General features: G+C 70.0%; 107 protein-coding genes and 3 pseudogenes (2 of these 110 cut by a window edge). 59 read left to right on the top strand and 51 right to left on the bottom strand.

From position 1 onward, the window contains the following. Positions 1-141: the final stretch of a LysE family translocator gene (locus QE381_RS12405; RefSeq protein ID WP_307218593.1), read on the top strand. It extends 477 nt beyond the left edge of the window; the window shows 141 of its 618 coding nt (coding positions 478-618); its start codon lies beyond the left edge, outside the window; it ends in the stop codon at positions 139-141. 291 nt (positions 142-432) lie between these two features. Here QE381_RS12405 and QE381_RS12400 read toward each other — a convergent pair whose 3' ends face one another. Continuing rightward, positions 433-1,431, bottom strand: a complete 999-nt coding sequence (locus QE381_RS12400) for a LacI family DNA-binding transcriptional regulator (RefSeq protein WP_307218590.1) — start codon at positions 1,429-1,431, stop codon at positions 433-435. 80 nt (positions 1,432-1,511) lie between these two features. On the opposite strand from QE381_RS12400, the gene galT reads away from it, so the two are divergent. From galT to QE381_RS12380, 4 genes are all read left to right on the top strand, one after another. Further along, a complete protein-coding gene (gene galT, locus QE381_RS12395) occupies positions 1,512-2,672 on the top strand; it encodes a galactose-1-phosphate uridylyltransferase (RefSeq protein WP_307220505.1) in 1,161 nt (386 codons plus the stop codon). Then, a complete protein-coding gene (gene galK / locus QE381_RS12390; RefSeq protein WP_307218588.1) occupies positions 2,669-3,826 on the top strand; it encodes a galactokinase in 1,158 nt (385 codons plus the stop codon). The genes galT and galK overlap by 4 nt, the downstream gene beginning before the upstream one ends. Positions 3,827-4,205: 379 nt before the next feature. After that, on the top strand, positions 4,206-5,042 hold the full coding sequence (locus tag QE381_RS12385; protein WP_307218586.1) for an alpha/beta fold hydrolase: 837 nt from the start codon (positions 4,206-4,208) through the stop codon (positions 5,040-5,042). Positions 5,043-5,088: 46 nt separating this feature from the next. After that, on the top strand, positions 5,089-5,547 hold the full coding sequence (locus QE381_RS12380) for a hypothetical protein (RefSeq protein WP_307218584.1): 459 nt from the start codon (positions 5,089-5,091) through the stop codon (positions 5,545-5,547). 87 nt (positions 5,548-5,634) lie between these two features. Here the strand turns inward: QE381_RS12380 and QE381_RS12375 are convergent, their stop codons facing one another. Next, positions 5,635-7,902: a glycoside hydrolase family 3 C-terminal domain-containing protein gene (locus QE381_RS12375; RefSeq protein ID WP_307218583.1), complete on the bottom strand. Its 2,268-nt coding sequence runs from the start codon at positions 7,900-7,902 to the stop codon at positions 5,635-5,637. Positions 7,903-7,963: 61 nt separating this feature from the next. Here QE381_RS12375 and QE381_RS12370 point away from each other — a divergent pair, with 61 nt between their 5' ends. The 10 genes and pseudogenes from QE381_RS12370 to QE381_RS12325 all read left to right on the top strand — a co-directional run bounded on the left by QE381_RS12370 (position 7,964) and on the right by QE381_RS12325 (position 21,961). Beyond that, complete coding sequence (locus QE381_RS12370) at positions 7,964-8,572, top strand: TetR/AcrR family transcriptional regulator (protein WP_307218582.1); 609 nt, start codon at positions 7,964-7,966, stop codon at positions 8,570-8,572. Continuing rightward, entirely contained in the window at positions 8,569-10,029 is a 1,461-nt protein-coding gene (locus tag QE381_RS12365; protein WP_307218581.1) for a carboxylesterase/lipase family protein, read from the top strand. The genes QE381_RS12370 and QE381_RS12365 overlap by 4 nt, the downstream gene beginning before the upstream one ends. Positions 10,030-10,253: 224 nt before the next feature. Next, positions 10,254-13,769, top strand: coding sequence for a fibronectin type III domain-containing protein (locus QE381_RS12360; RefSeq protein WP_307218579.1), 3,516 nt, complete (start codon positions 10,254-10,256; stop codon positions 13,767-13,769). Positions 13,770-14,065: 296 nt separating this feature from the next. Continuing rightward, on the top strand, positions 14,066-15,181 hold the full coding sequence (gene chvE / locus QE381_RS12355) for a multiple monosaccharide ABC transporter substrate-binding protein (RefSeq protein ID WP_307218577.1): 1,116 nt from the start codon (positions 14,066-14,068) through the stop codon (positions 15,179-15,181). Positions 15,182-15,261: 80 nt separating this feature from the next. Next, positions 15,262-16,791: a multiple monosaccharide ABC transporter ATP-binding protein gene (gene mmsA, locus QE381_RS12350; protein WP_307218575.1), complete on the top strand. Its 1,530-nt coding sequence runs from the start codon at positions 15,262-15,264 to the stop codon at positions 16,789-16,791. A 5-nt stretch (positions 16,792-16,796) separates the two neighbouring features. Then, positions 16,797-18,013 (top strand): annotated as a pseudogene (mmsB, locus tag QE381_RS12345) (multiple monosaccharide ABC transporter permease). A 119-nt stretch (positions 18,014-18,132) separates the two neighbouring features. After that, the gene (locus QE381_RS12340) at positions 18,133-19,341 is read left to right on the top strand and encodes an ROK family transcriptional regulator (RefSeq protein WP_307218573.1); all 1,209 of its coding nucleotides are present in this window, start codon (positions 18,133-18,135) and stop codon (positions 19,339-19,341) included. Positions 19,342-19,396: 55 nt separating this feature from the next. Next, entirely contained in the window at positions 19,397-20,449 is a 1,053-nt protein-coding gene (locus tag QE381_RS12335) for an NAD(P)-dependent alcohol dehydrogenase (RefSeq protein ID WP_307218571.1), read from the top strand. A gap of 59 nt (positions 20,450-20,508) precedes the next feature. Then, positions 20,509-21,018 carry a MarR family winged helix-turn-helix transcriptional regulator gene (locus QE381_RS12330; RefSeq protein WP_307218569.1) on the top strand — a complete coding sequence of 170 codons (510 nt, stop codon included), beginning with the start codon at positions 20,509-20,511 and terminating at the stop codon, positions 21,016-21,018. A 40-nt stretch (positions 21,019-21,058) separates the two neighbouring features. Next, positions 21,059-21,961 carry a dihydrodipicolinate synthase family protein gene (locus tag QE381_RS12325; protein ID WP_307218567.1) on the top strand — a complete coding sequence of 301 codons (903 nt, stop codon included), beginning with the start codon at positions 21,059-21,061 and terminating at the stop codon, positions 21,959-21,961. Positions 21,962-21,965: 4 nt separating this feature from the next. On the opposite strand, the gene QE381_RS12320 is transcribed toward QE381_RS12325, so the two are convergent. The 13 genes and pseudogenes from QE381_RS12320 to QE381_RS12260 form a co-directional block, all read right to left on the bottom strand. Next, positions 21,966-23,951 (bottom strand): amidase, encoded by a 1,986-nt coding sequence (locus QE381_RS12320; RefSeq protein WP_307218565.1) that lies wholly within the window; start codon positions 23,949-23,951, stop codon positions 21,966-21,968. Between the two features lie 53 nt (positions 23,952-24,004). Continuing rightward, the gene (locus QE381_RS12315) at positions 24,005-26,002 is read right to left on the bottom strand and encodes an NAD(P)-binding protein (RefSeq protein WP_307218563.1); all 1,998 of its coding nucleotides are present in this window, start codon (positions 26,000-26,002) and stop codon (positions 24,005-24,007) included. Continuing rightward, positions 25,999-27,363, bottom strand: a complete 1,365-nt coding sequence (locus QE381_RS12310; protein ID WP_307218562.1) for a thymidine phosphorylase — start codon at positions 27,361-27,363, stop codon at positions 25,999-26,001. The genes QE381_RS12315 and QE381_RS12310 overlap by 4 nt, the downstream gene beginning before the upstream one ends. A 41-nt stretch (positions 27,364-27,404) precedes the next feature. Then, entirely contained in the window at positions 27,405-27,836 is a 432-nt protein-coding gene (locus QE381_RS12305; protein ID WP_307218561.1) for a VOC family protein, read from the bottom strand. Beyond that, positions 27,833-28,777: a nucleoside hydrolase gene (locus QE381_RS12300; protein WP_307218559.1), complete on the bottom strand. Its 945-nt coding sequence runs from the start codon at positions 28,775-28,777 to the stop codon at positions 27,833-27,835. Before QE381_RS12300 ends, QE381_RS12305 begins: the two co-directional genes overlap by 4 nt. Then, positions 28,774-29,808 (bottom strand): nucleoside hydrolase, encoded by a 1,035-nt coding sequence (locus tag QE381_RS12295; RefSeq protein ID WP_307218557.1) that lies wholly within the window; start codon positions 29,806-29,808, stop codon positions 28,774-28,776. The genes QE381_RS12300 and QE381_RS12295 overlap by 4 nt, the downstream gene beginning before the upstream one ends. Positions 29,809-29,859: 51 nt before the next feature. Beyond that, a complete protein-coding gene (locus QE381_RS12290; RefSeq protein WP_307218556.1) occupies positions 29,860-30,120 on the bottom strand; it encodes a hypothetical protein in 261 nt (86 codons plus the stop codon). A 100-nt stretch (positions 30,121-30,220) separates the two neighbouring features. After that, positions 30,221-30,751 (bottom strand): annotated as a pseudogene (locus tag QE381_RS17920) (hypothetical protein); the annotation flags it as partial. Beyond that, on the bottom strand, positions 30,751-31,821 hold the full coding sequence (locus QE381_RS12280; protein ID WP_307218551.1) for an ABC transporter permease: 1,071 nt from the start codon (positions 31,819-31,821) through the stop codon (positions 30,751-30,753). The gene QE381_RS12280 and the pseudogene QE381_RS17920, both read right to left, overlap by 1 nt. Then, positions 31,818-33,398 carry an ABC transporter ATP-binding protein gene (locus QE381_RS12275; protein WP_307218549.1) on the bottom strand — a complete coding sequence of 527 codons (1,581 nt, stop codon included), beginning with the start codon at positions 33,396-33,398 and terminating at the stop codon, positions 31,818-31,820. The genes QE381_RS12280 and QE381_RS12275 overlap by 4 nt, the downstream gene beginning before the upstream one ends. An 80-nt stretch (positions 33,399-33,478) precedes the next feature. After that, a complete protein-coding gene (locus QE381_RS12270; RefSeq protein WP_307218548.1) occupies positions 33,479-34,522 on the bottom strand; it encodes a BMP family ABC transporter substrate-binding protein in 1,044 nt (347 codons plus the stop codon). 156 nt (positions 34,523-34,678) lie between these two features. Then, positions 34,679-35,149, bottom strand: a complete 471-nt coding sequence (locus tag QE381_RS12265; protein ID WP_307218546.1) for a cupin domain-containing protein — start codon at positions 35,147-35,149, stop codon at positions 34,679-34,681. Between the two features lie 38 nt (positions 35,150-35,187). Further along, on the bottom strand, positions 35,188-36,006 hold the full coding sequence (locus QE381_RS12260; protein WP_307218544.1) for an SDR family NAD(P)-dependent oxidoreductase: 819 nt from the start codon (positions 36,004-36,006) through the stop codon (positions 35,188-35,190). Between the two features lie 183 nt (positions 36,007-36,189). Between QE381_RS12260 and QE381_RS12255 the strand changes: the two genes are divergently transcribed. From QE381_RS12255 to QE381_RS12235, 5 genes are all read left to right on the top strand, one after another. Beyond that, complete coding sequence (locus QE381_RS12255; protein ID WP_307218542.1) at positions 36,190-37,602, top strand: PLP-dependent aminotransferase family protein; 1,413 nt, start codon at positions 36,190-36,192, stop codon at positions 37,600-37,602. A gap of 249 nt (positions 37,603-37,851) precedes the next feature. Further along, a complete protein-coding gene (locus QE381_RS12250; protein WP_307218540.1) occupies positions 37,852-38,829 on the top strand; it encodes an acyl-CoA dehydrogenase family protein in 978 nt (325 codons plus the stop codon). Continuing rightward, on the top strand, positions 38,826-40,160 hold the full coding sequence (locus QE381_RS12245) for a bifunctional PIG-L family deacetylase/class I SAM-dependent methyltransferase (protein ID WP_307218538.1): 1,335 nt from the start codon (positions 38,826-38,828) through the stop codon (positions 40,158-40,160). Before QE381_RS12250 ends, QE381_RS12245 begins: the two co-directional genes overlap by 4 nt. Next, positions 40,157-40,852, top strand: a complete 696-nt coding sequence (locus QE381_RS12240; protein WP_307218536.1) for a glycosyltransferase family 2 protein — start codon at positions 40,157-40,159, stop codon at positions 40,850-40,852. The genes QE381_RS12245 and QE381_RS12240 overlap by 4 nt, the downstream gene beginning before the upstream one ends. Positions 40,853-40,951: 99 nt before the next feature. Beyond that, a complete protein-coding gene (locus QE381_RS12235; protein WP_307218535.1) occupies positions 40,952-41,968 on the top strand; it encodes an amidohydrolase family protein in 1,017 nt (338 codons plus the stop codon). Positions 41,969-41,990: 22 nt separating this feature from the next. On the opposite strand, the gene QE381_RS12230 is transcribed toward QE381_RS12235, so the two are convergent. After that, on the bottom strand, positions 41,991-42,416 hold the full coding sequence (locus tag QE381_RS12230) for a DUF2255 family protein (RefSeq protein ID WP_307218534.1): 426 nt from the start codon (positions 42,414-42,416) through the stop codon (positions 41,991-41,993). A 64-nt stretch (positions 42,417-42,480) separates the two neighbouring features. Between QE381_RS12230 and QE381_RS12225 the strand changes: the two genes are divergently transcribed. From QE381_RS12225 to QE381_RS12215, 3 genes are all read left to right on the top strand, one after another. Further along, the gene (locus QE381_RS12225; protein ID WP_307218532.1) at positions 42,481-43,146 is read left to right on the top strand and encodes a peptidase M23; all 666 of its coding nucleotides are present in this window, start codon (positions 42,481-42,483) and stop codon (positions 43,144-43,146) included. Positions 43,147-43,250: 104 nt separating this feature from the next. Beyond that, positions 43,251-44,453: a Na+/H+ antiporter NhaA gene (gene nhaA / locus QE381_RS12220; RefSeq protein WP_307218529.1), complete on the top strand. Its 1,203-nt coding sequence runs from the start codon at positions 43,251-43,253 to the stop codon at positions 44,451-44,453. Between the two features lie 9 nt (positions 44,454-44,462). Beyond that, positions 44,463-44,981, top strand: coding sequence for an emopamil-binding family protein (locus QE381_RS12215; protein ID WP_307218528.1), 519 nt, complete (start codon positions 44,463-44,465; stop codon positions 44,979-44,981). Positions 44,982-45,055: 74 nt separating this feature from the next. On the opposite strand, the gene QE381_RS12210 is transcribed toward QE381_RS12215, so the two are convergent. Then, positions 45,056-45,565, bottom strand: coding sequence for a small multidrug efflux protein (locus QE381_RS12210; protein WP_307218526.1), 510 nt, complete (start codon positions 45,563-45,565; stop codon positions 45,056-45,058). Positions 45,566-45,614: 49 nt separating this feature from the next. On the opposite strand from QE381_RS12210, the gene QE381_RS12205 reads away from it, so the two are divergent. Continuing rightward, on the top strand, positions 45,615-46,070 hold the full coding sequence (locus QE381_RS12205) for a hypothetical protein (RefSeq protein WP_307218525.1): 456 nt from the start codon (positions 45,615-45,617) through the stop codon (positions 46,068-46,070). Continuing rightward, positions 46,067-46,669: a response regulator transcription factor gene (locus QE381_RS12200; RefSeq protein WP_307218523.1), complete on the top strand. Its 603-nt coding sequence runs from the start codon at positions 46,067-46,069 to the stop codon at positions 46,667-46,669. Before QE381_RS12205 ends, QE381_RS12200 begins: the two co-directional genes overlap by 4 nt. A gap of 28 nt (positions 46,670-46,697) precedes the next feature. Here QE381_RS12200 and QE381_RS12195 read toward each other — a convergent pair whose 3' ends face one another. After that, the gene (locus QE381_RS12195) at positions 46,698-47,594 is read right to left on the bottom strand and encodes an SDR family oxidoreductase (protein ID WP_307218521.1); all 897 of its coding nucleotides are present in this window, start codon (positions 47,592-47,594) and stop codon (positions 46,698-46,700) included. 155 nt (positions 47,595-47,749) lie between these two features. Between QE381_RS12195 and QE381_RS12190 the strand changes: the two genes are divergently transcribed. The 11 genes from QE381_RS12190 to QE381_RS12145 all read left to right on the top strand — a co-directional run bounded on the left by QE381_RS12190 (position 47,750) and on the right by QE381_RS12145 (position 57,315). After that, on the top strand, positions 47,750-48,709 hold the full coding sequence (locus QE381_RS12190) for an aldo/keto reductase (protein ID WP_307218519.1): 960 nt from the start codon (positions 47,750-47,752) through the stop codon (positions 48,707-48,709). A gap of 471 nt (positions 48,710-49,180) precedes the next feature. Next, on the top strand, positions 49,181-49,576 hold the full coding sequence (locus tag QE381_RS17915; protein WP_373426990.1) for an amidohydrolase: 396 nt from the start codon (positions 49,181-49,183) through the stop codon (positions 49,574-49,576). Continuing rightward, a complete protein-coding gene (locus QE381_RS17910; RefSeq protein ID WP_373426989.1) occupies positions 49,573-50,595 on the top strand; it encodes a zinc-binding dehydrogenase in 1,023 nt (340 codons plus the stop codon). The genes QE381_RS17915 and QE381_RS17910 overlap by 4 nt, the downstream gene beginning before the upstream one ends. Further along, positions 50,592-51,350 (top strand): SDR family oxidoreductase, encoded by a 759-nt coding sequence (locus QE381_RS12180; RefSeq protein ID WP_307218515.1) that lies wholly within the window; start codon positions 50,592-50,594, stop codon positions 51,348-51,350. Before QE381_RS17910 ends, QE381_RS12180 begins: the two co-directional genes overlap by 4 nt. Continuing rightward, complete coding sequence (locus tag QE381_RS12175) at positions 51,347-51,997, top strand: bifunctional 4-hydroxy-2-oxoglutarate aldolase/2-dehydro-3-deoxy-phosphogluconate aldolase (RefSeq protein WP_307218513.1); 651 nt, start codon at positions 51,347-51,349, stop codon at positions 51,995-51,997. Before QE381_RS12180 ends, QE381_RS12175 begins: the two co-directional genes overlap by 4 nt. Beyond that, positions 51,994-52,950 carry a sugar kinase gene (locus QE381_RS12170; RefSeq protein WP_307218511.1) on the top strand — a complete coding sequence of 319 codons (957 nt, stop codon included), beginning with the start codon at positions 51,994-51,996 and terminating at the stop codon, positions 52,948-52,950. The genes QE381_RS12175 and QE381_RS12170 overlap by 4 nt, the downstream gene beginning before the upstream one ends. A gap of 35 nt (positions 52,951-52,985) precedes the next feature. Continuing rightward, the gene (locus QE381_RS12165; protein ID WP_307218510.1) at positions 52,986-53,837 is read left to right on the top strand and encodes a fumarylacetoacetate hydrolase family protein; all 852 of its coding nucleotides are present in this window, start codon (positions 52,986-52,988) and stop codon (positions 53,835-53,837) included. Next, positions 53,834-54,595, top strand: a complete 762-nt coding sequence (locus QE381_RS12160) for an SDR family NAD(P)-dependent oxidoreductase (protein WP_307218509.1) — start codon at positions 53,834-53,836, stop codon at positions 54,593-54,595. The genes QE381_RS12165 and QE381_RS12160 overlap by 4 nt, the downstream gene beginning before the upstream one ends. A 46-nt stretch (positions 54,596-54,641) precedes the next feature. Further along, positions 54,642-55,808 carry a mandelate racemase/muconate lactonizing enzyme family protein gene (locus tag QE381_RS12155; protein ID WP_307218507.1) on the top strand — a complete coding sequence of 389 codons (1,167 nt, stop codon included), beginning with the start codon at positions 54,642-54,644 and terminating at the stop codon, positions 55,806-55,808. A gap of 9 nt (positions 55,809-55,817) precedes the next feature. Continuing rightward, complete coding sequence (locus QE381_RS12150; RefSeq protein WP_307218506.1) at positions 55,818-56,582, top strand: FadR/GntR family transcriptional regulator; 765 nt, start codon at positions 55,818-55,820, stop codon at positions 56,580-56,582. Between the two features lie 157 nt (positions 56,583-56,739). After that, positions 56,740-57,315, top strand: a complete 576-nt coding sequence (locus QE381_RS12145; RefSeq protein WP_307218504.1) for a hypothetical protein — start codon at positions 56,740-56,742, stop codon at positions 57,313-57,315. Positions 57,316-57,792: 477 nt separating this feature from the next. Here QE381_RS12145 and QE381_RS12140 read toward each other — a convergent pair whose 3' ends face one another. From QE381_RS12140 to QE381_RS12115, 6 genes are all read right to left on the bottom strand, one after another. Beyond that, positions 57,793-58,158 carry a VOC family protein gene (locus tag QE381_RS12140; RefSeq protein WP_307218502.1) on the bottom strand — a complete coding sequence of 122 codons (366 nt, stop codon included), beginning with the start codon at positions 58,156-58,158 and terminating at the stop codon, positions 57,793-57,795. A gap of 206 nt (positions 58,159-58,364) precedes the next feature. Then, complete coding sequence (locus tag QE381_RS12135; protein WP_307218501.1) at positions 58,365-59,012, bottom strand: HAD family hydrolase; 648 nt, start codon at positions 59,010-59,012, stop codon at positions 58,365-58,367. Positions 59,013-59,133: 121 nt separating this feature from the next. After that, the gene (locus tag QE381_RS12130) at positions 59,134-59,478 is read right to left on the bottom strand and encodes an L-rhamnose mutarotase (RefSeq protein WP_307218499.1); all 345 of its coding nucleotides are present in this window, start codon (positions 59,476-59,478) and stop codon (positions 59,134-59,136) included. Continuing rightward, the gene (locus QE381_RS12125; RefSeq protein ID WP_307218497.1) at positions 59,475-60,395 is read right to left on the bottom strand and encodes a carbohydrate ABC transporter permease; all 921 of its coding nucleotides are present in this window, start codon (positions 60,393-60,395) and stop codon (positions 59,475-59,477) included. The genes QE381_RS12130 and QE381_RS12125 overlap by 4 nt, the downstream gene beginning before the upstream one ends. Beyond that, complete coding sequence (locus QE381_RS12120) at positions 60,382-61,305, bottom strand: carbohydrate ABC transporter permease (RefSeq protein ID WP_307218495.1); 924 nt, start codon at positions 61,303-61,305, stop codon at positions 60,382-60,384. Before QE381_RS12120 ends, QE381_RS12125 begins: the two co-directional genes overlap by 14 nt. 81 nt (positions 61,306-61,386) lie before the next feature. Next, the gene (locus QE381_RS12115; RefSeq protein WP_307218493.1) at positions 61,387-62,751 is read right to left on the bottom strand and encodes an ABC transporter substrate-binding protein; all 1,365 of its coding nucleotides are present in this window, start codon (positions 62,749-62,751) and stop codon (positions 61,387-61,389) included. A gap of 264 nt (positions 62,752-63,015) precedes the next feature. Here QE381_RS12115 and QE381_RS12110 point away from each other — a divergent pair, with 264 nt between their 5' ends. Further along, complete coding sequence (locus tag QE381_RS12110; RefSeq protein ID WP_307218491.1) at positions 63,016-64,257, top strand: phosphotransferase; 1,242 nt, start codon at positions 63,016-63,018, stop codon at positions 64,255-64,257. A gap of 25 nt (positions 64,258-64,282) precedes the next feature. On the opposite strand, the gene treS is transcribed toward QE381_RS12110, so the two are convergent. Both treS and QE381_RS12100 read right to left on the bottom strand, forming a co-directional pair. Next, on the bottom strand, positions 64,283-66,580 hold the full coding sequence (treS, locus tag QE381_RS12105; protein ID WP_307218489.1) for a maltose alpha-D-glucosyltransferase: 2,298 nt from the start codon (positions 66,578-66,580) through the stop codon (positions 64,283-64,285). Positions 66,581-66,642: 62 nt separating this feature from the next. Then, the gene (locus QE381_RS12100) at positions 66,643-69,027 is read right to left on the bottom strand and encodes a transglutaminase domain-containing protein (protein WP_307218487.1); all 2,385 of its coding nucleotides are present in this window, start codon (positions 69,025-69,027) and stop codon (positions 66,643-66,645) included. Positions 69,028-69,238: 211 nt separating this feature from the next. Between QE381_RS12100 and QE381_RS12095 the strand changes: the two are divergent. Continuing rightward, positions 69,239-70,210 (top strand): annotated as a pseudogene (locus QE381_RS12095) (IS481 family transposase). Positions 70,211-70,225: 15 nt separating this feature from the next. On the opposite strand, the gene QE381_RS12090 reads toward QE381_RS12095, so the two are convergent. The 3 genes from QE381_RS12090 to QE381_RS12080 form a co-directional block, all read right to left on the bottom strand. Next, a complete protein-coding gene (locus QE381_RS12090; RefSeq protein ID WP_307218486.1) occupies positions 70,226-71,371 on the bottom strand; it encodes a hypothetical protein in 1,146 nt (381 codons plus the stop codon). A 34-nt stretch (positions 71,372-71,405) separates the two neighbouring features. Beyond that, entirely contained in the window at positions 71,406-72,035 is a 630-nt protein-coding gene (locus tag QE381_RS12085) for an SIMPL domain-containing protein (protein ID WP_307218484.1), read from the bottom strand. Between the two features lie 151 nt (positions 72,036-72,186). Next, positions 72,187-73,584 (bottom strand): hypothetical protein, encoded by a 1,398-nt coding sequence (locus QE381_RS12080; RefSeq protein ID WP_307218482.1) that lies wholly within the window; start codon positions 73,582-73,584, stop codon positions 72,187-72,189. Between the two features lie 376 nt (positions 73,585-73,960). Between QE381_RS12080 and QE381_RS12075 the strand changes: the two genes are divergently transcribed. The 7 genes from QE381_RS12075 to QE381_RS12045 all read left to right on the top strand — a co-directional run bounded on the left by QE381_RS12075 (position 73,961) and on the right by QE381_RS12045 (position 83,899). Beyond that, positions 73,961-76,780, top strand: a complete 2,820-nt coding sequence (locus QE381_RS12075; RefSeq protein ID WP_307218481.1) for a hypothetical protein — start codon at positions 73,961-73,963, stop codon at positions 76,778-76,780. Next, a complete protein-coding gene (locus QE381_RS12070; RefSeq protein ID WP_307218480.1) occupies positions 76,777-77,469 on the top strand; it encodes an alternate-type signal peptide domain-containing protein in 693 nt (230 codons plus the stop codon). Before QE381_RS12075 ends, QE381_RS12070 begins: the two co-directional genes overlap by 4 nt. Beyond that, on the top strand, positions 77,466-78,368 hold the full coding sequence (locus QE381_RS12065; RefSeq protein WP_307218478.1) for a hypothetical protein: 903 nt from the start codon (positions 77,466-77,468) through the stop codon (positions 78,366-78,368). The genes QE381_RS12070 and QE381_RS12065 overlap by 4 nt, the downstream gene beginning before the upstream one ends. 80 nt (positions 78,369-78,448) lie before the next feature. Then, the gene (locus tag QE381_RS12060) at positions 78,449-79,261 is read left to right on the top strand and encodes an alternate-type signal peptide domain-containing protein (RefSeq protein ID WP_307218477.1); all 813 of its coding nucleotides are present in this window, start codon (positions 78,449-78,451) and stop codon (positions 79,259-79,261) included. 78 nt (positions 79,262-79,339) lie between these two features. Continuing rightward, positions 79,340-80,188: a signal peptidase I gene (locus QE381_RS12055; RefSeq protein ID WP_307218476.1), complete on the top strand. Its 849-nt coding sequence runs from the start codon at positions 79,340-79,342 to the stop codon at positions 80,186-80,188. Positions 80,189-80,202: 14 nt separating this feature from the next. Beyond that, positions 80,203-81,174 carry a hypothetical protein gene (locus QE381_RS12050; RefSeq protein ID WP_307218474.1) on the top strand — a complete coding sequence of 324 codons (972 nt, stop codon included), beginning with the start codon at positions 80,203-80,205 and terminating at the stop codon, positions 81,172-81,174. An 82-nt stretch (positions 81,175-81,256) separates the two neighbouring features. Then, positions 81,257-83,899: a LuxR family transcriptional regulator gene (locus QE381_RS12045; RefSeq protein WP_307218473.1), complete on the top strand. Its 2,643-nt coding sequence runs from the start codon at positions 81,257-81,259 to the stop codon at positions 83,897-83,899. On the opposite strand, the gene QE381_RS12040 is transcribed toward QE381_RS12045, so the two are convergent. The 3 genes from QE381_RS12040 to QE381_RS12030 all read right to left on the bottom strand — a co-directional run bounded on the left by QE381_RS12040 (position 83,793) and on the right by QE381_RS12030 (position 87,614). After that, a complete protein-coding gene (locus QE381_RS12040; protein ID WP_307218472.1) occupies positions 83,793-84,563 on the bottom strand; it encodes a hypothetical protein in 771 nt (256 codons plus the stop codon). The genes QE381_RS12045 and QE381_RS12040 overlap by 107 nt on opposite strands. Before the next feature lie 176 nt (positions 84,564-84,739). Further along, the gene (locus QE381_RS12035; protein WP_307218471.1) at positions 84,740-85,180 is read right to left on the bottom strand and encodes a hypothetical protein; all 441 of its coding nucleotides are present in this window, start codon (positions 85,178-85,180) and stop codon (positions 84,740-84,742) included. Positions 85,181-85,268: 88 nt separating this feature from the next. Then, the gene (locus QE381_RS12030; RefSeq protein ID WP_307218469.1) at positions 85,269-87,614 is read right to left on the bottom strand and encodes a hypothetical protein; all 2,346 of its coding nucleotides are present in this window, start codon (positions 87,612-87,614) and stop codon (positions 85,269-85,271) included. Positions 87,615-87,752: 138 nt separating this feature from the next. Here QE381_RS12030 and QE381_RS12025 point away from each other — a divergent pair, with 138 nt between their 5' ends. From QE381_RS12025 to QE381_RS12000, 6 genes are read left to right on the top strand one after another with little or no spacing between them, the layout of a single operon-like run. Beyond that, positions 87,753-88,799: a LacI family DNA-binding transcriptional regulator gene (locus QE381_RS12025; RefSeq protein WP_307218468.1), complete on the top strand. Its 1,047-nt coding sequence runs from the start codon at positions 87,753-87,755 to the stop codon at positions 88,797-88,799. Next, positions 88,799-90,412 carry an FAD-dependent oxidoreductase gene (locus QE381_RS12020; protein WP_307218467.1) on the top strand — a complete coding sequence of 538 codons (1,614 nt, stop codon included), beginning with the start codon at positions 88,799-88,801 and terminating at the stop codon, positions 90,410-90,412. Before QE381_RS12025 ends, QE381_RS12020 begins: the two co-directional genes overlap by 1 nt. Positions 90,413-90,425: 13 nt before the next feature. Then, on the top strand, positions 90,426-91,700 hold the full coding sequence (locus QE381_RS12015) for a sugar ABC transporter substrate-binding protein (RefSeq protein WP_307218465.1): 1,275 nt from the start codon (positions 90,426-90,428) through the stop codon (positions 91,698-91,700). After that, entirely contained in the window at positions 91,697-92,659 is a 963-nt protein-coding gene (locus QE381_RS12010) for a carbohydrate ABC transporter permease (protein WP_307218463.1), read from the top strand. The genes QE381_RS12015 and QE381_RS12010 overlap by 4 nt, the downstream gene beginning before the upstream one ends. Further along, positions 92,649-93,503 carry a carbohydrate ABC transporter permease gene (locus QE381_RS12005; protein WP_307218461.1) on the top strand — a complete coding sequence of 285 codons (855 nt, stop codon included), beginning with the start codon at positions 92,649-92,651 and terminating at the stop codon, positions 93,501-93,503. Before QE381_RS12010 ends, QE381_RS12005 begins: the two co-directional genes overlap by 11 nt. After that, positions 93,500-95,218, top strand: coding sequence for a glycoside hydrolase family 13 protein (locus QE381_RS12000; RefSeq protein ID WP_307218459.1), 1,719 nt, complete (start codon positions 93,500-93,502; stop codon positions 95,216-95,218). Before QE381_RS12005 ends, QE381_RS12000 begins: the two co-directional genes overlap by 4 nt. 908 nt (positions 95,219-96,126) lie before the next feature. Here the strand turns inward: QE381_RS12000 and QE381_RS11995 are convergent. The 5 genes from QE381_RS11995 to QE381_RS11975 all read right to left on the bottom strand — a co-directional run bounded on the left by QE381_RS11995 (position 96,127) and on the right by QE381_RS11975 (position 98,597). Further along, a complete protein-coding gene (locus QE381_RS11995) occupies positions 96,127-96,549 on the bottom strand; it encodes a hypothetical protein (RefSeq protein ID WP_307218457.1) in 423 nt (140 codons plus the stop codon). Continuing rightward, complete coding sequence (locus QE381_RS11990) at positions 96,536-97,051, bottom strand: ImmA/IrrE family metallo-endopeptidase (RefSeq protein WP_307218456.1); 516 nt, start codon at positions 97,049-97,051, stop codon at positions 96,536-96,538. Before QE381_RS11990 ends, QE381_RS11995 begins: the two co-directional genes overlap by 14 nt. A gap of 174 nt (positions 97,052-97,225) precedes the next feature. After that, positions 97,226-97,504 (bottom strand): hypothetical protein, encoded by a 279-nt coding sequence (locus QE381_RS11985; RefSeq protein WP_307218454.1) that lies wholly within the window; start codon positions 97,502-97,504, stop codon positions 97,226-97,228. Between the two features lie 188 nt (positions 97,505-97,692). Beyond that, positions 97,693-98,400: a hypothetical protein gene (locus QE381_RS11980; protein WP_307218452.1), complete on the bottom strand. Its 708-nt coding sequence runs from the start codon at positions 98,398-98,400 to the stop codon at positions 97,693-97,695. 11 nt (positions 98,401-98,411) lie between these two features. Continuing rightward, positions 98,412-98,597, bottom strand: coding sequence for a hypothetical protein (locus QE381_RS11975; RefSeq protein ID WP_307218450.1), 186 nt, complete (start codon positions 98,595-98,597; stop codon positions 98,412-98,414). Between the two features lie 237 nt (positions 98,598-98,834). On the opposite strand from QE381_RS11975, the gene QE381_RS11970 reads away from it, so the two are divergent. The 4 genes from QE381_RS11970 to QE381_RS11955 all read left to right on the top strand — a co-directional run bounded on the left by QE381_RS11970 (position 98,835) and on the right by QE381_RS11955 (position 101,563). Beyond that, complete coding sequence (locus QE381_RS11970; protein ID WP_307218448.1) at positions 98,835-99,101, top strand: hypothetical protein; 267 nt, start codon at positions 98,835-98,837, stop codon at positions 99,099-99,101. 167 nt (positions 99,102-99,268) lie between these two features. Further along, a complete protein-coding gene (locus QE381_RS11965) occupies positions 99,269-100,012 on the top strand; it encodes an Ltp family lipoprotein (RefSeq protein WP_307218446.1) in 744 nt (247 codons plus the stop codon). A 53-nt stretch (positions 100,013-100,065) separates the two neighbouring features. Continuing rightward, on the top strand, positions 100,066-100,386 hold the full coding sequence (locus tag QE381_RS11960; protein ID WP_307218444.1) for a hypothetical protein: 321 nt from the start codon (positions 100,066-100,068) through the stop codon (positions 100,384-100,386). 598 nt (positions 100,387-100,984) lie between these two features. Beyond that, a complete protein-coding gene (locus QE381_RS11955) occupies positions 100,985-101,563 on the top strand; it encodes a hypothetical protein (RefSeq protein ID WP_307218443.1) in 579 nt (192 codons plus the stop codon). A 61-nt stretch (positions 101,564-101,624) separates the two neighbouring features. On the opposite strand, the gene QE381_RS11950 is transcribed toward QE381_RS11955, so the two are convergent. After that, the gene (locus tag QE381_RS11950; protein WP_307218441.1) at positions 101,625-102,290 is read right to left on the bottom strand and encodes an SHOCT domain-containing protein; all 666 of its coding nucleotides are present in this window, start codon (positions 102,288-102,290) and stop codon (positions 101,625-101,627) included. Positions 102,291-102,650: 360 nt separating this feature from the next. On the opposite strand from QE381_RS11950, the gene QE381_RS11945 reads away from it, so the two are divergent. Together QE381_RS11945 and QE381_RS11940 are read left to right on the top strand one after the other, a co-directional pair. Then, positions 102,651-102,776 carry a hypothetical protein gene (locus QE381_RS11945; protein ID WP_307218439.1) on the top strand — a complete coding sequence of 42 codons (126 nt, stop codon included), beginning with the start codon at positions 102,651-102,653 and terminating at the stop codon, positions 102,774-102,776. A gap of 15 nt (positions 102,777-102,791) precedes the next feature. Continuing rightward, on the top strand, positions 102,792-103,217 hold the full coding sequence (locus QE381_RS11940) for a hypothetical protein (RefSeq protein WP_307218438.1): 426 nt from the start codon (positions 102,792-102,794) through the stop codon (positions 103,215-103,217). On the opposite strand, the gene QE381_RS11935 is transcribed toward QE381_RS11940, so the two are convergent. From QE381_RS11935 to QE381_RS11880, 13 genes are all read right to left on the bottom strand, one after another. Next, the gene (locus QE381_RS11935) at positions 103,211-103,873 is read right to left on the bottom strand and encodes a hypothetical protein (RefSeq protein ID WP_307218436.1); all 663 of its coding nucleotides are present in this window, start codon (positions 103,871-103,873) and stop codon (positions 103,211-103,213) included. The genes QE381_RS11940 and QE381_RS11935 overlap by 7 nt on opposite strands. Next, on the bottom strand, positions 103,870-106,401 hold the full coding sequence (locus QE381_RS11930; RefSeq protein ID WP_307218435.1) for a phage tail tape measure protein: 2,532 nt from the start codon (positions 106,399-106,401) through the stop codon (positions 103,870-103,872). The genes QE381_RS11935 and QE381_RS11930 overlap by 4 nt, the downstream gene beginning before the upstream one ends. Further along, on the bottom strand, positions 106,394-106,876 hold the full coding sequence (locus tag QE381_RS11925) for a hypothetical protein (RefSeq protein ID WP_307218434.1): 483 nt from the start codon (positions 106,874-106,876) through the stop codon (positions 106,394-106,396). Before QE381_RS11925 ends, QE381_RS11930 begins: the two co-directional genes overlap by 8 nt. Before the next feature lie 404 nt (positions 106,877-107,280). Further along, positions 107,281-107,688 carry a hypothetical protein gene (locus QE381_RS11920; RefSeq protein ID WP_307218433.1) on the bottom strand — a complete coding sequence of 136 codons (408 nt, stop codon included), beginning with the start codon at positions 107,686-107,688 and terminating at the stop codon, positions 107,281-107,283. A 157-nt stretch (positions 107,689-107,845) separates the two neighbouring features. Further along, positions 107,846-108,388, bottom strand: a complete 543-nt coding sequence (locus QE381_RS11915) for a hypothetical protein (protein ID WP_307218432.1) — start codon at positions 108,386-108,388, stop codon at positions 107,846-107,848. A gap of 1 nt (position 108,389) precedes the next feature. Continuing rightward, complete coding sequence (locus QE381_RS11910) at positions 108,390-108,770, bottom strand: hypothetical protein (RefSeq protein WP_307218430.1); 381 nt, start codon at positions 108,768-108,770, stop codon at positions 108,390-108,392. 337 nt (positions 108,771-109,107) lie between these two features. Then, positions 109,108-109,632, bottom strand: a complete 525-nt coding sequence (locus tag QE381_RS11905) for a hypothetical protein (protein ID WP_307218428.1) — start codon at positions 109,630-109,632, stop codon at positions 109,108-109,110. 88 nt (positions 109,633-109,720) lie between these two features. After that, the gene (locus tag QE381_RS11900; protein ID WP_307218427.1) at positions 109,721-109,972 is read right to left on the bottom strand and encodes a hypothetical protein; all 252 of its coding nucleotides are present in this window, start codon (positions 109,970-109,972) and stop codon (positions 109,721-109,723) included. Further along, positions 109,969-110,181: a helix-turn-helix domain-containing protein gene (locus QE381_RS11895; RefSeq protein ID WP_307218425.1), complete on the bottom strand. Its 213-nt coding sequence runs from the start codon at positions 110,179-110,181 to the stop codon at positions 109,969-109,971. The genes QE381_RS11900 and QE381_RS11895 overlap by 4 nt, the downstream gene beginning before the upstream one ends. Before the next feature lie 106 nt (positions 110,182-110,287). Further along, complete coding sequence (locus QE381_RS17905) at positions 110,288-110,500, bottom strand: helix-turn-helix domain-containing protein (RefSeq protein ID WP_373426940.1); 213 nt, start codon at positions 110,498-110,500, stop codon at positions 110,288-110,290. Between the two features lie 249 nt (positions 110,501-110,749). Further along, entirely contained in the window at positions 110,750-111,334 is a 585-nt protein-coding gene (locus QE381_RS11890; protein ID WP_307218423.1) for a hypothetical protein, read from the bottom strand. A gap of 103 nt (positions 111,335-111,437) precedes the next feature. Continuing rightward, positions 111,438-111,767, bottom strand: a complete 330-nt coding sequence (locus QE381_RS11885) for a hypothetical protein (RefSeq protein ID WP_307218421.1) — start codon at positions 111,765-111,767, stop codon at positions 111,438-111,440. Beyond that, on the bottom strand, positions 111,767-111,967 hold the full coding sequence (locus tag QE381_RS11880) for an AlpA family transcriptional regulator (protein WP_307218419.1): 201 nt from the start codon (positions 111,965-111,967) through the stop codon (positions 111,767-111,769). Before QE381_RS11880 ends, QE381_RS11885 begins: the two co-directional genes overlap by 1 nt. 109 nt (positions 111,968-112,076) lie before the next feature. On the opposite strand from QE381_RS11880, the gene QE381_RS11875 reads away from it, so the two are divergent. Continuing rightward, complete coding sequence (locus tag QE381_RS11875) at positions 112,077-112,631, top strand: helix-turn-helix domain-containing protein (RefSeq protein WP_307218417.1); 555 nt, start codon at positions 112,077-112,079, stop codon at positions 112,629-112,631. After that, positions 112,624-113,471: the 5' portion of a site-specific integrase gene (locus QE381_RS11870; RefSeq protein WP_307218415.1), read on the top strand. It continues 322 nt past the right edge of the window; 848 of the gene's 1,170 nt are visible here — the first part of the coding sequence; the start codon lies at positions 112,624-112,626; its stop codon lies off the right edge, out of view. The genes QE381_RS11875 and QE381_RS11870 overlap by 8 nt, the downstream gene beginning before the upstream one ends.

Here is a 113,471-nt window from a genome sequence, read left to right as displayed (position 1 = left end):
GTCATCGCTGCAGGATCCATCGCGAGTTTCCTTGCTCATCGACCTAGCTGGGCGATCTGGCAACGACGAACCACCGGATTCCTGCTCGGCGCTGTTGCGCTGCTCCTCGCCTTTGAAGTGCCGGATCGCGCGCACATCTAACGCTGTTGGCGTCCCGTCCATCGAAGAAGTCGAGCTCATGTCCCACTACGACAACCACCACCGCCCGCACTCAGCCTGCGGGAACCGAGCACCGTTCTCAAGATCGACTGACGTGTCCGGTCAGTACACCTAGCGCCCGCGCGGCGCGACACCACGCTCCCCGCGCCCTCTCGCCGCGCCCGACGCGCACTCCGGCGAACCAACGCTTCCCACCCGAGTCCACATCCCTTTCGCGCACATTCCGCGTGGACCCGCGCCGGGAGTGTCGACTCGGCGGAGGGTGGCAGGGGGTCAGGCGGGTGGGGGCGGGGCCGTGCTGGCGCGCTCGATCAGGGTCGCGGGGATGACGGTGCGCTGCGGGTGCCCGGGACGACGCTCGGCCCCATCGAGGAGCACCGTCACGGCCTGTTCGCCGAGCCGATCGAAGTGCTGTCGGACGGTGGTGAGCGGCGGCTGGTAGTTCGCCGCATCCGCCACGTCGTCGAAACCGACGACACTGACGTCCTCCGGCACGCGGGCGCCGCGCTGCGAGAGCGCCCTGAGGGCGCCGAGCGCCATCTGATCGTTCGCGACGAACAGCGCCGTGCCCATCGCGCCGGACTCCAGCAGCGCGGTCGCGGCATCGTATCCGGATGCGGACGTCCAGCCCCCGTGCACGGGCTCGGCCACCTCGCGCCCCGCCCGCACCAGCGTCTCCCGCCAGCCGCGCTCGCGCTCGGCGGAGGCGTAGGACGTCGCCGGACCGGCGATGTGCGCGACCGTGCGATGCCCGAGACCGAGCAGATGCCGGGTCGCGGCCGCGGCCCCGCCGAAGTGGTCGGTCTCGACGCCGGTGTAGCGGTCGTCGGGCGGGGAGTCGACGACCGCGAACCGCAACGCGGAAGGGAGCTCGGCCGAGTGCGCGAGCGCCGAGGCCTCGTTGATCACGACGACGCCGTCGACCCCCTGCCCCTGCAGCCGCTCGAAGGCCGACGCGACGTCGTCGCTGCCGAGCGTCACGACGGCGACGTCGTAGCCGCGGGCGGATGCCGCGTCCGACACGGCCTCGAGCATGAGCGAGTTGCCGACGGTCGCGAGGGTCGACACGACGGCGCCGATCGTGCCGCTGCGCCCGGTGCGCAGAGCGCGCGCCGCACGATGCACCCGGTACCCGCTCTGCTGCATCGCCGCCTCGACCCGGGCGCGGGTGGCGGGGTCGACCCGCGGGCTGCCGTTGACGACGCGCGACACGGTCTGGGCGGACACCCCTGCGAGCGCCGCGACATCCGCCATCGACGGTCGTCCGGCCATCTGCTGCACCCCCTCGCCCGGCCGGCTGCGGCCTCCTTGTTGACGATATCACCCGCTCCAGATAGCGTGTTATCGTGAACATGATCTCCCCCCCGGCGATCGCGCTCGGCGCCGGTGTCGTGAAGCGCCCGACCCGCCTCGCCGACGGCCGCGAGCTGATCTACTACGACGACCCCGGCACGACTCTCGGCATCGAGCGGGCGGTCGACGCGCGCGTGCTCGACCCCCGGCCCGAGACCGCGACGATGCGCCTCGATGTCCTCACGGGCGACTGGATCTCGGTCGCCGCCGCACGCCAGAACCGCGCCTTCCTGCCGCCGGCCGAGCTCGATCCGCTGGCCCCGCAGACCCCGACCAATCCCTCGGAGATCCCCTCCCGCTACGACGTCGCGGTGTTCGAGAACCGCTCCCCGTCGTTCGGCCCCGCGCTCGCCGACGCGACCGACGACGCGCCCGCCGCGATCGACCCGCCGCAGGGCCTCGACGACCTCGCCGTCTACGGACTCGGTCGCACGCGCACCAGCGTCGGACGGACCGAGGTCGTCTGCTTCAGCCCCGAGCACGAGGGCTCCTTCGGCACCCAGACGGTCACCCGCGCCCGCACCGTGATCGAAGCGTGGGCCGACCGCACCGCCGCGCTCTCGGCGCTTCCCGGGATCGAGCAGGTCTTCCCGTTCGAGAACCGCGGCCGCGAGATCGGCGTCACGCTCGGCCACCCGCACGGCCAGATCTACGCCTACCCCTACGTGACCCCGCGCACGCAGCGGCTGCTGACCGCGATCACGCGCACGGGCGACGACCTGTTCGACCGCATCCTCGACGTCGAGCGGGGCTCCGAGCGCGTCGTGCTCACGGGCGAGCACTGGACGGCGTTCGTGCCGTTCGCCGCCCGCTGGCCGCTCGAGGTCCACCTGGTGCCCCACCGCCATGCCGCCGACTTCGCCGAGACGACCACCGAGGAGCGCGACGAGCTCGCCGGCCTCTACCTGCGGCTGCTCCGCGGCGTGGACGCGCTCTACGACACCCCGACCCCGTACATCGCAGCCTGGCACCAGGCGCCGGTGCGGATCGGCCGGGCCGGCGCCCGCCTGCACCTCGAGCTCACGAGCCCGCGCCGCGCGGCCGACAAGCTCAAGTACCTGGCCGGGTCCGAGGCCGCCATGGGCGCCTGGATCGGCGACATCCCCCCGGAGCAGGCGGCCGAACGCCTCCGTGCCGCGATAGAAGGAGTCTCGCTGTGACCGCTGCGACGTCGCTGCTGAACGACCTCACCGATGCCCCGCCCGCGGGCGTCTGGTCCGCGCCCGGGCGCGTCAACCTCATCGGCGAGCACACCGACTACAACGACGGCTTCGTGCTGCCGTTCGCGATCGGCCAGCGCACGCACGCCGCGGTCTCGACGCGGCGCGACGGGCGCGTCCGCGTCGTCTCGAGCTTCGATCCGACTCCGGTCGAGGCCGCTCTCGACGAGCTCGAGGACCTGTTCCCCGCCCGCCGCGACGAGGTGCCCGAGTGGGCACGGTACCCGCTCGGGGTGGCGTGGGCGCTGCAGCGGCGCGCGACATCCACGGTCTCCGGCGTCGACATCGCGATCGACTCTGAGGTGCCGGTCGGGGCAGGACTGTCGTCGTCCGCGGCGATCGAGGGCGCTGTCGCGGTGGCTCTCGACGAGCTGTGGGCCCTCGGGCTCACCCGCCGCGAGCTCGCGATCGCGGGACGTCTCGCCGAGAACGAGGCGGTCGGCGCCCCCACGGGCATCATGGACCAGACGGCGTCGCTGCGCGGCGAGGCGGATGCGGCCATCTTCCTCGACTGCCGCACCCTCGAGACCGAGATCGTTCCGCTCGGGTTCGCCGAGGCGGGGCTGGAGGTGCTCGTCGTCGACACCCGAGTGAGCCACGCGCACGCGACGGGCGGCTATGCCGAGCGCCGCGCGGCGTGCGAGCTCGGCGCCCGCATGATGGATGTCGTCGCCCTGCGCGATCTGTCGGTGCTCGACCTGCGCCGCGCCGCAGAGCTCATGGACGACGTCACCTTCCGGCGCGTGCGTCACATCGTGACCGAGAATCAGCGCGTGCTGGACACCGTGCGGGTGCTGCGCGAGCAGGGTCCGCTCGCGATCGGCGACCTGCTGCTCGCCTCGCACGCCTCGATGCGCGACGACTTCGAGATCTCGACGCCCGAGCTGGATGCGGCGGTCCAGGCCGCGATGACGGCGGGCGCGATCGGGGCGCGGATGACGGGCGGCGGCTTCGGCGGGGCCGCGATCGCGCTCGTCCCGCACGCGCTCGTGCCCGCGGCATCCGAGGCCGTCCGCCGCGCCTTCGCGGCAGCGGGGTTCCGCGAGCCGCACCTGTTCACGGTCGCGCCCTCGCGCGGCGCCGGACGCGACTGAGCCGCCCCCACGACATCCGCAACGGCGGGGATCCCGCACGACACACCGACGAACAGGCCACTCGCCCGGCGTGTCACCCAGGACATCCGCAACAGCGGGGATCCTGCACGACACACCGACGAACAAGCCACTCGCCCGGCACGTGACGTCACGTCACCCACGACATCCGCAACAGCGGGGATCCTGCACGACACACCGACAAACGAGCCACTCGCCCGGCGTGTCGGGCACGATCCCCGCAGGACGGTCCGACGGCGCACGTCCGACCGCGCCCGGCGTCGGCCCGACGTCACGGTTCGTCAACCCGGTGCACGGGTCACGCCGGCGGACTAGCGTGGCGCAGGGCGCGGTCCTCGCGCCGCGACCGGAAGGAGCCACCGTGGCGTACGTGACCGTAGGGATCGAGAACTCAGCGGATGTCGAGCTGTTCTACACGGATCAGGGAACCGGGCAGCCGGTCGTGCTGATCCACGGCTTCCCGCTGAACGGCGAGTCCTGGGGCAAGCAGCAGAAGGCGCTGCTCGACGCCGGCTACCGCGTGATCGCCTACGATCGCCGGGGCTTCGGCGCCTCCACCAAGACGGCATCCGGTCATGACTACGACACCTACGCGGCCGACCTGCACGCCCTGATCGACACGCTCGAGCTGTCGGATGTCGTCCTCGCCGGATTCTCGATGGGCACCGGCGAGATCGCCCGCTACCTGTCGCGCTACGGCAGCGGGAAGGTCTCGAAGGCGATCTTCCTCGGCTCGCTCGAGCCGTACCTGCTCATCACGGACGACAACCCGGATGGTGCCGGTGACCAGGCGTTCTTCGACGGCACATCGGATGCCGTCGCGGCCGACCGATACGCGTTCCTCACCGGCTTCTTCCACGACTTCTACAACCTCGATGACTACCTCGGCAGCCGCATCTCGCAGGAGGCGCTGGAGGCGAGCGTGCAGACGGCGAACACCGCGGGCAACGCGGCGATCGTCGCGGCTCCCCTGACGTGGGCGACCGATTTCCGCGGCGACATCCCCTCGATCGACGTCCCCACGCTCATCGTGCACGGCACCGCGGACAACATCCTGCCGATCGACAAGACCGCCCGCCGTTTCCGCGAGTTGCTGCCGTCCGCCGAGCACGTGGAGATCGAGGGCGCCCCGCACGGCCTGCTGTGGACGCACGGCGACGAGGTCAACGCCGCGATCCTGGGGTTCCTCCAGGGCTGACAGTGCCCCATCGCCCCGTCCTGCACGAGAAACTCGCCGCAAGCACATGCGACGGCTAGTCACGCTCACCGCGGGGTGGTGGTGGCTGGCCGTCGCCTGCGTACTCCCGGGCAGCATCGGCATCACGGCCTTCGCACTGCTGTTCTTCGCAGGTTGCACGGACCGCGCCGACACCCGCCATCCGCGCCTGTGCGCCGAGGGCGACATCGGCGGCGTCCTGCTGCCGATCTCGATATCCGTCGCGGCCGTGATCCTCGGTGCGGGCCTGCTGATGGCGGTCACCTGCGCGATCCGCAATCTGCCGCCGCGCGGAACCGTCTACGCCGTCGTGCTCCTCGTGCCGGCGGCGCTCTCCGCTGCGGGGACCTTCGGCATCCTGCTGTGGTTCCTGCCGCACGGCGGCCTGAGCATGCTGCCGCTTCTCCTCGCCTCGCTGGCCGGCGTGCTGCTGACCGCCGTCGCCGCACCGATCACCTGGCACGTCGTGCACCGCAGGCAGCAGTGACCTCGGCGGAGAGACGACAGGTCGCCTCTCCGCCGATCCAAAAGAGCAACGAGCGGGAGGTTGGGAAGCCCCGCCGCGGAGAACGCGTCAGCTCTGCGGCGCGTTGGCGGCGGCGAGCAGCTGGTCGACCGCCTCGGGGCCCATGGCCTCTCCGGCGAGCATCGAGAGCCGCCCGATCGGGAAGGAGTACATCATCTTCTCCATGGAGACGCCCTCGGGCATGATGTCGGACAGCCCGCCCATGCTCTCGGCGACCGATGCGAGCGCCTGCTGCACGATGGGGCCCGCGATGGGGTGAGCGATGACCTCGCCGAGCGACGAGTTGCGGTCCAGCGGCACCACGATCGCGTCGCCGGCGACCTCCACGGACGTCGTCGAGCGGATGTCGCGACTCGAGGCGGCGACATCCACGGTGTACGTGCCGCCCTCGACGACCCACCCGTCGATGCGGATGTCCCAGTACGCGAGGTCGGCGCGGCGCACGGTCAGCACGACATCCCGGCTCTCGCCGGCCTGCAGCTCGACCGAGGCGAACGCCTTCAGCTCGCGCACCGGACGCTGCACGGCGGAGCCCGGGAGCGAGGTGTACACCTGCACGATCTCACGGCCCGCGGCGGCGCCCGTGTTGCTGACCGTCACACGGACCTCGACATCGCCCGAGGCGGCGACGGATGCCGACGCCTCGCCGTAGGCGAAGCTCGTGTAGGAGAGTCCATGCCCGAACGGGAAGGCGACCTCCAGTCCCCGCGCGTCGTACCAGCGGTACCCGACGAACAGGCCCTCGCCGTAGCGCACGTGCGAGAACTCGCCCGGGAAGTCGAGGTAGGCGGGGGTGTCCGAGAGCCGGACGGGGATCGTCTCGGTGAGCTTGGCGGAGGGGTTGACCCGGCCGTAGAGCACGTCGGCGGTCGCGCCGCCGCCGGCCTGGCCGAGCAGCCAGCCCTCCAGGATCGCGGGGACCCGGTCGGCGAACGGAAGCGCGACGACGCCGCCGTTGGAGAGCACGACGACCGTGTTCGGCTGGACTCGGAGCACGGCGTCGAGCAACGCGAGCTGCTCGGCCGGCAGGTCGATGTCGTCGCGGTCGTAGCCCTCGGACTCGAGGCGAGCCGGCAGACCGAGGAACACGACTGCGACCTCGGCGTCGGATGCCGCCTGCACGGCCTCGGCACGCAGCCGCGCCGTCTCGTCCTCCGCCACCTCGGCGGCGAGACCGAAGCCCGGCGCGTAGACGACCTCGGCCGTGGCCACCGCGCGGATCTCCTCCAGCGCCGTGTCGAGCCGCGTCGGGTTGATGAGCGACGAGCCCGCGCCCTGGTAGCGCGGGGTCTCGGCGAACGCGCCGATGACGGCGACCGCGGTGTCGGTCGCGAGCGGAAGGACGCCGCCCTCGTTGCGCAGCAGCACGATCGAGCGTCCCGCGGCCTCGCGGGCGAGCGCGTGGTGCGCCTCGACGTCGAGCGGGCCGGTGATCGTCCCGGCACCCGCCTGGACCTTGCGCACGAGGCCGACGACCCGGCCGGCGGCGATGTCGAGGTAGTCCTCGCTGAGCGCGCCCGACTCGATCGCCGCGACGATCTCGGCATCCGTCCGGCCGTCGGAGGAGGGCATCTCCAGGTCGAGACCCGCGGCGAGGGCGGCCACTCGCTCGTTGACCGCGCCCCAGTCCGAGACGACGAGGCCCTCGAAGCCCCACTCGTCGCGCAGCACCTGGGTGAGCAGCCAGGGATCCTCCGACGCATAGACGCCGTTGATCCGGTTGTAGGAGCACATGACCGTCCACGGCTGGGCGTCCTCGACGACCCGCTGGAAGCCGCGCAGGTAGATCTCGCGCAACGGCCGCGGGTCGATGTCGGAGGAGGCGCGCATCCGGTCGGTCTCCTGGTTGTTCGCCGCGAAGTGCTTGAGCGAGGTGCCGACGCCCTTCGACTGCACGCCCCTGACGTAGGCGGCGCCGAGCACGCCGGCCACGATCGGGTCCTCGGAGAGGTACTCGAAGTTGCGGCCGCACAGGGGTGAGCGCTTGATGTTGACGCCGGGGCCGAGCAGCACGCCGACGTTCTCGATCGCGGTCTCGACGCCGAGGGCCTCGCCCACGCGGCCGACGAGCTCGACATCCCACGACGACCCGAGCCCGACGGCGGGCGGGAAGCAGGTGGCGGGCACGCTGTTGCCGAGGCCGAGATGGTCGCCGCCCTCGGCCTGCTTGCGGAGTCCGTGCGGGCCGTCGGTCAGCATGATGCCGGGGATGCCGGCCCGCTCGATCGGCTTCGTGTGCCAGAAGTCCGCGCCGCTGGTGAGAGCGGCCTTCTCGGTCAGCGTCAGCGGGGAGACAGCGTCGTCATGCTCGGTCATGCGAAAACCTTATTCCACTCGGTTTCTAGAAATCAAGCATCGTTCGGTTTATCCTCGGCTCATGGCTCAGCGGGGTTCGTACGCGAAGGGCGTCGCCAAACGCGAGGAGATCCTGCGCGCCGCGCTCGAGGTCGTCGCCCGCGAGGGCTACCGCGGCGCGTCGGTCAAGCAGATCGCGGATGCCGTCGGTCTCAGCCAGGCGGGGCTGCTCCACTACTTCGACTCGAAGGAGGAGCTGTTCACCGAGATCCTGCGCCTGCGCGACGAGGTCGACGTGGACACGTTCGGGGAGGGGACCGGCGGAGCGCACCCCTATGACGAAGCAGTCGCGTCCTACGTCCGGCTCATCCGCCACAACACCGAGGTGCCGGGACTCGTGCACCTCTTCTCGCAGCTCGCCGTGGACGCGACCGACCCGCAGCACGCCGCGCACGACTTCTTCGTCGACCGGGGCCGTCGCGCCCGGGAGCGGCTCGACGACGTGCTGGAGGCGGCGCAGCGCGAGGGCAGGATCACCGACGCGATCCCGCCGCAGACCATCACCCGCCTCCTGCAGGCCGTGGCCGACGGCATGCAGCTGCAGTGGATGCTCGAGCCCGAGGAGGCGGACATGACCGAGGTCGTCGAGGCGTTCTTCACCCTCCTCGAGACGCAGAGGAGCCCCCGATGAGCGACCCCGTCGTGGCGACCGAGGCCGGTGCGGTGCGCGGCATCGCCCGAGCCGGATCGTTCGCGTTCCTCGGCATCCCGTTCGCGAAGCCCCCGGTCGGGGCGCTGCGCTACGCATCCCCCGAGCCGGTCGAGCCCTGGGACGGGGTGCGCGATGCGACCGCCTTCGGGGCGACGCCGCAGCGGGGCGACACCGGCATCACGCTGATCCCGGAGCCATCCGTGCCCGGCGAGTCGACGCTGAACGTCAACGTCTTCACCCCGGCACCGGATGCGGCGGCCGCCCTTCCGGTGCTCGTGTACATCCACGGCGGCGGATTCGTCTCCGGCTCCCCCGCGAGCCCCTGGTACGACGGGGCGGCGTTCGCCCGCGACGGCGTGGTCACCGTCACGGTCTCCTATCGGCTGGGCTTCGACGGCTTCGGCTACATCGAAGGCGCACCCCACAACCGCGGCGTGCGCGACTGGCTGGCCGCGCTCGAGTGGGTGCAGCGCAACATCGCGGCCTTCGGCGGCGACCCCGGACGCGTGACGATCGCCGGGCAGTCGGCCGGCGGCGGCGCCGTGCTGACGCTGCTCGGGATGCCGGCGGCACAGCACCTGTTCCACGCGGCGTGGTCGATGTCCGGCGCCGTCGGCGACATCCCGCTCGCGGAGGCCAGGGAGCGCTCGGCCCGGCTCGCCGCACTCGCGGGCGTCGCCCCCGATCGGGCGGGGTTCTCCTCGGTCGACGAGCTGCGGCTGCGCGACCTGCAGCAGGAGGCGGAGCATGCGGCATCCCGCGACAAGCTCGCCCCCGCGAAGGCCATGCTCGAGGGCGGACTCGGCTGGGGTCCGATGATCGACGGCGAGCTCATCGAACGGCCGACCGTCGAGGCGATCCGCGCCGGCATCGGATCCGACAAGCCGCTCGTGATCGGCGCGACGGACGACGAGTTCACGATGGTGCTCGACCGGTTCCGCCGGCCGCTGCGATTCGTGCCCGCCGCCCTCGTGCTGGCCCGCCTCGGCGTCGCCCGCGCCGTGCGTCGCCCCTACCTCGCGGCGAACCGCTCGCTGCGACAGAAGGGCACGGCGGCCGTGCTGGGCCGCTACGTCACGGACCGGGTGTTCCGCTCGCTCGTCGCGCGGGTCGCCGCGGCGCGGGCGGCATCCCCCACCTGGGTCTACGGGTTCTCGTGGCGGTCCCCCGTCATCGGGTGGGCGTGCCACTGCCTCGACGTGCCGTTCTGGTTCGACCGCCTGGATGCCGACGGGGTCCCCGCGATCGCGGGCGATGCCCCGCCGCGCGCCCTCGCGGATGCGGTCCACGGCGCGGCGAGCGCCTTCGTCCGATCCGGCGCACCCGGGTGGCGGGAATGGTCGTCGGCGCCCGGCACGACACGCGTGTTCGGGGGCGATCCCGCAGCGCCCGACATCCTCTCGCGCGGGTACGCGTCGGTCGCCGCGCTGGCCTGAGCCTCCTCGCGCCCTTCGCGCATCCTCGGCGATCTGCGCGCGCTCGGCCCGAGTCCGCCGTGCGCGCGGAGTCTGCGCGCATCGCGGACGACGCGTGGGCTTGCGACGATCGCGGCCGCATGGCCCCGCTCACGGCAAGGGTGCGCACACCTCCTTGCCTCATAGATATTACGTATGATACTCCTAGGGAGGGCACCGATGCCCTCTCACAGGAGGCGAACGCCATGACACCGACGTCAGTCCGACATCCATCGACGCAAGCGACCGGCCGCACGCGAACCGCAGTCCTCTCCCTGCTCGGCACGAGCGCCGTCGTCGCATCCCTGCTCCTCCCGGCCGCCGCGCACGCGGATGACGCGTCCGTGTACTACGCCGCGCCGGACGGAAGCGCCACCGGCGACTGCACCGCGTCGCAGCCCTGCTCGATCGAACGAGCCCAGGAGGTCGTCCGAGCCGACACGACGGACGGCGATGTGACAGTGCAGCTGGCCGACGGGACCTACCGCGTCTCGGAGCCGCTGCGGTTCGACGCACAGGACGGCGGCGGCGACCACGTCGTCCGCTGGACCGCGGCCGACGGCGCGCACCCGGTCATCAGCGGCGCCTCCGCCGTCACCGGGTGGCATCCCTCCGACGTCGGACGCGGGATCTGGGTCGCCGACACGCCCACCGGTCTCGATACCCGCCAGCTCGTCGTCGACGGCGTGCTGGCGCCACGGGCCGCCATCCGGCTCGCGAACACCGACGTCACCCCGACGGCCACCGGCCTCACGATCGAGAACTCGGCGCTGAGCTACCTCGCCGAGCTCCCCGACCAGGGCCGCATCGAGTTCGAAACGCTCGGCGACTTCACCAACCGGTACACGCCGGTCCAGAGCATCAGCGCCACCGAGATCACGATGGCCCAGCCGGCATGGGACAACAACACCTGGGGATGGGATACGGTTCAGAACTCCTTCCTGGCAGGACCGAGCTGGTACCTGGACAACTCCCTCGCGTTCCTGACCCAGACCGGGCAGTGGTACATCGACCCCGACGACGGCAAGCTCTACTACAAGCCCGCGGAAGGCGTGGACCCGAACGATCTGGACGTCGAGCTGCCCCGCCTGGCGACGCTCCTCAGCATCGGCGGGACCTACGACGAGCCCGTGTCCGGCCTCGCCTTCGAGGGCATCCAGTTCTCCGGCACGTCATGGCTCGGCCCCTCGGCCGACGGCTACGCCGGCCAGCAGAACGGCGCCTTCCTGAAGGGCGCCTACGACTACCGCCCGGCCGACGCCTTCACGAGCTGCTCCCGCGGCTGCGAGATGTTCGAGCGCGCACGCACGAGCTGGTTCCAGGAGCCGGCGGCCGTGCAGGTGTCCGCGGCGACACGCGTCTCCTTCACCGGCAACACCTTCACAGGGCTCGGTCAGTCGGCGCTCGGCATCGGCAACGACGCGAACGCCCACCTCAGCGGCGTCGGCCTCGGCGCGAGCAGCATCGAGGTGATCGGCAACCGGTTCTTCGAGGACAGCGGGCACGGCATCGCCGTCGGTGGGGTGCTGCCCGACGCGCACCACCCGAGCGATCCGCGCATGACCAATCGCGACATCCTCATTCGGGACAACACCGTGAGCCGGGTCTCGGTCGACTACCGGGACAACAGCGGCATCCTCAGCACCTACGTCACGAACGCGCAGATCCTGCACAACGAGGTCTCGAACGTGCCCTACGACGGGATCGACACCGGCTACGGGTGGGGGATCAACGACGCCGGCGGCTCCGACGACTACCTGGACCGCGGCTACTACAACTGGAACACGCGCTACACGACGCCCACCACGCTCCGGGACAACCGCGTCGAGGGCAACCTCGTGCACAACACGAAAGCCCGCTTCGCCGACGGCGGCTCGGTCTACAACCTCTCCGCGAGCCCGGGCTCGGTCGTCGCGAAGAACTACCTGTTCAACATCTCGGGCGTGGGACTCTACCTCGACGAGGGCTCGCGGTCGATGACGTACGAGAACAACGTCGTGCAGGGCGGATCCTTCGTGTTCACCAATGCGTACAGCCTCCGCAACAACACGAGCGACAACGTCATCCAGAACAACTGGTACAACTCCGGCGGAGTGTCCGCGCCGAATGCGGCCGCCCACAACAACACGCTGGTCAACAACGTCAAGGTCGACGGCGCCGCCTGGCCCGCTGCCGCGATCGACGTGATCTGCGCGGCGGGCGTCGCGCCGGAGTACCGCACATCGCTCAACGCCAACCGGCTCGGCTTCGCGGCCTGCCCGACCGATTCGCCCGTCGCCGCGGACCTCCGGACGGCAGGCGCGTCCGCGTCGAGCTCGTTCTTCGGGCAGAGCGGTCAGAGCTACGGCATCGCGGCCCAGGGGGCTGACGTGTGGGGCGGAGGCGGTCAGCGCGACGATCAGTTCGGATCGATCTACCGCGCTGCATCGGTCAACGCGCAGGCGAGCGTCACCGCCCGCGTCGTGTCGATCAACGACGCCAACGCCTGGGCGAAGTCGGGGGTCATGGTCCGCAACGACATGACCCAGGCCGGCACCTCGGCCGGATACGCGGTCGTGGCGGTCACCGGGCGCAACGGCGTGGTCTTCGAGTGGGACTCGAACGGAGACGGCTACCTGGATGCCGAGGCACGCGCGAATGTCGACGTGTTCCGGCCGATCTGGGTGCAGCTCGCGCGCACCGGGACGTCCTACACGGCGTCCTACTCGTACGACGGCTCCAACTTCGTCCGGATCGGCTCCCCCGTCGTGCTCGCCTCGGCGGCGGCCACGCAGGATGCCGGGATGTTCTCGACGTCGCACGACGTGAACCAGTCGGCGATCAACCAGTTCGACTCCTTCTCGGTGACGGCCGCGACGGCGCCGGCGGCGCCGGCCGCACCGTCGGTGGCGCTCGACGCGGACGCCGTGACCGTGAGCTGGGACGCGCCGGCGGACGGCGGCTCCGCCATCACGGGCTACCGCGTGTACCGCGACGGCGTCGACGATCCGGTGGCGAGCGTCGACGGCGGCACGACCTCCGCGACGATCGCGGGCATCTGGCCCGGTGACACGGCGCGGTTCTCGGTGGTGGCGGTCAACGCCTTCGGTGAGAGCACCGCATCCGACTGGAGCGCCGGAGTCACCGTGCCCGACGGAGCGACGGCGGCGCCCGCGACGGCCACCCTGTCGAACGACAACGGCTGGGACACGGGTCTCGCCGACGGCGCCTACAACGTCGTGATGAACCTGTGGTGGGGACAGAACGGCTCCCTCTACCGGCTCTACGAGAACGGCACGCTGATCGCGACGAAGCAGCTGAGCTTCGCCGGCTCCGCGGCCCAGACGGCGTCCGTGCCGATCAGCGGAAGGCCCAACGGCACATACGTCTACACGGGCGAGCTCGTCAACAGCAAGGGCACCACCGCGACGGGGTCGACGACCGTACAGGTCACGCAGGCGAACCCGGGAACGGTGGTCCTCAGCAACAACAACGGGGATGGCGACGGCGGCTACCGCGTGACGGCGAACCTGTGGTGGGGCACCAATGCGACCTCGTACACGTTCTTCGAGGACGGCGATGTCGTGGCGCAGGGCTCCCTCTCCGACCACTCCCCGAACGCGCAGGTCGCGCAGCTGGACGTCTCGGGGAAGGCGCCCGGCAGCTACACCTACCGCGTCGACTTCACGAACGCGGCCGGCACCACCGCCAGCGCACCGATGACGGTGACCGTGACGAGGTAGCGCGCGCCCCCATCCCCCCACCCCCACCAGTCCCACTTTGGGCCGCCCGGCGCACCGCCGAGCGGCCCAAAGTGGGACATGCATGTGGGGAAAGCGGGACACGGTGGCGGGGCTCAGCGAATTATGGGGAGGCAGTGGACAAATTCACGGCAGAGCTATATGTTGACGGAGCCGTCATAATTACGACGGCGACACACAGTAGCTGGGACGATGACGAACCCGAGCGCTGCGTCCGAAGCGGGCCGCAGCGAGGACTGGGCGAAGTCCCTGCGATTCAGAGAGGAACGCAGATCACGATGAAGAAGAAGCTCATCACGGCGATCGCCGTGGCGGCCATGGCCGTGAGCCTTGCCGCGTGCTCGTCCACCAAGGGCGGCGGCGACGCGAGCGGTGCCGCGGCCTCGGGCGACTGCAACGTCGGCATCTCGATGCCCACCCGCAGCCTCGAGCGGTGGATCAACGACGGCGAGCAGCTGCAGAAGCAGCTCAAGGACGCCGGCTGCACGGTCGACCTGCAGTACGCGGACAACAAGACCGACCAGCAGATCAGCCAGATCCAGAACCAGGTCGCCGGCGGCGCCAAGATCCTCGTGATCGCCGCGGTCGACGGCTCGACCCTCGGCCCGGTGCTCGACGAGGCGAAGGCGCAGAACGCGACCGTCATCGCCTACGACCGTCTCATCAACGGCAGCAAGAACGTCGACTACTACGCCACGTTCGACAACTACAAGGTCGGTCAGCTCCAGGGCCAGTTCATCGAGGACCAGCTCGGCCTGAAGACCGGCGCCGGCCCCTTCAACCTGGAGCCCTTCGCCGGAAGCCCCGACGACAACAACGCGAAGTTCTTCTTCTCCGGCGCGTGGGACGTCCTGCAGCCCTACGTGCAGAGCGGCAAGCTCGTCGTCCCCAGCGGCAAGGCCCCGGCCTCCGACGCCGACTGGGCGAGCATCGGCATCCAGGGCTGGGCCTCTGACAAGGCGCAGGCCGAGATGGACAACCGCCTGTCCTCGTTCTACACCGGCGGCAAGAAGGTCAACGTCGTGCTGTCCCCCAACGACAGCCTGGCGATCGGCATCGAGGCCTCGCTGAAGTCGGCCGGCTACACCGCCGGCGCGGACTACCCGATCATCACCGGACAGGACGCCGACAAGGCCAACGTCAAGGCGATCCTCGACGGCACACAGGCGATGACCGTCTGGAAGGACACCCGCGCCCTCGGCGACCGCGTGTTCCAGATGATCCAGTCGATCAAGAACGGCCAGCAGCCCGAGACGAACGACACCACGACGTACAACAACGGCGTGAAGGTCGTCCCGGCCTACCTCCTCACCCCCGAGGTGGTCACGAAGGACACGGTCCAGTCGAAGCTGATCGACTCCGGGTTCCTCAAGGCGTCCGACGTCGGACTCTGATCCACTCGTGGCGGGCGGGCACGGCGACGTGTCCGCCCGCCGCTTGACCGCGTCGTCGCCGACGACGAGAAGAGGCAGCAATGACAGAACCGATCCTCCGGATGACGGGGATCTCCAAGTCGTTCAACGGCATCCCCGCCCTCTCCGACGTGTCGATCTCGGTCCAGCCGGGCGAGGTCCACGCGATCTGCGGTGAGAACGGCGCCGGGAAGTCGACCCTCATGAAGGTGCTGAGCGGCGTGTACGCCGCCGGCAGCTTCGAGGGCAGGATCCAGCTCGAGGGCAAGGATGTCGCCTTCCGCTCGATCAACGACAGCGAGGCCGCGGGCGTCGTCATCATCCATCAGGAGCTGGCACTCAGCCCTTACCTGTCGATCGCCGAGAACATCTTCCTCGGCAACGAGATCGCCACCCGCGGGATCGTCGACTGGAACCGCACCAACAGCAGGGCCGCCGAGCTGCTGCAGCGCGTCGGCCTGCGCGAGAACCCCGCGACGAAGATCTACGAGATCGGCGTCGGCAAGCAGCAGCTGGTGGAGATCGCGAAGGCGCTCGCCAAGGACGTCAAGCTCCTCATCCTGGATGAGCCGACCGCGGCGCTCAACGACGACGACTCCGACCACCTGCTCGGGCTCATCGAACAGCTGCGAACCCAGGGCATCACCTGCATCATCATCTCCCACAAGCTGAAAGAGGTGCTGCGCATCGCGGACCGGATCACCGTGATCCGCGACGGGCGCACGGTCGACACGATGGACCGCAGCGATCCGTCGACCGACGAGGGCCGCATCATCCGCGCGATGGTGGGACGTGACCTCAACAGCCTCTTCCCGCCGCGCGAGCCCAACATCGGCGAGGAGCTGTTCCGCGTCGAGAACTGGACCGTGCACCACCCGGTCGACACCGAGCGCGTCGTCATCGAGGATGCGAACTTCATGGTCCGCGCCGGCGAGATCGTCGGGTTCGCGGGTCTCATGGGCGCCGGGCGCACGGAGCTGGCGATGAGCATCTTCGGCCGGATGTACGGCACCGGGATCAGCGGAACCGCCTACAAGAACGGCCAGCCGATCGATGTGCGCACGGTCGACGCGGCCATCCGCAACGGCATCGCGTACGCCACCGAGGACCGCAAGCGGTACGGCCTGAACCTCATCGGAGACATCCAGGTCAACGTGTCCGCCGCCGCCCTGTCGCGGCTCGCGCGGCTCGGCGTCGTCGACCGCTTCCGCGAGTACAAGGTCGCCGACTCGTATCGCTACAAGATGAACATCAAGGCCCCGAGCGTGGCCGCCATCACGGGGAAGCTCTCCGGCGGCAACCAGCAGAAGGTCGTGCTGTCCAAGTGGATGTTCACGGGCCCCGACATCCTGATCCTCGACGAGCCCACCCGCGGCATCGACGTGGGGGCGAAGTACGAGATCTACGGGATCATCAACGAGCTCGCCGCGCAGGGCAAGGCCGTCATCGTCATCTCGTCGGAGCTGCCCGAGGTCATCGGGCTCTCCGACCGCATCTACACCATCTCCGAGGGACGCATCAGCGGCGAGGTCAGCCGCGAGGACGCGACCCAGGAAACGCTCATGCGGCACATGACCGCCGGAAGGAACTGAGTCCCATGACCACCGCATCCACGCAGACCGTGGACACCCCACCTGCCAAGAAGAGGCGCGGCCTGCTCTCGCGCATCAACTTCCGGCAGTACGGCATCCTCGCCGCCCTGGTCATCATCATCGTGCTGTTCCAGGCCCTCACGGGCGGACGCCTGCTGATGCCCGGAAACGTCAACAACCTCATCCAGCAGAACGCGTATGTGCTGATCCTCGCGGTCGGCATGGTCGTGGTGATCATCGCCGGTCACATCGACCTGTCGGTCGGCTCGGTGGTGGCCATGGTGGGCGCCATCGCGGCGATCGCCATGAACAGCTGGGGCCTCCCGTGGTGGGCCGCCGTCATCCTCTCGCTCGTGGTCGGCGCGGTCGTCGGCGCGCCTGGCAGGGCTTCTGGGTCGCGTTCATCGGCATCCCCGCCTTCATCGTCACCTTGGCGGGCATGCTCCTGTTCCGCGGTCTGACGCTCGTGCTCCTCACGGGCGGCACGATCAGCGGCCTGCCCGACGGCTTCACCGCGATCGGCGCAGGCTGGCTGCCGCCCGTGTTCGGCTACATCGCCAACCGCGACGTCCTCACCCTCGTGATCGGCCTGATCGCGTGCCTCGCGCTCATCGCCCAGCAGCTGCGCACCCGCGCACAGCTGCGGCGTCTCGAGCTGCCTCGCGAGGTGGCGGGCTCCTTCTGGCTGAAGAACATCATCGCGGTCGTGGCGATCATGGCGACGGCGTGGACGCTGGCCGACTACAACGGCATGCCGATCGTGCTCATCATCCTCGCGGCCCTCGTGCTCGCCTACACGTTCGTGCTCAACCGCACCGTGTTCGGCCGCCACGTCTACGCGATGGGCGGCAACCTGTTCGCCGCCGTCATGAGCGGGGTGAAGACGAAGTGGGTCAACTTCTTCGTGTTCGTCAACATGGGCGTCCTGGCTGGCCTCGCGGCCGTGGTGAGCACGGCACGCGCCGGCAGCGCGGTCGCCTCCGCCGGTCAGAACTACGAGCTCGACGCGATCGCGGCCGTCTTCATCGGCGGTGCGGCGGTCCAGGGCGGCATCGGCACGGTGGTCGGCGCCGTCATCGGTGGTCTCGTCATGGGCGTGCTCAACATGGGCCTGTCGATCCTGAGCGTGGACGCCGCCTGGCAGATGGCGATCAAGGGCATCGTGCTGCTGCTCGCCGTCGCGTTCGACGTGTTCAACAAGAAGCGCAGCGGCGGCATCTGACCGACGTGCGCGAGGAGGCCGTGGGGGCGCGCCGACGCGGCGCCCGCCACGGCCTCCTCCCTTCCCCGGCACGAGCACCGCGTCATCCGATGGGAGGATGAGCGGCAAGGAGAATCGACATGTCTACGACTGCTTTCGACGGCGCGGGGGTCAGCCCACCGTCGACGGCGCGCACGACGAACGATCTCATCCGTCGCCAGAACCTCTCGGCGGTCCTCTCGCTCCTCCATTCCGAGGGCACGCTGTCGCGGACGCAGCTCGGAACCTCGACCCGGCTCAACCGGTCCACGATCACCGGCCTCGTCGCGGAGCTGATCGAGCTCGGACTGGTCCGCGAGCTCCCCGCGGGCGCGCCGACCGGCCGCGTCGGCCGGCCGACCCTCGATCTGCAGCCGGACGACCGGGTGGCCGCCCTCAGCGTCCGGGTCGAGCCGCAGGCCGTCACGGTCGCGCTCGTGGGACTGGGCGGCACCGTCCACGCACGCCTACGGCACGACACCTCCAGGCCCCCGACACCCCGTCGCTTCGTGCAGATCGCAGCATCCTCGGTCGAGGCGATGCGCGCCGACATGGACCGGCACTACCGGGTGATCGGAGCCGGGCTCGCGGTCCCCGGCCTCGTCAACGCGAACGGCTCGGTGCTCGTGGCCCCCACCCTCGGCTGGCGGCGCGATCCGGTGGCGGCGCGTCTGAGCGACGAGCTGGGGATGCCGGTGACCGCCGGCAACGACGCGAGCATCGGCGCGCTCGCGGAGTCGCGATTCGGCGTCGCCCGCGGCGCCCGGAACCTCCTCTACCTCGGCGGCGCGCTGCACAGCATCGGCGGCGGACTCATCATCGACGGCACGCTGCTGCGCGGCACCTCCGGCTACGCGGGCGAGCTCGGGCACACCGTCATCGATCCCCGCGGCCGCCGCTGCGTGTGCGGGCGCAAGGGATGTCTCGAGGCGGAGGTGAGCCTCGGCCTGCTGGAGCCGCTGCTCGGGCGCCGCAAGCTCGACGAGGACGAGCTGGATGTCGAGCTCGGCGTCGTGCGCGACCCCGCCGTGCTGCGCGAGGTCGCCCGCCAGGTCGACGTCCTCTCGACGGCGCTCACGAACTTCGTGAACGCCTTCAGCCCGGAGACGGTCGTGCTCTCGGGCTATCTCGGAGTGCTCCTCTCGGTCAGCCGCGAGCGGCTGGCCGAAGCCGTCCGCGTGCACCCGTTGGGCGCCGAGGGCCGCACGATCCGACTCGAGCGCGCCCACCTGCGGTCCCGGCTCATGCTCGTCGGGCCCGCGGAGCTCGCCTTCGCCGCTCTCCTCGCCGATCCCGCGGGCGTCCGATAGCCCGCCTGCCTCCCCCGCGGGCGGAGGGGGTCGGCGGAGGGGGCAGACTAGACACATGCCTGCTGTCGCCGCCCTCGCCGCCCCCTCCGCCCGCGCACCGTTCGAGCGCACCACGATCGAGCGACGCGAGCCCGGCCCGCACGACGTCGTGATCGACATCGCGTTCGCCGGCATCTGCCACTCCGACATCCACACCGCCCGCGACGAGTGGGGAGCCGCCCACTACCCCCTCGTGGTCGGCCACGAGATCGCCGGCATCGTCAGCGCGGTCGGCAGCGAGGTCACCCGGTTCGCCGTCGGCGACCACGCCGGCGTCGGCTGCTTCGTCGACTCGTGCCGCGAGTGCGAGAACTGCCTCGCCGGCGTCGAGCAGTACTGCCTCAAGGGCATGCGCGGCACCTACAACGCGCCGCTCCCGGAGGGACACCCCGAGGGCGCCTACACGCAGGGCGGCTACAGCCGCCAGATCGTCGTCGACGAGGGCTACACGCTCCGCATCCCCGGCTCGATCCCGCTCGACAAGGCGGCCCCGCTGCTGTGCGCGGGCATCACGCTCTACTCGCCGCTGCGCCACTGGGGCGCGGGCCCCGGCAAGAAGGTCGCGATCATCGGGATGGGCGGTCTCGGACACATGGGCGTCAAGCTCGCCGCGGCGCTCGGGGCCGAGGTCACGGTGCTCGGTCACTCGCTCTCGAAGCAGGAGGACGGCCTGCGCTTCGGCGCGACGCGCTACCTGTCCACCGCCGACCCGGAGACCTTCCGCGAGCTGCGCCGCAGCCAGGACCTCATCATCAGCACGGTGTCCGCGCCGAGCGACCTCGACCGCATCCTGTCGCTGCTGCGTCGCGACGGAGCGCTCGTGAACGTCGGACTCCCGGAGGAGCCGATCGGGATCAGCCCCTTCTCGCTCGCCGGGCAGCGCCTGTCGGTCTCCGGGAGCATGATCGGCGGCATCCGTGAGACGCAGGAGATGCTCGATTTCTGCGCCGAGCACGGTGTCACGCCCGAGATCGAGCTGGTGACGGCGGACGAGGTCGACGCCGCCTGGGATCGGGTCGTGGCGAGCGATGTCCGGTACCGCTTCGTGATCGACGCCGCGACGATCTGACGCGCGGTCGCGCGGGCGGGCAGGATGGACGCGGGGCCGGATCCGACAAGGGAGCACGGATGACGACGGAAGACGAGGTCGACCTGCTGATCGCCCACTGGACGATCGCCCTGCCGGCGGTCGACCTGTCACCGCTGGACGTCATGTCACGCATGCGGCGCCTGGTCGCCTCGATCGATGTGCTGCGCACGGAGGCGCTGGCGGCGGCGGGCGTCGAGCCGTGGGCGTTCGACATCCTGTCGCGCCTGCGCGTCGCGCCCGACCGCGCCCTCACCCCGTCCGCGCTCGGGCGGATGACGGGCGCGCCTTCGGCCACCGTCGCGAACCGGCTCGATCGTCTGGAGCGTGCGGGCCACGTCACACGCCGGCTGAACCGTGCGGACACGCGCAGCCGGCTGGCGGAGCTCACCCCCCAGGGCGCGGATGCGGCCGAGAGGGCGATGACCGAGCTGGTCCACGCGGAGTCCCGCGTCCTGGTGGATCTGAGCAGGACACAGTCCGACACGCTCATCGAGCTGCTCCGCGCCATGGGCCCGGCGATCGCCGGCGTGCTGCGTGCGGACGGCTGACGCGTCCCCCTCCCGAGCCCCGACCTCACCAGGAGCCGCCATGACCGTGGATGTCACGGGCCTGTCCGCCTTCCCCCTCACCCCGCTGGCCGATGACGTGCTCGACGAGAACGCCTTCGCCCAGCTCGTCGAGCGCCTGGCATCCGCGGGCGTCGACTCGATCACGGCGCTCGGGTCCACCGGCTCCGCTGCCTACCTGACGGTCGAGGAGCGCCGCACGGTGGCGCGACTCGCGGTGGAGCACGCCGCCGGCATCCCTGTGTTCGTCGGCATCGGAGCGTTGCGGACCTCGCACGTCATCGCCAACGCGGAGGCGGCGCGCGATGCGGGCGCCGCGGGTCTGCTGCTGGCGCCGATGACGTATCAGCGCCTCACGGCGGACGACGTGTTCGAGCTCTACCGCACGGTCACCGCGCACACGGATCTGCCGGTCATCGTGTACGACAACCCGGGCACGACGCATGTCACGTTCACGAACGAGCTCTATGCGCGGGTCGCGGCGCTGCCCGGCATCGCCTCCCTCAAGATCCCCCCTGTGCCCGCGGATCCCGAGACGGCCCGAGGACACGTCGCCGCGATCCGCGCCGTGATCCCCGCCGACGTCACGATCGGGATATCCGGCGATGCGTCGGCGGCGTCCGGCCTCACCGCGGGCTGCGATGCGTGGTACTCGGTCATCGGCGGGCTGTTCCCCGAGGCCGCTCTCACGATCACGCGCGCGGCCCAGGGCGGAGCCGTCGCGGATGCCGTGGCGGAGTCCGAACGACTCGCTCCCCTCTGGGACCTGTTCGCCGAGTTCGGGGGCAGCATCCGTGTCGTCGCGGCGATCGCCGAGCACCTCGGCCTCGCCCCGCACGGCTGCCTGCCGCTGCCGATCCAGCCGCTCTCCCCTGCCGCCCGCACGAGGATCGCGGCCGTCGTCGAGGAGCTCGGTCTGCGCTGAGGGTTCAGGCCGCCGACGGCAGCGGCGCGAAGCCGACGGCCGCGGCGGTGTGACCGACCTTGACGACGACCATGACCTCGTCGAACAGCCGTGCGCGCGCGAGCGAGATCGAGCCGGCGTAGACACCCGGCTCGCCGTCGACGGGACGGAGGATGTGGCCGTCCGCCCATACCTCGGTGCGCACGCCGTCGGCCACGGGGCCGGCCAGGCGCACCGTCACCCGCCAGGAGCGGTCGAGCCGGACGATCTCGGTCGTGTGCGCGGCCGCATCCGCCGGCACCTCTCCCGTCTCGTCGCCCGCGACGGCGATCTGGTTGCTCGGGATCGAGGGAGTGAGGAACGCGGGGACGCGCCGGCGGGTCGCCTGCTCATAGGCTCGCGCCCAGTCGACGAGCCGGTCGTCGTCGTAGGCCGCGCCGGCGAAGGTCAGCCCCACCGGCATCTGCGTGTCCGCCATGCAGCCCATCGGCACGGTCACGGTCGGGATGCCCAGGTGACGGATGACGCGGTTGCCGGTCGAGTAGACCACGCCGTTGCGCGACGCCGCCTCGAGGCTCTCGACGCGGTCGAAGAGGTCGGCGCGGCCGACGTCGCCCGCCGCCGGGAACGCGACCAGGTCGAGACCCTCGTCCACCATCCACTGCTCGAAGTCCTGCCTGCGCGCCTCCTCCAGCCCGCGCAGCAGCTGCGGGACGCCGGGGATGTCGTCGACGGCCGCCGGAAGGCCCTGCTTGACGAGCTCGGCGAGCCGCTGCCAGTCGAACCCGCCGCGGGCCCGCGTGATCCACACCGGGACGGGCGCGTCGGCCAGGGGGAACACCGTGTCGCCGTCGACGTCCGCCCAGCTGCGGAGAGCGGGATCCCCGTTGATCCGCAGGAACTGGTCGAGCGCGAGCGCCGTGACCGGGCCGCCCTCGATGGACCGCCAGGCCGGCGGCACGAGACCGCGGTCCGGGAGTCCCTGGGCGCCGGGTCGGTCCTCCTCGTAGTTCGACACGACGGGGAAGTCGACCTCGACGACCTCGGCGCCGAGCTCTCGGAGGTCGTCGGCGGCGCGGTCCCACAGGGCGCGCACGGTCGCGCGGATCACGGGCGGGTCCAGGGGCACGGTGTCCTCGCCGATGAACAGCCGCGGCACACCGATGCGCAGGCCGTCCAGCCGAGCGGGACGCGCACGCTGCAGCGGCCGCTCGAAGACGGACGAGGCCGCCGGCAGCTCGACGACCTGCTGCTGCCGCCAGAAGTCGCCGGTCGTCTCGGGGTCGTCGACGGCGAGCACGTCGAGCAGCGCGAGCAGGTCGTCGACCGTGCGCGTGTGCGGCACCACGACGTCGCAGGTGGGGCGCAGCGGCCAGTTGCCGCGGATCGAGAGCACGCCGCGCGAGGGCGTGTACGCCACGAGCGCGTTGTTCGAGGCGGGCGAGCGTCCGGAGGACACGGTCTCCTCGGCCATGCCGAACGCGCACATGCTCGCGGCCGTCGCGGTGCCCGAGCCGTTCGACGACCCGGAGCCGTAGGCGGCGGTCAGATAGTCCGGGTTGTACGGGCTCCGGGCGTAGTCGTACAGGCCCGGCTGGACGCCGCCCGCGGCCATGGGCGGCATGTTCGTCTTTCCGAGCAGCACGGCGCCCGCCGCGCGCAGCAGCGCGACGCCGGCCGCGTCCTCCGTCGCGACGAGCTCGGCGAGCGCGGGGCTGCCGGACGCGACGGTGAGCCCTGCGACCTTGTAGCTGTCCTTCACGGTGAAGGGGATGCCCTCCAGGGGCCCTGCGAGCCCGGCGCGCCGGCGGCGGTCGGACGCCTCGGCCTCCGCGATCGCGTTCGGGTTGAGCACCGCGATCGCGTGCAGGCACAGTCCGGTGCGATCGTAGTAGGCGATGCGGTTGAGATAGGCGCACACGAGGTCGACGCTCGTGACCCGGCCCTCCTGCAGCGCCCGGAGCATGTCGGCGATGCTGAGCTCGACGACATCCACACGTTCTTGGTCCACGACTCGTGCCTTCCTTCTCTCGTGACTTCCGACGGGCTCGCGCCCGCCCCCCCTCACACGGACGCGCCCGCCACCGCGTACGCGAGCTCGACGGCGTCGTAGATCGCGGCGTCGATGTTCCGAGGCGCCCGCGCGTCCCCGATGGTGACGGTACGGACGCCGGCGGCGTGCCACGTGGGAGCGGCCTGCCGCGGCTCGATCGCGAGGATCGTGTCGATCCCGACCCGTTCCGAGACCTCGCCCGTCACGACGTCCTGGATCTTCACCGCGGCTCCTTCGATGTGCAGGACACGGTGCGCCGTGGTGCGGCGGAAACCCGGATGCGCGCCGCACCGTTCGAGCAGGAGCGGACGGTCGTAGCCGGGCCCGACGTGGGGGAACACCGCCTCGAACGGGGTCACGACCTCGACCTCCGGCACCTGCGCGAGCAGGCTCAGCACGACGCCGGAGGCGTAGGCCGTGCCGTCGGCGTCCACCGCGAGCACACGGCGACCGAGCGCGGCCGGGTCGGCGAGCGCCCGGAAGGCGCTCACGGTCCCCGCCGGAGGGAAGCCGTTCACATAGGCGCCGCCGAGCGCGAGCGAGGTGCCCTCGGGCGAGGTCGCGCCGGTGGCCATGACGACACCGTCGAAGTGCTCGGCCGCCACGAGCGCGTCGAGCCGCGCACCGTCGATCCGCAGCCCTCGGCGCACCTCCACGCCCGCCGCGTCGAGGTCGCGGACGAGATCGGAGACCAGAAGACCGATGCTCTCCCGTCCCGGGACGCGGCGGGCCAGACGCAGCTGGCCTCCCAGTCGGTCGTCGGCCTCGACGAGAGTGACCGCGTGGCCGTCCTCGGCGAGCTCCACGGCCGCACGCATCCCGGCCGGACCGCCGCCCACCACGAGCCAGCGCTGCGCGAGGGAGGAGGCCGACCGGTTCGGGCGCTCGAGCTCGCGGCCGGCGAGCGGGTTGACGGTGCACGAGACCGGCAGCCCCCGGCTGCCCCGGCCGAGACACCCCTGGTTGAGACGGATGCAGTGGCGGATCTCGTCCGTTCGACCGTCGCGGAGCTTGCGGGCGAGGTCGGGGTCGGCGATCTGTGCGCGGGTGAGCGCGACCATGTCGGCGATTCCCGCGGTCAGCACCTCCTCGGCCTGCTCCACGCTCAGCGCCGCGCCGACCCCGAAGACCGGCACGTCCGGATTCGCGCGCTTGATCGCCGTCACGTCCTCCCGCAGCCAGGCCGCCGGCATCGCCGACGACGGGAACACGTAGTGGACGTTGTGGTAGCCGCCCGCGGCGAGGTCGAGGAAGTCGATGCGGGCCTCCGCTCGCAGGGCGGCGATCACCTCGATCATGTCCGCCGTCCCGAGACCCTGGGGATGGTGCTCATTGGCGACGATCCGGACGCCGACGGGGTAGTCGTCGCCGACCCGCTGACGGACGGCGACGAGCACCTCACGGGCGAAGCGCGTCCGACCCTCGATCCCGCCGCCGTACTCGTCGACGCGGGCGTTGTAGAGCGGGGAGAGGAACTGGTGCAGCAGGTACCCGTGGGCGAGGTGGATCTCGACGCCGTCGAAGCCGCCGAGCCGGGCGTACTCGGCCGAGCGCGCCCACGCGGCCACGAGCTCACGGATGTCCGCCGCCGTCGCGGCCACCGTCGCGTGCTGGGTCGAGGGCGAGATGAGGCGCGACGGGGCGAGGACAGGCCGGGGACCGTCGGGGCCGTCCGGCTGCGCCTGCGCCCCGTGATGGTTCAGCTGGACCATGATCCGCGCGCCCGCGGCGTGGACGGCCTCCGTCATCCGGAGGTTGCTCTCGACCGACTCGGGACGGAAGGCGTCCTCGAAGTTGCGGATCGACCCGCTCGGGTGCACGAAGTGGTTGCCCGCGATGAACAGGCCGCACCCGCCCTCCGCCCGCCGCACGTAGTAGGCCGTCTCGCGGTCGGACTCCACCCGGTCGGAGTACTGCTTGGAGTGAGCCGTCTGCATGATCCGGTTCGGGACCTCGAGCGCGCCGATGCGCAGCGGCTCGAACAGGGGCGAGGCGATCCCGATGCTCACGCGGGGCTCCCCTCCCATCGTTCGCGGACGATCGACCCGGCCTGCGGCACCGACGTGTCCGAGACGGACATCGCGGCACGCAGACGCGCGGCCGCTGCCTCCCATTCTTCCTCGGAACGCGCGTGGAGCACGCAGATCGGGTGGCTTTCGTCCAGGGGATCACCGATCTGCGCGAACCCCGTGAAGCCGACGGTGACATCGATGGCCGCGCCGGGCTCGACCCGGCCGCCGCCGAGCTGCACGAGGGTGAGCCCGACCTCGGTCGTGTTCATGCCCGCCAGCCAGCCGTCACTCCCCGCGTGGACGGGACGCACGACCGCCGCAGCCGGAAGGATGTCCGCTGCGCGCTCCGTGAAGCCCGCCGGACCGCCCTGCGCGTGAAGGATCTCGTCGAACTTGGCCGCAGCGGCGCCGGACGAGAGCGCCTCCGCGACGAGCTCTGCGCCGCGCGCGGCATCGGCGACCCGTCCGGTCAGCACGAGCGCTTCCACGCAGAGCGCCTCCACGAGCTCCCGCACCCGTCGGTCGCGCGCCGCCCCGGTGAGGAAGTCGACCACCTCGAGCATCTCCACGGCGCTGCCCACGCTCGTGCCCAGCACCGACTCCAGATCCGTGATGAGCAGGACGCTCGGGATGCCGACGCGCGTGAGCACGTCGCGCATCGCGATCGCGAGGGAGCGGGCCTCGTCGAGCGTGTGCATGAACGCGCCATCGCCGCATCCGACGGAGATGACGACACCGGAGGGCGAGACGGACAGCTTCTTCGAGAGGATGGACCCGGCGATCAGCGGGACCGACTCGACCGTCGCGCTCACGTCGCGCACGCGGAAGATCTCGGTGTCCGCGGGCGCCAGATCCGGGGTCGGGCCGCTGATGCCGCCGCCGGTGCGCGCCACGATGCCGGCGAACTCGGCCAGGCGCGGCTGGGCGACGTAGCCGGGAACCGCGTCGAGCATGTCGCACTCGCCCGGGCAGTAATCGAGGCCCCACGCCGACATGTTGGGGACCACGAGGCCGAGCGCGGCGAGGATGGGCACGACGAGCAGGGTCACCTTCTCATCCCCGACACCGCCGGAGGAGTGCTTCTCGACCACGAGGCGGGGGTCCACCCCGTGGTCGCGCCAGTCGATCGTGCTCCCGGAGTCGCGCATCGCGAGCACGAGCGACATGGTCTCCTCCGGCGTCATCCCGTTGAGGTAGGTCGCCATCGTGAACGCCCCCAGCTGCGCCGGGGCGACCGTCCCGTCGGTGACACCGGCGACGAACCGCCGGATCTCATCGGCGTGCAGCTCCTCACCGTCGCGCTTGCGGCGGATCACCGCCTGGGGGCTGAAGCGCCCGGCGTTCGAGGGGGTCGTCATCGTTCGTCTTCCTTCCGTTCCGAGGCGGGACTCGGTCTGTGTCAGAGCTCTCCCGGCTCGCCGCCGTCGAACCAGGCGTAGAGCTCCCACACCTCGCCGTCGGGGCCACGGAAGTACAGCGCCCGCGCATTCCACGCCCGGTAGTCGGCGGGCGCGCGGATGACGTCCACTCCCCGATCGAGCAGCATCCGGTGCTGGGCGTCGACGTCCGAGGGAGCCGGCAGGTGGACGGCGATCATGACCTGCGGGCCGCCGCCGTCCGTGCCGGGGTCGAAGCCGATGTGGGAGGAGAAGTGGGCACGCTCCCACAGCGCCAGCCGAACCTGCGGACCGACGAAATCGGCGAACCCCGGCATGCGGTGCTCCAGACGGAAGCCCAGCACGTCCCGGTAGAACGCGACCGAGCGATCGACGTCGGAGACGAGGATCGCGACATCCCGGATCAGCTCGTTGAGCGGGCGGGACGGTGTCACGGGAGCCTCCCGTACAGCTCGGTGAGCAGCGCGAAGTAGCCGTCGGCGTCCGCGCCCGCCAGGTAGAGCGCGTTGGGCGACTCGTCGGTGACGGACCACCAGTCCACCGACAGCGCGCCGTAGGCGGGCCCCTTCGTGGTCTCGACGCGCACGCTGACCCTGCGACCGGAGAACAGGCCCGGCTCCAGCAACGCCAGGGGCACGCTCGGACCGTGGAGGGGCGCGCCGTCCCAGCCGTACTTGCGCAGGTCGAAAGCCTCCGAGAACCTCAGCAGGTCGGCGACGATGCCGCCGCAGACCGTGCCCGTCCCCTCGAAGGATCGGAGCCGCTCGGGAGTCGCACGCAGCCCATGGCTCACGTCGAGGCTGAGCAGCGTGAGCGGCACGCCGGAGGTCAGCACGACGTGCGCGGCATGAGGGTCGACGAAGCAGTTGAACTCCGCGGCGGGGGTGATGTTGCCGCCCTCGAAGTACGCGCCCAGGAACGCGATGATCTGGCCGACGCCGTCGCGCGCGCCGGGATCCTGGAGGATGGCGGCGGCGAGCGTCGTCATCGGGGACAGGCAGACCACCGTGTACTCGCCGACGGCCGCGCCGGCCAGCAGCCGTGCAGCGGCCGACGCTCCGTCCTCGGGGTCCGGCGGCACCGACGGCTCCGGGAAGTCGTAGCCGTCCAGGCCGGTCGCCCCGTGCACGTGCGAGGCCGTGACCAGGCTGCCGGCCAGCGGCGCCGGGTTGCCCCGGTGGACCGGGATGTCGGATCGCCCGGCGGCGTCGAGGAGCATCCGCGCGTTGCGCGCCGCCGTGTCGACGTCGATGTTGCCGGCCGAGGCGATCACGGCACGGACATCGAACGCCTCGGGCGCCGCCAGCATGGCGTAGAGCGCCGCGGCCTGGTCCTGGCCGGGGTCGGTGAACACGAGGGTGGGGCGCGCGGTCATGGCAGCAGCGAGAGCCTCTCGGTCAGCAGGTCGAAGGCCGGCTGCACCTCGACGTCACGCATGAAGTCGACGTTGGCGGGACGCCCGGAGACCCCCCACCAGTCGACGATCGTCATCCCGACCGAGACCGAGCCGTCCGTGACCGCGCAGACGTTCACGCGACGCCCGGTGAACAGGTCGGGGCGGATCAGGTAGAGCACGGCGCACGGGTCGTGGAGCGGCCCCGCATCCCAGCCGTACTTCTCGACGTCGAACACCTGCGAGAAGCGGAGCATCTCGACGGCGGCGAGCGAGCACCGGTTGCCGTTCGCGGCGAGCCGGTCCAGCCGCACGTCGGTCGTGCGCATCGAGTGCGTGGCATCCATCGGGATGGCGACGATGGGCGCCCCGCTGCGAAGCACGACGTCGGCCGCGTCCGGGTCGACGTAGCAGTTGAAGTCGGCGAGCGGCGTGATGTTGCCGCCCTCGTGCAGGCTTCCGATCACCATCACGATCTCCCGCACCCGGGGGATGATCTCCGGCGCGCGCGAGAACGCCAGCGCGATGTTGGTCAACGGACCGAGGGTGACGAGCGTGATCTCCCCCGGCTCCGCGCCGCGAAGCGAGCGCACGATGAAGTCGACGGCGTGCTCGTCGCTGACAGCGACCGTGGGGGGCGGGAGCTCGGGTCCGTCGAGCCCGGTGTCGCCGTGCACGTGCTCCGCCGTCACCAGCTGACGACGGAGGGGACGGCTGCTTCCGGCGTGGATCGGGACGTCGCGGCGGTCCGCCAGCTCGACGACGGCACGTGCCGCCTGCACGGTCGAGGCCAGCGGCACGTTGCCGGCGACGATGCTGAGTCCGAGCACCTCCAGCTCGACGCTCGCCAACGCCAGCAGGATGGCGATCGCGTCGTCCTGGCCGGGATCGGTGTCGATGATCACCCGCCGCCGCCCGCCGGGGGCGGGGCCGTCCCGATGCACGCCGCGCAGCTCGAGCGGCGGGAAGAGACCGCCCAGACCGGTGGACGGCTCAGGCTCGAACGCTGTCATGGTCTGTCGTGTCCCTCTCGTCCCGTGGTCGCGCGTCGATGCGGCGGCGCATCAGCCGTCCCTCATCTCGACGAGGTTCTGCACATCCTTCGACCCACGCACCTGCGCCGTGATCACGACGGCGAGGACCGTCACGACGTACGGCAGCATCAGCATGAAGTTCGGGTCGACGATGCCGGCCCAGTTGATCTGCGCCCAGATCCCGAAGTAGTTCACGGCGCCGAAGAACACCGCCGCCGCGACCGTGCCGAGGGGATGGGCGGCCCCGAGGATCACCGCGGCGAACGCGATCAGCCCCCGTCCGGCCTCCATGTTCGGCGTGAAGGCGCCCAGGGGCCCGAGTGCGAGCTCGACACCCCGAGAGCGCGGTGAGGACGCCGCCCAGGAGGAGGGCCCACAGCCGCATCCGCGGCAGCGAGATCCCTGCGCTGCGCGCGGCGAAGGGGTAGTCCCCCGTGGCGGTGAGCTTCAGCCCGAATCGTGTTCGGCAGACCAGGAGCCAGACGAGCACCGCGACGATCGGCGTGACGGCGGTCACGAGCGACAGCTGCCCGAAGACGCCGGGCGCTCCCGCGAACACCTTCGGCAGCGACACATCCGAGTAGACAGCGCCCTCCTTGCCGTAGATCGCGACGACCGTGAGGACCGTGCCGCCCGTGCCGATGAGATTGACGCCGATGCCGACGATGATGGGGTTCGCGCCGAGCAGCACGATCGTCGCCCACATGACGGCCGACACGGCCACGCAGGCGATCACCGCGGCGAGGACGCCGATCCAGACGTTCTCGCTCCGCGTTCCGACGACGACCGCGAGCATGGCTCCCAACGACATCAGGCCGCCGAGGCCGAGGTGCCAGATGCCGGCGCGCTGCGCGAGCGCGCCGGCGAGCGCCGCCAGCACCAGGGGGACCGAGCTCTGCCAGACCGCCGCGACGACATCCATCAGCGTTCCCCTTCCGCCTGCGCCGGCACCGCCGCCGCGACGCGGCGTCGGCGCCATCGACGGGGCAGCTTCACCTGCGCGGTCACGAGGATCGCGATGATCCCGTTCAACACGACGATCGCCGAGGCCGGCAGCGAGACCGCGATGGGCAGGAACAGGCTGGCCGCCGTGAGCATGGCGAAGAACCAGGCCGCGAAGACGGTGCCGGCCACGGAGAGTCCCGCGACCAGCGCGACGAGCATGGCGTTGTTGCCGACCTGCGGCGAGATCCCCTGCATGAGCTTGCCGGTCGGCCCCAGGATCTCCATCGCTCCGGCGAGACCGGCCAGCGCTCCCGAGAGGGCGAACGCCTGAAGCCCGATGCGGCGGACCTTCACGCCCTGCCACTGGAGCATCGCGCTGTTGCGGCCGGCGATGCCGCTGAGCACGCCGAAGGACGTCCGAAGGATGAGGAAGGCGACGCCCGCGATGACGACGACCAGGATGCCGATCGTGACGGGAGAGATCCCGTTGCTGGTCGAGATGCGGAAGGCCTCGGGGATCGGAGGGCTCGCCGCGCCCTGCGCCGTGGCGCTGGAACGGTCCATCAGGGGTCCGGAGACGAGGTAGAGCAGGAGGTACTGCGCGATGAAGTTCGCCATGATCGTGGTGACCACCTCGTCGGCGCCGAAGAACACACGAAGGATGCCCGGGATCAGCGACCAGATCATTCCCATGAGCGCGCCGGCGGCGATCGCGCACGGGATCGCGACCCAGCTCGGCACCGCGGCGGGAATGCCCACCGCGACGGCCGTGGCTCCGATCGCCCCGAGATAGAACTGCCCGAGGCCGCCGACGTTGAAGAACCCGGCGCGGAAGCTCACGACGGCGCCGAGTCCCATGATGATGAGCGGGATCGACCACCGGAGCGACTGCAGCAGCGCGTTCGGGGTTCCCACCGAGCCCTTCACGATGGCGCCGACCACGTCTCCGCCGGCGAAGCCGGCGATCTGCAGCACCACGACGAAGATCGCGACGGCCGCGACGATCGGAGCCACCCGGCGCAGGACCGTGAGCGTCGCGCCGTTCATGCCGCGGCTCCCGTCATCGCGCGTCCGATGGCTGCCATGTCGTAGGGCATGTCGTGGCCGCCCGCCTCGTCGAGCACGATCTCGCCGCTGAGCAGCACGATGATGCGATCGCAGATGCCGATCAGCTCATCGAGGTCGGAGGAGATGAGGAGGACGGCGGCGCCGCCGTCGCGCGCGTCCCGCAGTGCCCGCCAGACCCCCTCCACGGCGCCCAGGTCGAGTCCCCGGGTGGGTTGGGCGGCGATGATGACCTTCGCGTCGGCATCGAGCTCTCTCGCCATGATGACCTTCTGCGCGTTTCCGCCGGACAGCTCCGAGGCCTTCTGATTGACGGAACGGAATCGCACGTCCCAGCGGCGCAGCGCGGCGTCCGCCTCGGCCTTCAGCACGGCGGGACGCATCGGGCCCCGGCGACGACGGCTGCCCACCATCAACGGCACCGCCCAGTTCTGCCAGAGAGGCGTCGATCCGCTGAGGCCCTGCGTGTTGCGATCGAACGGGATGATCCGCAGCCCGAGGGCTCGGCGCCGGAGCGGGTCGAGCGCGGTCGCCGTCGTGCCGGCGATGCGCAGCTCGCCCGACCGGATGTCGACGATGCCCGCGATGGTCTCGGCCAAGGCGACCTGACCGTTGCCTTCGACCCCGGCGACGCCCACGATCTGTCCGCCGAACAGCTCGAGGTCGACGCGCGAGAGCCGCGAGCCGCCGTCCGAGGGAGCGCTCGTCACCTCTCGCAGCTGCACCAGGGCGGTGCCCGGTCCGGCCGGCGCGGCGGGCGACGGCGCGGCGGCTACCGGCTCGGCGAGGGACGTCGCCCCGAGGAGGGACGGCGCATCCGCACCCTCCACCGGTGTCCCGACGATCGTCGCCGCGAAGTCCGCCGCGCTCAGGGTGCCCACCGGCACCGTGCGCACGATCAGCTGCCCGCGGCGCAGCACCGTCACGGTGTCGGCGATCTCGAGGACCTCGCGCACCTTGTGCAGGACGATGATCACCGTCACGCCGCTGTCTCGGAGCCGTCGCACCCGATCGAACAGCCGGGAGATCGCATCGGGCGGCAGGACGGCGGTGGGTTCGTCGAGGATGAGGGTCCGGGCGTCTCCGGCGAGCGCGCGGGCGATCTCGATGGCCTGCAGCGACTCGATCGGGAGCTTCCGGAGCTTGGCCTCGGCGGAGACGGCGACTCCGGACTCGTCGAGGTAGCGCTGCCAGAAGGCGTTGAGCCGCCGTCGGCTGAAGATCTTCCCCGATCGCCTCGTCGAGCCGTACTCGAGCGCCTCGGCGACGGTCATCGACGGCGGCAGCGCGAAGCTCTGGTGCACCATCTCGATGCCGTGCGCGCGGGACGCGAGCACGGCACCGTTGGCCACGACCTCGCCGTCGGCGGCGACGTGCCCCGCCGTCGCAGGCACGAGGCCCGCGATGACCCGGGCGAGCGTCGTCTTGCCGGCGCCGTTCTGGCCCACGAGCGCGTGGATCTTGCCGGGCTCGAAGGAGACGTCGACGCGATCGAGCGCAAGGAAGTCGCCGAACGCGACGGTGATGTCCGCGCAGTCGATGCTGGGGCTCTGAGGCATGGGAGTCTCCTGTGGGGGACCACTGCGGGCCCCGGTGACCGCGGATGCCGGGAGGCACCCGCGGTCACCGGGGGCGTCCGCTATCCGACGGTGTTGACGAAGGGCACCTCGGTGGCGCCGCTCTTGATGTCGGGCAGCGCGGCGTTGACCGCGGCGAGCGCCTTGTCGTAGGCGGCGGAGATCCCGGTGTTGGGCGCCGACTTCGGGTAGGTGAGCTTCAGCGCGTCGCCGACGCCGGTCGCGTAGTGTCCACCGGAGAAGTCGGACGCGAGCAGCATCGGCGCCGTCTCCAGCACCGAGTCGGAGAACTCGAGCCCGCTGACGGCCAGCGTGACGGCCGCGGCATCCGTGAGAGCGGAGAGGCTGCTGGCGACGATGTATCGCCCGGGCGCCGCCTGCGCGGCGGCGATCGTGCCGGCATCCGCACCACCGGCGTCCGTCTGGATGACGTCGACTCCGGTGCCGTAGAGCTGCTCGGCGACCTCCTGCGCCTTCGCGGCGTCGTCGTAGTTGCCCACCACGCCGTAGCTGACCTGGATCCCGGGGGCCGCGGCCTGGGCGCCCGCCTTGAACGCGTTGTAGTCGGCGGCGATCAGGGGCTGCGTGTCACCCATCACCATGCCGACCTTGCCGGTGGAGCTGAAGGTCGCCGCGAGGATCCCGGACACGTACATGAGCTTGTAGGTGTCGTATCCGACCGTGAGGAGGTTGCTGATCGGGGGCTTGACCTCGTCCGCGTAGAGGTGGAGGAACTTGATGTCGGGGTATTCCTTCGCGACTGCGTTCGTCGCGTCGGTGATGCGGTAGAACTCCGTCACGATCATCTTGGGTCCGGCGTCTGCGGCGTTGCGCAGCGTGGACTCGTAGTTCGCGGAGTCGGCGACATAGACGTCCGAGCTGGTCCAGCCCTGCTGGGTGGCGAAGGCCTTGACGCCGGCGATCGTGCTGTCGGTGACCGAGCCGTCGCCGGCCTGCTGGTCGTGCACGAAGATGACGGATCCGCCGCTGCCGGTCGCGCCGGGGTCGGCGCCTCCCGAGGAGCACGCGGCGAGCGCGAGAGCGGCGACGGTCACGAGCAGCAGCGCGACGCCTCGCTGCGCTCGTGTGAACAGGGAACTGCGCATGGGATTGCCTCCCGGATCGAGGAAGAACGGGTGAGGAAGGAACGTGCATCGAACCGTACGAGGCGTTTGTTTCGGCGGGTTCGGAAGCCCGTGACACCGCCGTAACACTCTGTGCCGGTACAAAGGCGCGCTCGGAGCCTCGGAGGGTCCTGTCTCTCAGTCGCGCGCGAGGCGCGCGATGCGCGACGCCGCGGCGGGATAGCGCTCGACGAGCTCACGACCGGAGGGGAACACCACGGTGCTCTCCTCGTAAGGAGGCGACATGTAGGTCCCCAGCAGCGCCCAGTCCCCCAGCGGCTCGGCCGCCATGCACACGCCGGGCGGGACGGCCACCTGGGGCAGCTGCCCGGACGCGAGGTCGCTGCCGAGCACAGGCTCTGACACCTGCCCGCCCGGATGGAGCAGGAGCATGCGCACGGGGGCGCCGTCGTGGTGGAACCACACTTCGGGAGAGGGGAGGACGTGCAGCCCGGAGAAGTCCTCCGGCGTGACGAGGAACACGATCGCCGAGGAATGCTCATCCGCCCAGGTCTGTCCGAAACGACCCCCTTCCACCGGGATCGGCGAGAGTCCCAGCTCCCGTGCGATGTCCTCGGCGGTCATGCCGCCCCTGTCGCCCTGTGTCATCTGCTGCTCCCTGATCGTGCTCGTCTGTGGCGTCCGTCTCAGTACGGCGCGTCGCCGCCGTCGACGTTGATCGACTGCCCGCGGATCGCCTGCGCCGCCGGCGACAGCAGGAACGAGATCACGCGCGCGACCTCGTCGGGGGTGACATGACGGCCGAGCCGCGCGGGCACCATGGCGTCGAACATCGACGCGGCAGCCGCCGCGTCGCCCTCCGCGTAGTGTTCGGCGACGTCTCTCAGCATCGCGGTGGGCACTCCGCCCGGGCACACGCCGTTCACGTTGATGTCCAGGGGCGCCCATTCCTCGGCGAGCACCCGCGTCATGCTGATCATCGCCGCCTTCGACGCGTTGTAGGCGACCATGTCGATGTGGCCGCGCTTTCCCGACTCGGACGAGACGAAGACGATGCTCCGCTCACGCTCGCCGGCGAGCAGGAAGGGGACGGACGCGCGTGCCGCCTCGAAGGAGCCCACGAGATTGAGATCGAGCTGCGTGTGCCAGTCCTCGACCGTGTGCTCGCGCGCCGGCCGGATCCGCACGATCCCGGCGTTGCCCACGACGCCGTCCAGCCCGCCGAGCCGCGCGGCGGCCTGCGCCACGATCCCGGGGATGCCGCCGACATCCGCGAGGTCGGCGACGACGCCCACGACGCTCTGCCCGAGCCGGGCCCGCAGCCGGTCGACGCCCGGGCCGTCGACATCCACGACGGCCACGAGCGCCCCCTCGGCGACGAGCCTCTCGACCGTGGCGGCACCGATGCCGTTCGCCCCGCCGGTGACCAGGATGCGCCGACCCCGGTGCGCGGGAAAGGTCGGAGCCGCGCGCTCGGGGACGCGGTGAGCAGACGAGGTCGTCACGGGCACTCCAGTTCGGCGGCGAGGACGGGATCTCCTCTCACCGGCAACGGTAGAAGCGGCGGCCGACCTCCCGGATCACGGGTGCGTTTCTCGGCCGTAACGTTCTGTACCGGCACATCGCTCGCCACGGGGCTCGCGCCCGATGCGCCCGTAGCCTGGGCACATCCGCCGGAGGGACCACCGATGAGAGACGACGCCCTGCAGGTCGCGCACGACGGCCGCGCCGCGTTCCTCCCGCCTGCCACGGCCACCGCGGTCGTCGTACGGATGAGGGGACGCGGCGCGCGAGCGGTCGTCGCCGCGATCGAGGAGATGATCGCGGACGGCTCGCTCGCCGTCGGCCAGCGGCTGCCGAGCATCCGCGGCATCGCCCATGCGGCGGGGATGAGCCCCACGACCGTCACCGACGCCTGGCACACGCTGCACCGCAACGGCATGCTCCACACCGAGGGCCGTCGCGGCACGCACGTCTCGTTCCTGGCACCCTCGGGCGCACCGGGCTCCTGGCGGCTCCAGCGCGACGCCGTCGTCGCCCGTGACCTGTCCTCCGGGTCGCCGGACCCGGATCTCCTCCCCGAGGTGCACCTCAGCGGGGACGAGCTGGCGTCACTGTTCCGCCGGTCCAGCTACCACGGCGCCGTCGTCGAGCCCGAGCTCGAGTCGGCGATCCGCGCGGCCTGGGGCGAGGACTACCGTCCCGAGCGTCTGACCGTGGTCGACGGGTCGCTGGACGCGATCGACCGGCTGACGTCGATGCTGCTTGCGCCGGGCGACGTGGTCATCATCGAGGAGCCCACGTATCCGCCGCTGTGGCAGATGCTCCGCCGCCTGCGATGCGTCGCTCGCACGGTCGACATCGACCGCGACGGACCGCGCCCGACACGCCTCCGCCTCGCGATGGCATCGCGCCCCCGACTGTTCGTGTACCAGCCTCGCGCCCAGAACCCCACCGGCGCGTCGATCACCCCGGAGCGGCTCGCCGCGATCGCCGAGATCCTCCGGTGCCAGCCGGACACGCTCGTCGTGGAGCTCGACAGCGTGGGATCCGTCGCACACGCGCCGGCGTTGTCGCTGGCCGATCATCTGCCGGACCGTGTCGTGCGGATCCACGGGTTCTCCAAGTCGCATGCCCCCGACCTCCGACTCGCCGCCGTGGGCGGCCCCGCGCAGATCATCGACCGGTTGGAGGAGCGGCGCCTGCTCGGACCCGCCTGGAGCTCGAGGGCGCTGCAGCACGTGCTGGCGCACCTCCTGGAGTCGCCGACGGCGCAGCGCAGCGTGGAAGAGGCGCGCACGACCTACCGCCGTCGCAGCCGAGCCTTCGCCTCCGCGCTGCGGGAGCGGGGCATCCCCGTCGAGGACGCGGACGGCCTGAACGTGTGGGTCCCCGTTCCGGATGCCGCGGCGACGCTGACACGGATGGCCCGCGACGGGATCGCCGTCGCCTCCGGCGCCCCGTTCCACGCGACTCCGTACGGCCCCGAGTACTGTCGGGTCACGACCGCCGTGCTCCCCGAGGACGCCGCGGCCGAGGTCGCCGACATCCTGGTCCGCGCCGTACGGGCCGACCCGGGGTCGCCGCGGCTCGTCAACTGAGCCCGGGCGGCGGTCTCGGGGACGCCCCCGCCCCCATGTCCCACTCTGTCACCCACCATGTCCCACTTTCGACCGCTGCGACAGCCCGCCAGCGGTCGAAAGTGGGACATGCACCGAGGAGAAGGGCGCCATGCCCCAGGAGAAGGGCGCCTAAGCCCCAGGAGAAGGGCGCCTAGGCCGAGCCGACGGGGCCGAGGCGGCGCTGTCAAGCCCGGACACGCACGGCGCGTGGCTCGTAGCATCGCCTCCATGTCCCCCGACGACGACCTCCGCCTCGCTCTCGCCCGGGCGGTCGAGACCGGAGCCGCGGCGCCGCTGCCCGGCGAGGACACGGCAGCGCTCTGGCGACTGCTCGCCGAGACGGCACGGGAGGATGTCGCCCTCGCCCGTGTGCTCGAGCCCCACCTCGACGCGCTCGCGATCCTCGCGCAGGCACGGACGGCGGGCGTCGACGCCGATGGCGCGCTGCGCGCCGTGGACGCCGGACCGGACGCGACCTGGGGCGTGTTCGCCGCGGAGGGCGGGGACCGACCCCTCCGCGCCGAGGCCGATGGCGGAGCATGGCGCCTCACCGGGGTGAAGCCGTGGTGCTCGCTCGCGGGGGTGCTCAGCCATGCGCTCGTGACCGCCTGGGTGGGCGAGGACCGCGGGCTCTTCGCGATCGACCTGCGGAGACCGGAGGTCACAGCCGCGGACGGCCCGTGGCACGCGCGGGGCCTGCCGCGCGTCGTCAGCGCGCCGATCGAGCTCCGCGGAGCGCCGGCGGCGCCGATCGGCGAGCCCGGGTGGTACCTGCGGCGTCCGGGGTTCTCCTGGGGCGGGATGTCGGTGGCCGCCGTGTGGTGGGGCGGCGCGGCCCCGGTCGTCGACGCCCTGCGGCGCGCGGCCGAGCGTGAGGGCGCCGACCAGGTGTCCCAGGTCGCGGCCGGCACGGCGGATGCCCTCCACTGGTCCGCCGGCCTCGCCCTCGACCACGCGGCCGCGCGCGTCGACGCGGGCGCGACCGGTGCCGAGGCGAGGCTCCTCGCCGCGCGCACGCGTGCGGTGGTCGCGGATGCCGTCCGCCGCATCCTCGAGCTCGAACGGCGCGCGCTCGGCCCCGGGCCGGTCGTCTCGGACGAGGCGCACGCACGCCGCGTCGCCGACCTCGAGCTGTACGTGCGCCAGGACCACGGCGACCGCGACCTCGCACGACTGGCCCGGATCGCCGGATCGGACGCCGCATGAGCGTCCGCTTCGACCACCGTGAGCCGGGCACGCCCGAGCAGGCGTGGCGGGAGGCGGCGCCCTGGCAGGGGGCGGCCCCGCTCGATCTCGCCGTGGACCGGGTCGTGGTGCTGTCCGCGCACCCCGACGACGAGACGCTCGGCGCGGGCGGTCTCATCGCCCATGCCTCGGCCGCCGGCATCCCCGTCTCGGTGATCGTGGTCACCGACGGGGAGGGCTCGCACCCGGGCTCCCCCGACCCGGCCGGTGTGCGGCGTCGCCGCCGCGCGGAGACCATCGGGGCCCTCCACCGCCTGGCCCTCGATCCGGCCGTCGCCTTCCTCGGCGTCGCCGACGGCGGCATCCGCGAGGCACGTGCCGAGGTGACGGATGCGGTCGCCGCCGCCCTGGCCCCGTACGCCGACGAGCGGGTCATGCTCGTCGCTCCCTGGTGGGGCGATGGACACCGCGACCACCGCGTGCTGGGGGAGATCGCCGTGTCGCTGGCCCACACCGGCGTCGCGGTCGTCGGCTATCCGATCTGGATGTGGCACTGGGCGCGCCCGGCGGAGGTGGACCCGAGCGACTGGCGGATCCTCGCGCCCGAGGAGTCGGCGCGGATCGCCAAGGAACGCGCCGTCACCGAGTACGCGAGCCAGTGGGAGCCCACGGACGACGAGGGCCCCATCCTGCACGCGAACACGCTCGCGCACTTCGCCCGCGACGTCGAGGTGTTCGTGGCTCCTTCGGCGCGCGCGTCCGAGCCGGGTCCCTCGGTCGCCGACTTCGAGGAGTTCCACGCCCGGCACGACGACCCCTGGGGCCTCGAGTCCCGGTGGTACGAGCGTCGCAAACGCGCTCTCCTGCTGGCGGCACTCCCCCGTGAGCGGTTCGCCGCCGCTCTGGAGCTCGGGTGCGCGAGCGGCGCCGTGACGCGCGAGCTCGCCGAGCGCGCGGCCTGCGTCGTCGCGGTCGACGCGGCCGAGACCGCGCTCGCCCGCGCCCGCGCACACGGGGCTCCCTCCCATGTCGCGTTCGTGCGGCGCGAGCTGCCGGAGGAGTGGCCCGAGGGCACGTTCGACCTGGTGGTGCTCTCGGAGCTCGGGTACTACTGGAGCGCCGAGCGGCTCGCGCTCGCGCTCGATCGCATCGAGGCCTGCGCGACCGACGACGCCGTGCTGGTGCTCTGCCACTGGCGCGCGCCGATCGAGGGGGCGCCGCTCACCGGCGACGCCGTGCACGCCGCCGTCGTGCGCCGCGGCGGCTGGCGCCGTCTGTCGCGCCATCGCGAGGAGTCCTTCGTGCTCGACGTGCTCGGGCGTCCCGGCGCGCATGCGGCGGTGCCGGAATGATCGGCGCGCTCGCGGTCATCGTGCCGGTGCACGACGAGGAGGAGCTCCTCGGCGAGTGCCTGGCGGCCCTCGAGGTCGCCTCGGCGGAGGCCCGGATGCGGCATCCCGCCGTGAGGACGCAGACCTGGGTCGTGCTCGACGCCTGCTCCGACGCGTCGGCCCGGATCGCCGAGGACGCCGGCGTCCACGTGCGGCACCTCGACGCCCGCAGCGTCGGCGCGGCGCGGGGCGCGGGGGTCGCGGCATCCCTCGCCGGACTCGCGGGGCTCGACCCGGCCGAGATCTGGACCGCGCACACCGACGGCGACTCGGTAGTTCCGCCGAACTGGCTGTGCCACCAGCTGGCGCTCGCGGCGAGCGGCGCGGACGTGTTCGTCGGCACGGTGCGGCCCGACTTCCGCGACCTCGACGTGCACCGCATCGAGGCCTGGTGGCGGCGCTACACGCCGGGGCGAGCGAACGGACACGTGCACGGCGCGAGCCTCGGCCTGCGGGCCTCCGTGCTGCTGCGGGCCGGCGGATTCGCCCCGCTCGAGGAGCACGAGGATGTCGAGGTCGTCGCCGCCGCACGTCGTCTGGGCGCCCGCGTGGTCGCCTCCGACGACGCCCCCGTGCGCACGAGCGGGCGTCAGGTGGGACGCACGCCGGGCGGGTACGCCCGCTACCTGCGCGAAGACCTCGCCGGGAGCTGATCCGGCGAACTTCCGCTGCCAGGATTGTCACGACGATATTGTCGCCAATATCGTAGGCATTGTCCGGGCCACGATGAGCGTGCCCGCGGGGAGGTTCACGTGATCATCGACTGCCACGGCCACTTCACGACCACACCCCCGGGCGTCGCCGCCTGGCGGGAGGCGCAGCTGGCCGCCGACACGGCGGAGGCGGTCGCCGCGGTCGCGGCCCGCGAATACGACGTGACCGACGACGAGCTGATCGAGGCCGTCTCGGGCGCCCAGCTCGCCCAGCAGCGGGAACGCGGCACCGACCTCACGATCTTCTCTCCCCGCGCGAGCTGGATGGGCCACCACATCGGCGACGCCGACACCTCGCGCGAGTGGACGCGCCGCCAGAACGACCTCGTGCACCGGGTGTGCACACTGTTCCCGGGAAAGTTCGCCCCGGTCGCACAGCTGCCGCAGAGCCCGGGCGCCGGCCTGCGCGCCTCGGTCGACGAGCTGCGCCGCTGCGTCGAGGAGCTCGGGTTCATCGGCTGCAACGTGAACCCCGATCCCACGGGAGGGTCGTGGTCGGGCCCCGCCCTCGGCGACGACTACTGGACGCCGCTGTGGGACGAGATGGAGCGGCTGGACGTGCCCGGCATGGTGCACGTGAGCACCTCCGCACTGGCGGCCGTCCATACGACCGGGGCCTACTACCTGGCCGCCGACACGACCGCCTTCATGCAGGCCCTCACCTCGGGGTTCCTCGCCCGCCGCGAGAGCCTGCGGCTCATCCTCCCGCACGGCGGCGGCGCCGCGCCGTATCACTGGGGACGCTTCCAGGGCATGGCCCAGGACAACGGCTGGGATGTCGAGGGCACCCTGTCGCACCTGTGGTTCGACACGTGCGTCTACCACCAGCCGGGCATCGACCTGCTCCTGGAGGTCGTGCCGACCTCGCAGATCCTGTTCGGCTCCGAGATGATCGGCGCCGTCCGCGGCGTGAACCCCGCGACCGGACGTCACTGGGACGACACCAAGACCTACATCGAGGCGGCGGTCGCAGACCTCCGCGCCCGCGCGGAGATCTTCGAGGGAAACGCCCGGCGCGTGTATCCGCGTCTGGAGGCCTGGCTGCCCGCGGCCTGAGGCGGCGAGACGGACCGGGCGGTCAGTCGGCCGGCGGGAGGAGGGCGAGGGTGCGGGCGACGGCCGCCTCGTCGGTCACCGACGGCACGTTCTCGGGTGAGGTCGGAAGGTACTTCGCCTCGTAGGCGGCGGTGACCTCGTCCTGCACGGGACCCGTGGCCTCCAAGTGCCGGACGGCGACCATCACCTGCGGGTCCTCCAGCGCGGCCTCCCGGTCGCGCTCGGCGACCGAGCCGTCGGCGAGCGAGACCGTGACCGGACGGCCGCTCACGGCACGGGCGAACCACGACGTGCGGCCCCCGTAGGCCGCACGGACATACGGCACGCCGTCCACGACCACCGCCCAGATCGGCGCGGCGACCGGGGTCCCGTCGCTACGGGTCGTCACGATCGTGATGGTCTGCGTGTCGCGCACGTGGGCGACGAGCGCGGCGTAGTCCTCAGGCATGACGCCATCGTACGACCGCACGGCGCACGGGTTCCGCTCGACTGCGCGTGACACAATGCACGGCATGGTGGCCACGGCATCCTCCCGCCGCACACCCCCGCGGCGCAGGCCCCGCCGTCGCACGATCGCGGAGCGGCGACGGATGCGGCGGCGACGGATCGCGGTCGCCGCGCTCGTGATCGTGCCGACCCTCGTGATCGCCGGAGTCATCGCTCTGGTCGGCAACGCCGTCGCCCTCTTCGACACCTGCCGGATCGACACGATCGCCGCGAGCGAGCTCGACACGGAGCAGGTCGCCAACGCGACGACCATCGTCTCGGCCGGCCGCGACCTCGGCCTCACGGTGCGGGACCAGACGATCGCCGTCATGACCGCCATGGGCGAGTCGTCGCTGCGCAACCTCGACTACGGCGACTGGGAGACCCGCGGCGTCACGAACCCCGACGGCTCCCGGACCACCTCGATCGGGCTCTTCCAGCAGCAGGACAACTGGGGCACGCGCGACGAGCGCCTCGACCCGTACACGGCGGCGACGCTCTTCTACCGGGCCCTGGTCGACCGGGTTCCCGATCGCGACACGGTCGCGCCCACGCTCGTCGCGCACCGCGTGCAGATCAACCAGGATGCCGACCATTACGCGCCGTACTGGGCTCCCGCCGTGCGCATGGTCGACTCGATCACGGGAACGACCTCCGGCCTCGACCCGGCGGTCGAGAGCGGGCGCTGCTGAGCGCACGCGACCTGACGGATAGACTGGAGAGGGCGCGTCGGGAAGTCTGGTCGACACCGCTTCGGCCCGCCCGGCCGGGGCCGCACCGACCGAGGGGTTGATCCATGTCCCGCCGCATCCGCGACGCCCGCATCCGCATCCGCCGGTGGGTGACGGCCGAGACCACGAGCGGGATGCTGCTGATCGGCGCCGCCGCGATCGCACTGATCTGGGCGAACTCGCCGTGGCGCGAGGCATACGCGGCGCTGTCCGAGCTCACCATCGGGCCCGCCGCGCTCCACCTCGACCTGAGCCTGTCGACCTGGGCGGCCGACGGGCTGCTGGCGGTCTTCTTCTTCGTCGTCGGCGTCGAGCTGAAGCAGGAGATCGTCGCGGGGAGCCTGCGCAACCCCCGGCAGGCCGCGGTTCCGGTGCTCGCCGCGGCAGGAGGGATGCTCGCCCCGGCCCTCCTGTTCACGCTCGTCGTGGTGTGCTTCGGCGACCCGGCGGCGCTGCACGGCTGGGCGATCCCGACGGCGACCGACATCGCGTTCGCGCTCGCCGTGCTGGCCGTGTTCGGCCGGGGTCTGCCCCGCGCGCTGCGGACGTTCCTGCTGACGCTCGCCGTCGTGGACGATCTGCTCGCGATCATCGTGATCGCCGTGTTCTACACCGGCGAGATCCGCATCCTCCCCCTCGCCGCCGCCCTCGCATGCGTCGCGGTGTTCGCCGTGATCCTGCGCGGCAGGCGGGCGCCCTGGTGGGCCCTGATCCCGGTCGCGATCGCCGCGTGGACGTTCATGCACGCGTCCGGTGTCCACTCGACGATCGCGGGCGTGCTGCTGGGGTTCGCGGTCCCCGCGCGCGTCGTGCACGGTGAGCCGCGACCTCGCACGGAGCACCTCGAACACGCCGTGCGTCCGTTCTCGTCGGGCCTCGCGCTGCCGGTGTTCGCCTTCTTCGCCGCCGGTGTCACCCTCGTCGGCGCCGGAGACGGCGGGGTGATCCTCCAGCCGGTCGTGCTCGCGATCGTCGTCGGGCTCGTCATCGGCAAGCTCGTGGGCGTCCTCGGCACGACGGCCCTCGTGACCCGACTCGCTCCGCTGAGCCTTCCGGCGGGGCTCCGCCTGCGCGACCTGCTGCCGGTGGGTCTTCTCACCGGGATCGGCTTCACGGTGTCGCTGCTGATCGCCGAGCTCTCGTTCCCCGACGGCGGGCACACGACGGGCGCGAAGGCCGCGGTGCTCATCGGCACGGTCGTCTCCGCCACGCTGGCCGCCGTCCTGCTGCGGTGGGATGCGGGTCGGGCGACCCGGGCGAAGGAGTAGGTTCGGGCCATGACCGTCACCGCCCCTCCGCAGGTCGTGAACCTTCCGCTCAAGCAGCGGCCCATGGACATCGTGTTCCTCGTGGTCTTCTCGCTGTTCATCGTGACGTGCATCATCAGCGACTCCGTCGAGGGACTCGGTCTCGACCAGGTCGCCGACTCGCCGAACGTGCTCGTGCAGTGGAACTACTGGTACGCGAGCAACTTCGACCCGCTGTACCAGTCGCATCCGCTGTGGCTGCGGTTCATCAGCGGGACGTCGGCGTTCGTGTACGTCGTGTTCTACGTGCTGCTGATCATCTCGATCGTGCGCGGCTGGAACGGGATCCAGCTGCCGAGCGTCATCTACGCGACCATGATCATCGCCCTGACCGGCATCCCGATCTTCGGGGTCGAGTTCTTCGGCGGCCCCGGCGAGGCGACACCGAACATCCCGGTGTTCCTGGCGTTCAACCTGCCCTATATCGTCTTCCCGCTGCTGCTGCTGATCCGGATGCGGAAACCGCTGCCGTTCACCCGCCGCTGGTGAACGGCAGCCGGCACGGACGGCTCCGGCCACGCCGGCGAGGAGAACCGCCGTCGAGACGTGATGCCTGCGGACGGCTAGGAGAGACGCGCAAGGGTGCCCGCCCCGGAGACGACGACCGTCGCGATGGTGGTCCACATCACGATCGCGACGGTCTGCCACAGCAGGATGCGCCCCTTGGCGACCCCCGCGCCGGCCAGCATCACCGAGGTGAACTGGGTCGGCAGCAGCAGCGGCCCGAGCAGGCTCACGCCCGGGACGCCGTAGCGCACGAACGCGCGCTGGAACCTCTCGCGGCGACGCGACGGCTCCACGGCGACGGCTCCGCCCGCGGACGCGACGCGCCTGGTCGTCACCGCCTGTCGGACCCCGGCGCCGAGGAGGACGAGCAGGGTCACGCAGGCGACGTTGCCCGCCGCGGCGCTCACCGCGGCGACGACCGGGTGGATGCCACCGACGATGCCGATGAGCGCCGCCCCCTCGCCCTCGATGAACGGCACCGCCCCGGCGAGCGCGACGATGAGCGGCTGCACGAGCGTCGGCACCTCGGCGACGAGGCTCTGGAATCCTGCGATGAGGTAGGTCATCGCCCTGCAGCTCGAGCTGGCCGAGCGGCTCGGCCATGACCCGGCCGCGATGCGCGAGCACATCGCCCATGCCCGGCGCGAGGTGGATCAGGCACGGTCGGGCACCAGGGCGCTCGCCGCGCGCTTCCGGGGCGTGCCGCTGCCGGACGAGCTCGAGAACGCCGCCGACCTCCTGCGCGCGGCGGGCCTGCGGGTGGAGCTCGCCGTCGACACGGGAGCGGCTGCCGCTCCTCGGGAGGCGCTCGGCCCCGTCGTTCGCGAGAGCACGACCAACATCCTCAAGCACGGCGGCGGACGCTTCGCTCGCCTCCGACTCGACCGCGAGGGGGATCAGTGGCACTACCGCTCCGAGAACGACCGCGCCGCCGATGACACGGCGCGTCCGGGCACGGGCATCGAGAGCATGACGACACGGGTCTCGGCGGCGGGCGGGACCCTCTCGGCGCTGGGCGACGGGGAGCTGTTCACCCTCGACGCCCGCGTGCCGGATCGGGGACGTTCGTGATCCGGGTCCTGATCGCGGACGACGAGGACATGATCCGCACGGCGCTCGCGGCCCTGCTCCGCCTGGAGGACGACATCGAGGTCGTCGCCGAATGCGTCGACGGCACGCAGGCGGTCGCGGCTGCGCGACGCCTGGAGCCGGATGTCTGCCTGTTGGACGTGGAGATGCCGGGGATGGACGGCATCGACGTCGCGGCCGTCGTTCGTCGCCATACGCGCGCACGGGTCGTCGCGGTCACCCGGCATGCGCGGCCGGGGGTCCTGCGGCGCGCACTGCAGGCCGGCGTCGACGGCTTCCTGCCCAAGTCCCGTCCCGCGCAGGACGTCGCGGACGTCATCCGGCAGGTGGCGGGCGGGCGGCGTCACGTCGATCCCGAGGTCGCCGCGGACGCCCTCGCCGACGAGCGCAGTCCCCTCACCGACCGCGAGCTCGACGTCCTGCGCGCGGGGGCGCAGGGGCAGACGATCGCCACCATCGCGCACACCCTGCATCTCTCGCCCGGAACGGTCCGCAACCACGTGTCCGCCATCCTCGGCAAGCTGCAGCTGGAGACGCGCCAGCAGGCGCTGCTGCGGGCCCAGGAGCGCGGCTGGATCTGAACCCGCCGCGCACACGCGCAGGCCGCGGCTAGGGCGTGGGCATGCCGCCGTTGACGTTGAGGGTCTCGCCGAGCACGTAGCTCGACTCCGGGGAGGCGAGGAACACGAACGCGGGGGCGATCTCGGCGGGCTGGCCGGCACGCCCCAGCGGCGTCTCCGCGCCGAAGCTCTCGATCTTCTCCTGCGGCTGGCCGTCCGTCACCTGCAGCGGCGTCCAGATCGGCCCCGGCGCCACGGCGTTGACGCGGATGCCGCGCGGCGCGAGCTGCTGCGCGAGCGCCTTCGTGAAGGCGTTGATGGCCGCCTTGGTGGTGGCGTAGTCCACCAGGATGTCGGAGGGCTTGTACGCCTGCACCGACGTCGTGTTGATGATCGTGGCGCCGGCCGGCAGATGGGGCAGTGCCGCTTTCGTGATCCAGAACAGGGCGCCGACGTTCGTCGCGAGCGTGTCGTCGAACTGCTCGTCCGGCAGGGTCGTGAGGTCTTCGTTGAAGATCTGCTTGCCGCCGTTGTTGACGAGGATGTCGAGACCGCCCAGTCCTTCGACGGTGCGCTGCACGAGCTCGCGGCAGTAGGCGGGATCGCGCAGGTCGCCGGGGAAGGTGAGCACCGTCGCGCCGGCGTCGCGGAGCAGGGAGCGGACGCGGGAGGCGTCCTCCTCCTCTTCGGGCAGGTACGACATCGCGATGTCGGCGCCCTCCCGGGCGAACGCGATCGCCGTGGCCGCGCCGATCCCGGAGTCGGCCCCCGTGATGAGCGCCTTCCTGCCCGCGAGCCTGCCGGTTCCGCGATACGTCTCCTCTCCGAGATCGGCCCGCGGGGTGAGCTCCGCGTCCAGTCCCGGCTCGGGCTGGTGCTGCCGGTCCGGCTGGATGCGCGGGTACAGGGTCGTCGGGTCGGCGAAGGTGTACTGGTCGCGTGGCATGGGGCGCCTCTCGTGTCGATGTCCGTGAATGTGGAACCCTTCCATGCCTCGATGCCGCACGCAGCGGGGTTGACAGGGCCGCGTGCCCGACGACTCGACGAGGTGTGGCATCGGTAGATATGATGTAATACAAATAAGAACGACGAAGGAGTCCCATGCACGATCGGATGCTGCGCGGCATCGTCGTGTCCGAGATCGGATTCGGCGCGGCCCAACTCGGCAACCTGTACCGAGCGACCTCGGACGCGGACGCGCGCGCCGCCGTCGACGCCGCCTGGGACGGCGGCATCCGCTACTTCGACACGGCTCCCCACTACGGCGTCGGGCTCTCCGAGCGCCGCCTGGGCGAAGCCCTGCGCGACCGGCCTCGCGAGCAGTTCGTCGTGTCGACGAAGGTCGGCCGACTGCTCGTGCCCACGCCCGAGCGCGCCGCCGCGGGCCTCCTCGACGACGACAACGGGTTCGCGGCGCCGGCGACCCACCGCCGCGAGTGGGACTTCTCGCGGGACGGCATCCTGCGGTCGATCGAGGGCAGCCTCGAACGGCTCGGGCTCGGCCACATCGACATCGTCTACCTCCACGACCCCGACGAGCACGGCGAGGCGGCCTTCACCACCGGGGTCCGAGCCCTCATCGAGCTGCGCGACCAGGGCGTCGTCCGCGCCGTCGGCGCGGGGATGAACCAGGCGCCGATGCTCACCCGCTTCATCGAGGAGTGCGACATCGACGTCGTGATGGTGGCCGGCCGCCACACCCTCCTCGACCGCACGGCGCAGGAGGAGTTGCTCCCCCGCGCCCGCGAGCGGGGCGTGGCCGTCGTCGCCGCCGCCGTGTACAACTCGGGGCTGCTGAGCATGCCCACCGTTCCGGATGACGCGACCTACGACTACGGCCCGGCTCCGGCCGACGTGATCTCCCGCGCGCGCCGCCTGGCCGAGGTCTGCGCACGCCACGGCGTGACGCTGCCGGAGGCCGCCGTGCAGTACCCGCTGCGCGAGGAGACGGTCGCCTCCGTCGTCGTCGGAATGCGCACCGCGGCCCAGGTCGAGAGCACTCTCGCCCGATACGCCGCCGAGATCCCCGAGGCCGCCTGGCGAGAACTGGAGTCCGTGTGAGCATCGACGCCCACCTGCACGTCTGGGACCCGACGCGGGCCCCCTACCCGTGGCTGACCGAGGCGCTGGACCCGATCGATCGGACGCTGCTGCTCGAGGACGTCCTTCCCGAGCTCGATCATGCCGGCGTGGACCGCGTGGTCCTCGTGCAGGCGGTCGACAACGCCGCCGACACGGCGGTGATGCGGACGGAGGCCCGTCGCCACCCCGACCGCGTCGCCGCGATCGTGGGCTGGCTGCCCCTCGACGATCCGACGGGGGCCGCGGCGGCGATCGAGGAGTTCCTCGCCGATCCCCTGCTCGTCGGGGTGCGCAACCTCATCCACACGCGCGAGCCGGGCTGGCTCTCGCACGCCGCGCAGGACACCACGCTCGGGCTGCTGGCCGACGCGGGGCTGACGCTCGACTTCGTCACCGCGGACGCCACCGCCCTCGGCGAGCTCCCCGGGATCACGGGCCCGCCATCCCCGTCTGCGCATCGCAATCGATCATCTCGGCAAGCCGCCCATCGGCGGCACACCGCGCGAACGCGACGCCTGGCGCGCGCTGGCACGGGCAGCCGCCGAGCATCCGGGCACGGTCGCCAAGCTGTCGGGGCTCTACCCGCCGACGGGCGACGCGCGGGCCTGGACGCTCGAGGACGTCCGCCCCTTCGTGGAGGACGCGCGGGAGATCTTCGGCGCCGACCGGCTCATGTACGGGAGCGACTGGCCGATCGCCGAGCTCGCGGGCGGCCACCGCCGCGTGCACGACGCGCTCACCGAGCTGACCTCGTCCTGGACGGACGGCGAGCGCGACGCCGTGTTCTCCGGCACGGCGACGACCTTCTACCGCATCCCCGACCCCACCGAGAGGACGAGCGCATGAACGGGCTCGCATACACCGCACCCCGACAGCTGGATGTCGTCGACCTGCCGGAGACGCCCCCTGCCGCGGGCGAGGTGCAGATCGCCGTCGCCTACACCGGGCTGTGCGGCACCGATCTGCACGTCTTCCACGGCGACATGGATGCGCGCGTGCACACGCCGCTCGTGTTCGGTCACGAGATGAGCGGAACGATCGCGGCGATCGGCGAGGGCGTCACCGGCTGGGAGATCGGCGACTCGGTCACCGTCATGCCGCTGGACTGGGACGGCACGTGCCCCGCCTGCCGCGCGGGGAACCAGCACATCTGCCAGAACCTCGACTTCATCGGCATCGACTCGCCCGGCTCGCTCCAGCAGCGCTGGAACGTGCCCGCGGGGACGCTCGTGCGCATCCCCTCCGGAACGCCGCTGGACCATGCCGCCCTCATCGAGCCGGTCGCCGTCGCCGTGCACGACGTGCGCCGCAGCGAGGTGGGCGAGGGCGACCACGCGGTCGTCATCGGCGGCGGCCCCATCGGTCTCCTCATCGCCACGGTGGCCCGGCACGCGGGCGCGGAGGTGCTCGTGATCGAGCTGGACGAGCAGCGCCGCGCGCAGATCGCCGAGCTCGGGTTCGCGACCCTCGACCCGCGTGAGCGCGACCAGAGGACGGCCGTCGAGGAGTGGACGGGCGGCGCCGGCGCCGACGTCGTCTTCGAGGTGTCCGGAGCCGCGGCCGCCGTGCTCGGCGCGACCGACCTCGCCAAGGTGCGCGGCACCCTCGTCGTCGTCGCGATCCACCCGACTCCCCGCCCGGTCGACCTGCAGCGCGTGTTCTGGCGCGAGCTGCGGATCCTCGGGGCGCGCGTGTACCAGCGGGTCGACTTCGAGACGGCCGTCGAGCTGATCGCCCAGGGCGTCATCCCGGCCGAGCGGCTGATCAGCCGTGTCGTGCCGCTCGAGGCGACCGCCGACGCGTTCGCCGACCTCGAAGCCGGTCGTGCGATGAAGATCCTGGTGGATGTGGCGGGCCGGGCATGAGCGGGCTCTTCGACCTCACCGGCACGACCGCCGTCGTCACCGGCGCGCGGCGCGGCATCGGGTTCGCCATGGCCGTCGCCCTCGCCGAGGCCGGTGCCGACATCGTCGGGGTGAGCTCCTCCCAGACCGCCGAGGGCAGCGAGATCGAGCGGGCCGTGACCGACCTCGGACGTCGCTTCGAGGGCATCGCGTGCGACTTCTCCGACCCGGATGCGGTCGCGGTGCTGGGCCGGACGCTCGGCGAGCGACACGTCGACATCCTCATCAACAACGCCGGGACGATCGAACGGGCGCCGGCCGCCGAGCACCCGCTGACCGCCTGGGACCGGGTCCTGCAGATCAACCTGACGAGCCAGTTCGCGCTCACGCAGGCGGTCGCGCAGCAGATGCTCGCGCGCGGCCGCGGCAAGGTCGTGTTCACGGCGTCGCTGCTGAGCTTCCAGGGCGGGATCAACGTACCGGGCTACACGGCCGCCAAGTCCGGCATCGCGGGTCTCACCAAGGCGCTCTCGAACGAGTGGTCCTCGCGCGGCGTCAACGTCAACGCGATCGCCCCCGGGTACATCGCGACCGACAACACGGAGGCCCTGCGCGCCGATCCGCAGCGCTCGTCGGCGATCCTGGATCGCATCCCCGCGGGCCGCTGGGGCCAGGCCTCCGACCTCGCCGGCGCGACCGTCTTCCTCGCCTCGGCGGCCTCCGACTACGTCGACGGCATCGTGCTTCCCGTCGACGGGGGATGGCTGGGCCGATGAGCACCTCCGGCGATGTGCTCGCCCGCCTCGAGCACGTCGGGATCGTGCCGGTCGTCGTGGTCGACGACCCGGATCACGGCGCACCGCTCGCCGAGGCGCTGCGCGACGCGGGCATCGGATGCGCCGAGTTCACGCTTCGCACGCCCGCCGGCCTCGGCGCGCTGGCCGGAGCCGCGCGGGTCGACGGCTTCCTCGCGGGGGCGGGAACCGTGCTGAGCCCCGTACAGGCGGATGCGGTCGCCGATGCCGGCGCGGCGTTCGTCGTGTCGCCGGGCTATGCACCGGAGGTCATCGACCGCGCCCGCGCGCGCGAAGTGGCCATGGTGCCCGGGGTCGCGACGCCGACCGAGGTGCAGCGCGCGATGGCCGACGGCTTCTCGCACGTGAAGGTGTTCCCGGCGGGGCTGCTGGGCGGCACGGCGTACCTCGATGCGCTCGGCGGGCCCTTCCCCGACCTGCGCGTGCTTCCGAGCGGAGGCGTGTCCGCCGACAACCTGGTCGACTATCTGTCCCGTCCGCAGGTGTTCGCGGCGAGCGGGAGCTGGATGGTCCCGCGCGCCGCGATCGCCACGGGCGACTTCGAGAGCGTCGGGCGGCTGGCCGAGGCCTGCGCCGCTCTGCGCGACCGGGCACGGAGCGCGCGGTGAACGGCGAGCGCTCCGTGCTGACGTTGGGCGAGAGCATGGGGCTCATGCGCGGCGACGGCGTCGGCGGGTTCGAGCAGCTCGCCGCCGCACGCATCGACACCGGCGGCGCGGAGGGCAACACGGCAGTGGGGCTCGCACGGCTGGGCGTGCCGGTCACGTGGCTCGGCCGGGTCGGCGACGACGCCCTCGGGCGACGGGTCGCCGGCGATCTGCGCTCGGAGGGGGTCGATGTCATCGCCGTCGTCGATGCGGCGGCCCCGACCGGTCTCATGCTGAAGTCCACGCCGCGCGCCGGCACGACCGTGGTCGACTACTACCGATCGGGCAGCGCGGGGAGCCGGCTGTCCCCGTCCGACCTCGACCGCGTCGACATCCCGTCGTACCGGGTCCTGCACGTCACCGGTGTGACGCTCGCGCTGTCGGCGTCCGCCCGCTCGACCGTCCTCGACGCGGTGACGCGGGCGAAGGCGGCCGGGCTCCTGGTGTCGTTCGCGGTCAACCACCGCGCCAAGCTGTGGTCGCACGTGCACGCCGCGGCCGTCTATGCGGAGCTGCTGGCGAGCGCCGACATCGTCTTCGCGAGCGATGACGAGGCCCGCCTGCTCGCGCCGGACGCGGATCCCGACGACCCGGGCGGTCTCGCTCGGGCGATCGCCACACGCGGTCCCGCGGAGGTGCTCGTGACGCTCGGGGAGCAGGGCTGTGTCGCACTCCTCGCCGGTGAGTCGCACCGGGCCCCCGCCGAGCGGATCGTCCCGGTCGACACGGTCGGCGCGGGCGATGCGTTCGCCGCGGGCTATCTGGCGGAGCGCGTCCGCGAGGCTCCGCCCGCGGAGCGGCTGCGCGTCGCGACCCGCTGCGGCGCCTGGGCCTGTCTGCACCCGGGCGACTGGCAGGGCGCGCCGCGCCGCGCCGAGCTCTCCTCCGGCACCCGCGACGCGGTGATCCGCTGATGCCCCGGCCTTCCCCGATCCCGTCAGGAGACGACATGACGTTCGCGCGACTCGGTGAACCAGGTCACGAGATCCCGGTGCTCCGCCGAGGGCCCGCCGCCTACGACCTGCGACCCCTCACCGACGACATCGACGGCGCATTCCTCGCCTCGGGCGGCGTGGCACGAGCCGCCGCGGCGGCCGCGGCGGGCGCCCTGGACGAGCTTCCGGACGCTCAGAGCCTGCGTGTGGGCGCGCCGATCGCCCGGCCGGGCAAGATCGTGTGCGTCGGGCTGAACTATCACGACCACGCGGCGGAGACGGGCGCCACCGCCCCCGCCGAGCCGGTCGTGTTCATGAAGGACCCCTCGACCATCGTGGGGCCGTTCGACGATCTGCTGATCCCCCGAGGCTCGGTCAAGACGGACTGGGAGGTCGAGCTCGGCGTCGTCATCGGCACGCAGGCGCGCTACCTCTCCTCGCCCGAGGATGCCGCGGACCACATCGCCGGCTACGTGCTCTCGCACGACGTCTCCGAGCGGGAGTTCCAGCTCGAGCGCGGCGGTCAGTGGGACAAGGGCAAGAGCTGCGAGACGTTCAACCCGCTCGGCCCGGTCCTCGTGCCCGCCGCACAGATCGACGATCCGCAGGCGCTCGGCCTCCGACTGTGGGTGAACGGCGAGCTCCGCCAGAACGGCTCGACCGCGCAGCAGATCTTCCCGGTCGCGCACGTCGTCTGGTACCTGTCGCAGTTCATGGTGCTGCACCCCGGCGACCTGATCAACACCGGCACGCCCGCCGGCGTCGCTCTCGGCCTGCCCGATCATCCCTACCTCCGGGCGGGCGATCTCGTCGAGCTGGAGATCGACGGCCTCGGCCGCGCCCGCCAGCGGCTGGTGCAGGCATGAGCAGGCCGGACTTCGACGGCCTCGTGGCCGTCGTGACCGGCGGCGCCTCGGGCATCGGCCTCGCGACCGCGCGCGCGTTCGCCGCACAGGGCGCACGCGTCGCCGTCCTCGACCTGCACGCACCGGCCGGGGAGGACGGCCTGCGCGGGTACCCCGCCGACGTGACCGATCGCGCCTCACTGGACGGCGCGATGGCTGCGGTCGTCACGGAGCTCGGCGGCATCGACGTGCTCGTGAACAGCGCGGGCGTCAGCTGCGTGGGAACCGTGGCGGAGGCGACGGAGGAGGACTGGGACCGCGTGCTCGACATCAACGTGCGCGGCACCGCCCGCGCCTGCGCGGCCGCCCTCCCCCACCTGCGGAGCTCCCCGTGCGCCGCGATCGTGAACGTCTGCTCGATCGGCGCTCTCAACGGGCTGCCGCAGCGAGCCGTGTACAACGCGTCCAAGGGCGCCGTCCTCTCCCTCACCTACGCCATGGCCACCGACCACGTGAGCGAGGGCGTGCGTGTCAACTGCGTGAGCCCCGGCACCGTCTCGACACCGTTCGTGGACCGGATGCTCCAGCAGTTCCCCGACCCGGCGGCGGAACGTGCGGCCCTGGATGCACGGCAGGCGACGGGACGGATGGTGACGCCCGAGGAGGTGGCGGGAGCGATCCTCTACCTCGCGAGCCCGCGGTCCGGGTCGACGACCGGGACGGCGCTCGAGGTCGACGGCGGGGTGACGCATCTGCGCATCCGTCCTCGGATCATATGATGTATGCTCTATTGAGTTCTCAGTCCATCGATGTGTCAAGGGCGATATGAAAATCACGGGCTACCGCACGATCCGCACCCACCGCGACTGGGGGCGTCCGGTCGGCGACGTCAACGGCTACATCGCCTCCGGCGTCACGGAGGTGACGCTCGTGGTCGTCGAGACGGACGAGGGCGTCGAAGGGATCGGCGTCGGCTCCGATCACGACATCGCGCGGATCTTCCCCGCGCTCGAGGGCCAGGACCCCCGAGCCGTCTCCGCCCTCTACGACCGCATGCTCGCTCACGTCTTCAAGGCGGGCCACAACGGCGCGACATTCGGCGGGATCGCGATACTCGATGCCGCCCTGTGGGACATCAAGGCGAAGCTCGCCGGGGAGCCGCTGTGGCGGCTGCTCGGCGCCGGCGACCGCTTCGTCCCCGGCTACGCCTCCGGTCTCGACATCGCGCTCGGGGACGAGGAGCTCGCCGAGCTGTACCGCGCGTTCGCCGACCGCGGCTTCACGAGCGGAAAGCTCAAGGGCGGGCGAGACGTGGAGACCGACCTGCGTCGGCTGCGCATCGTGCGCGACGCGCTCGGCGCTGGGAACTCGCGTCCGGCGCTCATGCTCGATGCCAACGAGTCGTGGAATCTCAAGCAGGCCGTCCGATACGTCACGGCGATCGAAGCCGAGCTCGACCTCACCTGGATCGAGGAGCCGCTGCGCCGGTGGGACGCTCACGGGCACGCGCGCCTGTCGCAGTCGGTCAACGCAGCCGTCGCGACCGGGGAGAACCTCACCGGTCTCGAGCAGTTCCGCGCCCTGTTCGATCTCGGCGGCGTCGACATCGTGCAGACCGGGGCCGTCTGGGGCATCACGCACTTCCTCCGGCTCGCCCATGCCGCACATGCCCGCGACCTCCCCATCAGCCCCGTCGGGCTCACGAGCAACCCCGCTGTCGCCCATGCCGCCGCGGCGGTTCCGAACCACCTGACGGCGGAGGTCCAGGATCTGCGCGGCCCGTTCGGCGTCACGATCGACGAGGAGTTCGTCGACGGCGGCATCCTCCTCGGCACCCGGCCCGGCGCGGGCGTCACGATCGACGAGGCGCTGATCGCCTCCCGCGACCACGAGGGCGACTGGCTCCAGGCGGCGGGACCCCACGTGCGGCCCGCGCGAGCGGGTCTCGGCCTCGGCGCGAAGCCCTCCCGGGGAAACACGGTCGACGCGTAGAATGGTGTGATGAGTCGTCCACGCCTGACGGATGCCGGCGGCGGCATCTTCGCGCAGGGCGCCGCCCGTACGCCTGTCGCCCGCCTCGGCGTGGTCGTCGTGCACGATCTGGTCACCGCGATCGTCACCGGCGAGATCGCGGAGGGGAGCATGCTCCCGATCGAGTCGGAGCTGAGCACGCACTTCGGCGTGAGTCGCACCGTGATCCGCGAGTCCATCAAGCGGATCGAGGAGAAGGGGCTCGTCGCGGTCGTCCAGGGCAGCGGCACCACGGTGCGCACACGCGAGTCCTGGAACGTGCTCGACCCGGTGGTCCTGCAGGTCATGCTCGAGAACGACGCGTCCCTGGGCGTGCTCGACGATCTGGCCGTCGTCCGAAGCGCGCTGGAGGGGGCCATGGCGGCCGCCACCGCCGCCCGGCGCAGCGACGGGGAGCTCGACCGGCTGCGCGCGGCCTACGACCACATGGTCGAGACGATCGACCGCGAAGACGAGTACAACGACGCCGACATGCTCTTCCACCTCGCGGTCATGGAACAGTCCCACATCCCGCTCGCCGAGAGCATCACGCGGACGCTGTACTCCCGGGCGCGCGAGTCGGCACGGTTCACCACCAACCCCTCGCCGGATGTCTTCCAGCAGACCCTCGACGAGCACCGTCGCATCCTCGAGGCGATCGCCGCACAGGATCCCGGCGCGGCGGAGGCGGCGATGCGCACGCACATCATGGACGCGTGGCAGCGACGCCGTCAGCCCACGGCACGCAAGCCCTGAAGCGTGCGGGCGCGCATCGCCGTCGCGCCCCGCACGCTCCGCGGCGTCGGCCCGCAGGTCGCGTACTCGCTCACCCGGCGCCGCTGCCCACGGAGGGCCGGCACCGCCTGTGGAGAGATTCAGGCGTGAACCCTCGACTTTGGCTAGATTGCCGGGCGTGAAGATGCGTCGTTCCGAGGCTCTGGTCGCCTCGCTCCTCGGCCTTGCCCTCCTCTCCGGGTGCAGCTCGACGGCCGCGGAGCCGCCGAGCCAAGACATCGCCGACGAAGACGACGATGACGGCGCCGGCGCGACCGTGCCCTTCCCCCACGTGACGAGCTGCGACCAGGTGACCGCCGCGATTCCCGATTTCACTCACGGCATGGACCTCGTCGGCGAGACCGTCGGTGACGACGCGGTCATGTGTCTGTGGGCCGCCCCGGAGGGTGGCCCCTACGCCTCGATCCTCATCGGTCAGAACACGATGCCCACGGAGGAGGAAGCGGCGGCGGCGGCCAAGATGCTCCAGCTCCAGTCCACCTATTTCACGAATCCGCAGCTCAGCGGACTCGGCGGCGCGGCGGCGCGATGGACGGCCGACGGCTCGCCCGACACCACCGGTTACACGACCGTCTTCGTTCCCGGCGTCTCCGTCGAGATCCATCGGGGCAAGAACGGCCCCGACGGTGACACCTCTTATGCCCCCGACGACACGGAAGCCATCGACGTCGCGCTGGCGATCCTGAAGCTGTAGACACAGCCTCATGGCCGACAGAGCCGTCCCCCAGAAGCCCATTCGCCATCTCGGCATCGCCCTGTCGAAGAGATCGCCTCGGTCAGACGGAGCGCAACGCCCGGAGCCACATGTCCCGGTGCGTGCGGACGTCGTGCTCTGCGCGTGACCAGTACGCGCCGTGACCCGCTGAGAACATCGAGGCCCAGGGTTCCGTTCTCGTGAGCGGCGTGGGCTCGGCACTGACACCGGAACGGCAGAGTGCGATCTGGGATGGGCGGCGGGCAGGGGAACCGGCGCGATCGATCACACGCGCGTCCGCTGCGGGCCCGGGGTAGCGAGACGCCATCCGGCGGACGATCTCGGCGGTCCGGCGTCGCACCGCACTGCGGCTCTCTCATCGAACGCGGCGGTCACCCGAGCGGTGTTCGAACGGTGCAGGCGGAGGGATGCGCCTACGGATCGACCTATCGGGGGTTCGGTGCGAGATCGATCGTTCTAGGAGCGAGCGACGCGTTGCCGCTGCGTGGCAATCCACCAGGTGGTACCCCACGCGTCTTGAACTCCGCCGCGGAGATCGTCGTCGGCGCCCTGTTCCGGCTCGCGGACCACAGCCCCACCGGCCGCCACAGCTCGCGCGAAGGTCGTCACCGCGTCCTCGACATAGAGATGAACGTGCGCGGGCGCGGCGGGAACACCACTCGATCCGCCGCCGATCATGACCACGGAGTCATCGATCCTCACTTCGGCGTGCATCAGCGACCCGTCAGGCCGGTCGAACCGACGCAGCAACACGCCACCAAACGCCGACTCGAGAAAAGTGATGAGGTCTTCGGCCTCCCCACAGATGAGATACGGGCTCAACGAGGGATAAGAGACAGGCTTCCAGCTGACCACGTCAGCACATTACGCCCGTCGGTCTCTACAGGAGAGAGCTCTCTTCTGCGACAGATCCGCCCCCGTCCATCCGCACCGCACCTCGGCGTGCCGATGTCGCGCAGGCGCCCAGAGACAATCGGTCTGCGACACAGCGGCAGTCACACATCCGCCGTCCTGGACGGTCGCGCCGCTCACTCGCCCGGTGCCGGTCGCGCGGTCGTCATCGCCTCCGTCAGCTCTGTGAGCGAGCTGAGCGACAGGTCTGCAAGGTCGGCCTCCGGCCGGCGGCTGTGGACGAACCCCCAGGGGCCGCGACGGATCAAGGCGGTGCGCATCCCCGCTTCGCGTGCCGGCAGGACGTCGTTGTCGAGGCGGTCGCCGACGTAGAGGATGCTGTGAGCCGGCAGGCGCGACTCCGCGACGACGCGCGCGAAGAAGTCGGGTGAGGGCTTCTCGACACCCCACGTGTGGGACGACGCGAGAAAGTGGGGGGAGCACCCCGCTGCGCGGAGCTGAGCTTCGACCCCTGCCGGTTGATTGCCGGCGATGCCGACGACGAGCCCGCAGCGCTCGGCCGCGCGAAGACAGGCGAGGGCATCGGGGTACAGGTCCCCGTGAACCGCGGGCTGGGCGTCCGCGGGCTTGTCCACGTCGAGCAACGACCAGAGCCGGCGGTGATCTTCACCCCTCTCGATCAACGATCCGAGAACGCCCATGAGAGTGAAGGGCGTGACCCCCACGGCCACGGCCCGTGCGGACCACATGCGCGTTTCGTCGACGAGGGTCTCACCGACGTCGAAGACGACGCCGCGCACGTCCTCGGGCAGTTCACGACGCATCCATCCAGCTTCCCAGATACACCGTGCTTCGCGGACCGACCCGGGTGCGCCGACCGCGCCCCGTCGCATGCCTGGCGCACGAGCCGGTGCGCGTTCCCGCGGGGGAGTCCGACCCGCTCGCTCAGTCCTGGTGCCAGACCTCGGCGAACTGCTCCCAGTTCGGGCTGTCAGAGCCGTCGCGGAACGGGAGCTGACACGGCGCCGTGTAGGACCACCACTTCTGGCAGATCGGGTCCTCGGCCATGAGCGCCTGATCGGCCTCGTAGTCGTCCCCGACGTACTCGTAGTAGCCGAGGATGACATCCTCGAGCACGAAGATCGTGAAGTTCCGGATGCCGCACCGCGCGTTCATCTCCTCGATGTGCGGCCAGACGTTCGCGTGCAGCTCCAGATACTCGGCGCGCTTCTCCGGCACCAGGCGGGCGGCCATGCCGAAGCGCCGAACGGCGGGCGCGGCGTCGCTCATTCCTTCGTCCCGCCCGCCGTCATGCCGGACACGAGGAACCGTTGCGAGAAGAGGAAGATCACCAGCACGGGGGCGACGGACACGAGGGTCGCGAGCGCCAGCACGGGCAGCGAGATGGTGATCGACGCCCCGCTCGTCGGATTGAACAGCGGCACGTTGGACAGGAGCTCGGCGAGTCCCACCTGGATGGGCGCCTTGCGCCCGGGTGCCATCACGAAGGGAAGGAAGTAGTTGTTCCAGTTGCCCACGAGGTTGAAGAACCCGACCAGCGCGATGACCGGGGTGGCCAGCGGCATCGCGATGCGGGCGAAGACACGCCACTCCCCCGCACCGTCGATGCGAGCCGCGTTCAAAAGGTCCTTCGACACGCTCGTGGAGAAGTAGATGTAGGTGAGATACACCCCGAACGGGAAGAACGAGAACGGCAGGATCACCGCGAGCGGACTGCCGACGAGCTTGAGCGCCGACATCTCGAGGAAGATCGGCAGCACGAGCGCGGTGCTCGGGATGAGCATGACGATGAGCGTGACGACCAGCAGCGCCTTGCGCAGGCGGAACTCGGTGAGCGCGAGCGCGTAGCCGGCAGGGATGGTCACGACGAGCGTCACCACGAGCGCGAGTCCCGTGTACAGCACCGAGTTGCCGATCCAGGTCCAGACGATGCCGCCCTGGAACTGCATCAGCTCGTTCCAGTTGCTGGCGAGCGTGTCGAAGGCGCCGAAGCTGAACGGCCCGTCGAGCAGGAGCTGGCGGGGCGTCTTCGTGGGCGCCAGGAGCAGCCAGACGATCGGGACCGCGAAGAACAGCACGAAGAAGATCAGGATGACGGTGACGAGCGCCCGGTTCATCCACTGCGCCGGCGACACGGCGGCTCGGGTACGGCGCGGCGCGCGGACGTCGAGGTTAGTCGCGCTCAAAGAGTCCCCCTCGGAAGACGAAGACCGCCGACAATGCGCCCGCGACGAGCAGGAGCAGGAGCGAGATCGCGGCGGAGCCGTTGAAATCGCCCTGGCGGAACGCGTACAGGTACGCGAGCTGGTTGATGGAGTAGTCGGGCGGGACGACGCCCTTCGATGCCTGCGAGAGAACGCGCGGCTCGACGAAGAGCTGCGTTCCCGCCGCCAGCGACATGACGGCCATGTAGGAGATCCACTTGCGCAGGAGCGGGATCTGGATGTGCAGCGCCGTCATCACGGGGCCGGCACCGTCGATGCGAGCGGCCTCCAGCACGTCCTCGGAGATGTTGTTCAGCGCGCCGTACATGATGACGATCCACCCGCCCGCACCGGTCCAGAAGGCGATGATCGTGAAGATGATCGGCAGGTTGTCGACCGACACGGTCTGCACGAAGTTCTCGAAGCCGAACCAGCGCAGGACGAAGGCGACGGGACTGACCGTGGGGTCGAGGAGGAACAGCCAGAGCATGACGCTGGACGCGCCCGCCAGCGCACCGGGGATGTAGTACACGAACCGGTAGCTCGTGGAGAGCCAGCGCCGGCCCAGGCCGTGCACGAGGAGGGCCAGCAGGACGACGAAGACCAGCAGCGACACCAGGTAGAAGACGAGGTAGATCGCCACGTGGCCGACCGCGGGGAGGAAGCGGTAGTCGCCGAAGACCTTGACGAAGTTCTGCACGCCGGCGAAGGAGCCGTCCTTGGTGAAGGAGAGGTAGACGGCGTACAGCGTCGGGAAGATCCCGAACGCGAGCAGCAGGATCGTGTATCCCGAGATGAAGGCGTAGCCGATCCTGCTCTGCGAACGGTCGGGGCGACGTCGGACGGGGGAACGGGGCCCCCGCCGCCGCTCGACCTCGGAAGAGGCCGACACGGCGGCGGGAGCGGTGAGGGAGGTGGAGATGATCTTTCCTTTGCTCGCGGCGGATGTCTCGGCATCCGCGTGGAACGGGAACTACTTGACCGTGTACCCCTGGACCTGGGCCTGGTTCTGGTACTCCTTCTGGAGCGCCGGGACCAGGTCGGCCTGGGTCTTGCCGGCCGAGATGCCCGGGATCACGATCGAAGCGTAGGCGGTCTCGGGGCTGAACGAGGGGTAGCCCCATCCGCTCCAGACGCTCCCCGCGGCCGTCGACAGCGCGGACTTGATATCGCCCACGTAGAAGCCGGAGCTCGCCTGCTCGGTGAGCCACGCATCGGCCGCGGACTGGTAGGCGGGCAGGCCGGCAGCCAGCTTGACCGCGTCGTCGGAGCTCGTGACGTACTGCAGGAGCTTCGCCACCGCGGCGAGGTTCTTGGAGTGGCTGGAGCCGTACCAGACGCCGCCGCCGACGTTGCCCGTGACCTTGTCCGAGCCCTCCCAGTACAGGGGGTCGGAGGCGCCGATCGTGCCGGTCTGCGCGTTCAGGCTGTCCTTGTTCTGGAACAGGGCACCGGAGTACCACGCCGGCCCCGGCATGCCGAGGACCTTGTCGCCGTACTTCTGCACGAAGTCAGCCCCGAAGACGCTGTCGTTGACGAGCGTCTTGTTGGCCAGCATGTGGTCGATGAGCTTCGTCGCCTTCTCCGAGTTCGGGTCGGAGAAGTTGCTCGTGAACGTGTCACCGCTCACCTGGAAGATCGGAGCCTGAGCGCCCCAGTAGTAGATGTAGGGCCCCTGGAACGAGTCGCCGACCGACCCGAGGATGTAGCCCGGGTGTTCCGCGGCGACCTTGTCGCTGAGCGCCTGGTAGTCCTCCCACGTCTGGGGGATCTCGTAGCCGAACTGCTTCATGAGCGTGTCGTTGTACCAGTACACGACGGGCGCGAGGTCGTTGCGGACCCCGTAGACGTTGCCGTCGACCGTCATCGGGTCGTTGGCCCCCTTGGTGAAGCCGTTCAGGAAGTCGTCGGAGAGGAGTCCCTTGTTGAGCACCGCCGCGAACGGCTGGGCGCCGTTGGTCGACTTGCTCGCCCAGGAGGTGTCGTTCTGCTGGGTGGAGAACACGACGTCGGGCCAGCCGGAGCCGGACTGGTCGAACAGCGCGATCTTGGTCTTGAAGGAGTCGCTGCCGCCGGAGTTCCCGTCGTAGGTCTCGATGTTGACGGTGAGGTCGGGGTTGGCGGCCTTGAAGGCGTTGGCGATAGGCTCGCGCGACGAGTCGACCCAGACGGTGATGGGGGCCGTCGCGTCCTGCTCGACGGCATCGAACCCGTACTGCGAGTTTCCCGAGGTGCCACCCCCGGAGCAGGCCGAGAGCATGCCTGCGGCGGCGATTCCCGTGGCTGCGAGAGCGATGAGGCGGGTCAGATGACGAGAGCGTCGGTGCTGTGATGCCATTGCGCGTCCTTTTCTGGTCGGCGTCGTTGACGACAAAGGCCGTCGGATGACGGCGATCGCAAGTACATCATACATCTCACCTAATCGCAACGCGGAGCCTCCTCGACCGTGAAGGAGGCGAGCCTGCCCACCCCGTCGGGGCACGATGGTCCGCCCGTCTGACGGGGGGCGCCCCGCACCGGCGGTCGAGCCGTACCCCGGTGCCGCGGGGAGGTCGCCTGGCAAGCCCCTTCCCTCACGGCCCCCGGCGCGCCAGGGTGAAGTGTGCAGTTGATCGACGACATCGGCGCCTGGATGGCGCGGCAACGGTGGTACGCGGGCAAGAGCCACCGGCCGCGGTTCCGCCTCCTCGACGCGCAGTCGGCGCCCGGCGCGACACGCTATCTGATCATGGATGACGCGGGCGCACCACCGACGCTGTATCAGGTGCCGCTGGCCACCGTGCCGGCCGTCGAGCCGGGCGACGACGCCGTCGCCGCGGTGACCGACGGCATCCTCGTGGAAGCGACCCGGCAGCCCGCGTTCACGATCGGCACGCTCGCCCAGATGGGCGTCGACGTCTCACGCGTGAGCGGCTCCCGCGTTCTCACCGGCGAGCAGTCCAACACCTCGATCGTGTACGAGGAGGACGGCGAGCCCACCATGATCCTCAAGCTGTTCCGTACGCTGCACCATGGTGAGAATCCCGACGTGACGGTGCAGCGGGTGCTGAGCGATGCGGGATCGCCGTTCGTCCCGCGGTTCCTCGGCGGCCTCGAGGCCGAGTGGCCGGACGCCGGCCGCGCCGGGGGCGTCGCCCGGGGGACCGTGGGATTCGCGCAGGAGTTCCTGCGCGGGGTGCGGGACGGGTGGGCGGTCGCCCTGGAAGCCGCCGCCGAGCAGCGCGACTTCACCGACGCCGCCCGCGACCTCGGCATCGCCGTCGCGGGGGTGCACGGCGCTCTGCGCGCCGCACTCGAGACGGCCGACGCCGGTCCCGCCGAGGTCGCGGCGACGCAGGCGGTCTGGCGCCGCCGCCTCGAGATCGCGGCGAGCGAGGTGCCCGCGGTGGCCGCGCGGCTCACGACGATCGACGCGGTCTACCGCGCCGCGCTCGAGCGACCGTGGCCACGGCTGCAACGCATCCACGGCGACCTGCATCTGGGCCAGGTGCTGGCCGTGCCCCACGGCGGCTGGCGGCTCGTCGACTTCGAGGGCGAACCGCTTCGTCCGATGCACGAGCGCGCGATCCCCGACCTGCCTCCCCGCGACGTCGCGGGGATGCTGCGGTCGTTCGACTACGCGGGCGCCGTCGGGGCTGGACCGGCCGCGGCCGCGTGGGCCGCGGCCTGCCGCAGCGCCTTCCTCGAGTCCTACTCCGCCAGCGCCGGCGCGGCGCCGCTCGACCCCGTGCTGCTGCGGGCGCTCGTGCTCGACAAAGCCGTGTACGAGTCGATCTACGAGGCCCGCAACCGCCCGGACTGGCTGGCCGTGCCCCTTGCCGGGATCGACGCGGCGTTGGCCTGAGCGCACACGCCGGACAGGGGCGGGATCAGTCCGCTGCGGGCTCAGCGGGCGTGAGCAGCAGGAACAGCGCCCCGTACGACGGCAGCGACACCGAGAAGCTCTGCAGGTCGTCGACGCGGCCGATCGTCTCTCCGGACGCCGCATCCACGACGTCGCTCTGCGGCACGAGCTGCTTCGATCGCACGGTGCCTTCGATCGGCTCCGGCGAGAAGTTCAGCACCGTCACCTGCATCGGCGCGTCGCGCTCCGCCTCGCCGTCGTCGAGCCGATGCACCAGCACGAGCATCCCCGGGTGCGCCACACTCGGGATGTCGACCTGCGTCGCCGTCGCGATCCCGTGCGCGCGCCGCAGGTCGAGGATGTCGGCCAGCCTCGAGGCGAACGAGTCCGGGTCCTCCAGCTGTGCGGGAAGCGCGCCGTACAGGGAGCGGCCGCGCGGCATCCCGGCCGCGGAGCGGGTCGCCGAAGGGTCGGCATCCAACAGATCGTGCGCGCCCCGCTCGATCCATCGGCTGTCGCCCGCGGCGATGAGGTCGGCGACCTGCCCGGCCGGCACCGTGAGCATGCCCACGAGATCCCACCCGGACAGCGCGAAGACTCCGGGCTGCCACGCGTTGTAGGCGCACAGCAGCAGGTGGGCGTCGCGGATCGCGGGGATGTCGGCATCCACGATGTCGTCGAGACGCCCGATGCCGCGGGTCGCGGCGATGAGCGAGGTCGACGTGCAGGCGATCCCGTTCTGCGTGAAGACGCGGTTGTAGTCGGCCAGTCCCGTCAGCGCGGTCGTGAGATCGGCACGGACGATCTCGGCGAGCTCGGCGCCGGAGACCTCGCGTCCACGGAACGCGTAGGTGTCCTCGCCGTGCCGCGTGGCCCAGTGCACGAGCTCGTACGTGAGCTCGTCGTGGTTCTGGAGGCCGTGCACGAGCTGGACGGGCTCCACGCTCAGCTCGAGCGAGGTCGTGAGCGCGAGCCGGAGGAACTCGGTCTGACCCGTGGCGAGGGCGTGCTGGTAGCCGGGTCGCCCGACGAAGTCGTAGGAGAGGTCGGCGCCCACCGCGCCGGTGTCGCGGATGTCCTCGATCGTGAGGTTGAGCTCCTGGAACGTGAAGCCGCCGACCTTGCGGACCATGCCGGCGATGATGTGGTTGGCCGCGTGCGAGAGCGGATGGCCCTCCGACCAGGCGGGAAGCCCCTCCGCGCTCTTCTCCACGCCGAGGAAGCCGTTCGCGTCGAGCCGCAGGGCGCTGGACCCGAGCTCGCCGAGCGAGTGCAACGCATCCCCGATCACGAGCCGCATGCCCGCGAAGGTCGGGTCGAGCCAGTTGATCGAGGGCTGTCCCTGCTTGAAGTAGTGGAGGTAGACCCACCGTCGCGTCACACCGTCGGGACCCGTCACGGGTGCCGTCGCACTCCAGTTGGTCTCCTTGACGCCGGGTGTGTAGAAGATCACGCGCTGCAGGGCGCCGATGATGTAGCCGCGTTCCGCGAGCTCGTGCTCCGTCGCCGGGTCGAGATTGACGCTGTCGACCTCCGAAGGGACGTCGGGCAGCAGCGCCCAGTCCTCGGGCTGGATCTCGACCATGTGGTAGATGCCGGGGTAGTCCTTGTACCCCATCTCGGCGAGGCGGAAGTCGGCACCCTTGCCGGTGTGGCCGGGGACGATGTCGTCGATCACGCTGCCGCCGTGCACGTCGGCGGTGTCGCACAGGGCACGGAACTCGTCCTCCGTGCCGAACGCGGGATCGATCTCCGTGCTGATGCGGTCGAAGTGCCCGTCGACGCTGGGCGTCTCGACCCAGCCGGCGATTCCGCCGGCACGCTTGACCGGCCCGGTGTGGATCGCGGTGATCCCGATGCGCTCGAACGCCGACCACAGCTCCTCGTCGCCCAGCGCGGCGAGGAACGACTGCCCGGGTCTGGTGATGAGCGAGATGGGGTAGGCGGTGAACCAGACGTCGCTGGTCGCGATGGCCCGACGGGCGTCGGGCCGCGCGTAGGGGTTGCGCCACATGGCCGGCTGACCGGACAGCTGCCGCGCGAGGACGTCGGCGTCCTTCAGCATCGACTGGCGCACGAGCCACTCGACGTAGGAGGGGTTCGTGCCGGTCGCGCTGCGCGGATCGGTCGTGATGCGGCGCACGCTGCCGCTGCGGAAGTTGTCGCGCGGGCGCAGACGTCGCGGCCGCGCGGGATAGCGCTGCTCGTCGTAGCTGATCTCAGGGACCTCGGGCTCGGCCTCGGGATCGTCGATCGCGGCCAGGCCGGGAAGGTCGATGGGGCCGGTGTAGAGGTCCTCGGGCCGAAGGTCGTCACGCGCCATGGGTCAACGCTACGGACTCCCACCGACCGCGGCCAGGAGGTTGCTTTCTCGCGTCGACTGCCTCAGTTCGCCGCGTAGTCGCCGACGAGCGTCGGGATCATCCAGCCGCTGCGGAGCATTCCGTGCTCGAACTGCTCCGAGGCGACCTCGTCGGTGATGCCGAACAGCTGGTTGGGGCCGGTCTCCGAGTCGTTCCAGGTCGTGTCGACGACCTGCCACTTCCCGTCCATGAACGTCTTGTTCCACGCGTGGCCGTTCGCGCCGACGATCCCCGTCACGTAGACCGTGTCCAGCCCCGCGACATCCGAGAGGAGCTTGTAGGCCTCGGCGTAGCCTTCGCAGACGGCCGTGCCCTTCAGCAGGATCCCCGAGGGGCTCCACGCGGAGGTGTACTCGGGCGTGTCGGCGTTGCCCGCGCCGATCATGTAGGCGTTGTAGGCCGCGTCGTCGTACTCGGCGTTCGCGGTGATCCAGTCGTTGAGGGCGAGCGCCTTGTCCCGATCGCTCATGCCGTCGTGGATGGTCTGTCCCACGACGTCCTTCGCCTTGTCGAGCATCTGCTGCCTGATCGAGGCGGCCTCGTCGGGCGCGTACTGATAGGTCACCTCGAGGATCTCGCGCACCCCCTCCCGGCCGAAGTCGAAGCTCTGCACGAGGCCGAAGGGGGTCTGCGCGATGACGGCGTTGACGAGATCGAACATCGAGTACGGAGACGACTGCTCCGAGAGGTCGATCCTCGTGTTGCCCGCGACCAGGTTCGCGGCGATGTACTGGCCCGCTGCGCCGAACTCGTCGGGGAGCGGGTAGGGCACATCGGGCTTGGTCGTGGCGATCGGGGCGTCGGGGTCGATGTGCTCGACCGTCTTCATGAGCGAGGTGGTGACGGCGCCCGACGCGGGCAGCGCGGCCTCCATCCGCTGGCGTGCGGCCTCGGCGAACGCGTCCCATCGGCCGTCGACGTTCCCGAAACGGTACTCGGCGGTCGACGCTGTGCCGAGCACCTTCGCACGGATGATCCCCGTCGTGCCCTCGACGCGAGCGCTGTCGAACGAGATGGGGAGGACGGCTTCGACCCCCGCGAGGGTCGTGACGCCGTTGGTCGTCGGGACGTCCTCGGGGTTGCCGGTGAACGGCGTCGGCAGGTCGAACACCGCCGTCCGGACCGCGACCGGGACGAGGGGGTCGATCGTCCGCGCATCCGTGCGCTCCAGGAACGACACCTTTCCGTCCGCCGAGCGGGCGAGGACGCCGTAGCCGGCGAAGCGCCCGCTGCTCTGCTCGCCGAAACCGCCGGCGAGGGCGCAGTTCTGGTGGACGTTGGCGTACGTGACGGGGATGTAGCAGTCGACGCCGCCGGCGTCGCCCTCCCGAGAAGACCATGACGTCGCGTCCGCCGCGGTGCGCCCGACCGCGGTCGCGAAGCTGGCACCACGCTCGGTGATCGTGGTCATCACGGGGAAGTACTCCACCGCACCGGCCACCGGCGCCCAGGTCATCTGCAGATAGCCGTCGGCATCCACCTGGTATGCGACGCGCGGGGTCTCCGGCATCCCCGCATCGGGCTGAACCGTGGCGAGCGTGACGATCGGCTTGTCGTAGGGCGTGCCGTCGCGGTCCGCGTACTGCACGAGGTAGAGCTCCGAGACCACCCACGATCCGCCCGCCATGATCTCGCCCAGGTCGTCGGCGACCCCGGAGACCTCGTTGCCGGCGAGGTCCTTCACCGGCAGATCCTTCGGCACGAGCGTGATCGAGTAGTCGCCGATGCCGTTGCGCAGGCTGTAGTTGGCCAGTTGCGACAGGTCGGCGTCGTAGTACGCGGCCACGAGGGCCGTGTCGGCCACGTAGTCCACGTACGCCTGCTCGGAGTACGGAGCGGGGTCGATCCGGTAGTCGTAGCGCAACGCCTGGCGCGCGGTGATCGTGGTCGGCTCGGTGTAGCGGTACTGCGCGGACTCGGCGACGATCCGCGTCGGCAGCCCGCCGGACGCGGCAGCCGACGCCACGATCGGCGCGCCGCTCCAGAGCCCGAGAGGCACGGCGGCCACGACCAGCAGCGCGGCCACCACGACGCCGACCAGAGCGCCACGGAAGGAGGGGCCGCGCCGCGCGGCCCGCGCCGGGACGCCGACCGGCGTCGCCGTCGGCGCACCGTCGGCCGTCTTGCCGTGGACGAACCACTGGCCGGACTCCGCGTCGTAGACCTGCACCGGCCACCATCGGCCGTCGGCGTACTGCAGACCGTCCTGATAGTGCGGGTTCGACGGGTCGTACCGCGCATAGGCGGGGCTCGGCTCGAAAGCCGTCTTCGGCGACTCCGCCGGGGATGCCGCGGCCGCACGGGCCCTCCGCATCCGCCGGACGAAGACGATGAGCAGGATGACGCCCACCACGACGAGAACGAGCGCAAGGCTCAGGCCCACCCACGGAAGCACGACTGAGAACACGGCGACTCCACTCGCTTTCGACGCACCCACGCGAGGCCGGAATGCGTGAGCCGGGTACCCATAGTAGGAAACCGCCGGTCGGCTCGTCGGCTCTTGCCCCCGGCCTGTGGAATCGGCTAGGTGTACTGACCCGGATCGTTGTTGACGTAGGAGAGACCTCCGGGGTCGAGTTGGAGTTGTCTAGGTTCCCTCGAGTCCACGGAGGTCTCTCGTGTCCCACGCTAACGCCCGGCTGACGCCGGCTGGCAGGTTGATCATGGTCCAGCGCATCCAATCTGGGCGCCCGGTCTCGCATGTTGCGGCGGAGATGGGGATCTCTCGCACGGCGGCGTGGCGGTGGTGGCGCCGCTTCCGGGAGGACGGACCGGCGGGGCTGATCGATCGGTCCAGCGTGGCCGCGTCGCATCCTCGTCGCACGGCCCCATGTGTGGAGACGCGGGTGTTGATCATTCGGCATCTCAGCCGTCGTGGCCCGGTGTTCATCGCGGGCAGACTCGGCATGCACGCGTCGACGGTGGGGCGGGTGCTGCACCGCCACCGAGTCCCGTTGATCGCGAGCTGGATCCCGTCACGGGCAGAATCATCCGCGCGAGGCGGGCCACTGCGGCGCGCTACGAGCACGACCACCCCGGCTCGCTGATCCATGTCGACGCTCGGCAGGATCCCGGACGGCGGCGGGTGGTGCGCGGATCCGACCCAGACCGTCGCTGTTCATCGGACGTCGCATCTGAAGAGCGGATACGACTACGTCCACACCGCCATCGATGACCATTCCCGGGTCGCTTACGCCGAGGTCCACGACGACGAGAAGGGTGTCACCGCCGCGGGGTTCTTAGATCGCGCTGTCGCGTTCTACGCCGCCCTCGGAGTGAGGGTCGAGCGGGTCATCAGCGACAACGCGTTCGCCTACCGTCACTCCACCGCATTCCGCGGCGTGATCAACGCGCACGGAATCACTCAGAAGTTCATCCGCCCGCACTGCCCCTGGACCAACGGGAAAGTGGAACGCCTCAACCGAACCCTCGCGACCGAGTGGGCCTACGCCCGACCATGGAACTCGAACACCGACCGCACCGCAGCCTTGCCCACCTGGCTCGATCACTACAACCTAGACAGACACCACCTCGGCATCGGCGGCATCCCCATCGACCGAATCAACAACGGTCGAGGTCAATACACCTAGGCCCGCCGGACAGGGTCACTTGTCGTCGATGACGGACATGATCCCCACGAACGCGAAGACGCCGGGAACGATGTAGAGCACGAAGATCGCGAGCGCCCAGCCGAGCCGGGCCAGCGCGGGCCAGGCCCCTCTGCTGCGCGGACCGGTGGCCAGGCGGCGCCCCTCCGGACCGACCGTCGCCCGCTCCGACGAGACCAGGACGCGATTCTCGCGCTGCGCCTGCCGGAGCTCCCGTGCGATCGCCTCCGGCGACTGGCCCGCCACGCGTTCGTCGCGGTACTGCGCGGCACGCCGGGCGACACGGCGCACCGGGCCCCGGAGGAGGATGTCGACGACCTCCCACGAGGACGCGTCGGAGAAGTCGGCCCCCTGCGGCGCCGTGAACACGATCCGGTCGTCCACGATCTCGACGTCGAAGGCCGCGGCATCGTCCACGAGCGAGGCCATCACGTCCGGGGTGAGCACGTAGAGCGCGTCCCTTCCGTAGGAGCGCGGAGCGTGGGCGGCGAACGACAGGTCGAAGTCGCCTTCCAGCGAGAGCCGCTGGGAGGCGTCGACGCTGGTCGGCAGGTTGCGCGGAGCACGTCCGTTGCCGAGCGCGTCCAGGTAGAGGTGAGGGAGCGGAGCCGGGAGGGTCACGGCGACGTAGAGACGGTGCTCCACACGCCCGTGCAGCCCGGTGCGGACGACGAGGTTGCCGAACTCGGCGCCGTCGCCGACGAACCGCGGGTGGGCGACGACATCCCTGCCGCGTTGAGCCGTGAGCCGGCGGAGGAAGCGCGGACCACCCGGGCGAGGCTCGAACCCGTTCGCCGCGGCGGTGAGCGCCTGCCGACCCCCGGCGACGCGTTCACGCCCGGATGGCGGACTGGTCGCCCAGCGCACCAGGAAGACGCTGGCGACGAGCCAGGCGACGAGGACGAGGAGGATCAGGACGAGGTCGCGGTAGTCCTCCGGGCGCGTGTGGTTGTCGCCCACGCCGTCGACACGGATGCCGAGCGACATGAACATGACGAAGCAGTACCAGAGGATGAGGCTCGCGTTGATGTGGATGAGCGCCCGGCGCCAGGTCGGCACCCACGCCGGACGCTCGGCCGCCTTCACTTCGGCCATCGCGCGGATGACCTCATCCTCCGGTGCGCTGAGCCACCGCGTGTCCATGAGCGACCTCCCCCGTTCAGCGCGCCGGCGCGCGTCAGCGCACGTCGAAGCGGGCGGTGATCCGGGCGCTCACGGTCTGCTCGGGGATCGTCACCTGCTCGGCCGCCGCTGCGCCCGCACCCGCCGCCGCCGCAGCGCGCGGCATCCCGCCGAAGCTCAGGGCCTCCCCCGCATCCGACAGCTCGAGAGTGTCGACGAGGTGTCCGCCGAGCGCTGCGGCATAGTCCTCGGCCCGCTCCCTCGCCGCGCGCACGGCCTCGATGCGCACCTCCCGCTGCACGCTCTTGCGGGTCGCCTCGGTGAGCGCCCACGAGGTCGTGACCGTGTAGCCTTCCGCGGCCATCTCGTTCGAGAGACGGCCGACCAGCGAGAGCTCGCACAGCTTGACCCGCACCTCGGCGGCCGCGACCCAGGCGCTGTGCTGGTTGCCCTGATCGTCGCGCCACTTCCGCAGCCACGAGGTCACCGGCGTCACCTGATGCCACGTCGCCTGCCCCGACTCCCGCAGTCGTGTGGCACGCTCGGCCAGCACCACCACCCGTTGCGACGCACCGGCGGTCGCCACCTCCGACGTGGGCGCCTCACGCGAGACCCGGATCGTGAGAGTGCAGCGTTCCGACACGAGATGGCGCTCGGCGGTTCCTTCGGTGACGACGACGGTCATGCCCACCATCCTGACCCACGCCGCGACGAGCGCACCAGCGTCGTGCGCCCCGCGGAACACCCGTCGGCGAGGTCATGCGTCCAGCGGGCGTCGCGGCCCGCTGCGGTCCGGACCGGGATGTCGCCGAGCGCCCCGCCGTGCACGTGCGTCGTCATCGGGATCCCCGCCCGAACCAGCCGCGACGGGCGGGTCTTCCGGGCTCATCCCGTTGCGGCGACTCCGCGGGAGACACGGCGGACGCGGGGACCGCGTCGAGCACGTCGCCCACCCCGATGACGCTGACCGCCGGCACCAGCGAGAACGTCGCGCCGCCGAGCTCGATCGTGTCCCCCGCCGCCGGGAACCGGCGCTTCTCCAGGATCGTCGCGACCGCGCCTCGCAACGCCCGGTGGGCGTCGGCGGGCGTGAGACCCGCCGCCCTCAGCTGAACCTCCTCGCCGCCGAGGTGGCCGAGCCCGATCGTGTGCGCCAGCGACGTGGACTCGTCCATCCGGGCGGCCATCGTGTGGAACCACACCTGCGCGGGACGCTGCGCGACCTCGCCGGCGTACATGACCGCGGTCGTGGCGTGGTCGGCGTCGGGAAGCCACACGGCGAGGCCCCCCGGCTCCTGGGCGTAGTGCGCGGTGACGTGGGCGAGCAGCTCGCTCGCCCGGAACACGTCACCGTCCGACGCGGCGCTGAGCACGAGCGCGGCGGTGTGCTGCGCGACGGCCTCCTGCACCAGATCGCGCAGCGGCGACTGGCTCACCGCGTAGTCGAGCTGTCGCGCGACGATCGGCGCCGTGCTGATCTCGAACGTCACGGGCACATCGTTGACCGTGACGGTCAGCCGGGGCAGCGGCGCATCGCCGATCCTGCTTCCCGCGTCCGGCATCAACGAGCCGACGACGGCCCCCATGCCGGCCGGAGCGTCGCGCAGCAGCACGACGCTGCGCACCACCGGCGCGGAGGCCGGGGCGCCTGAGGCATCGGGCCGTTCGGCGGCGGGGGCGGCATCCGCCGCGGGACCGCTCGCCATCGCCGCCGAACCGGACGCCGCCGCGGAGGATGGCCCGGCGGGGGATGACCCGGCGGTGGATGGCCCGGCGGGCGGTCCCACCGGGTTCCTCGCCATGTGATCGCGCATCGGGATCAGGTTGCCGAGCGGCGCGAAGTAGCCGGGCGCCGGGTAGTCGAACAGGATCCCGGTGATGCCGGTCCCGGCGAGGGAGGCCGCCCACTCGATCGCTCCCGGCAGCGGCACGCTGAGCAGAAGCGACGACTCCTCCTCGCTCAGACCGTTCCGCCGGCCGGCCTCCTGCGCACGCTCGGCCGTCGTGAAGGCCAGCACCATGGGCCCCTCGTCGAAGGACAACGCATAGGGCGACGGCTCGTCGTGGGTGCCGCGGGCGATGAAGATCCAGCGCTCGAGCCCGTACACCGCGCGCCACAGTGCGGCCATCGCGACCGTATCCCCCGGCGCGGCCTTCGCCGCGGCGGCGAGGCGGTCGATCTCGGCGACGACATCGGGATCCGGATTCAGTGAGGCCTCTTCGCGGTTCTCCATCCCCACACTTTTCCACCCCTGAGCCGCGAGCGACGGAGAAGACCGACGGCTGTGGACAACGCCACCGGTCGACGCACGTCAGCCCTGGCCGGGCGCGCCCCAGGTGCCTCCGCCGGGAGGCGTGGGACAGACGGCGGATGCGGTGAGGGCGGCGATCTCGGCGCGCACCCCGACGCCGTTGCGCCGTCGCACGGTCGGAGCCTGCGAACCGTCACACGAGATGCGCACGCCCGACGGCAGCCAGTACCGAGCTCGCACCACGCGCTACCCGGATTCCGCTCACCGGCTACGGGATCCCAGCCGGGCCGTCAGGTCGACGGCTACGACGCTCGGAGGCTGAGGACCGGAAACATACGCATCACGACGGAGGCCGGCGATGGATCGACCCAGCAGGAGACGGCAAGACCGCGCGGTCCGCGCACGGCCGCGGCGCAGATGGCGCAGCGCGGCCATCGGGATCGCGACGGCAGCCGCCGTCGCACTCGGATCCTTCGTGGCCGCGACGAGCGCCCAGGCGGTGACGCACACGTTCGCCATCGACTCGCTCGACGGCACGACCGCGGCACGGGACGTCACGCCCGGCGACGGCGCCTGCCGCACGGCGGCCGGGACGTGCACGCTGCTGGCTGCCATCCAGGAGTCCAACGCGCTCAACCTCCCCACGGGTTCGGTGCAGATCACCGTCGCCGACGGTCTGCAGGGCAACGTCAACCCGAACGACGCCGCGCGGATGAGCTCCGCCGCCGTCTCCGCCCAGGATGCCGGAGCCCACTTCGAGGTGACGGCACCGGTCACGATCGACCTCAAGAACCGCATCTCGGTGACCACCAGCACCGACACGCTCTACGCGCTGTTCCACATCAACGCGCGCGGCGTGACGTTCCTCAACATGACGCAGATCTTCTCGGGCGAGACCTCGCTCGTCATGGGTCCGCTCGCCGACGGCTTCCTCCTCGACGGCGGGTCGACGGTGACCGACAGCAACTACTTCGCCGAGCGGTTCGTCCTGTTCCGCGAAGGCGCCAAGAACATCACCGTGCGCAACTACCGCATCCAGGGCTTCTACCACTGGTCCGGCGCGACCGGCATCTTCTACGTCAACGCGCAGAACGCCACGCCGATCCAGAACGTCACGATCGACAACGTGAACGTCGCCTACGCGGCGGACACCGGGAACTGCAGCGCGACCGATGGATCGGGATGCCGCACGGATGTGGTGCAGTTCAGCCCCCGCAATCAGAACGTCGTCCTCAACGGCTTCTCGTTCATCAACTCCAGCGTCGCCAATCTCACCGACCGCGTGGCCTTCCCGTTCGCGGTCAGCGCGTCGTACGGCGACAGCGTGCGGGCGTCGAACATCGACATCTCCGGCAACAGCTTCATCAACGTCCGCGGCACCGGCGGCGACGTCAACAACGCGTTCATCACGCTGCCGTACGGCCCTCTGCAGGGGCAGAACCGTATCAGCGGCAACGAGTTCGTGCGGGCGACCAGCGGCCAGCCCTACGCCGTCGCCTGGAACGGCGCGACGACCAGCGGCGACGCCGGATCCCTCTCGATATCCGGCAACTACTTCGACGGCTACACCAGCTCCTCCGTGTACCTCGTCAACACGGGCAAGGTCACCGTGGAGAAGAACACCTTCGGCTCGCGGAGCGGAAGCGTGGCCCGGCCCGCCGTCGACGAGGAGACCCGCAACGGCGCCCCGACGCTGGTCAACAACGGGCTGAACGCGAACGGTCGCATCACCACCTGGTACCCCACCGACGACGCGTCCGTGCTCGGCGGGGATGCCCCGGCCGGCACCGTGCCCGCCGTCTCGCCGCTGCCCGACGGCACCCAGCTGTGCCTGGCGACGCTCCCCGTCCGCGCGCCGTCGACCGGGCCCTACCCGGCCAGCCCCGCCGACCTGGACGTCTACTGGACCGCCGACCGGTCGGCCGAGGTGTACCTCGGCCGGGCGAGCGGCCTCACCGGCAGCACCGGCACGCTCCAGATCGCGCTGCCCGTCGGCCCGCAGGAGTTCCCCACGACCGAGGTCGGGGGCACGCAGCGGCTGACGATCGTCGACGCGACCACCGGAGTGGCGGGCGGCTACATCCGTCTCCAGACGCAGGCCGACGGCGCCTCGTCGCAGTACTCGAGGATCGTCGGGTTCAGCGGCAGCTGCCGCCCCGAGGTCACGGTCACCCAGACCGCCGGTCAGAACGACCCCACGCTCGCGCGGGACCTGCACTTCCACGTGTCCTCGACGCTCCCTCTCGACCCCGGGTCCGTCACCACCGCGGCGGTTCGGATGACCGCGGCGCAGACCGACGCCACGATCGACGGCACGCGCCTGAACCCGCGCACCGTCTCGGTGACGCCGGTGGCCGGCACGGCCAACCGCGAGTTCTCGGTGGTGGCCCGCGTCGACGACTCGGCACGGGTGACGGCCGACATCCCGGCGGAGACCGTCCGCAGCGTCGGCGGCCTCACGAACCGCGCTCCCGCATCGGGGGCCGACCGGACGATCGAGTTCCAGAACCCCGTCACCGTGCGTCCGTCCGGCTTCACCCTGGTCACCGGCGACGCTTCCGGCCAGCAATACGCGTTCGGACTCCGCGCCGGAGCGCCCGAGGTCACCGCGCCGCTGACGTTCACCTCGGCCGTGGATGCGGCGGGCACGGTGCACCAGGTGTCACTGTCGGCCACGCAGACGACGATCCCCGTGGGCGCCACCTCGTCCGAGCACGTCCGGGTCACCGCCGCCGCCGGCGACGTGGCCTCCAACACGCCGGTGGTCATCTCCACCACGCTCGCCTCCGCCGACACGAACTACGACGCACTCGTGATCATGCCCGTGACGGCGCGACTGTTCTCGACGGATCCGGCGGTTCGCATCGACAAGCGCGCCTACACCGGCGTCACCGATACGTCCTCGCCCGACCGGATCATCGCCACGGGGACCGAGGCGCTCAGCGGCGCGCGACTGACCGACGGCCAGCCGGTGTGCTTCGTCTACACCGTCACGAACACGTCGTCCGACGACTGGGCGACGGTCCTCTCGAACGTCAACGTCACCGACACCGACAACCGCCTCGGGACGAACGGGGCCATCGGCACGATCGATCGGCTCGAGATCGGGGCCAGCGCCCAGGTCGCCGCGTGCGGAACGCTGATCCCCGTCGACACGACGGTCGGCGGCAACGGATGAGCGCCGCATCGCTCGACGCCGCCGGCTCACGCCGGGAACGTCGGTCGCGGCGCCCGCTCACCCGACGGGGCATCGCGTGGATCGCGGCGCTCCAGGTCTCGGCGCTGCTCGTCGGCGCCGGGGCAGGGACGTACGCCTTGTGGTCCGCATCCGCCGTCTTCAGCGGCGGCCCGATCTCGACGGGCGACCTCGACATCGTGCGCGGGGCGGGCACCTGGCGACAGGTGACGGAAGGGGTCGCCGCGCCGGCCTCCGGACAGCTCGCCGACGGACCCGGCGGGTTCGCCTCGATGCCGGGCGATGTGGTGGAGGTCGTGGTGCCCGTCCAGACCACCCTCCGGGGCGAGAACCTGCGTGCGCAGCTCACCGTCGCCGCCGGTGTCGCGCTCTCGAGCGAGCTCGCATCCGGGGCCGTCACGGCGACGTACCGGGTCGAGAGCACCGCCGCGACGACGCCGGCACCGCCCGAGACCCCGCTCGGCACTCCCGCGGATGTCGCGGGGCTGGAAGGCGCCGACGGCGGCGCGGTCGCGAGCTGGAACGTCGTGGTCACGGTCCATATCGGCGGCGACTACCTCTGGCGCGACGTGCCGCAGGCCGGCCCCGCGTCGTGGTCGCTCGACGACTTCACGATCTCGCTCGCGCAGGTTCGCCCTGCCGTCGATCCCGGTCAAGGGGGACAGCCATGAGACGAAGGACGGCCTACGCCGCTGCGAGCGGCACCGCGGTCGCGCTCGCACTGGCGGGCGCGCTCGCAGCGCAGGCGCTCTGGAGCTCCTCGATGACCGTGCCCGTGGCGGACATGTCCGTCGGCTCGGTCGGGTTCAGCGCCTACCCGTTCGGGGCGTCCGACTCCGCAGCCGTGTCCGACGCGGGCGAAGCGGTGAGCGTCGCCCTGCCGGGGTCGCGCCTGATCGAGCTGACGCAGCGCTCGATCTACGACACCGAGCCCCTGATCTGGCGGTTCGTCGCCCGCGGCGCAGCCCTCGGGATCGCCGGGATGGACTATCGGGTGAGCGTGAGCTCGCAGCGCACGCCGGACGAGACCTACGACCTCTCCTCCGGCCACGCGAAGCCGGGGACCCTGCTCGCCCAGTCCACGGTCAAGGTCTACCGCGCCGCGCTCGGCGGCGACTGCTCCGACGTCCCGGCGACTCCGTCGGCCCCCGAGGGCCAGACGACCCGCAACGTCTATGTGTTCGGCGGGGACGGCGTCGTGCTGCAGGAGCCGGGAGCGGCGCTCGCGGCCGAGCAGACGGAGCAGGAGTGGTGCGCCGCCCTGTCGTGGAACAACGCCCCCGACGGCCTCTACCGCAACGACGCCACCGTGAACGGCACCGCGGAGGACGGCGGCGCGACCAGCGCGATCGCGCACTGGCAGGCCGTCGTGGGCTTCCCGCCCTCGCTCGACATGCTCGGCCGGTACCTGAGCGGCGCGGTCGCCGAGGGCCGAGGCGAGGACGGCACCCGCGCCCGCGGGTACGTCGGCTGGAACGCCGACCTCTATCCCGATCCGACCGGCGAGCCCGACATCGTGATCACCCTGTCCCCCACGGTCACCAGCGTCGGCACGACGCACGGCGGCTGATCCCCCACTTCGGTGGCGTCGACGAGCGCCGACGCCACCGCCCATCCCGCGCTCGCACACCAAGGAGAAACAAGAGAATCATGACGAACAACGACCAGATCCTCGTCGTCACCGAAGAGAAGAAGCGTCGCCGTGGCCTCCTCTGGGTCGCCGCCGGCGCCGTCGCTCTGCTGGCCGGTGGCTCGACCTTTGCCCTGTGGTCGGCCTCCGACACCTTCTCGGGCGGCACGATCACCGCCGGTGACCTGAACATCGCGCAGCTGCACGACACGTCCTTCTGGGATGTCTCGAACGACCGCGCGGACGCCACCGAGATCGTCGGGGCCACCGACGGCTCGCAGCTCGGCCACAAGATCGACGACGTCACCACGTGGCGCGTGGCGCCCGGCGACAAGATGGCGGCGTCGTTCGAGACGACCGTCACGCTGGACGGCGACAACCTCGTCGCACGCCTGGGCCTCGACGGCCTGCAGGACCTCGAGTCGAACATCTCCGGCATGAACTACAGCTACGAGGTCTACTACGGCGACAAGCTGCTCGTCACCGAGACGGCCCTGCCGACGAGCGCGGACGCGCCGCTGATGTACCTGGCCGCGACGACCAACGGTCAGGCCGCCGGCCTCGACGACGCCACCAACGGCATCCTCGGCTCCACCGCCGCCGCCGTCGACGGCGTCGCCGCGCAGAAGGCCGTGTTCGGCATGCCGACGACGTCCGAGAAGTTCAACGTCGTCATCTACGCCTCGTTCTACAAGGACCTCGACGGCGACTTCCGCTACCAGCCGACCGACACCACCGTCACCGACCGCATCGACGTGAACCTCGCGGACACGCTGGGCACGCTCACCCTGAAGCTGTCGCAGGTGCGCGACGCCGGTCAGCAGTTCAGCTGATCCCGCGGCGCCGCATCCGAGGCCACGGTCCCGGATGCGGCGCCCATCCCATCCCCCACGGCACAGGAAGGAGCAACCATGAACACGGCACACCGCGAGGCGCGCACGACGGACCGTCGCGGCATCCGACGCCTCCGCCGGGAGAACGACCGGAACTGGTTCGACTCCCCCTGGCGCATCGCCGGCCGCGCCGTGTCCTGGGCTCTCATGATCGTCGTCGTCGCGCTCGTCCTCGCGCTGGCCGTCGTGCCGCGCGTGCTCGGCGGCGACTCCCTCACCGTCCTGTCCGGCTCCATGGAGCCCACCTTCTCACCGGGGGACGTCATCGTCGTGCGCGGCGCGGATGAGGCATCGGTCTGCCAGGACGTCTCCATCGGCACGATCGTCACGTACTTCCCGAAGCCCAACGACCCGACCCTGATCACGCACCGTGTCGTCGGCAAGACCATCGGCACGTTCGACGACGGGACCACCTGCCGGCTGCTCACCCAGGGCGACGCCAACAGCGCGGTCGACGAGCCCGTCTCGCCGCGCCAGGTGCGCGGCACCTTCCTCTACGGCGTCCCCGGCGTCGGCTGGGCACGCCAGTGGGTCGGCGACAACTTGATGCTCGTCGCGATCGCCGTCGGCGGCCTGCTCATCGGCTGGGGCCTGTGGACCACGCTGCGGCGTCCCCGCACGCACGTCGTCTCCGTGCCCCGCCCGACGCCCTCGACTCCGGCGCCTCCTTCCGCGACCGCTCCGGCCGATGCCGCCTCGGATGCTCTGCGCGAGCGCGAGCTCGCCCTGCGCGAGCGGGAGATCACGCTGCGCGAGCGGGAGTTCGACTACACCGTGCAGCAGTCCGAGCTCGCCCGCGAGGCGGGCCTCGACCTCTTCGCGCCGCTCAGCACGCAGCCCGCAGACTCCTTCCTCCCCCGACCCTGAATCGAGCTCCGACCGTGTCCACGACCCCTTCCCGCACCGCCGAGCCCGTCCTGATCCGGACAGGCACCGGTCATGCGCTCTCCGCCCTGGGCTGGCGCGTGGCCGTCGTGCTGACAGCCGCGCTGATCCTCGCGCTCATCGGCGCGCTGGGTCTCGCCAACGCGCTCCCCTTCACGGGCGAACGGGCCACCGGCAGCGCCGCCGTCGACGCCCGCACCGGGTCGGATAAAGGCGGCGCGGCGGTCCGGACGACGGGAGGCCAACCGCTGACGACGACGAACGGCACGAGCTCGGTCGTGACGGCCGAGTGGGACGGACCCGCCATCAACCTCGACTGGAACGGACTCGAGTACGCCCGCGCGGAGGCGGGCTTCGTCGGCGACCGCGTCGCCGTGCCCGGCGACCGCGTCTCGCGCACGCTCGAGGTCGTGAACGCCGGGCCGGGGAGCGGCGAGATGCTCGTGACGCTCGGGCTGCGCGAGCGCGTGCCCGCTGCGGCGAACAATCCGCAGTTCGGCGACGACGTGATCCTCTTCTGGGAGGTGAACGGCGTCTCGGGCCGCGGGCGCTTCTCCGACCTCGCGCAGGCCGGCCGCCTCGAGATCGGCCAGGCCGCGATGGCGCAGGGCGCGACCGCACGCGTCCTCATCGGGTTCGAGATGCCGCGGGACGTCGAGAGCTCCCGCTCCCTGGGCGCCGAGTCGACCGCGCTCGAGCTGTTCGGGGTGACCGTCGACATCCACGGCGAGGCGCCGCGTCAGCTCGCCGTCACGGGCAGCCTGCTCCCCTGGGTCGCGATCTACCTCGCGATCGCCCTGCTCCTCGGCGGCCTCCTCATGCTCCTGCTGCGACGTCTCCGCCGCCGGGTCTGCGATGAGTGCGACTGCGCGATCCACCGCTCGGACCCCCACATCGAGATCCGAGAGACCGGCCGCCGCCGCCGCATCCTCTGCACGGACTGCGCCACGCATGTGCTCGGGGCATAACCACGGCACCCCCTCCCCCGCAGCGGGCCCAGGTGTTAGCGTGACGACACCCGAACGAAGACCGCGACACCGAAGCAGAGCGATGCACGAAGTGAAAGGGCGGGACAGAAGCCTCGCGAAGGCGCAGAGCCTCATCGAAGCTCGCATCAGCATCGACGTCGTCGGCAACAGGGGGAGCGGGCGCACGGCGTTCATGGACGCCCTCGCCGCACGCCTCCATTCGATGGACTGGATGGTGCTCGCCGTGCGGGGCGTCGCGTCGCTCAAGTCGAACCCGTTCGCCGCGCTCTCGCTCTCCGGCATCATCGAGCCGCTCTCGCCGCGGCGGGTCGGCGGTGTGATCGAGGATGTCGCCCGGCAGCTGATGGACCGCGTCCGCAGCGACCGCTGCGTCATCCTGCTCGACGACTGGAACGATCTCGACGAGGCGTCGTGGGGCGTCGTCGAGTTCGTCCGCGGGGAGACCGGCGTGCCGCTGGTGATCTCCCGGCTGCAGGGACTGGGCGCCCGGCATACGCCGTCGGGCCTGCCCGCCTCCACGCTGGTCAACACCTCGGCGATCGACATGCTGCCCCTCCCGTTCGAGGATCTCGACGACATCCTCGCCACGCACCTGGGCGGCCCGGTGGACACGGCGACCTCGCGTCGGATCTACGCGAAGTGCGGCGGAAACGTCGGCCTGGCGCTCGCGCTCGTGGACGCCACCCGACGGGACGAGCGCCTCATCGCGGTGCAGGAGGGGATGTGGACCGCCGTGGGCGAGCTCTGGAGCCCGAGCCTGCGCACGGTCGTCGAGATGCACCTGGAGGACCTCGGCCAGCCGGCCCGCGACGCGATCGAGGTCATCGCGATGATCGGCCCGGCCGATGTCGAGACGGTTCGCCGGCTCGTCGCGTGGGAGACGCTCGAGCTCCTCGAGGAGCGCGGCCTGATCGCCTTCGTCCCGGCGGTGCCGCACAACCTCGTCTCGGTCGTCCCGCCGCTGTTCGTCGGGTACTTCCGACACGACACGCTCTCCTCGCGCCGGATCCGACTGACCGAGCAGATCACCTCCTCGCTGGGCGACGGCACGGTCGTGCCCCAGGCCTCCGGCACCTGGCACGCCGAGCCCGCCCCAGAGACGCAGCACGCGGTGTTCGCCGGGATGCTCCGCGAGCGGGCCCGGACCAGACGGCTGCTCGCGGCGTTCGAGTGGGAGAACGCTCCGTCCGTGCGCACGGCCGCGGCCTACGTCGAGGCGCTCGCCCAGTCCGACCTCGACACCGTCGCCGACACGATCAGCCAGGTGTTCGAGACGACCGATCCTCACAGCGGCGACATGGCATCGCGCGCGGAGTACCACCGACTGCGGGCGCGGTGGATGGCGTACGGCCTGGGCGATGTCGAGGGGGCCATCGCGTTCCTGGACACGCAACGGACGGAGCTGTCCGCGTACGGACGGATCCTCGACGCCGCGAGCGTCAGCATCCTCGCCGATCTGCGCACGGCGCCGAAGGGGTTCGAGGCGGCGCTGGCCGTCGCCGACGGGCTGCCGGAGGCCGTGCAGGTCGCCCTCCTCGAGGCTCGCATCCACGTCCTCACGATCGCGGGCCGGCTGAGCGCGGCCGCGGACGCCTATGAGCAGCTGCGCCAGCTGGATCCGCGTCGGGAGCGGACCCTCCCCCGCGTGCTCGCCGCGATCGGCAGCCTCGCCCGAGGGCTGTTCTCCGAGGGGTACCGTGAGCTCGTCAACGGCTGGGAGGAGGCCCGCGGCACTCTGGACCTCGACGCCTTCTCCGGCTTCTCCGCCGGGCTCGCCTACGCCTACCTCCACACGGGCGACATGGACAGACTGGGGGAGCTGGTCGACGTCGCCCTGTCCACGGGCGCGACGGCGCCGCTCCCGCCCGGGGTCTTCCCCTCCCTCCTCGTCGCCGCGGCCGTCCGTGCGAGCTCCCAGGGACAGCGGCTGCTGAACGAGAAGTACGCCGGCGTCGCACGTGCATCGCTGACGTACAGCTGCGCCCTTCCGGGGCAGTCCCCCGTGTGGGTGTACGCCATGGAGGCGCTGGCCCAGGGGCGGCACCAGGATGCGGCCGATCTGCTGTGGGACGACGCTCTGACACTGCGCGACCGCGGCGCGGTCTTCGCCGCCGAGCTGCAGATGCTCGCCGCGGCAGACCTCGTCCCGGAGGCGACGCGCCTGGCGGAGCTCGACCTCGTGCTCGCCTCCACTCCCGACATGGCGGTCTTCCGCGCGCAGCGCGTGTACCTCGAGGCACGGATGCGCCGCCGCGTGCCGGAGCTGCTCGCCGCGGGCCGGGCGTGCGAGGTCTACGGGCGCTTCGGGATGGCGATCGCGGCCTACCAGCGCGCGGCCGACGGGGCGGCCGAGGACGGAGACCTCGCACTCGAGGCGGATGCCCGCCGCCGAGGACGTGAGCTGAACGCGCAACAGGGCGGCCGGCGGCTGGGGAGCGTGGGGTCCGGCGCCCGCCTGTCCCTCCTGACCAAGCGTGAGCGGGAGGTCGCCGATCTCGTGGCATCGGGGCTGTCGAGCCGCGAGATCGCCGAGACACTCGTGCTCAGCGTGCGTACCGTCGAGAGCCACGTCCTCAGCATCATGCGCAAGCTCGAGGTCAGCAGTCGGGATCTGATCGGCGAGCGGCTGTCGGAGGCGGAGCCTTTCGGACGGCAGTCCGCGGTGCCGGCGGTCGTCGGCTCCCCGCGACCACGGCGACCATGACCAGTCCGAGGCCGAGCGCCACCCAGCCGCTGCCGAGGCCCACGCCGCCCTCGACGACGGGCTTGCCGAGCCAGTCCGCGACCGACGCGCCGAGCGGGCGCGTGAGCACGTATGCGCACCAGAACGCGAAGACCGCATCCATGCGCAGGAACCGGTGGCCGACGACCGGGATCAGGATCAGCCCGGCGAACAGGACGATGGACGGCGCGTAGCCGAGGCCGAGGGTGACGGCGGTCAGATCCCCGACCGCCGTGCCGAGCGCGAAAGTGCCGACGACGGCCGCCCAGTAGAACCACTCGCGACGGGTCGTGGTGATCGCGTGCACCGAGCACGTGCCTTCCACCCGCCGCCAGAGGATGAAGACGACGGCCAGGAGGATCGCGTAGAGCGCGGCCGGCGCCGCATACGGCAACCCGGCCACGACGTGCACGATGTCGGCGGCCATCGTGCCGAACACCCCCACCATCGCGACCGCCGCCCAGTAGGCCGCGGGCACATAGCGACGACGGGTGAGCTGGAGCATGAGCGCGCCGCAGAAGAGGACGAACGCGATGGCGACGGCGAGCTCGGGCGGCAGGATGCGGATCGAGAAGTCCGACAGCGCTTCGCCGAGCGCCGTCGACGCGGCCTTGGCGACCCAGAACGAGGCGGTCGGATCGGGCACTCGTGAGGCGACCGCATCCCCTCGACCGGTCACGGGCGCGTCCCGGGCGACCTCGTCACACGCACGGACGTTGCCACCACGCGAGCGGGGGCGCCGAGAACGCCGGTGGCACCGAGCAGGGTCACGCGCTCATCATGGCGAAGCGATCCCCAGAATCTGCTGAGACGTCGGCTCCTCTAGCGTCCGAACAGCCGCCGCCGCGGCGGTCGCTCGTCGTCGAGGTCCAGCCCGAGCGTCGCGCAGTACGCCGCGAGGCCGTCCTCCGCCCCGTTCGCGGCCCGCTTCATGACACGTTGCACCGGCCAGACCCGGCCGCCGTCGCTCAGAAGAAGCGAGACGGTGATCTCGGCCTCCGGGTCGGCGTCGTCGCCCTCCCACGTGCCGCCCATGCTTCTGCGAAGCACCTCGCCCACGTAGCCGCCCAGGCCGAACAGGCGCTGGCCGAGGCGGTCTCCGAGCAGACCCTCCGGTCGGATCACGCCGTCTGGCGCGTGCTCGTCGAGGAAGCTGTCCACGCTTCGGATCGAGCACGGCGAGAAGTCCGCGCGGTACCCGGAGTCGGACAGGCTCCTGGCCATCCACACGGCGGATCTCCTGAGGTCGCGGACGATACCCATGGGATCAGTCTGGCCCCCGCGCGCGTCGGGGCACGACCTCGCCGCGCCCTCCGCTCCCGTCCACTCCGCTCCGGGCGCCCGCTCCCCCTCACGTCGCCGCGGGGAACGCGACACCGCGGAAGACGCGCGGCGCGCCGTCGACGATCGCGGTCACCGACCCCGCCGACGCCGCCAGCTCGACGCTGCGACCCACGACGTCGATCTGCTCCACGCTCGCGCCCGCCGCCGGAAGCGACAGCGTCGTCTTCGTGGGCCAGGGGTCCACCCACACCTCGGGCGCGGGGAAGTACTCGCCCGACGGGTCGTGGTTCGCGTTCAAGATGTAGCCGTCGTGCCGCGCCCAGATGACCGCCGTCTGGCCCGCGGGAGTGTCGAACAGCTCGCCCTTGACCTGCGGGTCGTCGAACACCAGGTGCCGGACGAAGACCGCCTGATCGAGCACCCGCGCGGCCGTGGCGTAGGCCAGCAGCGACGGTTTCGCGCTGACGTCCCGGTTCATGAGCCCGAAGTGGTACTCGACGTTGCCGGAATCGGCGACCTGCGGCATCCCGAGCACGCTGTCATGGAACTGGTACCAGCACACCGCGCGCACTCCCGCCGCCCTCGCCATCACGAGCGTCAGCAGCACGTTCTCGGCCGCGTGCCGGTAGGTGTCGTTCCACCACGCGTTCGGCCGCGTGCAGGCGTAGGCCTCGGTGAGCCAGATCTCCTTGCGCCCGTACTCCTCCATGAGGGCCAGGATGTCGCGGAGCCCGCCGCCGAAGTTCCAGTACGTCCCGGTGGCCCCGGCTTCCCACGACTGGCCGCTGGGGATGTAGTCGGGCGTGAAGTTGCCGCGGCCGGGGTGGTAGGCGAAGCCGTCGATGAGGTCCCAGCCGCCCGCGGCATGGAAGTTCTGCACCCATGGCTTGTCCATGCCGGCCAGGCCGTTGTTGAGGATCTTCGGCGGGTTCGACAGCTGTCGGGCTCGCTGGACGACGGGCCACAGCGCCTTGTCGATGTAGGCCTGGGCCGCCTGTCCGGTGTTGAACGGGCGGTTCAGCTCGTTGCCGACCTCGAAGCAGCGAGCCCCGGCGTTCACGGCAGTGGTGAGGCTCGATTCCGCCCAGGCCGCCGCATCCGCGTCGCCGGCCGTGAGCGAGGGCTGCAGCTCGATGTTGTGGAACATGCCGCGCGCATCATAGGCCGACGGCGGAAGCCCCGGCCCGCCGTCGTACGCGATGCGTACCCACGCGATGCCGGCGCGCTGCCAGAGATCGAGCAGCGCCGCCGCGGAGGGCACGGGCAACCAGGGGTAGTTCGCGATGCCGAACATGCTGTCCTGCCCCGCCGTGTACGCGAAGGGCGGGAGGGTGGCGATCGTGGTGCGGGCGAACGCCTCGTCGGAGCCGACCGTCGCCGACACCTCCGTCGTGAGGATGCCCTGGGCGGGCGAGACGAGCGCGAACGAGTGCTGCACGGCAGAGCGGGCCGGGACCGACACCGGCACGGTCTGGTCGAAGAGCACCGTCCCGTCGAAATCGCGCACCCAGCACCGGAGCGACACCGTCTGCGCGGCGGCATCGCCGTTGGCGACAAGAGCGGTCAGCGTGATCTGCTGCCCGCCGCCGTCGCAGAGGTTGAAGTCGCGATCGGTCCAGATCTCGACGCCGAGCTTCTCGCCGGTGCCGATCACGGCGGTGGCCGATGGGCGGGTGTCGCCGAAGAAGAAGTCCGCGACGCTGAGGTGCGTGCCGTCGGCCTGCGTCCTGCCCGGCGCGTGGATCCAGGTGCTGCTGGACCACGCCTGACGCGAGCGTTCCAGCAGGAACATCCCGTGCTCCGATCCCCAGGTCGAGGCGTAGGCCACCCCCGCCGGGGTCTCGTACGGGATGCCGCCACCGGCATCCCGTACCCAGGAGACCACCGGCACGAAGCGGTCGGCTTCGGTGGCGGACTGGATCGCACGACTGAACAAGAAGCCCTCGGGGCGAAGCGTCGTCGGCCCGCTGACATGCCACTCCAGATGCGCGCGCTGCGTGGTGACGGTGACGAGGGCGTACACGCTCACCGCGCCGGCCGCGGCGGAGAAGGTGTAGTCCATGCGGATCGCCGGCGTCCCGTCGGCGAGGCTCACGAGCGAGGGCGTTCCCCCGGTCGACACCTGGACTCCCGCGTCCGAGTCCTTGATCTGGAACCGTGACCCCTGCGAGCGGACCACTCCGGCGGCGTTGCGGATGGCGATGCGCCCGCCGACGCTCGCGAGCACGCTGATCCCGCCCGCCGAGAGGGTCACGTCGCCGTCGGCGGCATGGGCACGGATGGGCGTGGGATCGGCGAGCAGCAGGACCCCCGCAGCGAGCGTTCCTCCGAGGAAGCCCCGGCGCGAGATCCCCGAACTTTGTGCGAACGTCATCGTCTCTCCAGCTCCGTTGATCGGCACGATCGTGATCATACGAATTATCACGATGCTTTACGCCAGTGTTCCGAAGAGCGCAGGAAGAGTCAAGACCGACTTGCGTGATCTGGTGATACGCATTAGCGTCATCTCCGGCAGGTGCCAATAGGCATTATCAGAGGAGATGGACACCGCATGTCACCGAAGACGCGCAAGGTCACGCAGAAGGAGATCGCCCGACTCGCCGGCGTGAGTCAGACGACCGTGTCGATGGTCCTGAACGACCGCGAAGGCACCAACGTCCGCATCCCCGAGGCCACGCGCGAGAGGGTGAAGCGAGCCATCGAGCAGTCGACGTACGTGGCGGATCCGGCAGCGCGACGCCTGGCCGGCCTCGACAACAAGATCATCGGGATCTTCACCTACGAGCCGGCGCTGTCGCCCGAGAGCATGGACTTCTACGGACCGCTGCTGACCGGCCTGGAACGCGCGGCGGAGCAGGCCGGATGCGACCTGCTGTTCTTCACGAGCTCGCCCGTCGAAGACGGCCGGCGTCGGCTGTTCCACCGCCAGACGCGGCTGCGCCTGGCGGACGGCTGCATCCTGCTCGGTCAGAACATGGACGGCGCCGACCTCGAACGCCTCGTCGACGAGGCGTTCCCGTTCGTCGCCATCGGGCGCCGCGACGAGACCGCCGCGATGGTCCCCTACGTCGGCGTCGACTACGCGAGCCTCACCGCGCAGCTGGTCGAGCGCGCATACGAGCTCGGCCACCGGCGCGGCGTGTACGTCCACCGCGACATCGACTCCCCCGCCGCCCGCGACCGCCGCGCGCAAGTCGCCGCGTCGGCGAACGGGCTCGGCATCCGGATCTCCGAGGCGGTCGTGCGCGACGATCTCGTCTCCGTGCGGGAAAGCGTGCGCGCGGGGGAGGCGAGCGTGCTCTTCGCGGAAGACACCATCCTCGCCGAGGACCTCGCTCACGCGCTCCGTCGCGACGGACTGTCGATCCCCGACGACGTCTCGCTCGCCGCGCTCGGCGAGGTGGGCGGTCACACCGTGTCCGGACACGCGCTGAGCGGCTTCCGCATCCCGAGGACACGCGTGGCCGCTGCCGCTCTCGACCTCGTGCAGTCGCTCATCCACCTGCCCGCGGAGGAGTGGCCCACGATCGAGCTGCAGCAGCTGCTCCGTGGCGCCGTCGAGAGCGGCGCCACCCTCGGAACCCGGACGGCTCGGTGATGGGCACACGGACCGTCCACGCCGACGTCGCCGTCATCGGGGGCGGCCTGGGCGGCGTCGCCGCGGCACTGGCGGCGCTGCGCCGCGGGCGGCGGGTCGTCCTCAGCGAGGAGTACCCGTGGATCGGGGGTCAGCTGACCTCGCAGGCGGTCCCGCCCGACGAGCACATCTGGGTCGAGCAGTTCGGCGTGACCTCGAGCTACCGCGCCCTGCGCGACGGCATCCGCCGCTACTACCGCGAGAACTACCCGCTCACGCACGCCGCTCGCGCTCAGAAGGCACTCAACCCGGGGCTGGGCCGGGTGAGCAAGCTCTGCCACGAGCCGACGGTCGCCGTCGCGGTGCTCACCGCGATGCTCGCCCCGTACCTCTCGGCGGGCCGGCTGATCGTGCTGCAGCCGTACGTCCCGACCGCTGCGGCTGTTGCCGGGAACCGCGTGGACACCGTGACGGTGCGCAGGGTCGGCGGCGACGACGAGGTGGTCATCGAGGCGCCTATGGTGCTGGACGCCACGGAGACCGGCGACCTGCTGCCCCTGACGGACACCGAGTACGTCGTCGGCGCCGAGGCCCGCGGCGACACCGGGGAGCCGAGCGCCCCCGAGATCGCGGACCCCGCCAATGTGCAGGCGATCTCCTGGTGCTTCGTGTTCGACCACGTCGCCGGCGACCACACCATCCCCCGCCCCGCGGACTACGATCGCTGGCGCACGTTCGAGCCGGAGTTCTGGGGCGCGCCGATGCTGTCGTTCGTCGCCCCGCATCCGCGGACCCTCGCCCCCGAGGAGCGGACGCTGAAGGTCAACCCGCCGGTCGTGGCACGCGCCGACGGCGAGCCGGATCCGCGCATCGACGCCGGTGACCGGGACCTGTGGGAGTTCCGACGCATCGCTGCCCGGGAGAACTTCGTCGAAGGCGCCTACGACAGCGACATCGTGCTCGCCAACTGGCCGCAGCTCGACTACCTCGGCGGCTCGATCATCGACACGCCCGACCGCGAACACCACCTCGCCGAGGCCAGAGCGCAGTCCCTCGCCTACCTGTACTGGCTGCAGACCGAGGCGCCCCGCCCCGACGGAGGCCGGGGATGGCCGGGCCTGCGTCCGCGCGGCGACGTCACGGGCACGGTCGACGGATTCGCACAGGCTCCGTACATCCGCGAGTCCCGCCGCATCGCCGCGATGCGCACGGTGCGCGAGCAGGACGTCTCGGTCGCAGCGCGCGGCAGTGCCGCACCCGCGACCTTCGACGACTCGGTGGGCGTCGGGATGTACCGCATCGACCTGCACCCCTCCACCGGCGGCGACAACTACATCGACGTGGAGTGCGCACCGTTCGAGATCCCCCTGGGGGCCCTCGTCCCGGTGCGCATGACGAACCTCCTGCCCGCGGCGAAGAACATCGGCACGACGCACATCACCAACGGGGCGTACCGCCTGCACCCCGTGGAGTGGAACGTCGGCGAATCCGCCGGGGAGCTCGCGGTCTTCTGCCTCGAGCACCGGATCACCCCCCAAGAGATCGTCTCCGACCCCGTCCTGACCCAGCGGCTGCAGAGCCGGCTGGTCGCCGCCGGGGTGGAGATCCACTGGCCGGACATCACCGGCTACTGAAGAAAGAAGAGAGATGAACACAGCAAGGAAGCTGCTCGGCACCGCGGCCGTCGTCGTCGCCGTCGGTGTCGTCGCCGGGTGCGGCAGCGCCGGGGCCCCGACCCCGGCACGCACCACAGCCGCTCCGGGGAGCGTCGATCTGCGCATGACGGTCTGGACGTCGAACGAGGCCCAACTGGCACTGTTCACCGGCATCGCGGACGCCTACAAGAAGGATCACGCCGAGATCGGCACGATCACCTTCGACAGCCTGCCGTTCGCCGACTACAACACCACCCTCACCACGCAGATCGCCGGCGGCAACGCCCCCGACCTGGCCTGGATGGGCGACCTGTCGCGCGACCTCATCACGGCCGGAGCGCTCGCGCCCCTCACCGAGACGCTGAAGGACACGGAGGGCTGGGACTACGACGATCTCCTCCAGAGCGTGACCGGGCAGTTCAGCCAGGACGGCCAGCTCTACGCCTACCCGTTCTCCAACTCGCCCTTCGCTCTCTACGTGAACGAGGACGTCCTCGCCCAGGCGGGGCAGAAGCTGTCGTCGTCGCCCACCTGGGACGAGGTGTCGAAGATCGGGTCCGCCGTGCATTCCGCGACGGGCAAGGCCGGGTTCGTCATCCGCGACTTCAACTACTCCGCATGGAACACCCTCGCGACCGTGTGGACGGGCTGGGGCGCCGAGGCCTGGAACGCCGACGGCACCCAGTGCGGCTTCGACTCCGACCAGATGGCGGGCGCGTTCACGTTCCTGCGCGACGCGATGGAGACGTCGGCCATGCCCGGGCCCGGGACCCAGGCCGACTTCTTCGCCGGCGACTCCGCGTTCACCATCGCGCAGGTCTCGCGCGCCGCGCTGCTGGACGGCTCGTTCCGCTACTCGGTCCACCCGCTTCCCACGGGTCCGGCCGGGGCGTACTCCGTGTTCGGGCAGGCCGGCGTCGGTGTGCTGCAGTCGAGCCCGCACGTGCAGGAGGCCACCGACTTCCTGTCGTACCTCACGGACCCCGAGAACGCCGCGAAGCTCGCACAGTTCTTCCCGCCGCCGCGCCAGTCGCTGCTCACCGGCGAGAAGCTCGCGGCGAACAACACGAAGCTCACCGCCGCGCAGCTGCAGGAGGTCGTCGTGGATCAGCTGCCGAACGCCGTGCCGCTGCCCAACCACACCCGGCCGGCCGAGATCGCGCAGAAGGCCAAGACGGCTCTGGATGCCATGTGGACACCCGGCGCCGACGTCCGCGCCGTGCTCTCCACGGTGTGCGACGCGATCGATCCCTTGCTGAGCAAATGACCGCGCCGACCCTGGTCGACACCCGCGGGGGGATGTCTGCGGACGTTCCCCCACGGGGCCCCCTCCCGCAGCGCCTCTTCTGGACGACGGGTCGCCGCGATGCGCTGACCGGCTACCTGTTCATCCTGCCGCAGCTGATCGGCGTGCTCGTCTTCGTGATCGTGCCCGTCGGGCTCGGCGTGTTCTACAGCATGAACGACTGGAACATCTTCACCGGGAAGATGCAGTTCGTCGGCGGCGAGCACTATGCGGCGGCGCTCAGCGATCCCCAGCTTCCCGCTGTGCTGGCGGCCACCGCGGCGTTCTCCGGCGGCGTGGTCGTGCTCAACATCGGTCTCGGTCTGCTGCTCGCCGTCCTGCTCAACCGCCGCTTCCGCGGCGTCACACTCTTCCGGACGCTCTTCTTCTCCCCGGTCGTCGTCTCGGTCGTCGCGTGGACCCTCGTCTGGGGTTTCCTCTTACAGGACAACGGCGGCATCAACGCGGTTCTGGAGGCCGTCGGCATCCCCGGAGCGAACTGGCTGCAGCAGGGATCGACGGCCATGCTCGCCGTGGTCTTCACCCAGGTCGTCCGCAGCGTCGGGATCAACATGATCCTCTTCCTCGCCGCGCTCCAGGGCGTGCCCGGCGAGCTCTACGAAGCCGCGCGCATCGACGGCGCCCGGCCGCGCACGATCTTCTTCCGCATCACGCTGCCGCTCATCTCGCCGACGCTGCTGCTGACGGCGATCATCACGATCGTCGGCGCGCTCCAGGCGTTCGCGCAGATCGCGGTCCTCACCGAAGGCGGTCCCGGGCTGTCGACCACCGTCCTCGTCTACTACGTGTACCAGCAGGCCTTCGCATTCAACGACATCGGCTACGGCTCGACGCTCGCACTGATGCTCCTGTCCTTCGTCCTGCTGCTGACCCTGCTGCAGTGGCAGCTGCGCAAGAAGTGGGTGTTCTATGAGAGCTGATCAGCGCCGTGCGGCCGCCCTCGTCCGCCGCGTCGTCCTCTACCTGGCCCTCTGCGTGCTCGCCGCGCCGTTCGTGATCCCCACGGTGTGGATGATCACGTCATCGTTCAAGCCGCTGAACGAGATCTTCCAGGTGCCGCCGTCGCTCTTCGCGGCGCAGCCGAGCTGGGACGCGTACGCCGAGGCGTTCTCGTTCCAGCCCTTCGCACGGCAGTACTTCAACAGCGTGTACATCGCGATCGTCGTGACCGTCGTCACCATGATCGTGTCCAGCCTCGCCGGATACGCCTTCGCACGGATCCGTTTCGTCGGCAGCAACGTGCTGTTCCTCGTCGTGCTGGTCGGGCTGCTCGTGCCGAGCGAGGTGACGATCGTGCCGTTGTTCCAGATGTTCAAGGGCTGGGGCATGATCAACACCCACTGGCCGCTCATCCTGGTCACCGCGCTCGCCGGCCCGTGCGTGCTGGCGACCTTCATCATGCGCCAGTTCTTCCTCACCCTGCCGGTCGAGCTGGAGGAGGCCGCCCGGCTGGACGGTCTCGGCCGGCCGGCCATCTGGTGGCGGATCGCCCTGCCGCTGGCGGGCCCCGCGCTCTCGGCGGTCGCGATCCTCACGTTCCTGAGCTCGTGGAACCTGTACCTCGAGCCCACCGTGTATCTGACGTCCCCGGAGCTGTTCACCCTTCCGCAGGCGCTCACGCGCTTCACCGACGCCTACGGCGGCGAGATGTGGAACGTCCAGCTCGCGGCGGCGACGATGACGGTGGTGCCCGTGCTCGTGGTGTTCCTCATCGCGCAGCGGCAGTTCGTCGAGGGTCTCGCGCACTCGGGGCTCAAGGGGTGAGCGCCGACCTCGACTGGTGGCGGACCGCGGTGGTGTACGAGGTCTATCCCCGGAGCCTCCGGGACGCCGACGGCGACGGGGTCGGCGACCTCGAGGGCGTCCGGCAGGCGCTGCCCTATCTCCACTCCCTCGGAGTCGACGCCCTGTGGTTCACCCCCTGGTACGTCTCACCGTTCGCGGACGGCGGCTACGACGTCGCGGACTACCGCGCGATCGACCCGCGGCTGGGGAGTCTCGCCGACGCGGAGCGACTGATCGCAGACGCGCGAGACCACGGCATCCGCACGATCGTCGACATCGTCCCCAACCACGTCTCGTCGGCGCACCGGTGGTTCCGCGAGGCGCTCGCGGCAGAGCCGGGATCGGATGCACGCGCCCGATTCTGGTTCCGCGCCGGATCCGGGCCGGACGGCGGCGAACCGCCGACGCACTGGCGCAACAACTTCGCCGGTCCGACGTGGACGCGGACGACCGACCGCGAGGGCCTTCCCGGTGAGTGGTACCTGCACCTCTTCGACCCCGCGCAGCCCGATCTCGACTGGCGTCATCCCGATGTCGGCAAGGAGCACGAGGAGATCCTGCGGTTCTGGTTCGACCGCGGAGTCGCCGGCGTCCGGGTGGACTCGGCCGCGCACATCATGAAGGACCCGTCGCTTCCCGAGGACGACGGCAGCCACGCTCCCGGCGCGCACCCCAACCTCGACCGCGACGAGGTGCACCCGGTCTACCGCCGGTGGCGGGAGATCGCGGACGGATACGACGAGCCCCGCGTGCTCGTCGGCGAGGTGTGGCTCCCCGATGCCGAACGATTCTCGCGCTACCTCGATCGGGAGATGCATACGGCGTTCAACTTCGACCTCATGACCCGCGGATGGGATGCGGCCGGGTTCCGCGACTCGATCGACACCATGCGCGTGGCGCACGCACGCGTCGGCGCCCCCTGCACCTGGGTGCTGTCGAATCACGACGTCACGCGCCCAGTGACGCGGTACGGACGCGCCGACACCTCGTTCGCGTTCGAGCGGAAGGCCTGGGGCGTTCCCACCGACCTTGCGCTGGGCACCCGGCGCGCCCGGGCTGCCGCGCTCCTCACGGCCGCCCTGCCGGGCTCGCTGTACCTGTATCAGGGCGACGAGCTGGGCCTGCCCGAGGTCGAAGACCTCCCGCGGGATGCGCTCGAGGACCCGATGTATCTGCGATCGGGCGGGGAGAACCCCGGACGGGACGGATGCCGCGTGCCGATCCCGTGGGCGGGCGAGGACCCGCCCTTCGGGTTCTCGCACGCGGGGGTGCGGCCGTGGCTGCCTCAGCCGCCGGCGTGGCGGGAGCTCTCGATCGAGCGGCAGAGTCGCGACCCCGACTCGATGCTGTCGCTGTACCGGCGAGCGCTGGCCGTGCGCCGGTCCTCGGCCGATCTGCGGACCGGCGGCTTCTCGTGGGTCGAGCTGTCGTCGGGGGTCTGCGCCTTCCGGCGCGGATCGCTCGTGAGCATCACGGTCTTCGACGGCGAGCCGGTGCCGCTGCCATCGGCCTGGGAGATCGTGCTCTCCAGCGATCCGCGCATCCCCGCAGGATGCGGAGACGCGGCCGCGAGACCCCGTCCGATCCCGACCGACACGACCGTGTGGGTCCGCGACCCCGCCGGCTCTATCCCCGCCGTTCCCGAAACGAACAACATGCGTGCGAGGAACGGCGCGACATCTCTCCGTGGCTGATGGTCAGGTCGAGCGCTTCGAGCACTCGTAGTCCGGCATCGGGTTTCAGCGGTGATCCTCGTCGACGCGCTATCTGCTCCTCGGGCGGACCCGGCGTCGACCTCGGATGACTCTTCGCAGATGATCCGCCAGCGACGGCACAGGCGCGCGCCGTCCCTGCACCTTTGCCGACGGCAGGGGTAGTCGCCCGGATCACAGAGTCAGACCGGGAACGGGAAGAGCATCGAGAACGAGGAGGTGACGAGAATGGTGCAGACAACGGTCGATCAGTCCGGCGCCGGAGACGAGTTCGGATACCCGCTCGACCAGTCCGGCGCCGGAGACGAGTTCGGATACCCGCTCGACACCACAGCCGACCGTCGATTCCACAGTCCGATCGAGTTGCCCCCGACGGCAAGTCCCGCCGACCATGAACGGCACGCCGCGGCCTACGAGGCCTGCCAGAAGCGCTTCTCGGACTCTTCTCGCGCCCGTCGTCGACCGAGCGGAGAAGACACGACAGCATCTCCAGACGCAGATGCGTAGCTATCCAGCCGCAGGAGCTCGCAGTTCTCGGAGAGAGTCGCCTTACTCGGAGTGCTGCTCCTCGTCCTGCGCGGCGAGGCGCACGCGGGACGGATGACTCGCTGCTCTCGTGCGCGCTCACTGCCGCAAACGCGGATCAGCCCCGCTCGAAAGCGGGGCTGATCCGGTGAAAGTGGCGGTGACGGTGGGATTTGAACCCCCATGACAGCCGCATCACCACGCGACAGCCACACAGATCCCTGTTATTACGCGGACTTTCAGTCAACGGAGCCACGCTCGGAGAGCCTCAATCACGAGTTCTGTTGCCACGGTGTTGCCACCGAACGACGCAGCAACCTGTCCGCCTCGGAGAGTCTGACTACAGACTGGACCGGCGTCACCAGTCACGCAAAGAAGAGACGAGCAATTGTCCCCCACGCCGCCGCGCTCACCAAGAAGGTGACGACCGCCGAGAGGAGCACTCGGGCGATGTAGTCGGAATTTCGGCATAACTTGTAGAACTTTGGATGTACAACTATCAGAGCGTCGATTCGCTCCTGCTCAGTCGGATGCACGTACCGCTTAACAGCGTGGTATACAAACAGATCTGTGAAGATCGTGGCTTTCAGCAGGCTGGCCAGGAATCGAATTCCTGGAACTTGGTCCTCAAGTCGCGCGGTCTGATCCGGAGCGGGATCAGCTGGGCTTGTTTCAAGCTCCTGGGCATGATTCTTTGCGGTTTCGAACTCCCGGACTTCCGCTTCGGTAATTGGATGCGCTGATCCGTCGCTCGCAGCAGACGGATCGTTGCCTTCAACCTCGCGCAAGGCCCAGATTCACAAGACGAAAGTTCATCGCGTCGACGGACACGTCAAACTGCGCGGCAAGCTGGTACACGCTCGCACCGACACGCGCTGCGCGCCGAACCTCATCTTCGGGCATCAGGAGTTCGGCAGCGAACCTGTTTGCAAAGATCTCTTCGGTGTCCGTTCCACATGAAGAAAGTGAGTCTCTCTTGTGAAGGAAAGGATTGGAAACGCGATCAGGATCATTCAGAATTGCGATGTAGTGGCCCAGCTCATGGGCGACAGTAAACCGCTGACGCTTAGGCGCATGTTCGCTATTCACCAAGATATCGGTTCCAGCAACATCGCTTACCTTTGCGATCATGCCCGACGTCGTGTTCGGCAAAACAACCTCGTAGACATTCACACCCAGTGAACGAGCTACAGCAACAGGATCGACGGGAAGCCTCGGCGCTCCGCCATGGTGGTAAGCGCGAAGCGTCTCTTGCGCCGCGCGCTGTGGGGTCATCGTTGCGCTAGACACTTTGCTCCTCTCCACGGTCGGGCATCTGTGGTATGCGTCCAGTGTGGCAGACCCTTGGGACACTGGCGATGATTCACGCGAACCAATTTGGAGGGACGGGCTGCATGAACACCACACTCGGACTGATGCACTCCGGGCAGGCGCTCCGGTTGACATCCACGGGCGTCACGGCGCCTACTGTTCGAGGAACATCCCGTCGTCATCGGGGTCGTCGAGGTCCGCTTCTACGAAGAGGCGTTGCTCCTCGAGTTGGCGGTCGAGGATTGCTCGCCAGTCCGGGTGTTGCTTGATGCTCTCAAGCACCATGCCCGCCAACCAGTGCGCCACATGGGTGCCGTCGTACTCGCTCCGTGCGATCTCGCGATGTAGCTGTTGGTAGGCGTCGTGGTCGTCGCGTGCACAGGCGTCCAGCATCCTCAGACCGAAGTACTTGAGTTTGTCGCTGTCGCTCATCAGAACGCTCCCCTTGCCTCTCGTGCCATCTGCCGTACCGCCAAACGCGGATCGTTCGACTGGGCGATGAACGTCTGTGAGATGGGCCTCATCTGACCGCTGATAAGCCCTTCACTGCTTCGAGTGTCTGCCCCTTCCCCGGTGGCCGAGGTAACCGCGACACGTGCGCGATTGGCGACGGCTGTCGTCTACCACCGGTAGAGAACGCCAGGGCCTTCCTCACGGTCTTCATCAGGTGCCTCGACCGTCCATCCGTGATCGCGGAGCACGTCGGCCGCCTCATCTTGAAGATCTCGCACGGTCGATCGGAACTGCATGCGACGCCACTTTGCTCGGCCCGCCCGAACGGCTGTCTCCCATCCTGGCTCGTGATCGATGCCAAACTCGCGCACCAAGAACTCGAGTACGTCTTCCATGCAGGGGCGGAACCGCTCGCCGCCGACCGGGAAGTGAAGCGATGACATGTCGTGGGGCTTGCGCACCACGTCCGCCCTCACCGCATGGGCGCGGCCCAAGAGATGAGAGAGCGAGCCGCGGTCAGCGTGCACATGCCAGTGGGACAGCGGAGCGGACTCGGAGATCGCCGCGTCGAACTCTTGGCGAACGAGAGGAGTTCGGTCGAGCGTCGAATGCACGGCGACCTTTGACCGCCAGGCTTTCAGGTACTTTCCGGAGCTATCGAGTCCGAGATAGACCTGCACACCGAGCGTTGCCAGTTGCTCCCCGTCGACGAATAGGGGCACGCGCTGATGCGCCGGCTCATCGCCCTCTGGCCTCACAACGTATCGCCCGCCATGCGCGACTGAAACGAACTGGAAGTTCCCCGGGAGCACGCCCGAAATCGTGTCCTGCATCTCCTGAGCGAAAGCGGCCGCGCGGGAGTTCAGGTCAATCATGCTCGGACCGGTCAGTCGTCGGCACCGAGGAGGAACTCGATCTCGTCGAGCTCTTCCTTCGCTTCCCACTCCTCAGCCGAGAGACTCCGGGTGGCACGCGCCGCCTCGAACTCGGACTCATTCAGTTCAATACGTCGCAGGATCTCCACGCGGCGAGCCAGTAGCTTCTCACGGGAGACGTCGATTACGGGTGCCATGGCATCCTCCTGTGCTCGATGGGATTCAGAGTAGACCACCAACCTCCGACATCGCCCCAGCTGACCGCATTAGACAGCGTGCGCGGTGAGAGGCCGCCCCGCCCAGCATCGGCCTCTTGCAGCAGTCCCGAGTGAAAACTCCCGTGATAAACGTGATCAGACCCCGAGAACGTCGACGATCTGTTGCACGACTGGCAAGCGGCATCATCCCGGGATGTCCGCGTTTACGCTGGCGTCATGAGCATGTTCTCGGCCGACGACCCTCTCGCCCGGCAGATCGAAGCCGCGTATCTCGAAGCGTGGGCGGCGCTCTCGACATCCCTCAAAGCAAAACTCCGAAGTGGAGCTGAAACGCTAGACAGCGAGGAGGTACGCGAACTCGCGCGGCTCCCCCACCCGCTTTTGACCTTGTCGTACTGGCTGGAGGAGCATGCGAACGCACGCTGGAACGTCTCTTTCACCTTCGCGGAGTGGGCGAGGCGAGAGGCACCCGACGACGTCTAACGCTCACGCATCGTCGAACGTCTCGCGGCCCCACGCCATGAGCTTTCTCGCGCAGCTCTGGAGCGTCCGCGATCGGGCGCGGCAAAGCCGCCGCATAGGGAGTAGGTTGAGCGCAGCCGAATCGGGGATCGGCCCGCTCGGCGTTCTCGACGCAACCAGGGGGAAACATGACAGTTCCGCAGCCCGTCGTCCAGCCGCCCGCACCTGCAGAGAAGCAGGGCAATGGGCTCGGCTTGGCTGCTCTCATCGTTGGCATCGTCGCCTTCGTGCTCGCGGTGATTCCGTTCGCGAGTTTCATCGCGTGGCTGCCGGCGATCGCCGCCATCGTGCTCGGTATCATCGGCCTCGTCCTCAAAGGCCGGAAGCGCCTCTTCGCAGGCCTCGGGCTCGGTATCGGCGCGGTCGCGTGGCTGATCGCGATCGTCGTCTCGATCGCATCCCTCGCGGGCGTGGGGTCTGCGGTGAGCAGCGCGGTGAAGACGGCCGCGGCCGCTGCATCCGAGACTCCCGCTGTTGCCGAGACTGCCGTTGCTCAGACGCCCTCCACGGCACCCTCGTCGACGCCGGTCGCGGCAGCAACGGCCGAGGCCGCGGCTCCGGCCGCTCCGGCCGCTCCGGCGCTGACTGTGGCGCAGAAGAACGCGGCCAGCAAGGCGAAAAGCTACTTGAACATGACCGGGTTCTCGCGCGATGGGCTCATCGACCAGCTCGTCTTCGAGAAGTTCGACGCCTCCGACGCGGCCGTGGGGATCGACAGCCTCAACGTCGACTGGAATCAGCAGGCCGCCCGTAAGGCGAAGAGCTACCTCGACATGACGGGGTTCTCGCGCGACGGTCTCATCGAGCAGCTCGTCTTCGAGAAGTTCACCCAGGAGCAAGCCGAGGCCGGAGCCACCGCCAACGGGCTGTGATGTCGGTGGCCGCGGCGTAGCATCGTGGTTCCGGCCGGAGGAAGGACACTCCGATGCCCCGGTCCACACCCAGCCCCGACAAGCTGCTCGGACTCGCAATCTCCGCGGCTCTGTCCCGTAACGAGTTCACGTCCGATCCCGGCCCGGTGATCGACGAGGTCCGCGAGCTCGGCCGCGGCCGCGGCCGCGACGACATCCTCGACCCCGACGTCGGCCGATGGGTCGGCTTCTACCGGATCGCGGAGACGGCGATGCTGTGCGACGCTCTCCTCGCCGCGTTCCCCGAGTGTGAAGCGTGGGTGCCGCTCGGCGTCGAGCGTCGCGACGGGCTCGTCCACGGGACGCACGACTTCACCCGCATACACGATGAATAGCGGCCCCCAGCGTCGCCTCCTAGTCGGAGCGACGCCGGGGGCGCGGTGATAGTCAGGCGGGCAGGGCGTGGATTGTGGCGGTGACAGCGTCCGCGAGGCGTCGGGCGGAGGCGGTGTCGAGGACAGCCCTGGTCCGGCCGCCATCCACCGGGGTCACGACGATCCGCGGGCACTCGTCGCCGAGAGCATGGAGCGCGACGTCCGCCTCTTCCGCGCGGTCCTCGCCGCCATTCCACCCCACAACGATGGCGACGACGGTGGAGTCCCCGACCCCGTCCCAGTCGGGGTCCGCGTGGGCTGGCTTCGCGGTGCTCGTCGCAGATGCTCAGGATGCCGTCCGGCGCGGGATCAGTGAAGCTCCGTGATGGCAGATAGAAGTGCTGACCTACGGTGCGGTGCAGGATAGCGCCTTCAACGCTTGCGACTTCCATTCCGTTACGTTGGCACGACGAGTATTGTCCGAACGCGGATGAATGAGCACAGCTCACGGGCCCGGCGCGGCCACCCCGCGCCCGATCCAGCCGCCGTCGCGCCCGAGTGCGACATCGTGTTCCGGCCTTGACCGCTATGCTCAGCCTCACACTCTGAGGGGGAGAACATGAGCGAATCGGAAGCCGCTGTGCCCGAGGTGGACGCGTCGAAGCCTCCGCTCCGCGACCGGACAGTGAGGCTCACGACTGTCGCCATCGCTGTGGCCGTCGCGCTAGTGGTGGGTGTTGGCGCTTCCGTCGGGACCTTGCTCCCGATGGTGATCGGGCAGGGCAACCAGATCGCGGCGCTGGCGTCGGACGTAGACCAGGCTAAGAAGGACCAGGCCACTGAGGGAAGCCGACGCGCGAACGCTGAGGCCGCCCTCGCGAGCGCGAAGCAAGACATAGCCAAACGCGAGGCCGATGTCGCCGCACGCGAAGCCGCAGTGAAGAAAACCGAGCAGCAGGTAGCGGCGAACAGCTTTGGTGAAGGCATCCGGCTCGTCGGCAAGAACACTGCGCCCGGCGTCTACACGACCGGCACCATCACGTCTGGCCGGTGCTACTACGTCTGGAAGACCAGCACGGCATCTGACGCCGACATCGTGGACAACAACATCGTGAAGTCGGGCACCGCTACCGTCACTCTTCGAGACGGCGAGGTCTTCTCTTCGAACAGTTGCGGCACGTGGACTAAGCAGGACTGATCGGCGCACGCGGTAGCGCTGCAGCGCGCGGACGAGCATCGGGTTCCCCACGCCACGGATGTTACATCCGGGCGAGGATCTCGGCTTTCTTCGCCGCGAACTCGTCTTCGGTGAGGATCCCCGCGTCACGCAGCGTGGCTAGCTGTTGCAGCTGACCCACGTAGTCCGGTTGGGGCACGGCAGGAGCGACCGTGGGCGTAGGTGAAGACACATGCACGGGCGGTTGGTAGGAACCGTTGACGAGCTGCATCAACGTCGACTTGATCTGCTCCGCCTCCGCATGCCCGATGCGCATATCGATCGTGTTCCCCGCCGTGATCACCTGAACGATCGTCTGGAAGCCCTTGCCCTTCTTCGAGGTGACGGACGTGATCGATCGGATCGGGATGATCTCGCTCGACTGTTTGCGAGTGAAGCCCGTCTTCGCGTACGACACTCCGAGCGTCATCACAGCCAGACCGGCCTTCGCTCCGGCACCGAGACGACCGCGCCACTGCCACTCGATCCGGTCCGGCCACACGAACACCCGTGCATTCTTGCCCGCGATGTGCGATACGAAATCGAGAAGCGGAGCCGAGCGCCCGTCTCCGAGACGCAGATTGGTTGCCTCTGGCTCTTCGTCCCCGGCGTCCGTCTTCGGACGGTGCTGGTCGGTCCATTGGGACCCATCCCAGTACGTCTCGTAGTCACCGTTCGGATACCAGCCCGCAGGCGCCCCCGTGCTCATGCCGTCGAGTATGCCAGTCGGCGCGCGTGCGCCATACAGCACCACTTCCCTCGACATCCGTGGGCTGATTGGGTGTTGATCGGACTTATCCGCCCTGGCGAGACCCGCACCATCGAAGTCGAAGGCGCGTCGACCGCGGAACTTGCGCGGCTCGTTGAGGCGCAGCCCCCTCAGGGGTGGGAGGTCACGGAGATCCCGGTGCGGATGAGCAAGGGATCCACGGCTTGTCGGCGACGGTGACGATCCCCCGGCTACCTTCGTAGAGGCAGCCGGGGCCGTACGGTATCGGTGACGGGGTGTAGGGTCGCGAGCCCAACACCCGCTCCGGAAGGGCACGACACCATGGCTGATCAGGAATCTATGGTCCCGTCTATCGACGAGATCGACGGGAACCCCGACCACTACACCGTCACCGAATCCGCGGTCGCGGAGATCAACGCAAAGAACGCCGAACGGGACCGCATCCGCGAGTGGTGGGGCCAGTAGCCCCTACTCCGTGGGATGGCGTCGCGGAGCTTTCCAGCGGGTAAGCGCGGCGGCGCATCCCCTGCGCGCGACCAAGCCAGGCACAACAACCTCAATAACCCTGCCCGCAAGTACTTCGCCATCGCCCTCTTGGACGGCGACAAACGGTCAGATGACGGCTATAACCCCGGGAGCACATCCTGGCTCAACCTCGGTGACGACCAACCCTACGTCACCTTCATTCCGGGGACAGATCATCCGGAGGCGGTCATCCTGGACACCCTTTCTGCGGACATCGCCGAGAAAGGGAAGGTGCTGCCGCGCCTCACTTTGGCGCTCCAGATGGGACACCGCGCATCAGACCGAGGTTCGACATGGGCGAACTTCCACGACGACGACGTGCGCGCGATGTGGGACCCGGTGCGACCTCTGCTACCTCTGCTTTCGGACGCAACTCACTGAAACGCCGAAACGCCCCCTCGAACCCGCCGTGATGGCGATGATCGGTCACGATCTTCGTCCTCGCAGCGCTCGTGGTCAGGGAAACAGCCGATGACGGTGGTGCGGATCTGGTGGTTGAGGATGATAGTGGCGTGAATGTGCCCGCCGATGGTGTTGGGGTTTTCGTTTCGGAATCGTGTGGCGATGTCGATGATGTCGTCTTGGTCGCCCCACCGGTCGATGGTGAATGTTTGAGGCCGGGGCTGCGTCCACATGCCGGGGGTGTCGAATCGTTCGGGTTCGAAGTTGGTGGCGGAGTCGTAGGCGTACCGGACAATCTTGTCGGAGCCGTCCGGGTAGCCGATGATGCAGATGCGTTCGTCGGTGTGGGTGCCGCGCTCGGCGGTGTACTCGGTCCAGAAGGTGCGGAGGACGTTGGGCGCGGTGTGGTTGAGGTCGTCGATGTCGCGGATGGAGTGAGGGATGCGGCGGACGTAGTCCTCCCACAGCCAGCCGAACTGCGACGTTCCCATGGAGACCATGGCGAGGTTCAGGTGCGGGAGGGGGATCACTTTCGAGGCGAACCCGATTGGGGTCTGGTCGTTGTGGTCGCTGATGAGGGTGTCGGTGACGATCATGGCGGAGTCGTCGCGCTGGTCGAAGATGACGAGGGTCACAGGGGCATTCCTTCCAGGGGGATGAGGTGGTGGGTCGGCAGGGTGATGAGGTCTCCGGGCGCGTAGGCGGTGGCGGGAGAGGTGTAGTCGTAGAGACCTCCGTTGGCGTTCGGTGCGGGTCCGAAGATCTGCTGGTAGCCGGCGGGTTGGGCGGACATGACGGCTTCGAGGGTGACGGTCCGGCCTTGCCATTGGTTGAGCCAGGCGACCATTTCGGTGGTCGCGGCGGCGGTGTTGGCGATGACGTTCCACTCGGTTTGGGAGGGGATGCGGTAGATCTGGTCCGCGAGCGCGGTGGCTTGTTCGGTGTTGTAGCCGAGTTGGGTGGCGCGGTCGATGAGTGCTTGCCGGCCGGCTTCGAGGGTGGCCCGGTAGGCGTCGGTGTTCGAGTCGAGGTCGAACTGTGCTTTCGCGGCTGCTTGGGACTTCTCGGCGAGGTCGACGATCAGGTCCATGTTGTCCCTGCCGGCCTGGGTGGTGACGTCCAGGGTGGTCGCGTACCCGTCGGTGCCTTCTGTGGCTTTCCTGATCTGTTCGTCGAGTTTGGCGACCGCGTCCTGGTAGTCGATGTTCTTGGTGATCGCGTCCTGCCCGACACCGTTGGCTTTGTTGATCTGGTCGACGAGTTTGTCGAGCTCGGAGGCGAGGTTGTCGACCGCGTCGCCTTCGGCGAGGTACTGCTGCGCGGCGCTCTGGGCACCCTGAGCGGACTTCTCCGTCGCGTCGGTGACGCCCTGGGTGGCTTGTTCTTTCTGCTTCGCGAGGCGGGCGGCTTCGTCGAGGGAGTCCGCTTCGCCCTGCACCCCGGACTGGACCTTCAACGCGGCGCGTTCGAGGTCTTGCTGAGACAGGCCGAGCCGGTTCGCTTCATCGGCGGCGAACCCGGAGTCCTCCCTGATCCGTTTCAGGTAGGGGCTGAGCTGCTCGATCGCTTTCGACGACCCGACCGCAGCGTCGGTGACCGTGGACAGGCTCAGGTGCAGCTTCTCCGCCGAGTCGAGCACCGACCCGGGGCCGCTGATCTTCCCGAACAGGTTGTCCCACATGCCCGGGGTCTTGGACAGGTTCTCCGCGGCGAGCTTCTTCGTCGCCTCCGTGACCCGCAGCGTCCCATCCTCGAGGGTGTCCGCGTACGCCTGCGCCTGGGCCTGGGCGCGGGCCTCGGCCTGCTTCTGCGCGATCCCGACAACGATCGTCAGCAGACCAGCCAGAGCAAGCCCGGCACCTCCCGCACTCAGGCCGAGAGACTTCATCGAGATCCCTGCACCGTCGATCGTGGCTTTCAGTTCGATGAACTTCGGGACCGCGAGCATCGCCGTCCCACCCGCGAGCGCCACCGCGGCGGTCACCCCGCCGATCGCGAGCACCGCATGCTGGACAGGCTCGGGAAGATCGGAGTACATCTGCACCAAGCCCGTGAGCGCCTGCGTGACCGTCCGGAGCGTCTCGTTCGCCCCCGACCCGGTCTGGATCAGGGCCGAATCCAGCGCTCCCGAGAGGGCCTCGAGATCGCCCCGCAAGTTGTCGAGGCGTTTCCGGGCTTGCTCGGCCGCGTAGCCGGCGTCGTTGGTCTGGTCGATGTACCGCTGGATACCCGCCGCGCCCTGCTGGTAGAGCACGTTCGCCGACCGGAGGGCGTCGTTTCCGAAGACCTGAGCGAGGGCGGCGTTACGCTGCTCATCCGACAAGCCCCCGAGCTTGGTCTGCAGCTGCCCCGCGATCTGGGTGAAGGAGAGCATCTTGCCGGTGCCGTCGTAGAAGCTCAGCCCGTACTGGTCCATCACCGCCCGGGACTTGTCCGTCGGCGCCTGCAGGGCGATAATCGCGGTCTTCAGCGACGTGCCAGCATCGGAGCCAAGGAGACCGGCGTCGGCGAAAGCGGCGAGCACACCCGTGGTGTCCTCGATCGACTGCCCCGCACCGTGCGCGACAAGACCCGCCTGGTTCAGAGCCTGCGACAGGTCGCTGACATCCCCGACAGCCTTACCCGCGCCCGCCGCGAGCAGGTCCGCCACGTGAGGGACGTCTTTGCCTTCCAGAGCGAACTGCTTTGTCGCGATCGCGGCGGTCTGCGCAGCGTCCGCGACCGACATCTGCCCCGCGGCCGCGAGAGCAAGCGCACCATTCAGCCCGCCGGTGAGGATCTGCTGAGTGCTCAGGCCCGCCTTCGCGAGCTCCTCGATCGCACCAGCCGCGTCCGTCGCAGAGAACACCGTCGACGCGCCCGCGTCGATAGCGGCCTTCCGGAGGGCATCCATGTTCTCTGCCGTCTCACCGGTCGCTGCCTCCACGTTCGACATCGCCGCGTCGAACTCCGCGAACTTCGCGATCGCCACACCCACGCCCGCGGCGATGACCGCACCCATCGCGACCCCCGCTTTCCCGACCGCGTCGAACGCGGCCCGCGACTGCGCCAGCTTCTCACCCTCCGTCCCCACCGTCCGGGTCGCCTGCGCGGCCTCGAGCATGCCCTTCTTGTACTCCGCCACCTGAGCGGACAGGGTGACCTTAACTACGCGATCAGCCATCAGAGGCCTCCTTCTCGTTCTTCGCCGCGGTCGCAGCCTTCAGCTGTTGCACGTGCCGGCCCCAGTGAATCCACCACAGCGCGGCCACAATGTCTGACCGGAACGGTGCCGCGATCAACGCCACGACCTGCACCCACTCCTCGGCCGTTGGATGTTCCCCGTCGATAACGATCCGGTCGACCGGGAACCGTGCGAGCACCGTGTCCGTGTTCGCACCAATTCGGACATCCTCGGTATTGCCCGGACGGGGAGGCGCAGTAGCCGTCAGATCGCACCACTCGAAGCCGCGCACCTCCGTCAACACGACCTCAACGACCGTCTCACCGAACGCCATCTCGAACGGCACAGACTCCATCCGCTGCTCACGCGCACACGCGATCAACGCAGAAAGGCGGGAGCGAGGAGCTTCCTCGACGGCTTCCGCGGCCCTTTGATCCGGTTCTGTGGCTTGATCGAGTAACTGCTGAATCGTCATCGGGTACCCCAGTCAGGATCGTTCTGCTTCATTTCTCGGATGAGGGCTTTGGTGCAGAGCGCGAGCAGTTCCTCGCGGAACGGTGACCCGATCTATGGGCCGCCGAGGCGCTTGTCCGGCCACGAACGGCGTGAGTCGCCCATCAGGGTGAAGCACGTAGGCGTCGGACACCGCGGGAACGCGAGTTCCCCGCGGAAGCTCCCACCGCCCAACTACGAAGGCGTCACCGGTCGAGATAGACGCGAGACGGCGACGGTGATGAGCGCTCAAGACACTCGGGTCGGGAAGGATCTCGTTCGGCGCGACAGCGGCCAGGGTGAGCATCTGGGCTTCTGCGCGGAGGCGAAAGTGCTCCACCAGCCCCGAGACAGCTCCTCGCTTGCCCACAGATTTAAGACGCGCCATCAGCCGCTCACCACCCTCAACCGCGGCTCACTCTTCGAAGAAACCCGCTTCGCATGCATCGCCTCCGCAGCGCGCTGCTTCTTCGGATCCTTCGCGACATCGTCATCAGAAGGGATCCGAAGCTCCGCGAGATACTTACCCAACTGAGCACGCTGCAACCGAATCTCAGTGATCAACGGGTTCATACGAACCTGCCCCTGCGAACCAACCACCAACAAGCCCTGATCCGCCAGCAACGCTTCGAGCTTCTGGATGTCGTCGGCCTGCGCGACCGCAAGAGCCAACACCTCAAGCTCTCGATCGTCCCAGTCGACCACCCGCGAGATACGCTTCCGAAGCGCCTCACCAGCAGAACTACGAACCATCACGCCCCACAAAAAAAACGGCTTGCCCTGCATTGCAGGCATCGAAATCCGCAGGTCCCCGGAGGTACCTGGGGAGGAGGGGGAGGGGGTCCCGGGCGCACCTTCCGGGCGTCGAGACGTGGACACGTCACTCATGCTCTTCTCCTTTCGTCGGTGAGGGGTGCGGGTGGGTTCACGCGTCCGCACGTAGCCTGTCTTGTCAGTCGTCATCACCCCAGTCCCGGGTGCGTCCGGGGAGGAGCGAGGACGGTGCGGTCTCGGCCTCGGGCTCTTCCTCCTGGTGCAGGGGCGCATGCCGGGACTTGTAAAGCTCACGCCCACGGTTCGTTAGTCCCGTGTAGTCGGGGCGCTCCTCCGGATTCCGCATCCGCCGCTCGCGCGCGATCTGCATTGCGGCTCGTCGGAGGTCTCTCGTCGATGGACGGGCGATGGCATTCTCGCCTGCGATTCGGCGGATGCGGTCAGCCGTCGTCTCGACGAGAGCTCCGTCGGTCAGCTGCATGTTTGCGGTGAGCATGGTGGCGGTCCGCTCAGGAAGTTCGACCCAGCTTCGCTCAGCGGCTTGATGGAGCACCGCGTAGGCAAGGGAGGTGTCGTTGGTGCGGAGGGCGCGTTCGAGGATTCGCTCGGCTTCCGCGGATGTGGTGATGCGTTCGGCTCGGTCGTGCGCGTCACGGATTGCGATGATGTCCCGGGGCGGTGCGAGGCGTTCGATGCGCTGCGCTAGGGCCTTGAGCGTCATGTCATTGTTCCCTCCGTCGGCTTTGGACGTATGTGTGAGCTTCGTTGGGGTTGATGAGCCACGTGTTGCCCCATTTGGTGGCGGGGAGGATCCCGTCAGAGATGTCTTTGCGGATCGTGCGTTCGGCTCTTCCTGTTGCTCGTGCGAGCTTTCTTACTGTCCAGCCATCAGCTTCCTCGGATGCCGCGGGATGCCGCGGTTCGGTGCCGTTTGCGGCATCGGCCGAGTAAGCAAGCACAGTGATGTCGTGAAGCAGCCTGTAGGCGGGCGAGTCATCACCGCGAAGCCGCTTCCGAACCTCGCTCAGATTGGTGAGCTGCAACAGCATCCGGAACTCTGTCCGGGTAACGAACATGCCCGGCTCCGTGATGCGGACACTCATCGGACCATCTCGTAGGACTGGATCGGTCGATAACGTCTAGTGCGGAGTCCTCCATGTCGATATAAGCGACGTGGCCTCGCTGTGCCGGGAACGAGGTCGGCGAGGCCAGCGAGCTCTAGCTGCGTCCACGCGTCTTCGGACTGGAGTAGCTCTTCGTAGACCAGAGGCGACGCCTCTTTGGCTGAGAAGTCATCGAGCAACCCACCCGCGACGATCACGATGGTCCTGCCCTGCAACGAGCTGAGATCGGCGACTGACTGCCTAACCCGGAGCATTCGGAACCGCTCACCCTTCCGAAGCGTCGCCACCAGCGAGCGACGTTCTTGCCGCAATGGGTTCACGCTGCTTCGCCAGACTTCCCGGGAACGACCGTTGGCCAGTCCATGACGTTCTCAGAACCGGTTGCTATATCAGCCCGTCCTGTCCCGTCCCGTCCCGTCCCGGCGTTCGCTGCGACATTCGTCGTGACAGTCGTTGCGACATTCGCTGCGACAGGGCAGTGATCTGCGTCACAGAGGCTGTGGTCACCCGCCTTGTGGGCGCGTTCGCGACGCTTGCGTTCCCTGTCCCGTTCCTGCTTCTTCGCAACCCAGGGAGGCGGAACGTGGTCCGCGATCTCCACGATTCGGTACCCCGCGCCGACAACTTCGATGAGACCGACCGCGGCCAGCTCGCTGAGCGCGCGGGCAGGATCCGGATGATCCGATGCTCGGCGAGCGTCGCTGGCGCGTATGAGGCCGTCGTGGCGGTCGTTGCGGCAGCAGAACTGGATCATGGCGAGGTAGTGCCAGCGTCCGGCGTAGTCGATGTGCTCAAGCTGTGGTTTGTCGGTCCAGGAGTCGTCGAGCCTGGTCCACGTCATGGGCGTCTCCTTTCCACCCGGTCCGCGGCCGGGCCTACGCGGGCAGACCCCCTGCGAGAGGGGATCTTGCAGGGGGTCTGCCATCGGGTCATCCGTCGAGGTCTCGCAACCACTCGTCCACGCTGGTGGGACGTCGGATCGGCCTGGCTGGCTCCGGCAGGTCGTCGCACAGGTCGAGGAGTCGTAACGCGAGGGCGCGCGCGAGATCGCGGTCGAGTTCCTGCACGGGTCGGTTGCACGTGTCGAGCAGGAGGATGCGGGTCGGCTTCAGTGTGCCGATGTCACGGGCGAGGACGGCGATCTCAGCGGCTGTCTCCTTCTCGAAGTTGAACCCGGTCATGCCGACTCCAGCCCGTCGAGGAGAGCGTCGAGGTCTTCCTTGAGGATGATGATGTCGCGGCCGTGGTGCTTCGCGGGGAGGTGATATTTCCGGATGAACATGCGGATCTTGTAGATCCCCAGCCCGGTGTAGGTCGCGGCGTCTTCGGGGCTGAAGCCCCGCTTCTCCACCGGAGCGGCCATGGCGACGAGGTAGGCGGGAGCGGTCATGCGAGCCCTCCCTCGCCGGTCAGGCGCCGGTACATCAGTCCGGGACTCACTCCCTCAGTCGTCGCGAGACGACGCAGCTCGCTGACGGTCATGTCGCCAGCGCTCTCTACTGGCTGTGAGACGGCGGCTGCTCCGGTAGGGACTGGAGCCACCGCAGTAGCTCGCTCTTGAGGATGATCGGTTTCGCGTTCGCGTACCGCGCAACCAGATCGTTGCGTGCGATCGCCCTCTGCAACGTCCGCATCGAGTAGCCGACCGCTTCCGCCGCTTCCGGGAGGCTGTACGCGAGCTTCTCGACCTCCACTCGACTTCGACCCATCAGCGCTTCCCTTCAAATAGTCCAACAGGTGCACAGCCAGTCCTTCGCCGGCCACTCCCAAGCTCACGACGAGCGCGTAAAGATCGCCCATCGTGAGCCGGTCGGGTCTACCGATCAATCGCTTCAGCGACGTCCGCGGGATGCCAGAGCTGTTCGACAGTGCTCGCAGCGAGAGACCCGACGCTCTCACAGCGCTCTCCACGGGGTTGCGACCGGGGTGGATAGAGCGGGTGTTCATCTTCTGATTTCTCATGCCGCCACTGCCCCGGCAGGGTAGATGCCTTCGATCCAGAGCGTCGCCGACCAGACGTCGCCGGCGTGCACGACGTTGCCCATCGGGTCGATGAGCGTGACTTCTCGGTCCCGCAGCCGGCACCGGAAGCCTTCGTGAGCGGCTTGACGTCGAACCCGGGCGACCGCCTGGCGGTGGCCTGACTCTTCGAAAGGATCGTCAAGAACGCGAGCGACGATGCAGAAGTTGTCGTCCACGACGAGGTACTCGTACAGGCCCAGAGCGCCTGTGACCGAGCCCGCCCAGTAGCCCACCATGGGTCCGCGGCGATCATCGGCGGCGTATCCCGCTCGGAGATCCTGGCGCACGACCCCGGACGCGCTGCGCGTCCACGTCCGCCAGAGCACGGTCCGGTCACCGACCCGCACCTGACCATCGGGCTCGACAATGTGGGCATCAATGCCCACGTCGTCCAGCTGCGAGATGGTGGCGGTAGCGAGGAGTCTCTGGCGCGTGCTGAGCTCGTCGATCTCCTCCCGGAGGCGTCGAAGCGCCTCGATCTGCTCTTCGACGCTCGCGATATCGAGATGTACAGTGTTCATGACATGGTTCCTTTAGTGGGTGCCTGGCCCTCGTTCCCGGTGGCAGCCGGGACGGGGGCTTTCTTCTTGGGTCGAGGTCTGCTGGCGTGAAGCCGGACACGTCTCATGCGTGGGGATTGATGGCGAGCTGCCACCGGGTCGCGGGGTTCCCGTGCCTGCTCACACCCGCCACCGCGTTCGCGCCAACGAGACCCTTGCGGACCGCTGTCGCGCGGGCGGTCCGGATGCGCTGCTCGGTCACGTTCGGGATGCCCGGGTAATGCTCAGCCCGGGAGTGGTAGATCGTGACGATTTGGTCGTCTGTCGCGGGGCCGATGCGGCGGAGGATGTCGAGCACGACGACCTCGACCTTCGCCTTCGTCTCCGGATCGAGCGACAGCTCAGCCTCAAGCGAGTGCCCGTCAAGCGCGGCGGGACGGACGCGAGTTCCCATCACGCGACCTCTGCCGTACTCGTACGTTCGGACGCTTCAAGCCAGTCGATGACGTCCCGCTCCCGGTACACAACCTTCCGCGGCGTCGGCTTGAGGAACTTCGGTCCCTGCCCCTTGAAGCGCAACTGCGCCAGGGTGCTCGTCGTCATTCCTGGTATCAGGTCCGCCGCCTCTTTAGGGGTCAGATAGGTACTGGCCATCTCCCGCCCTCTCCAAATCTGCTTCGATACGCTGGCAAATTCTGCTTCACTTCGTTCACCGTAGCAGATCTTGATGCAATGTCATAACCTTTTGGGATATCGTTGGATTGTGCCCACACCAGACGTGCTTCTCGGCCAACGGATCCGCAACTACCGAGAGTCCGCAGGGATGTCGCAAGCCGACCTTTCGCGAGCACTCGAGGCACGCGGCTTGAACATTCCGTCTACGACCGTCTACAAGATCGAGCACGCGACCAGGAAGGTTCTCGCCTCCGAGCTCCCGATCTTCGGTGCAGCATTGGGGGTGCCCGCAGCCAACCTCTTAGGTCTCGGGGAAGATCGGGCTCCACTGCACGACGCGGGCGGCCGCCTTGAAGAAGCAAGCAGGAACTTGGAGACCGCTTCGCTCGCGTATGCGCGAGCCATGCTCTCATTCGCGCTCGCAGCGGACGCCATGAGAGAGCTGCACGAGAACGACGAGTACTTCGTGACCGAGTCACTGATACGGCAGACACCTGGCTGGGTGGCTACTGCTAACGTGATCGGCTCGATCGACGCCAGTTTGAAACTGAACCGCCGAGAGGTCACTAGCCCTCACGCCAGAGCGGTCCTGGATGCTCTGAAGCGCGAACATGACCACTTCCACGAGGACGCAGATGGGTAGCGTTCACGCGTACGAGACGAAGGCGGGCAAGAAGCTCTACCGCATCATCTACCGGCGCCCCGACAACACTCAGACCCAGGAACGCGGGTTCGCGCGGAAGCGGGACGCGGAGTTGCGGCTCGCCGAGGTCGAGCTGGGGAAAGCGAAGGGCGACTACGTCAACCCGGCTGACGCGCGGGAGACGATCTCGAGCATCGCCGCCGGCTGGCTGACAGCGCGCGAGCATGTAATGAAGCCGTCCAGCTACCGGCCGGTGAAGAGCGCGTGGGAGACGCACGTGGAACCCCGGTGGGGTGCACGGAAGGTCGGGAGCATCAAGCACTCCGAGGTGCAGGAGTGGGTGTCAGAGCTCGCACGAGACAAGTCAGCGACTACGGTGCTGCGCTCGTACGGACTGCTGGCGGCGCTGCTGGACGTCGCGGTGAACGACCGGCGTGTGAGTCGCAACGTCGCGCGAGGCGTGACACTCCCCCGCAAAGTACCGAAGTCGAAGCCGTACCTCACACACCAGCAGGTGCAGACCCTCGCCGACGCCTCCGCTCACCCCACACTGGTGCTGTTCCTCGCGTACACGGGCCTGCGGTGGGGCGAGGCGACCGGGCTGCGGGTTCGGCACGTCGACGCGCTCAGGCGTCGTGTGAGCGTCGAGGAGAACGCCGTGATGGTCGGCACCGTCATCCACGTCGGCACACCGAAGACCCACGAGACCCGCTCGGTGCCATACCCGGAGTTTCTCGCGCTGCCGATCGCGAAGCTCTGCGAGGGCAAGAGCCGTGACGACCTGCTGTTCGGCGACGGCCGACTGCACATGAGGCTCCCGAACAGCCGCGATGGGTGGTT

Source organism: Microbacterium sp. SORGH_AS_0888, from assembly GCF_030818905.1.
Lineage (GTDB): Bacteria > Actinomycetota > Actinomycetes > Actinomycetales > Microbacteriaceae > Microbacterium.
The sequence above is the reverse complement of the archived record's forward strand: the minus strand, read 5'-3'. Positions and strand labels throughout refer to the sequence as shown.

Excerpts from the sequence above, each read along its gene's own strand:
- QE381_RS12400 (WP_307218590.1), bottom strand. The coding sequence starts at position 1,431 with ATGGCCGGACGACCGTCGATGGCGGATGTCGCGGCGCTCGCAGGGGTG.
- galT (WP_307220505.1), top strand. The coding sequence starts at position 1,512 with ATGATCTCCCCCCCGGCGATCGCGCTCGGCGCCGGTGTCGTGAAGCGC.
- QE381_RS12380 (WP_307218584.1), top strand. The coding sequence starts at position 5,089 with ATGCGACGGCTAGTCACGCTCACCGCGGGGTGGTGGTGGCTGGCCGTC.
- QE381_RS12375 (WP_307218583.1), bottom strand. The coding sequence starts at position 7,902 with ATGACCGAGCATGACGACGCTGTCTCCCCGCTGACGCTGACCGAGAAG.
- QE381_RS12370 (WP_307218582.1), top strand. The coding sequence starts at position 7,964 with ATGGCTCAGCGGGGTTCGTACGCGAAGGGCGTCGCCAAACGCGAGGAG.
- QE381_RS12365 (WP_307218581.1), top strand. The coding sequence starts at position 8,569 with ATGAGCGACCCCGTCGTGGCGACCGAGGCCGGTGCGGTGCGCGGCATC.
- QE381_RS12360 (WP_307218579.1), top strand. The coding sequence starts at position 10,254 with ATGACACCGACGTCAGTCCGACATCCATCGACGCAAGCGACCGGCCGC.
- chvE (WP_307218577.1), top strand. The coding sequence starts at position 14,066 with ATGAAGAAGAAGCTCATCACGGCGATCGCCGTGGCGGCCATGGCCGTG.
- mmsA (WP_307218575.1), top strand. The coding sequence starts at position 15,262 with ATGACAGAACCGATCCTCCGGATGACGGGGATCTCCAAGTCGTTCAAC.
- QE381_RS12340 (WP_307218573.1), top strand. The coding sequence starts at position 18,133 with ATGTCTACGACTGCTTTCGACGGCGCGGGGGTCAGCCCACCGTCGACG.
- QE381_RS12335 (WP_307218571.1), top strand. The coding sequence starts at position 19,397 with ATGCCTGCTGTCGCCGCCCTCGCCGCCCCCTCCGCCCGCGCACCGTTC.
- QE381_RS12330 (WP_307218569.1), top strand. The coding sequence starts at position 20,509 with ATGACGACGGAAGACGAGGTCGACCTGCTGATCGCCCACTGGACGATC.
- QE381_RS12325 (WP_307218567.1), top strand. The coding sequence starts at position 21,059 with ATGACCGTGGATGTCACGGGCCTGTCCGCCTTCCCCCTCACCCCGCTG.
- QE381_RS12310 (WP_307218562.1), bottom strand. The coding sequence starts at position 27,363 with ATGACGACCCCCTCGAACGCCGGGCGCTTCAGCCCCCAGGCGGTGATC.
- QE381_RS12300 (WP_307218559.1), bottom strand. The coding sequence starts at position 28,777 with ATGACCGCGCGCCCCACCCTCGTGTTCACCGACCCCGGCCAGGACCAG.
- QE381_RS12295 (WP_307218557.1), bottom strand. The coding sequence starts at position 29,808 with ATGACAGCGTTCGAGCCTGAGCCGTCCACCGGTCTGGGCGGTCTCTTC.
- QE381_RS12290 (WP_307218556.1), bottom strand. The coding sequence starts at position 30,120 with ATGGAGGCCGGACGGGGGCTGATCGCGTTCGCCGCGGTGATCCTCGGG.
- QE381_RS12280 (WP_307218551.1), bottom strand. The coding sequence starts at position 31,821 with ATGAACGGCGCGACGCTCACGGTCCTGCGCCGGGTGGCTCCGATCGTC.
- QE381_RS12275 (WP_307218549.1), bottom strand. The coding sequence starts at position 33,398 with ATGCCTCAGAGCCCCAGCATCGACTGCGCGGACATCACCGTCGCGTTC.
- QE381_RS12270 (WP_307218548.1), bottom strand. The coding sequence starts at position 34,522 with ATGCGCAGTTCCCTGTTCACACGAGCGCAGCGAGGCGTCGCGCTGCTG.
- QE381_RS12265 (WP_307218546.1), bottom strand. The coding sequence starts at position 35,149 with ATGACACAGGGCGACAGGGGCGGCATGACCGCCGAGGACATCGCACGG.
- QE381_RS12255 (WP_307218542.1), top strand. The coding sequence starts at position 36,190 with ATGAGAGACGACGCCCTGCAGGTCGCGCACGACGGCCGCGCCGCGTTC.
- QE381_RS12250 (WP_307218540.1), top strand. The coding sequence starts at position 37,852 with ATGTCCCCCGACGACGACCTCCGCCTCGCTCTCGCCCGGGCGGTCGAG.
- QE381_RS12245 (WP_307218538.1), top strand. The coding sequence starts at position 38,826 with ATGAGCGTCCGCTTCGACCACCGTGAGCCGGGCACGCCCGAGCAGGCG.
- QE381_RS12240 (WP_307218536.1), top strand. The coding sequence starts at position 40,157 with ATGATCGGCGCGCTCGCGGTCATCGTGCCGGTGCACGACGAGGAGGAG.
- QE381_RS12230 (WP_307218534.1), bottom strand. The coding sequence starts at position 42,416 with ATGCCTGAGGACTACGCCGCGCTCGTCGCCCACGTGCGCGACACGCAG.
- QE381_RS12225 (WP_307218532.1), top strand. The coding sequence starts at position 42,481 with ATGGTGGCCACGGCATCCTCCCGCCGCACACCCCCGCGGCGCAGGCCC.
- nhaA (WP_307218529.1), top strand. The coding sequence starts at position 43,251 with ATGTCCCGCCGCATCCGCGACGCCCGCATCCGCATCCGCCGGTGGGTG.
- QE381_RS12215 (WP_307218528.1), top strand. The coding sequence starts at position 44,463 with ATGACCGTCACCGCCCCTCCGCAGGTCGTGAACCTTCCGCTCAAGCAG.
- QE381_RS12210 (WP_307218526.1), bottom strand. The coding sequence starts at position 45,565 with ATGACCTACCTCATCGCAGGATTCCAGAGCCTCGTCGCCGAGGTGCCG.
- QE381_RS12205 (WP_307218525.1), top strand. The coding sequence starts at position 45,615 with ATGCGCGAGCACATCGCCCATGCCCGGCGCGAGGTGGATCAGGCACGG.
- QE381_RS12195 (WP_307218521.1), bottom strand. The coding sequence starts at position 47,594 with ATGCCACGCGACCAGTACACCTTCGCCGACCCGACGACCCTGTACCCG.
- QE381_RS12190 (WP_307218519.1), top strand. The coding sequence starts at position 47,750 with ATGCACGATCGGATGCTGCGCGGCATCGTCGTGTCCGAGATCGGATTC.
- QE381_RS17910 (WP_373426989.1), top strand. The coding sequence starts at position 49,573 with ATGAACGGGCTCGCATACACCGCACCCCGACAGCTGGATGTCGTCGAC.
- QE381_RS12180 (WP_307218515.1), top strand. The coding sequence starts at position 50,592 with ATGAGCGGGCTCTTCGACCTCACCGGCACGACCGCCGTCGTCACCGGC.
- QE381_RS12175 (WP_307218513.1), top strand. The coding sequence starts at position 51,347 with ATGAGCACCTCCGGCGATGTGCTCGCCCGCCTCGAGCACGTCGGGATC.
- QE381_RS12165 (WP_307218510.1), top strand. The coding sequence starts at position 52,986 with ATGACGTTCGCGCGACTCGGTGAACCAGGTCACGAGATCCCGGTGCTC.
- QE381_RS12160 (WP_307218509.1), top strand. The coding sequence starts at position 53,834 with ATGAGCAGGCCGGACTTCGACGGCCTCGTGGCCGTCGTGACCGGCGGC.
- QE381_RS12155 (WP_307218507.1), top strand. The coding sequence starts at position 54,642 with ATGAAAATCACGGGCTACCGCACGATCCGCACCCACCGCGACTGGGGG.
- QE381_RS12150 (WP_307218506.1), top strand. The coding sequence starts at position 55,818 with ATGAGTCGTCCACGCCTGACGGATGCCGGCGGCGGCATCTTCGCGCAG.
- QE381_RS12135 (WP_307218501.1), bottom strand. The coding sequence starts at position 59,012 with ATGCGTCGTGAACTGCCCGAGGACGTGCGCGGCGTCGTCTTCGACGTC.
- QE381_RS12130 (WP_307218499.1), bottom strand. The coding sequence starts at position 59,478 with ATGAGCGACGCCGCGCCCGCCGTTCGGCGCTTCGGCATGGCCGCCCGC.
- QE381_RS12115 (WP_307218493.1), bottom strand. The coding sequence starts at position 62,751 with ATGGCATCACAGCACCGACGCTCTCGTCATCTGACCCGCCTCATCGCT.
- treS (WP_307218489.1), bottom strand. The coding sequence starts at position 66,580 with ATGGCGCGTGACGACCTTCGGCCCGAGGACCTCTACACCGGCCCCATC.
- QE381_RS12090 (WP_307218486.1), bottom strand. The coding sequence starts at position 71,371 with ATGGACACGCGGTGGCTCAGCGCACCGGAGGATGAGGTCATCCGCGCG.
- QE381_RS12085 (WP_307218484.1), bottom strand. The coding sequence starts at position 72,035 with ATGACCGTCGTCGTCACCGAAGGAACCGCCGAGCGCCATCTCGTGTCG.
- QE381_RS12080 (WP_307218482.1), bottom strand. The coding sequence starts at position 73,584 with ATGGAGAACCGCGAAGAGGCCTCACTGAATCCGGATCCCGATGTCGTC.
- QE381_RS12075 (WP_307218481.1), top strand. The coding sequence starts at position 73,961 with ATGGATCGACCCAGCAGGAGACGGCAAGACCGCGCGGTCCGCGCACGG.
- QE381_RS12070 (WP_307218480.1), top strand. The coding sequence starts at position 76,777 with ATGAGCGCCGCATCGCTCGACGCCGCCGGCTCACGCCGGGAACGTCGG.
- QE381_RS12065 (WP_307218478.1), top strand. The coding sequence starts at position 77,466 with ATGAGACGAAGGACGGCCTACGCCGCTGCGAGCGGCACCGCGGTCGCG.
- QE381_RS12060 (WP_307218477.1), top strand. The coding sequence starts at position 78,449 with ATGACGAACAACGACCAGATCCTCGTCGTCACCGAAGAGAAGAAGCGT.
- QE381_RS12055 (WP_307218476.1), top strand. The coding sequence starts at position 79,340 with ATGAACACGGCACACCGCGAGGCGCGCACGACGGACCGTCGCGGCATC.
- QE381_RS12045 (WP_307218473.1), top strand. The coding sequence starts at position 81,257 with ATGCACGAAGTGAAAGGGCGGGACAGAAGCCTCGCGAAGGCGCAGAGC.
- QE381_RS12035 (WP_307218471.1), bottom strand. The coding sequence starts at position 85,180 with ATGGGTATCGTCCGCGACCTCAGGAGATCCGCCGTGTGGATGGCCAGG.
- QE381_RS12030 (WP_307218469.1), bottom strand. The coding sequence starts at position 87,614 with ATGATCACGATCGTGCCGATCAACGGAGCTGGAGAGACGATGACGTTC.
- QE381_RS12025 (WP_307218468.1), top strand. The coding sequence starts at position 87,753 with ATGTCACCGAAGACGCGCAAGGTCACGCAGAAGGAGATCGCCCGACTC.
- QE381_RS12020 (WP_307218467.1), top strand. The coding sequence starts at position 88,799 with ATGGGCACACGGACCGTCCACGCCGACGTCGCCGTCATCGGGGGCGGC.
- QE381_RS12015 (WP_307218465.1), top strand. The coding sequence starts at position 90,426 with ATGAACACAGCAAGGAAGCTGCTCGGCACCGCGGCCGTCGTCGTCGCC.
- QE381_RS12010 (WP_307218463.1), top strand. The coding sequence starts at position 91,697 with ATGACCGCGCCGACCCTGGTCGACACCCGCGGGGGGATGTCTGCGGAC.
- QE381_RS12005 (WP_307218461.1), top strand. The coding sequence starts at position 92,649 with ATGAGAGCTGATCAGCGCCGTGCGGCCGCCCTCGTCCGCCGCGTCGTC.
- QE381_RS11985 (WP_307218454.1), bottom strand. The coding sequence starts at position 97,504 with ATGAGCGACAGCGACAAACTCAAGTACTTCGGTCTGAGGATGCTGGAC.
- QE381_RS11980 (WP_307218452.1), bottom strand. The coding sequence starts at position 98,400 with ATGATTGACCTGAACTCCCGCGCGGCCGCTTTCGCTCAGGAGATGCAG.
- QE381_RS11975 (WP_307218450.1), bottom strand. The coding sequence starts at position 98,597 with ATGGCACCCGTAATCGACGTCTCCCGTGAGAAGCTACTGGCTCGCCGC.
- QE381_RS11970 (WP_307218448.1), top strand. The coding sequence starts at position 98,835 with ATGAGCATGTTCTCGGCCGACGACCCTCTCGCCCGGCAGATCGAAGCC.
- QE381_RS11965 (WP_307218446.1), top strand. The coding sequence starts at position 99,269 with ATGACAGTTCCGCAGCCCGTCGTCCAGCCGCCCGCACCTGCAGAGAAG.
- QE381_RS11960 (WP_307218444.1), top strand. The coding sequence starts at position 100,066 with ATGCCCCGGTCCACACCCAGCCCCGACAAGCTGCTCGGACTCGCAATC.
- QE381_RS11955 (WP_307218443.1), top strand. The coding sequence starts at position 100,985 with ATGAGCGAATCGGAAGCCGCTGTGCCCGAGGTGGACGCGTCGAAGCCT.
- QE381_RS11950 (WP_307218441.1), bottom strand. The coding sequence starts at position 102,290 with ATGAGCACGGGGGCGCCTGCGGGCTGGTATCCGAACGGTGACTACGAG.
- QE381_RS11945 (WP_307218439.1), top strand. The coding sequence starts at position 102,651 with ATGGTCCCGTCTATCGACGAGATCGACGGGAACCCCGACCACTACACC.
- QE381_RS11940 (WP_307218438.1), top strand. The coding sequence starts at position 102,792 with ATGGCGTCGCGGAGCTTTCCAGCGGGTAAGCGCGGCGGCGCATCCCCT.
- QE381_RS11930 (WP_307218435.1), bottom strand. The coding sequence starts at position 106,401 with ATGGCTGATCGCGTAGTTAAGGTCACCCTGTCCGCTCAGGTGGCGGAG.
- QE381_RS11925 (WP_307218434.1), bottom strand. The coding sequence starts at position 106,876 with ATGACGATTCAGCAGTTACTCGATCAAGCCACAGAACCGGATCAAAGG.
- QE381_RS11920 (WP_307218433.1), bottom strand. The coding sequence starts at position 107,688 with ATGCCTGCAATGCAGGGCAAGCCGTTTTTTTTGTGGGGCGTGATGGTT.
- QE381_RS11915 (WP_307218432.1), bottom strand. The coding sequence starts at position 108,388 with ATGACGCTCAAGGCCCTAGCGCAGCGCATCGAACGCCTCGCACCGCCC.
- QE381_RS11910 (WP_307218430.1), bottom strand. The coding sequence starts at position 108,770 with ATGAGTGTCCGCATCACGGAGCCGGGCATGTTCGTTACCCGGACAGAG.
- QE381_RS11905 (WP_307218428.1), bottom strand. The coding sequence starts at position 109,632 with ATGACGTGGACCAGGCTCGACGACTCCTGGACCGACAAACCACAGCTT.
- QE381_RS11900 (WP_307218427.1), bottom strand. The coding sequence starts at position 109,972 with ATGACCGGGTTCAACTTCGAGAAGGAGACAGCCGCTGAGATCGCCGTC.
- QE381_RS11895 (WP_307218425.1), bottom strand. The coding sequence starts at position 110,181 with ATGACCGCTCCCGCCTACCTCGTCGCCATGGCCGCTCCGGTGGAGAAG.
- QE381_RS17905 (WP_373426940.1), bottom strand. The coding sequence starts at position 110,500 with ATGGGTCGAAGTCGAGTGGAGGTCGAGAAGCTCGCGTACAGCCTCCCG.
- QE381_RS11890 (WP_307218423.1), bottom strand. The coding sequence starts at position 111,334 with ATGAACACTGTACATCTCGATATCGCGAGCGTCGAAGAGCAGATCGAG.
- QE381_RS11885 (WP_307218421.1), bottom strand. The coding sequence starts at position 111,767 with ATGGGAACTCGCGTCCGTCCCGCCGCGCTTGACGGGCACTCGCTTGAG.
- QE381_RS11880 (WP_307218419.1), bottom strand. The coding sequence starts at position 111,967 with ATGGCCAGTACCTATCTGACCCCTAAAGAGGCGGCGGACCTGATACCA.